119 protein-coding genes, 1 other RNA gene, 3 pseudogenes and 1 other annotated feature (1 of these 124 running past the window's edge) are annotated in these 115,343 nt (G+C 30.7%); of the genes and pseudogenes, 27 read left to right on the top strand and 96 right to left on the bottom strand.

What is annotated here, in order from left to right:
• Positions 1-39 carry the end of a GntR family transcriptional regulator gene (locus tag ACJDU8_RS09930; RefSeq protein ID WP_406792000.1) on the top strand. It extends 297 nt beyond the left edge of the window, so the window shows 39 of its 336 coding nt (coding positions 298-336); the start codon falls outside the window, past its left edge; the stop codon is at positions 37-39.
• A pseudogene (locus tag ACJDU8_RS09925) lies at positions 32-187 on the top strand (ATP-binding cassette domain-containing protein); the annotation flags it as partial. The gene ACJDU8_RS09930 and the pseudogene ACJDU8_RS09925, both read left to right, overlap by 8 nt.
• Positions 188-316: 129 nt before the next feature.
• Here ACJDU8_RS09925 and ACJDU8_RS09920 read toward each other — a convergent pair.
• The 6 genes from ACJDU8_RS09920 to ACJDU8_RS09895 all read right to left on the bottom strand — a co-directional run bounded on the left by ACJDU8_RS09920 (position 317) and on the right by ACJDU8_RS09895 (position 4,480).
• The gene (locus ACJDU8_RS09920) at positions 317-967 is read right to left on the bottom strand and encodes a hypothetical protein (RefSeq protein ID WP_406791996.1); all 651 of its coding nucleotides are present in this window, start codon (positions 965-967) and stop codon (positions 317-319) included.
• 109 nt (positions 968-1,076) lie between these two features.
• Entirely contained in the window at positions 1,077-1,445 is a 369-nt protein-coding gene (locus ACJDU8_RS09915) for a hypothetical protein (RefSeq protein ID WP_406791995.1), read from the bottom strand.
• Positions 1,446-1,587: 142 nt separating this feature from the next.
• Positions 1,588-1,740 carry a CPBP family glutamic-type intramembrane protease gene (locus tag ACJDU8_RS09910; RefSeq protein ID WP_406791994.1) on the bottom strand — a complete coding sequence of 51 codons (153 nt, stop codon included), beginning with the start codon at positions 1,738-1,740 and terminating at the stop codon, positions 1,588-1,590.
• 150 nt (positions 1,741-1,890) lie between these two features.
• A complete protein-coding gene (locus ACJDU8_RS09905) occupies positions 1,891-2,793 on the bottom strand; it encodes a M28 family peptidase (protein ID WP_406791993.1) in 903 nt (300 codons plus the stop codon).
• A 152-nt stretch (positions 2,794-2,945) separates the two neighbouring features.
• Entirely contained in the window at positions 2,946-3,338 is a 393-nt protein-coding gene (locus ACJDU8_RS09900; protein WP_406791992.1) for a tautomerase family protein, read from the bottom strand.
• Between the two features lie 353 nt (positions 3,339-3,691).
• On the bottom strand, positions 3,692-4,480 hold the full coding sequence (locus ACJDU8_RS09895) for an amidohydrolase family protein (protein WP_406791991.1): 789 nt from the start codon (positions 4,478-4,480) through the stop codon (positions 3,692-3,694).
• A 119-nt stretch (positions 4,481-4,599) separates the two neighbouring features.
• Between ACJDU8_RS09895 and ACJDU8_RS09890 the strand changes: the two genes are divergently transcribed.
• The 3 genes from ACJDU8_RS09890 (at position 4,600) to ACJDU8_RS09880 (ending at position 7,416) form a co-directional block, all read left to right on the top strand.
• Positions 4,600-4,926: a winged helix-turn-helix transcriptional regulator gene (locus tag ACJDU8_RS09890; RefSeq protein WP_406791990.1), complete on the top strand. Its 327-nt coding sequence runs from the start codon at positions 4,600-4,602 to the stop codon at positions 4,924-4,926.
• Between the two features lie 349 nt (positions 4,927-5,275).
• Complete coding sequence (locus tag ACJDU8_RS09885; protein WP_406791989.1) at positions 5,276-6,721, top strand: FAD-dependent oxidoreductase; 1,446 nt, start codon at positions 5,276-5,278, stop codon at positions 6,719-6,721.
• A 251-nt stretch (positions 6,722-6,972) separates the two neighbouring features.
• On the top strand, positions 6,973-7,416 hold the full coding sequence (locus ACJDU8_RS09880) for a GNAT family N-acetyltransferase (RefSeq protein WP_406791988.1): 444 nt from the start codon (positions 6,973-6,975) through the stop codon (positions 7,414-7,416).
• Between the two features lie 40 nt (positions 7,417-7,456).
• Here ACJDU8_RS09880 and ACJDU8_RS09875 read toward each other — a convergent pair whose 3' ends face one another.
• The 5 genes from ACJDU8_RS09875 to ACJDU8_RS09855 form a co-directional block, all read right to left on the bottom strand.
• Positions 7,457-8,065, bottom strand: a complete 609-nt coding sequence (locus tag ACJDU8_RS09875) for a dienelactone hydrolase family protein (RefSeq protein ID WP_406791987.1) — start codon at positions 8,063-8,065, stop codon at positions 7,457-7,459.
• Positions 8,066-8,202: 137 nt separating this feature from the next.
• Positions 8,203-8,709, bottom strand: a complete 507-nt coding sequence (locus tag ACJDU8_RS09870; protein ID WP_406791986.1) for a GNAT family N-acetyltransferase — start codon at positions 8,707-8,709, stop codon at positions 8,203-8,205.
• A gap of 11 nt (positions 8,710-8,720) precedes the next feature.
• Positions 8,721-9,170 carry a MarR family winged helix-turn-helix transcriptional regulator gene (locus tag ACJDU8_RS09865; protein WP_406791985.1) on the bottom strand — a complete coding sequence of 150 codons (450 nt, stop codon included), beginning with the start codon at positions 9,168-9,170 and terminating at the stop codon, positions 8,721-8,723.
• A gap of 377 nt (positions 9,171-9,547) precedes the next feature.
• Complete coding sequence (locus tag ACJDU8_RS09860; protein WP_406791984.1) at positions 9,548-9,805, bottom strand: hypothetical protein; 258 nt, start codon at positions 9,803-9,805, stop codon at positions 9,548-9,550.
• A gap of 858 nt (positions 9,806-10,663) precedes the next feature.
• Entirely contained in the window at positions 10,664-11,428 is a 765-nt protein-coding gene (locus ACJDU8_RS09855) for an SDR family NAD(P)-dependent oxidoreductase (protein ID WP_406791983.1), read from the bottom strand.
• Between the two features lie 116 nt (positions 11,429-11,544).
• Between ACJDU8_RS09855 and ACJDU8_RS09850 the strand changes: the two genes are divergently transcribed.
• From ACJDU8_RS09850 to ACJDU8_RS09820, 7 genes are all read left to right on the top strand, one after another.
• Positions 11,545-11,943, top strand: a complete 399-nt coding sequence (locus ACJDU8_RS09850; RefSeq protein ID WP_406791982.1) for a MerR family transcriptional regulator — start codon at positions 11,545-11,547, stop codon at positions 11,941-11,943.
• A gap of 177 nt (positions 11,944-12,120) precedes the next feature.
• The gene (locus tag ACJDU8_RS09845) at positions 12,121-12,675 is read left to right on the top strand and encodes an RNA polymerase sigma factor (protein ID WP_406791981.1); all 555 of its coding nucleotides are present in this window, start codon (positions 12,121-12,123) and stop codon (positions 12,673-12,675) included.
• Between the two features lie 2 nt (positions 12,676-12,677).
• Positions 12,678-12,830 (top strand): hypothetical protein, encoded by a 153-nt coding sequence (locus tag ACJDU8_RS09840; protein WP_406791980.1) that lies wholly within the window; start codon positions 12,678-12,680, stop codon positions 12,828-12,830.
• A 110-nt stretch (positions 12,831-12,940) separates the two neighbouring features.
• The gene (locus ACJDU8_RS09835; RefSeq protein ID WP_406791979.1) at positions 12,941-13,285 is read left to right on the top strand and encodes a DUF4367 domain-containing protein; all 345 of its coding nucleotides are present in this window, start codon (positions 12,941-12,943) and stop codon (positions 13,283-13,285) included.
• Positions 13,286-13,359: 74 nt separating this feature from the next.
• A complete protein-coding gene (locus ACJDU8_RS09830) occupies positions 13,360-13,566 on the top strand; it encodes a matrixin family metalloprotease (RefSeq protein ID WP_406791978.1) in 207 nt (68 codons plus the stop codon).
• A gap of 96 nt (positions 13,567-13,662) precedes the next feature.
• A complete protein-coding gene (locus ACJDU8_RS09825) occupies positions 13,663-14,259 on the top strand; it encodes a hypothetical protein (RefSeq protein WP_406791977.1) in 597 nt (198 codons plus the stop codon).
• Positions 14,260-14,310: 51 nt separating this feature from the next.
• Positions 14,311-14,598, top strand: coding sequence for a hypothetical protein (locus ACJDU8_RS09820; RefSeq protein WP_406791976.1), 288 nt, complete (start codon positions 14,311-14,313; stop codon positions 14,596-14,598).
• Positions 14,599-14,977: 379 nt separating this feature from the next.
• On the opposite strand, the pseudogene ACJDU8_RS25980 reads toward ACJDU8_RS09820, so the two are convergent.
• Positions 14,978-16,156 (bottom strand): annotated as a pseudogene (locus ACJDU8_RS25980) (transposase); the annotation flags it as partial.
• A 207-nt stretch (positions 16,157-16,363) separates the two neighbouring features.
• On the opposite strand from ACJDU8_RS25980, the gene ACJDU8_RS09805 reads away from it, so the two are divergent.
• The gene (locus ACJDU8_RS09805) at positions 16,364-17,233 is read left to right on the top strand and encodes a hypothetical protein (protein WP_406791973.1); all 870 of its coding nucleotides are present in this window, start codon (positions 16,364-16,366) and stop codon (positions 17,231-17,233) included.
• Positions 17,234-17,441: 208 nt separating this feature from the next.
• On the opposite strand, the gene ACJDU8_RS09800 is transcribed toward ACJDU8_RS09805, so the two are convergent.
• Complete coding sequence (locus tag ACJDU8_RS09800; RefSeq protein WP_406791972.1) at positions 17,442-18,182, bottom strand: DNA/RNA nuclease SfsA; 741 nt, start codon at positions 18,180-18,182, stop codon at positions 17,442-17,444.
• A gap of 25 nt (positions 18,183-18,207) precedes the next feature.
• Positions 18,208-18,855 carry an oxygen-binding di-iron domain-containing protein gene (locus ACJDU8_RS09795; RefSeq protein ID WP_406791971.1) on the bottom strand — a complete coding sequence of 216 codons (648 nt, stop codon included), beginning with the start codon at positions 18,853-18,855 and terminating at the stop codon, positions 18,208-18,210.
• A gap of 105 nt (positions 18,856-18,960) precedes the next feature.
• Here ACJDU8_RS09795 and ACJDU8_RS09790 point away from each other — a divergent pair, with 105 nt between their 5' ends.
• Together ACJDU8_RS09790 and ACJDU8_RS09785 are read left to right on the top strand one after the other, a co-directional pair.
• The gene (locus ACJDU8_RS09790) at positions 18,961-19,902 is read left to right on the top strand and encodes a helix-turn-helix transcriptional regulator (protein ID WP_406791970.1); all 942 of its coding nucleotides are present in this window, start codon (positions 18,961-18,963) and stop codon (positions 19,900-19,902) included.
• A 260-nt stretch (positions 19,903-20,162) separates the two neighbouring features.
• Complete coding sequence (locus ACJDU8_RS09785) at positions 20,163-20,807, top strand: flavodoxin family protein (RefSeq protein WP_406791969.1); 645 nt, start codon at positions 20,163-20,165, stop codon at positions 20,805-20,807.
• Positions 20,808-21,448: 641 nt separating this feature from the next.
• Here the strand turns inward: ACJDU8_RS09785 and ACJDU8_RS09780 are convergent.
• The 4 genes from ACJDU8_RS09780 to ACJDU8_RS09765 form a co-directional block, all read right to left on the bottom strand.
• Positions 21,449-22,261 carry an alpha/beta fold hydrolase gene (locus ACJDU8_RS09780; RefSeq protein WP_406791968.1) on the bottom strand — a complete coding sequence of 271 codons (813 nt, stop codon included), beginning with the start codon at positions 22,259-22,261 and terminating at the stop codon, positions 21,449-21,451.
• 294 nt (positions 22,262-22,555) lie between these two features.
• A complete protein-coding gene (locus tag ACJDU8_RS09775; protein ID WP_406791967.1) occupies positions 22,556-24,103 on the bottom strand; it encodes a tetratricopeptide repeat protein in 1,548 nt (515 codons plus the stop codon).
• A 179-nt stretch (positions 24,104-24,282) separates the two neighbouring features.
• The gene (locus tag ACJDU8_RS09770; protein WP_406791966.1) at positions 24,283-24,927 is read right to left on the bottom strand and encodes an MBL fold metallo-hydrolase; all 645 of its coding nucleotides are present in this window, start codon (positions 24,925-24,927) and stop codon (positions 24,283-24,285) included.
• A gap of 208 nt (positions 24,928-25,135) precedes the next feature.
• Positions 25,136-26,326 carry a multidrug efflux MFS transporter gene (locus ACJDU8_RS09765; protein WP_406791965.1) on the bottom strand — a complete coding sequence of 397 codons (1,191 nt, stop codon included), beginning with the start codon at positions 26,324-26,326 and terminating at the stop codon, positions 25,136-25,138.
• A gap of 178 nt (positions 26,327-26,504) precedes the next feature.
• Here ACJDU8_RS09765 and ACJDU8_RS09760 point away from each other — a divergent pair, with 178 nt between their 5' ends.
• The gene (locus ACJDU8_RS09760) at positions 26,505-27,065 is read left to right on the top strand and encodes a TetR/AcrR family transcriptional regulator (RefSeq protein ID WP_406791964.1); all 561 of its coding nucleotides are present in this window, start codon (positions 26,505-26,507) and stop codon (positions 27,063-27,065) included.
• Positions 27,066-27,174: 109 nt separating this feature from the next.
• Here ACJDU8_RS09760 and ACJDU8_RS09755 read toward each other — a convergent pair whose 3' ends face one another.
• Together ACJDU8_RS09755 and ACJDU8_RS09750 are read right to left on the bottom strand one after the other, a co-directional pair.
• Positions 27,175-27,645 (bottom strand): hypothetical protein, encoded by a 471-nt coding sequence (locus ACJDU8_RS09755; RefSeq protein WP_406791963.1) that lies wholly within the window; start codon positions 27,643-27,645, stop codon positions 27,175-27,177.
• 337 nt (positions 27,646-27,982) lie between these two features.
• Positions 27,983-28,597, bottom strand: coding sequence for a methyltransferase family protein (locus ACJDU8_RS09750; protein ID WP_406791962.1), 615 nt, complete (start codon positions 28,595-28,597; stop codon positions 27,983-27,985).
• Positions 28,598-28,790: 193 nt separating this feature from the next.
• Here ACJDU8_RS09750 and ACJDU8_RS09745 point away from each other — a divergent pair, with 193 nt between their 5' ends.
• From ACJDU8_RS09745 to ACJDU8_RS09720, 6 genes are all read left to right on the top strand, one after another.
• The gene (locus ACJDU8_RS09745; RefSeq protein ID WP_406791961.1) at positions 28,791-28,973 is read left to right on the top strand and encodes a hypothetical protein; all 183 of its coding nucleotides are present in this window, start codon (positions 28,791-28,793) and stop codon (positions 28,971-28,973) included.
• Between the two features lie 14 nt (positions 28,974-28,987).
• Positions 28,988-29,641, top strand: a complete 654-nt coding sequence (locus tag ACJDU8_RS09740; RefSeq protein WP_406791960.1) for an HlyD family secretion protein — start codon at positions 28,988-28,990, stop codon at positions 29,639-29,641.
• Positions 29,642-29,650: 9 nt separating this feature from the next.
• Positions 29,651-31,201, top strand: coding sequence for a DHA2 family efflux MFS transporter permease subunit (locus ACJDU8_RS09735; protein WP_406791959.1), 1,551 nt, complete (start codon positions 29,651-29,653; stop codon positions 31,199-31,201).
• 260 nt (positions 31,202-31,461) lie between these two features.
• Entirely contained in the window at positions 31,462-31,629 is a 168-nt protein-coding gene (locus tag ACJDU8_RS09730; protein WP_406791958.1) for a hypothetical protein, read from the top strand.
• Positions 31,630-31,735: 106 nt separating this feature from the next.
• Positions 31,736-32,410: a response regulator transcription factor gene (locus ACJDU8_RS09725; RefSeq protein ID WP_406791957.1), complete on the top strand. Its 675-nt coding sequence runs from the start codon at positions 31,736-31,738 to the stop codon at positions 32,408-32,410.
• Positions 32,407-33,480: a sensor histidine kinase gene (locus ACJDU8_RS09720; protein WP_406791956.1), complete on the top strand. Its 1,074-nt coding sequence runs from the start codon at positions 32,407-32,409 to the stop codon at positions 33,478-33,480. The genes ACJDU8_RS09725 and ACJDU8_RS09720 overlap by 4 nt, the downstream gene beginning before the upstream one ends.
• Before the next feature lie 105 nt (positions 33,481-33,585).
• Here the strand turns inward: ACJDU8_RS09720 and rnpB are convergent.
• The 8 genes from rnpB to ACJDU8_RS09680 form a co-directional block, all read right to left on the bottom strand.
• Positions 33,586-33,948, bottom strand: an RNA gene (rnpB, locus tag ACJDU8_RS09715) — RNase P RNA component class A.
• Between the two features lie 72 nt (positions 33,949-34,020).
• The gene (locus ACJDU8_RS09710; protein ID WP_406791955.1) at positions 34,021-34,740 is read right to left on the bottom strand and encodes a zinc ribbon domain-containing protein; all 720 of its coding nucleotides are present in this window, start codon (positions 34,738-34,740) and stop codon (positions 34,021-34,023) included.
• Between the two features lie 87 nt (positions 34,741-34,827).
• Positions 34,828-35,643, bottom strand: coding sequence for a Nif3-like dinuclear metal center hexameric protein (locus ACJDU8_RS09705; protein WP_406791954.1), 816 nt, complete (start codon positions 35,641-35,643; stop codon positions 34,828-34,830).
• On the bottom strand, positions 35,634-36,323 hold the full coding sequence (locus ACJDU8_RS09700; RefSeq protein ID WP_406791953.1) for a tRNA (adenine(22)-N(1))-methyltransferase: 690 nt from the start codon (positions 36,321-36,323) through the stop codon (positions 35,634-35,636). Before ACJDU8_RS09700 ends, ACJDU8_RS09705 begins: the two co-directional genes overlap by 10 nt.
• A gap of 54 nt (positions 36,324-36,377) precedes the next feature.
• Positions 36,378-37,265, bottom strand: a complete 888-nt coding sequence (locus tag ACJDU8_RS09695) for a PH domain-containing protein (protein WP_406791952.1) — start codon at positions 37,263-37,265, stop codon at positions 36,378-36,380.
• Positions 37,266-37,360: 95 nt separating this feature from the next.
• On the bottom strand, positions 37,361-38,446 hold the full coding sequence (gene rpoD / locus ACJDU8_RS09690) for an RNA polymerase sigma factor RpoD (RefSeq protein WP_406791951.1): 1,086 nt from the start codon (positions 38,444-38,446) through the stop codon (positions 37,361-37,363).
• A complete protein-coding gene (dnaG, locus tag ACJDU8_RS09685) occupies positions 38,446-40,218 on the bottom strand; it encodes a DNA primase (protein WP_406791950.1) in 1,773 nt (590 codons plus the stop codon). The genes rpoD and dnaG overlap by 1 nt, the downstream gene beginning before the upstream one ends.
• A 269-nt stretch (positions 40,219-40,487) precedes the next feature.
• Positions 40,488-41,513: a deoxyguanosinetriphosphate triphosphohydrolase gene (locus ACJDU8_RS09680; RefSeq protein WP_406791949.1), complete on the bottom strand. Its 1,026-nt coding sequence runs from the start codon at positions 41,511-41,513 to the stop codon at positions 40,488-40,490.
• A gap of 124 nt (positions 41,514-41,637) precedes the next feature.
• Here ACJDU8_RS09680 and ACJDU8_RS09675 point away from each other — a divergent pair, with 124 nt between their 5' ends.
• Positions 41,638-42,675 carry a CotS family spore coat protein gene (locus ACJDU8_RS09675; protein ID WP_406791948.1) on the top strand — a complete coding sequence of 346 codons (1,038 nt, stop codon included), beginning with the start codon at positions 41,638-41,640 and terminating at the stop codon, positions 42,673-42,675.
• A gap of 81 nt (positions 42,676-42,756) precedes the next feature.
• Here ACJDU8_RS09675 and bioA read toward each other — a convergent pair whose 3' ends face one another.
• The 29 genes and pseudogenes from bioA to gpr form a co-directional block, all read right to left on the bottom strand.
• The gene (bioA, locus tag ACJDU8_RS09670; protein WP_406791947.1) at positions 42,757-44,112 is read right to left on the bottom strand and encodes an adenosylmethionine--8-amino-7-oxononanoate transaminase; all 1,356 of its coding nucleotides are present in this window, start codon (positions 44,110-44,112) and stop codon (positions 42,757-42,759) included.
• Between the two features lie 19 nt (positions 44,113-44,131).
• The gene (gene bioD, locus ACJDU8_RS09665; protein ID WP_406791946.1) at positions 44,132-44,857 is read right to left on the bottom strand and encodes a dethiobiotin synthase; all 726 of its coding nucleotides are present in this window, start codon (positions 44,855-44,857) and stop codon (positions 44,132-44,134) included.
• Positions 44,858-44,990: 133 nt separating this feature from the next.
• Positions 44,991-45,551, bottom strand: a complete 561-nt coding sequence (locus tag ACJDU8_RS09660; RefSeq protein ID WP_406791945.1) for a biotin transporter BioY — start codon at positions 45,549-45,551, stop codon at positions 44,991-44,993.
• Between the two features lie 305 nt (positions 45,552-45,856).
• Positions 45,857-48,487, bottom strand: coding sequence for a pyruvate, phosphate dikinase (gene ppdK / locus ACJDU8_RS09655; RefSeq protein ID WP_406791944.1), 2,631 nt, complete (start codon positions 48,485-48,487; stop codon positions 45,857-45,859).
• Between the two features lie 80 nt (positions 48,488-48,567).
• Complete coding sequence (gene ccpN / locus ACJDU8_RS09650) at positions 48,568-49,212, bottom strand: transcriptional regulator CcpN (protein ID WP_406791943.1); 645 nt, start codon at positions 49,210-49,212, stop codon at positions 48,568-48,570.
• Positions 49,213-49,445: 233 nt separating this feature from the next.
• The gene (locus tag ACJDU8_RS09645) at positions 49,446-50,048 is read right to left on the bottom strand and encodes a DUF4342 domain-containing protein (protein ID WP_406791942.1); all 603 of its coding nucleotides are present in this window, start codon (positions 50,046-50,048) and stop codon (positions 49,446-49,448) included.
• A 16-nt stretch (positions 50,049-50,064) separates the two neighbouring features.
• Positions 50,065-50,838, bottom strand: coding sequence for a DNA repair protein RecO (recO, locus tag ACJDU8_RS09640; RefSeq protein WP_406791941.1), 774 nt, complete (start codon positions 50,836-50,838; stop codon positions 50,065-50,067).
• Between the two features lie 50 nt (positions 50,839-50,888).
• Positions 50,889-51,770, bottom strand: coding sequence for a GTPase Era (gene era, locus ACJDU8_RS09635; RefSeq protein WP_406791940.1), 882 nt, complete (start codon positions 51,768-51,770; stop codon positions 50,889-50,891).
• Positions 51,763-52,179, bottom strand: coding sequence for a cytidine deaminase (locus ACJDU8_RS09630; protein ID WP_406791939.1), 417 nt, complete (start codon positions 52,177-52,179; stop codon positions 51,763-51,765). Before ACJDU8_RS09630 ends, era begins: the two co-directional genes overlap by 8 nt.
• Before the next feature lie 28 nt (positions 52,180-52,207).
• Positions 52,208-52,906, bottom strand: coding sequence for a diacylglycerol kinase (locus tag ACJDU8_RS09625; RefSeq protein ID WP_406791938.1), 699 nt, complete (start codon positions 52,904-52,906; stop codon positions 52,208-52,210).
• 51 nt (positions 52,907-52,957) lie between these two features.
• Complete coding sequence (ybeY, locus tag ACJDU8_RS09620; protein ID WP_406791937.1) at positions 52,958-53,452, bottom strand: rRNA maturation RNase YbeY; 495 nt, start codon at positions 53,450-53,452, stop codon at positions 52,958-52,960.
• Positions 53,449-55,575, bottom strand: coding sequence for an HD family phosphohydrolase (locus tag ACJDU8_RS09615; protein WP_406791936.1), 2,127 nt, complete (start codon positions 55,573-55,575; stop codon positions 53,449-53,451). Before ACJDU8_RS09615 ends, ybeY begins: the two co-directional genes overlap by 4 nt.
• Before the next feature lie 20 nt (positions 55,576-55,595).
• Positions 55,596-56,783, bottom strand: coding sequence for a sporulation protein YqfD (gene yqfD / locus ACJDU8_RS09610; RefSeq protein WP_406791935.1), 1,188 nt, complete (start codon positions 56,781-56,783; stop codon positions 55,596-55,598).
• Positions 56,770-57,051: a sporulation protein YqfC gene (yqfC, locus tag ACJDU8_RS09605; protein ID WP_406791934.1), complete on the bottom strand. Its 282-nt coding sequence runs from the start codon at positions 57,049-57,051 to the stop codon at positions 56,770-56,772. Before yqfC ends, yqfD begins: the two co-directional genes overlap by 14 nt.
• Before the next feature lie 280 nt (positions 57,052-57,331).
• The gene (locus ACJDU8_RS09600) at positions 57,332-57,676 is read right to left on the bottom strand and encodes a GatB/YqeY domain-containing protein (RefSeq protein WP_406791933.1); all 345 of its coding nucleotides are present in this window, start codon (positions 57,674-57,676) and stop codon (positions 57,332-57,334) included.
• Between the two features lie 28 nt (positions 57,677-57,704).
• Entirely contained in the window at positions 57,705-57,881 is a 177-nt protein-coding gene (rpsU, locus tag ACJDU8_RS09595) for a 30S ribosomal protein S21 (protein WP_007061146.1), read from the bottom strand.
• 169 nt (positions 57,882-58,050) lie between these two features.
• Positions 58,051-58,395 carry a histidine triad nucleotide-binding protein gene (locus tag ACJDU8_RS09590; RefSeq protein WP_406791932.1) on the bottom strand — a complete coding sequence of 115 codons (345 nt, stop codon included), beginning with the start codon at positions 58,393-58,395 and terminating at the stop codon, positions 58,051-58,053.
• A gap of 55 nt (positions 58,396-58,450) precedes the next feature.
• On the bottom strand, positions 58,451-59,797 hold the full coding sequence (gene mtaB, locus ACJDU8_RS09585) for a tRNA (N(6)-L-threonylcarbamoyladenosine(37)-C(2))-methylthiotransferase MtaB (protein ID WP_406791999.1): 1,347 nt from the start codon (positions 59,795-59,797) through the stop codon (positions 58,451-58,453).
• Between the two features lie 45 nt (positions 59,798-59,842).
• On the bottom strand, positions 59,843-60,598 hold the full coding sequence (locus ACJDU8_RS09580) for an RsmE family RNA methyltransferase (RefSeq protein ID WP_406791931.1): 756 nt from the start codon (positions 60,596-60,598) through the stop codon (positions 59,843-59,845).
• Between the two features lie 44 nt (positions 60,599-60,642).
• Positions 60,643-61,581, bottom strand: coding sequence for a 50S ribosomal protein L11 methyltransferase (prmA, locus tag ACJDU8_RS09575; RefSeq protein WP_406791930.1), 939 nt, complete (start codon positions 61,579-61,581; stop codon positions 60,643-60,645).
• A gap of 295 nt (positions 61,582-61,876) precedes the next feature.
• Positions 61,877-63,013, bottom strand: coding sequence for a molecular chaperone DnaJ (gene dnaJ, locus ACJDU8_RS09570; protein WP_406791929.1), 1,137 nt, complete (start codon positions 63,011-63,013; stop codon positions 61,877-61,879).
• 162 nt (positions 63,014-63,175) lie between these two features.
• Positions 63,176-65,020: a molecular chaperone DnaK gene (gene dnaK, locus ACJDU8_RS09565; RefSeq protein WP_406791928.1), complete on the bottom strand. Its 1,845-nt coding sequence runs from the start codon at positions 65,018-65,020 to the stop codon at positions 63,176-63,178.
• Positions 65,021-65,106: 86 nt separating this feature from the next.
• Positions 65,107-65,760, bottom strand: coding sequence for a nucleotide exchange factor GrpE (gene grpE, locus ACJDU8_RS09560; protein ID WP_406791998.1), 654 nt, complete (start codon positions 65,758-65,760; stop codon positions 65,107-65,109).
• A 123-nt stretch (positions 65,761-65,883) separates the two neighbouring features.
• Positions 65,884-66,924 (bottom strand): heat-inducible transcriptional repressor HrcA, encoded by a 1,041-nt coding sequence (gene hrcA, locus ACJDU8_RS09555; protein ID WP_406791927.1) that lies wholly within the window; start codon positions 66,922-66,924, stop codon positions 65,884-65,886.
• Positions 66,925-67,114: 190 nt separating this feature from the next.
• The gene (hemW, locus tag ACJDU8_RS09550) at positions 67,115-68,266 is read right to left on the bottom strand and encodes a radical SAM family heme chaperone HemW (RefSeq protein WP_406791926.1); all 1,152 of its coding nucleotides are present in this window, start codon (positions 68,264-68,266) and stop codon (positions 67,115-67,117) included.
• A gap of 86 nt (positions 68,267-68,352) precedes the next feature.
• A pseudogene (lepA, locus tag ACJDU8_RS09545) lies at positions 68,353-70,160 on the bottom strand (translation elongation factor 4).
• A gap of 79 nt (positions 70,161-70,239) precedes the next feature.
• Entirely contained in the window at positions 70,240-70,563 is a 324-nt protein-coding gene (locus ACJDU8_RS09540; RefSeq protein ID WP_406791925.1) for a hypothetical protein, read from the bottom strand.
• 150 nt (positions 70,564-70,713) lie between these two features.
• A complete protein-coding gene (locus tag ACJDU8_RS09535) occupies positions 70,714-71,784 on the bottom strand; it encodes a stage II sporulation protein P (RefSeq protein WP_406791924.1) in 1,071 nt (356 codons plus the stop codon).
• Between the two features lie 102 nt (positions 71,785-71,886).
• Positions 71,887-72,861 carry a GPR endopeptidase gene (gpr, locus tag ACJDU8_RS09530; RefSeq protein ID WP_406791923.1) on the bottom strand — a complete coding sequence of 325 codons (975 nt, stop codon included), beginning with the start codon at positions 72,859-72,861 and terminating at the stop codon, positions 71,887-71,889.
• A 235-nt stretch (positions 72,862-73,096) separates the two neighbouring features.
• Here gpr and rpsT point away from each other — a divergent pair, with 235 nt between their 5' ends.
• Complete coding sequence (gene rpsT, locus ACJDU8_RS09525; RefSeq protein WP_406791922.1) at positions 73,097-73,363, top strand: 30S ribosomal protein S20; 267 nt, start codon at positions 73,097-73,099, stop codon at positions 73,361-73,363.
• 29 nt (positions 73,364-73,392) lie between these two features.
• On the opposite strand, the gene holA is transcribed toward rpsT, so the two are convergent.
• The 7 genes from holA to ACJDU8_RS09490 all read right to left on the bottom strand — a co-directional run bounded on the left by holA (position 73,393) and on the right by ACJDU8_RS09490 (position 81,832).
• Positions 73,393-74,427 (bottom strand): DNA polymerase III subunit delta, encoded by a 1,035-nt coding sequence (gene holA / locus ACJDU8_RS09520; protein WP_406791921.1) that lies wholly within the window; start codon positions 74,425-74,427, stop codon positions 73,393-73,395.
• Positions 74,428-74,480: 53 nt separating this feature from the next.
• Positions 74,481-76,268 carry a ComEC/Rec2 family competence protein gene (locus ACJDU8_RS09515; RefSeq protein ID WP_406791920.1) on the bottom strand — a complete coding sequence of 596 codons (1,788 nt, stop codon included), beginning with the start codon at positions 76,266-76,268 and terminating at the stop codon, positions 74,481-74,483.
• Positions 76,269-76,356: 88 nt separating this feature from the next.
• Positions 76,357-78,945 (bottom strand): P-type ATPase actuator domain-containing protein, encoded by a 2,589-nt coding sequence (locus ACJDU8_RS09510; protein ID WP_406791919.1) that lies wholly within the window; start codon positions 78,943-78,945, stop codon positions 76,357-76,359.
• Between the two features lie 158 nt (positions 78,946-79,103).
• Complete coding sequence (locus tag ACJDU8_RS09505) at positions 79,104-80,141, bottom strand: ATP-binding SpoIIE family protein phosphatase (protein WP_406791918.1); 1,038 nt, start codon at positions 80,139-80,141, stop codon at positions 79,104-79,106.
• Between the two features lie 19 nt (positions 80,142-80,160).
• Positions 80,161-80,556, bottom strand: a complete 396-nt coding sequence (locus ACJDU8_RS09500; RefSeq protein WP_406791917.1) for an anti-sigma regulatory factor — start codon at positions 80,554-80,556, stop codon at positions 80,161-80,163.
• A complete protein-coding gene (locus ACJDU8_RS09495; protein ID WP_406791916.1) occupies positions 80,519-80,962 on the bottom strand; it encodes an STAS domain-containing protein in 444 nt (147 codons plus the stop codon). The genes ACJDU8_RS09500 and ACJDU8_RS09495 overlap by 38 nt, the downstream gene beginning before the upstream one ends.
• A gap of 12 nt (positions 80,963-80,974) precedes the next feature.
• Positions 80,975-81,832: an STAS domain-containing protein gene (locus ACJDU8_RS09490; protein ID WP_406791915.1), complete on the bottom strand. Its 858-nt coding sequence runs from the start codon at positions 81,830-81,832 to the stop codon at positions 80,975-80,977.
• A gap of 492 nt (positions 81,833-82,324) precedes the next feature.
• Between ACJDU8_RS09490 and ACJDU8_RS09485 the strand changes: the two genes are divergently transcribed.
• A complete protein-coding gene (locus ACJDU8_RS09485; RefSeq protein WP_406791914.1) occupies positions 82,325-83,674 on the top strand; it encodes an ATP-binding protein in 1,350 nt (449 codons plus the stop codon).
• Between the two features lie 54 nt (positions 83,675-83,728).
• Positions 83,729-84,949 (top strand): hybrid sensor histidine kinase/response regulator, encoded by a 1,221-nt coding sequence (locus tag ACJDU8_RS09480; protein WP_406791913.1) that lies wholly within the window; start codon positions 83,729-83,731, stop codon positions 84,947-84,949.
• Between the two features lie 45 nt (positions 84,950-84,994).
• On the opposite strand, the gene ACJDU8_RS09475 is transcribed toward ACJDU8_RS09480, so the two are convergent.
• The 3 genes from ACJDU8_RS09475 to ACJDU8_RS09465 are packed head-to-tail and all read right to left on the bottom strand — an operon-like array spanning position 84,995 to position 87,802.
• A complete protein-coding gene (locus ACJDU8_RS09475; RefSeq protein ID WP_406791912.1) occupies positions 84,995-85,906 on the bottom strand; it encodes an AEC family transporter in 912 nt (303 codons plus the stop codon).
• 36 nt (positions 85,907-85,942) lie between these two features.
• Entirely contained in the window at positions 85,943-87,133 is a 1,191-nt protein-coding gene (locus tag ACJDU8_RS09470; RefSeq protein ID WP_406791911.1) for a pyridoxal phosphate-dependent aminotransferase, read from the bottom strand.
• Between the two features lie 54 nt (positions 87,134-87,187).
• Positions 87,188-87,802, bottom strand: a complete 615-nt coding sequence (locus ACJDU8_RS09465; RefSeq protein WP_406791910.1) for a helix-hairpin-helix domain-containing protein — start codon at positions 87,800-87,802, stop codon at positions 87,188-87,190.
• A gap of 368 nt (positions 87,803-88,170) precedes the next feature.
• On the opposite strand from ACJDU8_RS09465, the gene ACJDU8_RS09460 reads away from it, so the two are divergent.
• Complete coding sequence (locus ACJDU8_RS09460; protein ID WP_406791909.1) at positions 88,171-89,397, top strand: serine hydrolase; 1,227 nt, start codon at positions 88,171-88,173, stop codon at positions 89,395-89,397.
• Between the two features lie 51 nt (positions 89,398-89,448).
• Here the strand turns inward: ACJDU8_RS09460 and ACJDU8_RS09455 are convergent, their stop codons facing one another.
• The 29 genes from ACJDU8_RS09455 to ACJDU8_RS09315 all read right to left on the bottom strand — a co-directional run bounded on the left by ACJDU8_RS09455 (position 89,449) and on the right by ACJDU8_RS09315 (position 114,970).
• Positions 89,449-90,348 carry an RluA family pseudouridine synthase gene (locus tag ACJDU8_RS09455; protein WP_406791908.1) on the bottom strand — a complete coding sequence of 300 codons (900 nt, stop codon included), beginning with the start codon at positions 90,346-90,348 and terminating at the stop codon, positions 89,449-89,451.
• A gap of 142 nt (positions 90,349-90,490) precedes the next feature.
• Positions 90,491-90,871 (bottom strand): RidA family protein, encoded by a 381-nt coding sequence (locus tag ACJDU8_RS09450; protein ID WP_406791907.1) that lies wholly within the window; start codon positions 90,869-90,871, stop codon positions 90,491-90,493.
• Positions 90,872-90,949: 78 nt separating this feature from the next.
• Positions 90,950-91,519: a bis(5'-nucleosyl)-tetraphosphatase (symmetrical) YqeK gene (gene yqeK / locus ACJDU8_RS09445; RefSeq protein WP_406791906.1), complete on the bottom strand. Its 570-nt coding sequence runs from the start codon at positions 91,517-91,519 to the stop codon at positions 90,950-90,952.
• A gap of 34 nt (positions 91,520-91,553) precedes the next feature.
• Positions 91,554-92,165, bottom strand: coding sequence for a nicotinate-nucleotide adenylyltransferase (gene nadD / locus ACJDU8_RS09440; protein WP_406791905.1), 612 nt, complete (start codon positions 92,163-92,165; stop codon positions 91,554-91,556).
• A gap of 14 nt (positions 92,166-92,179) precedes the next feature.
• Positions 92,180-93,454 (bottom strand): GTPase ObgE, encoded by a 1,275-nt coding sequence (gene obgE / locus ACJDU8_RS09435; protein ID WP_406791904.1) that lies wholly within the window; start codon positions 93,452-93,454, stop codon positions 92,180-92,182.
• 77 nt (positions 93,455-93,531) lie between these two features.
• Positions 93,532-93,834, bottom strand: coding sequence for a 50S ribosomal protein L27 (gene rpmA, locus ACJDU8_RS09430; RefSeq protein WP_406791903.1), 303 nt, complete (start codon positions 93,832-93,834; stop codon positions 93,532-93,534).
• 3 nt (positions 93,835-93,837) lie between these two features.
• A complete protein-coding gene (locus ACJDU8_RS09425) occupies positions 93,838-94,164 on the bottom strand; it encodes a ribosomal-processing cysteine protease Prp (protein WP_406791902.1) in 327 nt (108 codons plus the stop codon).
• 2 nt (positions 94,165-94,166) lie between these two features.
• Positions 94,167-94,478 carry a 50S ribosomal protein L21 gene (gene rplU, locus ACJDU8_RS09420; RefSeq protein ID WP_406791901.1) on the bottom strand — a complete coding sequence of 104 codons (312 nt, stop codon included), beginning with the start codon at positions 94,476-94,478 and terminating at the stop codon, positions 94,167-94,169.
• Between the two features lie 130 nt (positions 94,479-94,608).
• Complete coding sequence (locus tag ACJDU8_RS09415; RefSeq protein ID WP_406791900.1) at positions 94,609-96,045, bottom strand: ribonuclease E/G; 1,437 nt, start codon at positions 96,043-96,045, stop codon at positions 94,609-94,611.
• A gap of 45 nt (positions 96,046-96,090) precedes the next feature.
• A complete protein-coding gene (locus ACJDU8_RS09410) occupies positions 96,091-96,804 on the bottom strand; it encodes a TIGR03936 family radical SAM-associated protein (protein WP_406791899.1) in 714 nt (237 codons plus the stop codon).
• Complete coding sequence (locus ACJDU8_RS09405) at positions 96,773-98,626, bottom strand: TIGR03960 family B12-binding radical SAM protein (RefSeq protein ID WP_406791898.1); 1,854 nt, start codon at positions 98,624-98,626, stop codon at positions 96,773-96,775. The genes ACJDU8_RS09410 and ACJDU8_RS09405 overlap by 32 nt, the downstream gene beginning before the upstream one ends.
• 294 nt (positions 98,627-98,920) lie before the next feature.
• Complete coding sequence (locus ACJDU8_RS09400) at positions 98,921-99,772, bottom strand: M50 family metallopeptidase (RefSeq protein WP_406791897.1); 852 nt, start codon at positions 99,770-99,772, stop codon at positions 98,921-98,923.
• A gap of 18 nt (positions 99,773-99,790) precedes the next feature.
• Complete coding sequence (locus tag ACJDU8_RS09395) at positions 99,791-100,162, bottom strand: endopeptidase (RefSeq protein WP_406791896.1); 372 nt, start codon at positions 100,160-100,162, stop codon at positions 99,791-99,793.
• Positions 100,163-100,372: 210 nt separating this feature from the next.
• The gene (gene rodA, locus ACJDU8_RS09390; RefSeq protein WP_406791895.1) at positions 100,373-101,497 is read right to left on the bottom strand and encodes a rod shape-determining protein RodA; all 1,125 of its coding nucleotides are present in this window, start codon (positions 101,495-101,497) and stop codon (positions 100,373-100,375) included.
• A gap of 70 nt (positions 101,498-101,567) precedes the next feature.
• Entirely contained in the window at positions 101,568-101,834 is a 267-nt protein-coding gene (gene minE / locus ACJDU8_RS09385; protein WP_406791894.1) for a cell division topological specificity factor MinE, read from the bottom strand.
• Between the two features lie 13 nt (positions 101,835-101,847).
• The gene (gene minD, locus ACJDU8_RS09380; RefSeq protein WP_406791893.1) at positions 101,848-102,645 is read right to left on the bottom strand and encodes a septum site-determining protein MinD; all 798 of its coding nucleotides are present in this window, start codon (positions 102,643-102,645) and stop codon (positions 101,848-101,850) included.
• Between the two features lie 14 nt (positions 102,646-102,659).
• The gene (minC, locus tag ACJDU8_RS09375) at positions 102,660-103,292 is read right to left on the bottom strand and encodes a septum site-determining protein MinC (protein WP_406791892.1); all 633 of its coding nucleotides are present in this window, start codon (positions 103,290-103,292) and stop codon (positions 102,660-102,662) included.
• Positions 103,293-103,528: 236 nt separating this feature from the next.
• Positions 103,529-106,213 (bottom strand): penicillin-binding transpeptidase domain-containing protein, encoded by a 2,685-nt coding sequence (locus tag ACJDU8_RS09370; protein ID WP_406791891.1) that lies wholly within the window; start codon positions 106,211-106,213, stop codon positions 103,529-103,531.
• A gap of 38 nt (positions 106,214-106,251) precedes the next feature.
• The gene (gene mreD, locus ACJDU8_RS09365) at positions 106,252-106,743 is read right to left on the bottom strand and encodes a rod shape-determining protein MreD (RefSeq protein WP_406791890.1); all 492 of its coding nucleotides are present in this window, start codon (positions 106,741-106,743) and stop codon (positions 106,252-106,254) included.
• Between the two features lie 11 nt (positions 106,744-106,754).
• Entirely contained in the window at positions 106,755-107,615 is an 861-nt protein-coding gene (mreC, locus tag ACJDU8_RS09360; RefSeq protein WP_406791889.1) for a rod shape-determining protein MreC, read from the bottom strand.
• A 16-nt stretch (positions 107,616-107,631) separates the two neighbouring features.
• On the bottom strand, positions 107,632-108,642 hold the full coding sequence (locus ACJDU8_RS09355; RefSeq protein ID WP_406791888.1) for a rod shape-determining protein: 1,011 nt from the start codon (positions 108,640-108,642) through the stop codon (positions 107,632-107,634).
• Positions 108,643-108,662: 20 nt separating this feature from the next.
• Positions 108,663-109,349 carry a RadC family protein gene (gene radC, locus ACJDU8_RS09350; RefSeq protein ID WP_406791887.1) on the bottom strand — a complete coding sequence of 229 codons (687 nt, stop codon included), beginning with the start codon at positions 109,347-109,349 and terminating at the stop codon, positions 108,663-108,665.
• Positions 109,350-109,363: 14 nt separating this feature from the next.
• Positions 109,364-109,942 (bottom strand): Maf-like protein, encoded by a 579-nt coding sequence (locus tag ACJDU8_RS09345; protein ID WP_406791886.1) that lies wholly within the window; start codon positions 109,940-109,942, stop codon positions 109,364-109,366.
• Positions 109,943-109,953: 11 nt separating this feature from the next.
• Complete coding sequence (locus tag ACJDU8_RS09340) at positions 109,954-110,214, bottom strand: DUF4321 domain-containing protein (RefSeq protein ID WP_406791885.1); 261 nt, start codon at positions 110,212-110,214, stop codon at positions 109,954-109,956.
• 179 nt (positions 110,215-110,393) lie between these two features.
• Positions 110,394-111,086 (bottom strand): hypothetical protein, encoded by a 693-nt coding sequence (locus ACJDU8_RS09335; protein ID WP_406791884.1) that lies wholly within the window; start codon positions 111,084-111,086, stop codon positions 110,394-110,396.
• Positions 111,087-111,151: 65 nt separating this feature from the next.
• Positions 111,152-111,658, bottom strand: coding sequence for a GNAT family N-acetyltransferase (locus tag ACJDU8_RS09330; protein ID WP_406791883.1), 507 nt, complete (start codon positions 111,656-111,658; stop codon positions 111,152-111,154).
• 157 nt (positions 111,659-111,815) lie between these two features.
• Complete coding sequence (gene thrB / locus ACJDU8_RS09325) at positions 111,816-112,721, bottom strand: homoserine kinase (RefSeq protein ID WP_406791882.1); 906 nt, start codon at positions 112,719-112,721, stop codon at positions 111,816-111,818.
• A gap of 145 nt (positions 112,722-112,866) precedes the next feature.
• Positions 112,867-114,108, bottom strand: coding sequence for a homoserine dehydrogenase (locus ACJDU8_RS09320; protein ID WP_406791881.1), 1,242 nt, complete (start codon positions 114,106-114,108; stop codon positions 112,867-112,869).
• A 63-nt stretch (positions 114,109-114,171) separates the two neighbouring features.
• Positions 114,172-114,450, bottom strand: a binding site (T-box leader).
• Between the two features lie 82 nt (positions 114,451-114,532).
• The gene (locus tag ACJDU8_RS09315; RefSeq protein WP_406791880.1) at positions 114,533-114,970 is read right to left on the bottom strand and encodes an ACT domain-containing protein; all 438 of its coding nucleotides are present in this window, start codon (positions 114,968-114,970) and stop codon (positions 114,533-114,535) included.
• Positions 114,971-115,343: the final 373 nt, after the last annotated feature.

Raw genomic sequence — 115,343 nt, 5'->3', positions numbered from 1 at the left:
ATACTTAAATCTATGTTGGAGGGAAATCCATATGAATAATGCTATTGAAATACAAAAGCTTTGTAAGAGCTATAAAGATTTTTCATTGAATAATATCCCTTTTACTTTGCCGATAGGATATATCATGGGATTTGTCGGTCAGAACGGTGCTGGTAAGACCACCACGATCCGGTTGATCCTTAAAATGTATATGTACGTTAAGGTATTGATACTACTACATTTTAGGTTTTACCTTGCACTCGATGACATGGATGCAGGACTAGGCATATTTAATCTGTATTACTGATTTTTTCGTTAAACGTACAAATAATCTAATTTAAAATAACTTATTACATAAAAAAAATACAAATGTCAATACTGCTGGACCTGATGTAGCTGGAAATCCTTTAAACCACTTTTTTCTATGAATTAACATTATTAAAATACAGTTAAACAGACATCCCATAATTAGAAAAATATCGTATCTAAATGTCAATTTTGAGCTTAGCTTATGTACAAAACTTATTAGTAGTGAATAAAAGCAGATATCCCCTACACCAATTAAAGGAATAAGATGATCTTTTTTTTTCTTAACATAAATAACTAATTTAGGTGCCAATGAAAAGTTTTTAAGAATTCTTGCATTTGTGCTGTTTTCTCCTACTTTTGTTTTTGTAAAACTCAACATATCTGCAAGTGGCACAGCTATAAGCACTCCTAAAAAAATATCAGAATCCATTAAGTTACCAATAGTTATCCCTAAGACAACTCCAATTATAAAAACAACTCTGCTCATTACAAGTAACTTCTGTCTATCAAAGTAAGATCTTAAATATGCCAACATAAAAATCAGACTAATACCTGAACACACAATCAGTACAATTTTATTGTATGCAAAAAATAATATAACATTTGATATTATTATTGTAATTATTGTTACAAAAAGTAAATGAAAATATATATCTATCTTTATTTTTTGAAATGCCATATTCATACTATCCCCTTTTCGTATTTTAAATATTCACAACAAATTACTATTGTTTGGATATCTTGAATTTATGATAGATAAATCCAATAAAAATAATGTTAACTAGCTTTTAAATTATCTCATCATCTTTATGCATTCTTAAAGCATTCGTCATCATTTTCATAATTTCAGGCATAGTATTTTCTGCTTCAAGCTCTCGATCTACACCATAAACATATCTAGGAAAGTTTAAGGATTCTTGTATTGACCAAATATCATCATGTTTTTCAGTAGGTAAAATTTTAACTGGATTACCAATAGTTATCCATCCGATAGGAACAAATCCATTCTCTGGAAGAATAGTTTTTATATGAACAACTCCATTTATTCTAACTTCTGAACCTTTGCATAGCTTTGCTCCATGGAATATAGAAGCTCCTGTAGCAATAAAAGCACTGGTATCAATAATAGGGCACCTCCCTAAATGATTTATTAACATAATCCCACCACCCATATTTTTTATATATTTCATAAATCGCATTGTTCCATATGTTAATTCGCAGTTTCTTACTATTCCGAATTAACTTCGATTATGAATTATATTCCTTATTTATAATTACCTTCCAAAAGTATTCATAAAACTATGTACTAATTACATAAATAATAAATTCATTTTTATAGTAATGTTTAAATTCATTCCACACATATCCTCTAAAAATTAACTCTTCAAATATAGGTGTTGCTATAGTTGATAATATAAGTGAAATAATAACATTAAGATGAAAGCTCCCCATTAAAATAGATTTATATTCCGTTTTTTACAGATTAATAAAATAAAAACTATGAATAATAATATTTCTAATAAAGTTATTAAATCACTATTAAAACCACTTTCCCTAACAAATTTACAAATCTATTTCGCTATTTATATCATATGTAAACTTCTAATTAGCTAACGAACCTATAATAATATCCGCAACTAATTTAAGTTTTGATTCATCTATAGTTGAAATTACATCTTGTGGGCCGTTTATTTTTAACTTTTTATCATAAACTTGTCCTATACATAATGCTGGAGTTCCCACCTCATCAAACGCAGTATAATCACTAAATTCTCTAATTGATTTTTTCAAATTCATATCTTTTGGGATATTTTTCAATAACATAGTAGCAGAATTTTTCTTGCCGCTCATAGTAAATATACATGGTTTACTACCATCTTTTTGTGCTATTGAGTCAATGTTTATAACTGCCTTTATATTTTTTTTATCATTAGAAGATAAATTTTTTATATAATATCTAGAACCTAAGAAACCTATTTCTTCTCCTCCAAAAAAAATAAATCTCAGTTCATAATCACTTGATACATTTCTTAACAATCTAGATGTTTCTATAACTACCGAAACTCCGGAAGCATTGTCATTTGCTCCAACAGAATTTTCCTCACAATCGTAATGTGCACAAATGATTATTATGGCTTTATTATAATTTGATTTACTTTTTTTAACTGCTATTAAATTCTGACTGCTATTAAACTTTACTTTACCACTTTCTGAGTAATCAGAGGGTATAGGAAATGTTTGTAACTGCGGTTTATATCCATATGATTCAAGTTTATTTTTTATGTATTCACAAGCTTTTTTTTCACTGTTTGAACCAACCTGTCTACTAGTCATAGCTAATGTTTTAATAGTATTCATCATTAACTCTTTATTTGATTCTTTTATTACATTATTAGACATTGTTGATTGTTTTTCATTACCATGAAATGGATTATTACAACCTGAAAAAGAACAACAGCTTATTAATAGAAATATCAATATTAAAATTATATATTTTCTTTTCATCACTTGCTCCTCATAATTAATTTATATTTTATAGTTAAGAAAGGTTCATTCAATAGGTTGAACATTCCACAAAACCGTCTTGTAATCCTATTCCACTGCTATATCCATTTATTCTATCAATCATTAGGTGAAAGTCATAGGAAAGTTGTCATTTAGACTTCTATTTTAAATCCCAAGTTAACTTCATTTGCTGGTTTTCCACCTCTAACTCCCCAATTTTCCAAAGGTGGTTCGTTAATAACTATTACTATATCCTCGCCATCTATACCAGGATCCATTTTTAAGTTATTTACAATTTCTCTATATAACTTTCGTTTTGCTTCAACGCTTCTACCTTTAAATGCAGTTATTTCAATAAGTGTACATTGTTCCGTTTTTGTCGGTGTTACTTCAAAATTTTCTCTATCTAGCTCATATAGTCTCTGCATTCTATCATCGTCAGGAATTTTGAATGCTTGCACTAATGCTGAATGTACTCCATTCAGTATTGCTTTTTTATACTCAGCAGTTTTTCCTTTAAATATTTCAATTTTAACTAATGGCATAAGAATAACCTCCTAAATAATTTTATAAATACCCAAACACCATAGAAATTGGGTATATTTCTCTATATTTTTTGATTTACTGTAATTCCGCATACATCAGCACCCGGTGAGTGAGCCTGCTTTTTAATAGAATGACTGTCTATAATTCCCTACCCCTAAAATTCATTTATACTATAGTTAATAGCAGTTTACCATAAAAGGAATATATTGATAATATCATTATTTTAATTAATTCAATCGACTTTTACGATTTGATGTGATTTATTGGAGCAGTTAAAACATAGCTGGATAACTTATATAGAAATATTTTGTTATCATTGATTATTACAAAGTTCATGTTACCATATAAAATCTTAAAGCTTTAATAATTTTGCTATATTATCACCTAAAACAGCATTGGCAATATATGATTCATTACATACTTTTTTAATAGCTTCCTTTGATAACTCTAAATCCCCATAGGGCATATCTACACCAAAAATACATTTCAGTGGAACCTCATTTATAGCTATCTTCAAAACAAGTATGGAAAAATAAGCAGACGTATCAAGATATAAATTTGGTATCTCTTTTGCAAGCTCTATGGCCATCAACCAGTTACTTCCTCCCATATGTCCCAATATAACAGGAATATGTGGAAATGCTTTACTCAATTTGCTAATTTCCTTGATATCTTGTAAAATCAAAGGATTAAATGTGTGTATCCAAATTGGCAATTTACCAAATATCATAGAAGCCTGAAAAATGACAGTTAATATTTTTATTTGTCCACTTGGAAGTGTAAACTCACCCAGACCAACATATTTATTTTTTACTATATTCTCTTCAATATATAAGTTCGTGTCATTTTGATTCAATCCAACAGGTACAGTGCCAAATCCTACATATCTGGATGGATATTTATGGATTACCTTTTTAAGCTCATCCATGGACTTAACTTTTGCATCTAATAAGGAATTTCTTTTGCCAGATACAATATCATTTAAAGTTTTCATCTCATTTTTTAAACCTTCTAAGTTATCTGCTTTTTCCGGATGTACTGTTGTTGCAAATAGGATTGTTTTATCAACACCTGCTTTATCCATTGTTTCAATATGTTGTTCAACTGGTAAAACAACATGAGAATGCCCATCAATAATCATATATATCATCTCTCCTTATTTTTAATTTAAGTTTCAACTAATTTTTATTATAAATTAGTTGAAAAAAAATGATAGTATGCACTTTTTTGTTATATACTATCATAAAGGAGAGTGAAAATATGTCCCAAAAACTTTGTTATATCAATAGTAAAGAACCATTTGAATACACTTTATCAGTTATAAGTGGAAAATGGAAATTAAAAATAATTTATCTACTTGCTTGTATGGGTACGGTGAGATATGGAGTTTTAAAAAAGAATATTAATGGTATTACTCATAAGATGTTAAGTTCACAATTAAAAGAGTTAGAAAATAAAAATATTATATTACGAAAGGAGTATGCCCAAATTCCTCCAAAAGTAGAATATTCCCTCACTCAAAATGGACAAAGTCTCATGCCGATTGTTAAGTATATGTGTGATTGGGGCAAGAACAACAAGGTTTGAGATATAATGATTTATAACTGCCACATATAAAAGTAAATAAGCATTGTTTTTTTGACATAGTTCATACCATTCTTTTGTAAAATAATTCATTATAAGAATAAGATTACCTTAAATAAAGCAAGCTATCAAAAACTTAAAGTGTTAGGGGGTGTAATTATGATTAATAACTCTACATAGAAACAGCAAGCTGAGCAACAGCTTCAAGTAGCAAATCATCAGATTAATCTTTGTCAGCAGAAAATCCGACAGCATAAAGACTGTCCGGAAAAGCAGCTATTCTTACAGATTCTATAATAAAAATCTGTGTATATTACAAAAAAAATGGAATACTAAGCATGAGGTGATTTACATGGAAAGTGTATGGAATTCTGAGGTTAATTTTAGAAAAAGAGAAACCTTAAATAAAAATATAGAATGTGATATTGTCATAATAGGGGCTGGGATGGCTGGACTTCTAACAGCATATATACTTAATAAGAGTGGAAGAGAAGTTGTCGTTATTGATGCAAAAAGCATCGCAGGTGGAGTTACGAAAAATACAACTGCGAAGATAACATGTCAACATGACCTAATTTATAATAACTTAATAAAGGAATTTGGTGAAGAGGGAGCAAGGCAATATGCTAAGGCTAATGGACTTGCAATACAAAAATATAAGCAAATAATTGATGAAGAAAATATTGATTGTAATTTTGAATACAAGGATTCATATGTGTATTCTTTAGATAATACTCAAAGTCTTGAAGATGAATATAATGCAGCTAAGAAGTTAAGAATCGATGCGGAATTAGTCGATGAGTTAAACCTTCCTTTTAAGATTAAAAAAGCGTTGAAATTTAAGAATCAAGCACAGTTTAATCCTCTTGAATTTTTAAGACCAATTTCAGAAAAACTCACTATTTATGAAAATACAACAGCACTTGATATTACTGAAGAAAACTCTGTAGTTACAAAGGATGGAATAAAAATTAAAGCAAATAAAATAGTAGTAGCAACTCATTATCCATTTTTAAACACTCCAGGCTATTATTTTATGAAAATGCACCAGGAAAGATCTTATGTTATAGCTTTAGAAAATGCACAAGATGTAAATGGAATGTATATAGGCATTGATAAAACCGCATATTCATTTAGAAATTACAAAAATTTGTTATTGTTTGGAGGTATAACTCAAAGAACCGGTGAAAATGAGGAAGGTGGAGCTTATGATAAGTTAAGAAAAGCAGCCAAAGAATTTTATCCAAATTCCATAGAAAAATATCATTGGTCAGCACAAGATTGTATGACCTTAGATAATATACCTTACATAGGGCATTATTCATCAAAAACCCCTAATATCTACGTTGAAACGGGATTTAAAAAATGGGGGATGACGAGTTCAATGGCATCTGCAATGATAATAAGTGATATGATTCTTGAAAATGAAAATGACTTTTCGGAAATATTTTCACCTAGAAGATTTGATGCATCGTCATCTATGGAAAATGCTGCTAATGATCTTATAATAACAGCAAAGAACTTTATTGCACAAAGAATAGATATTCCTAATAAAAATTTAGAAAATATTCAAAAAGGCCATGGAGGGGTTGTAGAATACAAAGATCAAAAGGTTGGAGTTTATAAAGATAACGATGAAAATGTATTTACAGTATCAACCAAATGTGCTCATCTAGGGTGTGAACTCCACTGGAATGCTGATGAATTAACTTGGGATTGTCCTTGTCATGGTTCACGATATGATTATAAGGGAAATTGGATACAAAGCCCTACAAATAAGTCTCTTGATGAAATATAAGTTTATGAATAAATGATAAATTATTATGCTATAAAAATTTATCATTACTGAATAAAGATATCTTAAAACAAATTGGATTTGGGGTAAGGTACGGTAGGTTCACCTACCGTGCCTTCACTAGTGAAAATGAACATATTCTGTTTTAAAATATAACATATATACAATTGTGATAGAATGATTAATAAGCAAAGTAAAAATATTTATGTAATAATATAAATATTTGTCATATATGGTTAAAAGGAGATAGAACATTGAATTGGGAATTAAAAAAATTTGAAGAATTAAAGGTTGAAGAAATATATAAGATTTTAGAAATAAGAAATGAAGTATTCATTGTAGAACAACAGTGTGCTTACCAAGATTGTGACGGTAAAGATGAAAACTCATACCATTTATATCTTCAAGAAAAGGGAAAAATTATTGCATACTTAAGAATCCTAGAAAAAGGAGTTTCCTATGATGAAATATCTATTGGACGGGTGTTAGTACATAAAAATTATCGTGGTAAAGGTATAGCAAGAAAAATGATGTTAAAGGCAATCAAGTTTACAAAACTAAATTTAAATGAAAAAGAAATTAAGATCCAAGCACAATCATATTTGGTCAACTTTTATAGAAGTCTTCATTTTAAGGAGACTTCGAATGAGTATTTAGAAGATGACATTCCACATATAGATATGTTATATAAAAAATAAAATGTTATAAGAAAATGTGTCATCATAATATCTTTTTTATTCAATATTGATTATTTTCTTTTAAAAAATCATTTACTAATTTTTCTGCTTCTCGATATGACTTATCGCAGTAGTTTGGGGAAAATGGGTCACTAAACCCATGAACGCCACTTAACATATAAGCATTTACATTTGCCTTTTTCTTAAGAGTACATAGTAAGCTATTCACTCTAAATGACTCTTCTTTATGGGCAAATATTAACAATGTTTTGCACTTAGGAATAATGTATAAATAATCTCTTATTCGTGAACCATAATACCCAATTACACCATCACATCTAATCTCCATATCACTACATAACCATGCGATTGTTGCCCCTATGCTGTATCCTAGTATAAATATATGTTTATATTTATAGTTTAACTGTGATATAAGATTCTTAACTTGTTGAGATGCCAAACTAAAACCCACATTCTTCATGAAATATTTATAAGCATCTTCTTCATAATGATAATCAAAAGATTTACTTAAATTCAGTAAGTCAGGACAAATAATATCAAACCCAGCCTGATTATAGTATTCACAGACCTGTTTTATATGTTGGTTAATACCATATATTTCATGTAAAACTACTATTATAGAATCAGAATTGTTTGAAAGAGTTATCATAAAATCCTCCCTAAACTAAGCCTTTGTACATATTTAAATTCTCATTGTTTATTAGACCATTCACTTTGAAAGCATTCCGCCCTACCTAGAATTTATTATACAAAAAATTACGATTATTCAATATATAACAGATAAATCTACTTTTCTTTATTCAATATTTTTTCATAGCAATAAAATGACTTTTCCTTTTCTAAGAAGCTCATTTCTCCAACAAATTCATAACCACATTTTTTGAACAGTGCATTCATTTTCTTATTTATTGAATAGGTATCTGTTTTTAAATATCCTATATTATTCTCTAAAGCTAATTTATCTGCAAATTTCATTAATTTAGTACCAATTCCACTTCTTCTATAGATGGAATTAACCGCCATTCTATGAACAACTATACAATGTTTGCTCAATGACCAGTTTAATCCATTATACTCAACTGGTTCTACTTTATTAATGCATATGAAACCAGCCAACTTTCTTTCTTGCTCTACCACAAATAAGTCACCTCTTTGGATATCATTCATAAAATCCTTCTCCTGTGGATAATTTTCATCCCATTGAGTATTGTTATAGGTTGCCATTTCCACGATAGTTTGCTTTATTATCTCCATAATATCTCTTAAATCTTCCATAACTGCTTTTCTTACCATAATAGTCACCTCTAGAAACTTTTTATTTCTTTCCAATCATTTTCAATATTCTTTCTCATTTTCTTAACCAATTTACTGACTAATTCCTTTTCCTCCACGCTGAAACTATTAAAACAAACCTCGATATTTTTATTTTCTTCTTCAATAATAAATGTATATATCTTCAATGCTTTTTCCCTGGGATAAAGTCTCCACATTCTTTTATCAATATCATCTCTTTTTTTATATATATATCCTGCTTCAATAAGTTTTTGTATAGCCTTTGTGGTTGTGGTCTTGTCAACTTTTAAAAGGTTCGATAAATCAATTTGGTTAATTCCTTGATTTTCACATATTCTTGTTAAAAATGTAAACTGACCTTTTTGCAGATTTAACTCTTTAAATTTAAGGTCACTTATAGAATGAATACAGCGTGATAGAGTTCCTATTTCCCTTAATACATCGCTATCTAGAGCTTTCATTAATCCCTACCTCCTATAAGTATAGTTGAACTTTCAACTATATTATATTTATAATAGCATATATTAGTTGAAAATTCAACCTATATATGCTGTATCTTTCGCTAGAGATAAATAACCTATTATCTTCTCTTCAAACGTTTAATAACATTTATCCTTTGAGTTCATTCACAATTATTATTTATTCTGTCTAATGTAATATCAGTCACAATCCTCTTTACATTTAACTACCCTATTTAAAATCAACATATTTTATATATCATTCAAGATTTCCTTTTGCCCTAAAAATGTCTGTTCAGCGTATTGTGTTAAGCCTTTACCATAAAATTTTACACTTGTGATGTAAGTTAAGAACATTGTAAATTAAGCTTTTATCTATATTACTTTTCTTCGTCATTTGGTAACTTTCCTGCTATTATTTTGATCTCCATAGAAGACAGTTTATTCCTTAAAAAAATAAGAATGTATAAATGAAACAAAATAATAACACTTGAAATTATAATACTTATGACTCCAACAGTTTTAGCAAATAGACATAACATATATATTCCAAAAACCATGAGAAATAAACTTCCAATTATTCTCCTTATACTTTGTTCTTTAGTAGGTATGATCTTATATTTATATCTACTGAACACTTTGCTCACTCCATTCTTTAAATCATAATCAAGATAATTAATAGTAAAATTTCTACTATCTCATTCATTTCATGAACATAGAATCGACTTAAAATTTTATTTACTTTCATTATCAACAATCCTAAATATATTTTTCAATATACATTTCCTACAATAATTTACATTTCCATAATATATACTAGATTAATACTTCTTCAGAAAAACAAATAAATCCTGCCTAAAATGAGGCAAATTAATAATTGGGGGATAATGCATAAATTTTTGTAGATCAATCTAAGTATTATCCCCTTTTCAAACATTCAGTAATATTATTAAATGTTCTCTCATTCCTTGAGCTAATCTATGATAATTATCTATTCTTTTTAGAGTCATAGCAACTACCACCTCTTTATCTTAAATTAGAATAAATGTTACAATTGAGTATAGCTAAAATCACCTTTATAAATAACATAAAACTCACATTATTATCAAACATTATGCACATAATTGTTAGTTATAATGTAATAAACCATCCAAAATAATTTTTTTGCACAAGAAGTCCCATTATCTATTATTGTTTTATTGTAGCAATCCAATGAAGCAATAATAGTGGGGTATATGGATTAAAGGTATATGAAGATGTATCTGGCAGTTGTCACGCTGATTCGTTAGGTGGATTTTATGCTTATTATAAATATGAAAATGGTGTGATGAAACTTATAGATATAGATTTTAATAGTCCCTACCCTATAACATTTCCTCTAGTAATATTAGAATTATAAAATATTACTAGAGGAAATGGCTGTAGAACTTATACAATGATAAGTTCTACAGCCATTTTAGTAAAAAAGATTGATTCCTATAATAAGCACTTGCTAATTACAATAACATACCTCCAGAAGCTTCAATTCTTTCTCCAGTAATCCACCCCATTTCATCGTTACAAAGAGAAGCAACAACACCTCCAATATCATCTGGCTGCCCGATTCTGCCAAGCGCCATTTGTGTGCCGATCTTCTCTTTAATTCCTGGGGCTGCATCTAAAGTACCATGATGGAACTCTGTATCAATAATTCCAGGCGCTACCATATTAACACGGATTCCCCTTGTGCCAAGTTCTTTTGCCATATATCTTGTCATAACTTCAACTGCCCCTTTCATTGACGCATAGGCACTCCATCCTGGTGTTGTAAAACGTGCCAGGCCAGAAGAAAAATTAATAATTCTACCGTTATCGGCAAGGTATGATAGCAGATTTTGAGTTAAAAAGTATACGCCTTTAAAGTGTACATTCATCATGCTGTCAAACTGCTCTTCTGTGGTTTTACCAAACTTAGAGTTATAGGCAAATCCCGCATTGTTAATCAAAAAATCAAAGGAATCTCTATTACACTTTTCCTTCAATATCTCCGACAATTGGGAGACAAATGTTTTGTGAGATGACACGTCTCCCACATCAATTCTTAAGGCAAAGGCCTTACCACCATTGTCTTCAATTTCATTAACCACTGCATCAGCCTTGTCCTTTTGGCTATTGTATGTGATGATTACATCAATTCCCTTTCGTGATAATGCCAACGCAGAGCTTTTTCCAATTCCCCGGCTACCACCTGTTATTAGTGCTATCTTAACATTTTTATTCATAATGAATCCTCCTATTTCATGCTTGAAAATTATTGTCTTGTGACCTATACTTAGGTTATCACTTAGACTTATATCTAAGTCAATGTACTTTTAACAAAATTTTAAGGAGATTTTCAATGTATACAATAAATGAAGTAGCAAAAATCTGTGTTCTTTCCCCATATACCATCCGTTTTTACGATAAAGAAGGACTTCTGCCTTTTATATCCCGTGGTAAAAGTGGACATAGGGAGTTTTCCGAAACGGATCTTGATTTTGTAAAACTGATTTGCTGTTTGAAAAACACGGGGATGCAAATCAAAAAGATTAAACAATATATAGACCTATGTATGCAAGGACCTGAAACAGTGGTTTTGCGAAAAGAAATAATGCGAAATCATCGTAAGGATATTTTAAAGCAAATAGATGAATTAAAGAAGAATCTCAATATAGTAGACTTGAAAATCGCATTTTACAACACTGATGAGGGTTCTCGTTCCTTTATTTCAAAGAGGAATGAAAAAACAGAAAAATAGGTTATTTTTGTAAGAATTATACCAACAACATTATAGGCTACTCTAACGTTGTTGGTATAATAACTATAATCCAATTTTCTATAGTTAAATTTAAATTTTATTCTGCATACTGTATCAAATGTTGTTTTAATAAAGTAAGAGATTAATAATGTTGCCAAAATTTTAAGGGGGTATATTATGCTGATTTCCTATTTATCCATGTTAGATACATATGAAAACAAATCAAAATTTGAATTGATATATAAGAAATACAATAAATTAATGTTTTATATTGCAAATGGTATTCTAAAAAATATACTTTGGGCTGAAGATGCTGTACATGATTCGTTTGTCAAAATCATAGAAAATTTAGATAAAATACAGGATGTAGATTGTTACAGAACAAGAAGCTGGATTGTTATTATTGTTAGGAATCAGTCTATTAATCTATACAATCATCGTAAAAAAAGATGGTATATTCCTCTTGAGAAAGTAGAGTATATGATTTATGAAGATTTTGAAGATGTACTTTTAGAATATAAAGATAATACCAATTTAGAACAATTAGGTGGCTTAGGCAAGGCTATTATGAAATTACCGATAATATACAGAGACATAGTTACTTTAAAATTTATACATGAATTAACTAATAAAGAAATAGCAACTTTGTTGAATATTAATGAAGCTACGGTACGCAAACGTATAGAACGTGCAAAACAAAGAATTCAAGTTTCTTTAGAGAAGGAAAAATAAAAATGTCCTATAGTTTTGATGATGAACAACTAAAAGAATCTCTATGGAAAGCTGAAAAATATTATTTAAATTCGCTTCCAAACAATGAAGATATATGTCACCAATTTTCCCCAAATTTTGAAAAGAGAATGAGAAAGCTTATAGAAAGCTCATAAGACAAAGTAAAAATAAATCAACCACTGTAAAATACTGATTCCGTAAACAGGTAACAATTCTTATAGCGACTATTATTCTACTGTTTGCCACTTCAATAAGTGATTCTGCCATGCATGAAACGGTTTTTGAATTCATATCCAACATATATGAGAAATACACGAAAATTTTCTTCGATAGTTCTAATGCAAGCCTAAATGATGAATTTACAGCCTTTAAGCCTGCTTATATTCCAAATGATTTTACAATTAGTACAGAAGATTTGGACGGCAGTGTCTATTTGGAATATTTAAGCGGTAGTGATTTTGTCATATACCAACAACAAAAATTGGATAAAGTTGCATTGCATATTAATACAGAGGGAATAAAAGTTAAAGAAACATTGTTGAATGGATATCCAGCAAAATATTTTTCTAATCAAGGAATACAAAACTTAATCTGGTATGATAACTCTTAAGCACTGCTTGGAACACAACTGATGTGACATTTTCAAATAACGCTTCTTTCGATATATACGCTTCAGAAGTTACAATGCCTAGTGTATCTTGGGACGGACTAATATCAGCTACTGCATCAGGAGGTTACTATACTTCCGTGATAATATCACTTAATATGTCAGCCACAAATACATGGAACAGCGATGGTGCATTGAAGTCCGTGGCTGTTCATGAATTTGGACATGGTCTGGGACTTAATGAAAACGGTACTACAAAAACAATCATGAATGCTTATACGTAGGGAACAAATAGTAGGTATGGTGGCTACCAATTAACTACACCACAGACCGATGATAAAAATGGAGCAAATTATCTTTATTAAGGAGGTAAAATTATTATGAAAATTTCAAAACGTATTTTTGTTGCCTCTGTATCCGCGTTGCTGCTGGTTGTTGTTTTTGCTAGCGGCTATATGTTACAGAATAATAACAAAAAACAAGTTGAATATCTGAATGCAAGTTGGATTTACAACTATCGCGACATTGAAGAAATCTCTCAGGCAAGTGATGCAATTGCATTGGTTAAAGTAGATGGGGTCTCAGACACATATACTGAACAAAATATACTTTTATCTGAATTTGCCGTTGAAGTAATAACTCCTGTATACAATACTAATGCGAATGAGACTTTTACTATTGTAATGACAGGGGGAGAAACAGACGAAAAAATTGTTGAAATTTCCGATGACCCTTTGCTCCAAGCTGGCGATGAAATTCTAATCTTCTGCAAAAAGAACAATGATGGAACTTATAGAATTTTAAGCGGCCCGCAGGGAAGACTAGTATATTCTAATGGAAAATTGAATTCTTTAAATTCAAAAAGTTTAGATACATCAAGAGCTGCTAAAGTAAATACCGATTCAAACATTATGGTTACAAATGCAGATGCTGAAGAAATGATTAGCCAAATTAAAGAATATGTTGGTAATCAGTAACTGACGAAAGGCTGGTTGCATAACGACTAGCCTTATTATAAGGAGGTTTTTATGCTAAAAAAAGTAATAGCTTCTGCTGTATTTGCGATTTTTATGATCATTTCAAGTGTTTTTATGTCAGTATGTGCATTTGCATCTGAAAGCACAATGAATTTCAATGAAATACCCATTATCTCTCCTCTATACTATAATATAAATAGTACAAGCAGTACATTGGATATTTCTGGAGGAACGTCCACAATTAAAGGTAGTGTTCAGAAAACACTATTAGGTAAAACTATTCATCTCACTCTCACATGCACTCTACAAAAAAATCAAATGGTTTATGGTCAAGTGTAAAAAGCTGGTCAAAATCTTCTTCAGCTTCTCCATCTGCTTATATATCGGAGGAATACACAGTTTCAAATGGAGAATATAGAGTTAAGGCTGATTACTCTGTAAGTGGCGAAAATAACACTGAATCAGGTACTGTATATAGTAAAACTGTAACCTATTAATAGATTATAGTTTTATATTGTAACATATGTTAAGGGTGCTTATAGCTCCTAAAAAAGGGGCTGTCGCAAAACTACTTTAAAGTAGTCAGCGATGCCACTTTTTAGCATTAAAATAAAAAATGATCCGAGAAGGGATATTTTTTTACATCTCCCTTTCTCGGATTATTTTTTTGGACGAACTTAATAAAGCTTCCCTTATTTTATAAATTTTTTCTTAGAATTTAGGCAGGCTTGATTTTATGAAGATGCATTCTACATCTTTCATTTTGTATTTTTGAGTGTAACTTATTTATGTTATATGCAAAACAAAGCAGTATAAATTCAGTTTTTACACTGCTTTTGCCACATGTTAAAAATCGATTAAATTGATAGTCATTTTTGAGAACACCAAAAGCACCCTCAACTTGTATTGAGCGATTAACTCTTAATAGAATTCCTTTGGAAGAAGTTATGTTTTCAAGGGATATTTGGCGTTTTTCAACAAAGGTTTTGGATACTTGCATCCTTCGATTTCCTGCAGCTTTAGTGCATTTGGGCTTAAATTTACATGAACTGCAATCATCACACTCACATATAGTTATTTCTGATTTATATCCAGTTGCTGATGTTCTATGCGTTATACCAACAGGTAGTAAGTGTTTCCCATTGTGGCAGATATACTCATCTTTTTCTTCATCATAGGTCATATTCTCCCGTTTGCTTATGTTGTTCTTAAAGCTTTTCTTCTTCCACTTCTCATATGTCTGAGGCTTTATGTAGTAATTCTCAGTATTCTTTTCTAAATACAAATAATTCTCTTCGCTCTCATATCCAGAATCTGCAATTACATTTTGATAAGTCGCTCCAAGATTTGATTGTAGATTCTTAAGAAAAGGAATCAATGTGGTAGTATCACTCCTGTCTTGGAACACTCCAACTCCTGTGACATACTCGCTTTCAACGCCAATCTCAACATTGTATCCTGGTTTCAGTTGTGAGTTTCACATATGGTCATTTTTCATATGCATGAAAGTTGCATCAGGATCTGTCTTAGAATAACTATTTCTTCCATCAAACAGTTGATTATGAGTATTATATTTTTCTTGACGCTCATAGTAATCTTCAAGTTCTTCCTTGAGCTTTTGGAGCTTTGTCTTTCGCTTTCCAATACCACGGACAAACTCCATCTTATCCTGCTGACGCTTTTCCTCAAGATAATTCAATACCTTTTCTATGTCATCCAGCAGCGTTTCTTTTGTAAGTGCGAAGTTAGTTATATACTCAGGATTGATTGTTTTAATACATTTGAGTATTTTTACAAACATTTTTGTTTCATTTTTGTTGACGGATTTCTTCCAAACAAATGTATATCTATTAGCATTAGCTTCAATTTTTGTCCCATCTACGAAAAGATTTTCATAATATCTATCTTGCTTATCGGTACTAGTATTGCGGTATTTAATTGTAACAAGGAAGATAGACAGCTTTGGTTGCCTTTTTTACATTGTATTACAACATTTACTATAAAGAATACCAATGACATTACTATTATTCTTCAAATTTACACCTACTATAGATGAATTCAATATACTATTATTGTTAACTATTAATGTGGAAGTGTATAAACTTTGATAAATTCAAATAACAATGATTATTATATATTTAAACGTAATGAAAAGTATTTTAGACCTTCAAAATTACCATCACTAAATATTAGAAACTTTGACTATGATTTTTTTGATAAATATTATAATCAGATAGATTTACCAGCTTACCTATTCTCTTCTCCCAGGCATACTATTATAAATTATTTTAGTATATTAAAAGAAGCTTCTAATATGTCAAAAGGTGGATGTGGAACCATTGGAAATGCTTTAGCCCCTTATCCAATTTCATACAACTTTTTCACATCAGAATACCAGGCAAATGTATCTTTCACTAACTACATGAAATTATTTAAAAACACTGGTCATATTAGTTTGATAAAACTTAATAATTTAACTAATAAAAATACCTTACCTGAAAGATATAAATATTTTTTTGAAATTGAAGTAATAGAACCTTCTGTAAATGGAAATACAAGTTTTGCATATTATTATGGATTTATATATTTAAAAAATGAAAATGGGAAATACAAAATTTCTAATATAGACTTGCGAGGACAAGATTTTCTATGTGCTGCCTATCACGGCTGGGCACACAATGCTGAATTATATGTAGATACTACTTATGGAGGTTGGTGCAATCTTATCAAAAAAAGACATCCAACAGAACGAATCGGTTATGTTAAAAATATTTATGTGACAAGTACTGATGGACATGAGTACAAATTTAAATTTTTTCAGCTTACCAATGGCACTGACATAGAAGTTGGTCAATTTATCAAAGAGAATAATAAATGGAAGGCCATAAAAATAGACGTAACTAAATGTATAAGAAGATGTAGATATGCTTATTTCAGATCACCTGGTATGCCTTATTTAAAGTATCCATTTTGAAAATAACAGCATTAAAGCATACCATATATCTTTTTACAGAAATTTTTTAAAGGAAATAATAAACCACATAAGATTATCTTTGGTTTATTTTCATGTTCAAAAATAATAATTAATTAGTTTTGCATAAATTCGGGATAATACATAAATTCGTATAATCCAACCTATGTATTATCCTCAACTTGATTTCGTTTAATTATTACCATTTATTTTAAACTTCTCTCTTAAAATATCGTACTAATCCAACACCTTCTGGCTGGATTTCAAAATTAGCCTGCCACATCTCAACGCCTAATGCAATACTTTTATCTACTGCTGCTCTTACTTCTTCAAAGTTAGTACTTTTTTCAATTATCTCAAAACCAGGATTATCATAGATAAAGCATGTTAAAAGGATAGCCCTTTGGTGGCTTTGAAGACTCTTTCCCAATTCTGTTATGTGTTTTACAAATCTATCAGTGGAACTAAATGGAGTGACTTTTTTTGTTTTTATATAATCTGGATACTCAACCTGCAAATGCTGAAGAGGAGTCTTCACCTCAAGGTAGGTGTTTCCCACAAGAAAATCAAGTTTAGATACACCAAGAAATTGCTCTCTAAAAACCTCATTTTCTGATCCAACCATATCTTTAAAGCCTCCATTTACTAGATAATGTTCCACATAACGATTAGCTGCATTTTGATTAATACCAATCCATGACTTATTAGAGTCCTCTGGACGATTCAGGGACACTGCCTCAACTGTATACGGAGTTTTCCGTTTAAAATCACTGCTTTTTGAAAGTAAACATGGCAGGCCACTTACATCTAGATTACCTATTCTCCCTGTTGTTGGACAATGGCAATTATTAATTTCGCCATTAATCTCACAAATCATAATAAACTGACCTTTTCTTTTTATAATTACACCTTCCGGAAGAAATTCATTAAACTTAAAATCATATTCTTTCATAACATGCCCTTTTCATCTTCCTATATTAAAATTCTTTATTACAGTTTACACAAAATCCATGTCCTACAGCTATAAAATTAGGCTCTATTTCTAGTAAACTGTTTTTTAATGCTGCTAACTGATTTTCATTTGGAATTCGTTCAATATTTATTGCTCCTACTTCTTCTTTCCAACCACTATCAATTGTTTGACCAACAGCATCACCAAATCTCAGCATTAGATCACTACTTAAAAATATTTTTCTAGTTTCTTCATAAAAAACAAGACCATTTTGAAGATGTACCTCTGATGGATAATCAATAAATCTAAATGAAAAACCATTACCAATTAATGACTCTCCTTGTTTTTTAGCTTGAACTGTTCCTGTATAGCTAAATCCTGCTAATTCCCGAGCACTAAGCTCAGAACATACTGTAATTACATTTGGGTATTCCTTTAGAAACACTGGTAATCCACCACATTCATCAGATTCTATATGTGAGAAAAGAATATATTTTATCTCTTTTCCATTTAATAACTTCTTAATTTGGGGCAATATTTGTTTTGCCTGCTGTACAGTACCAGTAGATACTAGTACTGGTTCCTCCGATAAAAGTAAATATTGGTGAAGTGTAAAATGCATAGGTGGAATATGCATGGAAAATTGATATAAATCCTTGCTTATTTCTATCATTTTTATGTTCTCCTTTCTTTTTCAAATTTATTATATCCCACTAATCTTGACATCATTATGTCATGATTATATCATTAAGTAAAATAAATTTGGTGGTGAATAATTTTGAAGATAGATAGATTAGTATCAATTATCATGATATTACTTCAACGAAAAAAAATCAGTGCACCTGAACTAGCAAAAATGTTTGAAGTAAATCTTAGAACAATTTATAGAGATATAGACACAATAAATCAAGCTGGTATTCCCATAATTACTTATCGTGGTGCAAATGGTGGCATTGGTATAATGGAAGAATATAAAATAGAGAAAAAGCTTTTTACTCTTTCAGACATCACTGAGTTATTAATTGGTCTTAAAAGTATTTATTCAACTATGTCTAATCAAGAACTTCTTAACACTATGGCAAAACTTAAGGGATTAGTTCCTAAAGATGAACTTCAACAAGTTGAGAAAAAAACAAATCGAATTAAAATTGATCATACACCTTGGTTTTGCAATAAAAGAATACAGTTAAACCTAAAAAAAATCAAAACTGCCATCAATGAAAACAGCCCTATTTCTTTTAAATACTTTGATCGCCTAGGACAAAAGAGTGAAAGAAAAATAGAACCTTATAGGTTGGTATTAAAAAATTCAAGTTGGTATATACAAGGCTACTGTACCTTGAGAGAAGATGTTAGAATCTTTGAAGTTTCTAACATGTCTTCACTTGAAGTTCTTGAAGAAACCTTTATTCCCAGAGAGTTTGATTATGATTCACAAGACATTTATTTTAAAACTTATAGAAAAACTATTACTCTGAAACTGCTTATTCATGAATCACTTTTAGATATTATGATTGAATTCTGTGGTAAAGATAATATTACGCTTTATAAAGATAATAAATACATAGCTTATTTTCCTTTTGTTGAAGACGATTATTTTTATAATATGATTCTCCGCTTTGGTGATAAATGTGAATGCTTAGAACCTGATTATGTTAGGGTTGAGATTATAAAAAGAATAGAAAAACTATTGAGTATATACAAAAAAACACCTAAATAAAATCCCATTCATATGCTTATCAGGTGTTCCTATGTCAGGTATTTTTATATACTTTATAAATGTAATATTGTATAATTTAATTGTAAGAGGTGAAATAAGGGGCCGATGTATCGGGGATGCCATAAACATAGCGTATCCATTCTTCTCTCTCTCGATTGAAAGATGCCGAGGGTATTTTGTCATGTATGGGGCGAGTGTGTAAATTTAAGATTGGCTGACAAATTATTTTCAACTAAATGATAGAAAGAAGAGGATAATCTATGAAACTCATAGCTGTGTGTGGTAGTGCAAAAAAACAGGGCAATACCTCAAAAATGTTACACCAAGTCATTGAAGGAGCAAAATCAGTGGGTGCTGAAACCGAATTTATAAATCTCTTTGATTTAAACTACAAGGACTGTATCGGTTGTTATTCTTGTAAATTGAAAAATAGTAAATTTTATGCACATTGTGTGGTAGATGATGAGCTTAAACCTTTACTGGGACGTATTGAGGAGTCAGATGTTATTGTGCTTGGTTCCCCTATTTATTATGGAAATTTATCAGGGCAAATGCGTTCATTTACAGACAGATTGCTTTTTCAATACCTTGATTATGGTGGTACATCTACAGGCCCTAAACCAAAAAACTTTAAAACGGCTTTAATTGCAACAATGAATGTCAGTGATAAAATTTATGTTGAAAGAGGATTTAAGGATACTTTAACTAGTTTTGCGGAAATTATGGGCCACACATTGGGTAGTTGTGAACTACTGACTTTGACAAATACCGTCCTATTTGACGATTATTCAAAGTACGTTTATCCGATGCCGGATAAAGAAGAAAAATCTAATCGTGTGGAAAAAATATCGACTGAGGATTTACAAAGAGCATTTGATTTAGGAGTCAGACTTATTAAATCGTAATTAATTTACATTTGAAAGAGGATTGCGGCTTAGCAGTCCTTTTTCTAGATTGGTCCTGTAAGTAATTCTCATGCATTTATTATTGTCCCAGCCATACCTTAACTTTAAAATTTTCCTTTCATTCAACATATAACTTATTATTTTATGCTCTATTTTTATAAATTATCAACAGCTTATCCACATTATCCACAATATTCCATTTAGTCAGTATTTCCAAAATAAAAATAAGTACCCTAGATGACAGGCACTTATTTTTTCTCTAAGTATTAATGGCTTAGGACACTTTTATTGTACATGCTGATTATTACCACAATATGTCTTAAATGCTAAATAACAATTAGATCTAAAATATATGTAAAAAAAATAAGTACCACTTTATCATTTTAGGTACTTATTTTTCCAATTGTATATCGTAAAAAATTTAGGATTGGAAGTTATAAGCAAATTATATTATGAGGATAATAACATATATTTATGTAATCGTACCCATTCCAAAAAACTTTACCAATATAAAATAACTTTTCTGATTTTTTTCGACAAAAATAGCACCTGAATTTAATCAAGTGCCCTGCATTGAAATAGTACGGTACTTAATTATTGAGATCTACTAATCACAACATTCCTCATGTAAACTTTAAGCTCTATTCTTCAATAAACTTCATTAATTCTTCATTAAATTTGTTCTTTTGATCATAAAACGCCCCATGTCCACTATATTCCAATGGTATAAGCCTTGAATCCCTAATACTTTTATTTTGTACCTCTCCCAATTGAAATGGAACAACTTTATCATGAATCCCATGAAGAATTAACGTTGGAACAGTTATTGATGACAAGTCACGAAATAATACTTCCTGTATCCATGTATTTGCCACTGCAATAGTTGCCCAGCTCGCTGCCTTTAATCCTAGACTTAAAAACCACTCAGCAAATGATTTAGTTATATACTGAAAGAAGAATATATCACCAAAATCGCTTAACATTTTAGGCCTATCATCATATGTTTGATTAATAATATTAGTTACAGTTTTCTCATCAAGTCCATATGGAAAATTGGGACGTTTAATAAGACTTGGAGCTGCTGCTGCAAAAAGAGCTAGTTTTGATACACCATATTCTTTATACCTTGACATGTATCTAACAGCAATGGCCCCTCCTGTAGAATGACCTGCCAATGTAAAATCTTTTAATTGCAGTGTTCCAACCACATGTCTAACATCATCTGCTAATCTATTGTAATCATATCCTGTAAATGGCTTATCAGATTTGCCGAATCCTCTTTGATCTATCCCAATACACCTATACCCATTCTTAGGAAGTATATTAAACTGATATTCAAACAAATTATGATCTCCCGGCCAGCCATGCAAAAATACTATAGTTTTATTTCCATTAGGATTTACATCTTCCACATAAACCTTCACACCAGGTTCCACCGCAACATAATAACCCACCAAAATTCCTCCGATATTTAATATTTAACCCTATATATTATTCCAGCAAATATAATCTTGTGAAAGATATAAATTTTAAGACAAATACCATAACAATAGAAAATAATCTAACTTACACTAATGGTATTCCCATGTGAATAAAAAAATGAAAAAAAAGCAACTGATAGCATTTCAAAATTAATTCAAAGCTCATATCTTATGGTATTCCATTTAATGTCATGGCGGCCACAGCCTCTTTTTATACCCAACTAAAGTTATGTATAATAAAGCTGTAAACATCTATCTAGCCCCTTACTAAGGTATTACTGTTAAAATAAAATCATACTCATATATCTTATCTTCATTTTCAGGCATTATAAATATATAAGATTTAATTTTATTATTTTTTGTTTTAAAATTTGCAATTTTTATTTCATCACTTTGAATGACATAGGCACCAACTAAATTATTGTCATAACTTTCAACCGTCAATACTTTTACACTATTCATTTTGGCCGTCTGAACAATTCCAGTAGCACTAAATTTAATCTTTTCACCGATTTTAACATTGGTCTTATTCCAAGACACCTTAAATTTGGGACTATTGACTATTACCTTACTATTATCTATGTTATATTGTTCATATATCTTATGGATGGAAGATGTTCTTTTTACCGTACTTGTTCTTGCAGGTGTCCTAGTAAGTATTTTAGCAGGTTGCTTATTTATCATAAGCAGATTAATTATTTCTATAATTAATAAAAAAATACCGATGATTATTATCTTTTTATTTTTACTATTTCGTTTCGTATTTAAGTCATAAGAAAGTATTTCATCATCATTTATAGCAGTGTTAAAATCATTATATTTGTTCTCACTACCTCTATTTTGGATTAGCAATTGAAACTTTTCTTCATTCTTCACTTTTTTATAAACTTCATCTTCAATGTCTTCATCATCAATATTGAGTACTTTTTTCTCTAAAAAAATCTCAAAATTTTTATAAAAACCATCATAATTATCTTGAATAAGATTAACTTCTGCTAAGATTTTATATGAGAAAAATTCATATGGATCTATCTCAATGGCTTTTAAAGCATACTTCCTTGACAATTGAATATTTCCCATTATTTTTTGTAAGTGAGCATAACTTTTATAGATATTAGCCTTTACAACCGCAGATGCTTTGATATTTATCTTAATTGCTTTAGCTAGAAATTCGTCAGCTTTATCATATTCCTTTAATTTAGTATACATAATACCTAAATTGCTGTATGCAGTGGAGAGATTTCTCGACTTACCTAGAAATTCTCCATTTGCAAGTTCAACTGCCCTGTTTAAATCCTCTATTGCTCTTTCATATTCATTAGTATGTAAATAAAACCGTCCCAGATGTATATATGCAATGCTGGATTTAGGTTTTAGATCTACTGCCTTCAAAAAGTACTTAAGTGCTTTGTCATATTGTTTAAGCTCAGTATACACAACACCAACATTTACAATATTGATTAAAGGAAGCTTTGCAATTTTGCATGATTCCAGTAAATCCCGTAAAGCTAAATCAAATCTTCTTATTCTTAAATAAACCATTCCTCTATAAGCTAATGGCAAAGCCTTTGTGGTTTTGGTTGAACCCTCTAGAGCTCTTGAAAAAAAATCTATTGCTTCTTCAGCGTTTCCTTTATTTGTAAGGCCAATACCCTTATTTACAACTTTTAAAGTCCTAACAACCGTGTAAACTGTTATTGCTAATGAAATTAAAAATGCAGTTAAAAATGCCCAAAACACAAATTCACTTTTTCTATATGATATTATAATAATTACAAGCAGTAGCACATAAAGTGTAAGAAATGCTCCTCTCATTTCGATTGCCTCCTTATATTGAAAAACTTGTGTATGCTCAAATGCACTTAATTTTTCAATAAAAAATCATCATAATTTACAACTTTGACTCAATTAAGAATAATTATAACACGTTTTGCACACTTCCTTGCCATTGTGATAAAATCAAATTCTAAAGAAATATAAGTTTTTATTTCATCTTAATCATATTTAAGTACAACAATCCCTGAATAATTTTTAATATTCTCTTTGTTTAATTCCAATTCACCACACTCTTTTACCTTAAGCCCTGAAACAGAGATAAACTTTTCAACTTTACTAAACATGCATCCAAGTAAGCCTAACGCCTTTGTCCTATAGTGCATAGGTATAACAACTGTTGGGTTTAACTGTTTCATTACTTCATTAGCATCTAATGCATTAATTGTGACTAATCCACCAACAGGAAGAAGTAGAATATCTACATTACCTATTTCTTCTATCTGGTTGGAACTTAGAATATGCCCAAGATCACCACAATGACAAACATCTATTCCATCAATTCTAAAGTTATATATTGTGTTATTCCCTCTCTTAGATCCTGAGACTTTATCATGGAATGTTTCCACACCCTTTATCTCTATTCCATCCTTTAAGAATCTGCCCGGTCCGTTTATATGAACAAAACTTCCCTTCACTGCGTTTATGTTGCTATGATCACTGTGATTATGACTTATAGATACTATATTAGCCTGGATTTCAGGTAATTTATAACCTAGCATTTTATTAAATGGATCTATTAATACTTTACTTCCATTTTCAGAAGTTATCATGAAACATGCTTGACCAAACCATTTAATTTTCATTTTATCACCCCAATATTTTTTTAATATCTGCTTTTTTATTGTAAATGTAACTTATAGTGAGTAAGTGAAAGCTCCCTATTCACAATTCCATTTTGTAGGTCTATGACTACCAGTGCTGTTCTTCCTGCTTCAATAAATTGATTTTCATTAAGCTTCGAATTTTCTATTTTATGTCTCCTTTCCATTCATTTTATATATATAATAATTATTAATTTAAACTAAGTTTTTTATAGACTTTAGAATAAACCCATGCCGCATTTATAAACAACAATGCACTTGTAATAAAAAATACACATCTCATTCCAAAATATCCTGCCACCTGTCCACCTAAAACTGCACCTCCAAATACTCCCAAATATGCTGCTGTCATGCCAAAACCAAATACTCTACCTGTAAGAGAAGATGGTGTAATTTTTTTTAATATAATGTTGACGGATGGATTAAGTCCGCCCAATGTTAATCCTAATAAAAAACGAAGGCCCATCAACTGCCAAGTACTTTGGACAAAAGCTTGTGGTATGAAAATAATTCCTGCACCTATAAGACATACCAATATGACTTTATGTGCACCTATCTTATCTGAAAGTTTTCCAAGTCTTGGGGCCGCAATTATATTTGCCAAGCCTGAAGCTGAAAATGTCAGTCCGGCCAGGAGTGCAACATGACTGCTGTTATTAGATAACTGCTTAACATATACTGTTACGATTGGTTCAACCGAATATAATGCAACAGCTAATATAAAAAAGGTTACAAACATTATAATAGTCAAGCTTTTTTCTGGAACAGAATTCCATACTTCCTTTATACTAAGGGTTTTTTTATCTTCACCAGTGAAAGATTCCTCTACAAATAAAGCAGTTATAATAAATGAAATCAAAAGTAATGTTCCTGTTATAAAAAATACACTTTGTAAACCAAGTATTTCATCTATAAAACCACCAATCGTTGGTCCAAGTAGTGAGCCTGAAATACTGGCGGTTGAAAGTGTGCCTAAAGCATATCCTGCATTTTCCTTATCCGTTTGTGTTGCAATCAATGCAGTGCAAGCTGTACTATAACCTGTAATGGCACCTTGAAGCAACCTTAATCCTATAAGTACATATACATTTGGTGCAAACCCCATGCAGCCTATAGTTATAGCCATGCCAAGACTTGCTCTAAGTATCATTGGTTTTCTCCCATATTTGTCAGCAGCACTACCCCAAATTGGTGAAAAAATAGCTGAAAGCACAAAGGTAATGCCGAAAGCAATTCCTGAAATTTTTGTAATCGAAGCTGCATCATGAACTCCAAGATGTTGTATATAAAGAGGTAATACTGGAGCAATTTGACTCATTCCTATACTAGCCACAAATATTCCAAACCAACAAACCACTAAATTTCTCTTCCACATTTCCATAAACATACTCCTCTAATTGGTATCAGTCACAATATTGGTTATCTTAATTTAATTGTAAACTATAATTTATAGTTTGTAAATTATTATTGTAATAAAAAATTATATTTGTAGTTTGATAAATATAATTTATAGTGTTAAACTACTTTTATAGAGTTGGATTACAAGGAGTGATAAGCAAATGCTGAAACGAAATTTAACCAAAGAAAAAATTATTCAAGTTGCTTTTTCTTTAGCTGATGAAATTGGTCTTAACCAAGTTACTTTTCAAAAAATTGCTGAAAAATTAGGTATAAAATATCCATCTTTATATAATCATTTTACTAATATGGATAACCTTAAAGTAGAAATGACAGTGTATCTTTTAAATGAATTGAATTTAAAATTAATAAAAAGTTTAATCGGTAAGAGTGGTGATGATGCTATAAAAGAATTTGCTTATGTTTATAGAGATTTTGCTTTTGAAAGTAAGACTGCATACGGACTTTTCATGAGTATTCCAAGTACGGAAGATTCTGAATTATTTCGTTTAGCAAGAGAAACTACCCATATTATTCATCAGCTTTTAAAATTTTATATCAAGGATGAAACCTTTTTGGTCCATAAGAGTCGAATCTTAAGAAGTCTTTTACATGGTTTTGTTTCCTTACATTCTTTTGGATATTTCCATGGTAAAGTAAATTTAGAAGAAAGCTTTCAATCTATAATCGACGATTTTATTTTATCACTTTCAAAAAAGTAGACTCCTTTTCTCTACCTGGTCCCTAATTTCAAGAGTTTCCTTTATATTTGAAATCTTTGCAATCTGCCTATTCGTTTTGTTTTAAAAATGAAAAATTTTTTTAAACTAATCAATATATTTCATAGATTTTATTAAGATATAGATGGTAAATATATACTGACTTACTTCCTTCATTATGCCTAATATAAATTTCTGTATCCGCATTAGAATTACCTAATTGATGAAATCCTGTATCTGCCTTTATCTTTACTAATTTATCCTTTATAAGCTCTTCCATTGCTTGTTTTATTATCAAGCTTTTTTTAACTTCATCAGCTACATTCTGAAATTCTCTTTCTTTCATTCTATATAAATTTCTAACTGTGATAGAATACCTTCTTTTTGCTACTGTGGATATATTCATGGGACTGTTTTCTTTAACATTCAATAATATTTCCGTTTTTTTATCCATTATATCTTGTGCTATATTCCCAATACAGTTATACATTATTTCTTCTACAGCCTTACTTAAATCTGTCTCTTGATATTTTTCGAACATTTCTCCCTCAATAAAAAGATATACATTTTCCTTAAATCTCATATTGTTTCTCCCTCTTATACCTAAAACTTTTACAAGCTAACTATATCAAGTGATTCTTAGGTTCAGGTGGAGTTTGCTATAGAGAAATACTTATCTACATCTGAACCTTATTAACAGTATTCTTAGTGTCTTTAGCACTTAGAATACGTTATCCTTTAGGGGAAGAACTTATCCAGGTGCGTAGCAGTGCTTAGCTCCCACTTTGAAGAAGATGGGAGTATTAGCAATGGTAGCGTTCGGATAAAAAGCACCTAACGATATTCAAAACATTTACTCATTTTTGATGTTAATCATGAAATAAGAAGAATGCCCCTTAATATAAAATTCTTCTTCTACTTTAAAAGTATCTACGAACCTTTTTACAGTATTCCAAGTATTCTTTGCCATAAATCTTTTTCAAAGAATCTTCCTCACGAAGAACTTGGCGATTTAAAAGCCAGAAACCTGCAATTAAGTACAACAACAATATCCAGTTCGAGAAGACCAAAAATATTCCAAGCAGTATAGACCCAAAAGCAACGTAAATAGGATTGCGACTAATTGCAAAAATACCTGTTGTTATTAGAGTGCCTGGTTTTTCTTCATCTATCCCAACTCTGAAGCTTTTCCCAAAGGAAATTAAGCTCAATAGGAATAATAAGAGTCCAATTATACATAGCACTACACCAATCCAACTAACAATCTCATTGCTAAATAATTTGCTTCCTATTTTCGGTAAATTTAGAACACTTGAAAACACTAAATAAAAGAACACTAAAACAAATGGGATAATAATAAAATCTTTTTTGTCTATCTCACCAAATTTTACAGCTTTGATACCCATTTTATGTAATAGAAAAACACGAAATAAAATCATTATCACAAGTAAAACTATAGTTATGATAACAACATATCCTTGCATAATTACCGCTCCTTTTTGTTCACTATAATTTACTTTTTCGTTAATTAACATTAATTACATAATACACCATATTGTTCGATTTTCAAAGAGCAATTTATCTTAATCAGTTCATAGTTTTTTCATTTTATAGATGGGAGTTCTAAGTAGTTTAAATTCAGTTTAAAAAACTATTGTATGATTATAAATGATAAAAGTTAGATTTACTAACTAAGTAGATTTAGATTCAAAAGTAAGTGAAGGAGATGTGATTATTAAATTAGACACAACAGACTTACAAGGTCAGGTTGACCAGGGCGAAGCTGCTATTATTACTGCACCTATTTCAGGAATAGTAAATGCAAGAAATGTAATTGTTAAAGTAATTTTAATAGATAAAGCTCCAAATTTAAGACCTGGAATGTTTGCCGAAATAGGCATAACAAATTAAGGAGGGATGGAGAAATGGATAGAAAGCGTAAACTCATCATTTTAGCTATTTTCAGTGCCATGATAATAACGCTGGGCATAGTAGGGTATCACTATTGGTATAATACTACATATTATGTTTCTACTGAAGATGCACAGGTAGCCGGTGATCTAATTCAGGTTACTCCCAAAATATCAGGGAATTTGCTTGAGTTTAATGTACAGGAAGGAAGCAGCGTAGAAAAAAATGAGATTATGGGACGGGTTGATCCAACTGGAATAGACGATTCCAAAATAGACACATCTCTCATAAGGGCTCCTATTAGTGGATTAATTGTGAGAAAACAAGCAGCTGTTGGAGAATTTTATGACGCAGGAACTGAGCTTGCAGTGATGATTGATCCCAGCCAGATTTACATCAATGCTAATATTGAAGAAACTAAAATTCAAAAGATACAAATTGGACAGATAGTAGATATAAGTATAGATCAATTTAGTAGAAAAAAGTTTGAGGGTACAGTGGAATTTGTTGGTAAGGCTTCTAATTCTGCATTCTCTCTCCTTCCATCTTCATCCGATGGAAGCTTTACAAAAGTGGTCCAAAAAGTACCAGTAAAAATTAAGTTTAAAAAGATAGATGTAAATCTATTGCCTGGAACAAATGCTACTGTAGCAATCCATATAAAGTAGGTGGTATTTATGGAGAAGAAACAGGAATCATCCGGCAAATGGATGATTTTACTTGTAATTATACTGGGAACTTTTATGGAAACTTTAGATTCGAGTATTGCAAACCTTGCCATTTCAAAAATGATGCACAACTTTAACACAACCCTTGACAAAATTCAATGGGTCATAAGTGCCTATGTTCTATCAGTAGGAATCGTTACTCCAGCTACTAGATTTCTAGGTGATCGATTTGGTATAAAAAAAGTTTATACCATTTCTATGGCAATGTTTACGTTAGGTTCTTTTCTTTGTGGAATATCATGGAATACCGCATCAGCAGTTGCCTTTAGAATTATTCAAGGTATTGGTGGAGCTGTTATGTTGACAATAGGTACCACTTTATTAATGGCAACATTTGATAAGAAGGAAAGAGGAATGGCTATTGGCTTAATGGGTATGGCTGTGATGGCAGCACCAGCTCTTGGACCGACAGTAGGAGGGTACATTATTGAAAAATTTGATTGGAGGCTTATTTTCTTTATTAATATTCCAATAGGAATTATAAGCTTGATATTGGCATTAATAGTTCTTGAAGAGTCTGAGTCTAGGACGGAACATAAATTTGATTTTATTGGGTTTTTAACATCAAGTATTGGCCTGGCTTCCATACTTTATGTACTTGGAAAAGATAATATAGATTGGAGTGACATAAACAACATTGTGCTAATGGTTATTGGATGTTACAGTATACTAATGTTTATCGTCAATGAACTGATGATTTCAGAGCCAATGCTTGATTTGAGGGTTTTTAAAAATTATACATTTTGTTTGAGTACGATTATCTTGAATATTGCAATGCTTTCTCTGTACGGAGGTATATTTCTTATGCCAGTATTTCTCCAACAGATAAAGGGACTTACTTCCTTTCAAACAGGACTAGTGCTCTTTCCTGAAGCTATTTCAATTGCTATTTCGGTAGTAATTGCAGGAATATTAAGTGATAAACCGGGACTGTTAATAAAGAAGGGAATGCTTATTTTGGCATTAATTTTCCTTGCAATTAATGGATACAGTATGTCTAAAATAACTTTGGATACCTCAAGCAATGTGATTATGTTGTTACTAATGATTAGGGGGCTTGGCATTGGATTTTTAATGGCACCAATTGAAGTGGTTGCACTCAATGCAATTCCGAAGGAAATGAATTCAACAGCTTCTGCCTTATTTAATACAATCCAACAAATTAGTTCTGCGGTTGGAATTACTATAGTAACTAGCCTCATGCAGCACAGAAGTGCTGAAAATTTTGCCATATTATCAGGACACGTAAATTTCTTTAATTTAGGAAGTATGAAGCTTTTTAATATTTTGGAAGGAATGCTTATAAAAAGCGGACTGCAAAGAACTGCTGCTTCAGGAGAAGCATTGAATTGGATTTTTGGAATTGTAGTAAAGCAAGCACAGATGAGGGCTGTAAAGGATACTATGTTGATTATTTCTATTATAACGATTTTGGTTATTGTTCCTACACTTCTGCTGAAAGGAAAGGACAGTTTAGAAAATGAAGAAAATTTAGACTAATCTTTTGAGAAATACTTTAAATATACTTTTTATCTAACATATAGGTTATTGAATAACTAAGCTTAAAAACATAAAAAGTGACTAAGCATCAACAATTTACAAATAGTTCAGATTGTATTAAAATACTTTCTTGCCTATAATTAGTATTTATAAGTTTAGCAAAAATAGTTATTCAACAAACTAAACGTAGTTTAGCCTAGGTTTAAAAATCTAGCTTAATATAGGCATACTAGCAATAAAACATTTGAGGAGGAAGGTAAATGAATAACAGAATAAACTTAAATTGTAAATGTCCAAATACAAAATGTGAAATGCACGGCAAATGTAAAGAGTGTAGAGAAAGACATGGTAATAAATCTGTCTATTGTCAATTAAGTGATTTTAGAAAAAAAGTTAATAATTTTCTTTGTAAGATTGTAGCAAGATAAGCCAATTGATATTTATCCACTTTTCATGATTCCAAATTTAGTTATTGAATATCTTACATAAGTCTTATACTATGGATATGAATGAAGAAAGGAATGAGTATATGTCATGAATAAAATACTAATTGTGGATGATGATAAACACATCAGAGAATTGGTTAAAATATTTCTAAGTGAAGAGGGCTTTGATGTGTGTGAAGCCTCAGATGGAGCTGAATCTCTAACAAAACTTGAAGAAGAAAGAATGGATATGGTTATTCTAGATATAATGATGCCTAATATGGATGGATGGCAACTATGTAAACAACTTCGAGAACATTATAACTTTCCTTTGCTCATGCTCACAGCCAAAGGGGAAACTAATGAAAAAATCAAGGGATTTCAGCTAGGGGCAGATGATTATCTAGTTAAACCCTTTGAACCTATGGAGCTAGTAATGAGAGTAAAAGCTCTATTAAAACGATATAAAATCATTATATCTCAGACATTAGAAATAAAAGAACTATTTATGAACAGTAAAACCTATGAGATAACTGTACAGGGTAAGAATCTAACCTTACCATTGAAGGAATTTGAGCTTCTTTTTAAACTAGCTAGTCATGCTGGAGAAACTCTTTCTCGGGATCAATTAATCGAAGATATATGGGGATATGATTTTGAAGGAAATGAGAGAACTCTTGATGTTCATGTTAATAGACTCCGTGGAAGATTTCCAGAAGACAAGTATTCCTTTAAAATAAAAACAATTAGAGGATTAGGCTATCGTTTGGAGGTGAATTGTTGAGAATAAAAAAAATACTTGTAAGTACAATTAAATTAGCTGTAGCAATATTTCTAGCTGTAAGTTATTTGGGTTTGGCCTTCTTTATTACACAATATATATATAATACTATAGGAAAACATCCATCAGAAATTTTTCAACAGATTCTTACTTCTATGGTTGGGTTGCTTTTAATGATTCTTACCTCTTTTATCATTAATTATTTTGGAAGTATTTCAGATAGATATATGAGCGAAATTTTTCAGGTTATAAAAAAAATTTCAACAGGAGATTTCAAAGCTAAAATAACTAACAAGTATGGAGATAATAAATCTCTTAATGAGTTAGTAGAAAATATTAATAACATGACTTCAAATCTGGATAACGTGGAAAAAATGAGGCAGCAGTTTATTTCAAATGTATCTCATGAAATACAGTCTCCACTTACTTCTATAAGAGGGTTTGCCCAAGTTTTAAGAAGTGATAAATTGAACCATGAAGATAGGTTACACTATTTAAGTATTATTGAAAGTGAAAGCATCCGTTTGTCAAAATTAAGTGACAATCTACTTAAGCTTACATCTTTAGAATCAGAAAATGTTAATATAAATTGTAAATTCTACAGACTTGATAAACAATTAAAAAACCTTATACTATCCTGTGAACCACAATGGTCAAAAAAGGATATAGACATAGAAGTGTGTACAGAGGAAGCAACTATTAAGGCTGATGAAGACCTCTTAAGTGAAGTATGGATAAATTTGATTAACAACAGTATTAAATTCACACCAGAAGGAGGAAGTATAAAAATTCAGCTATGTAATTTGCAACATAGTATAGAATTTAGTTTATCCGATACGGGAATCGGAATATCAAAAGAGGATATAATTCATGTTTTTGAGCGTTTTTATAAGGCCGATAAATCCAGAAATAGAACTAAAGAAGGTAGTGGATTAGGTCTTTCTATAGTAAAGAAAATAATTGATATGCATAAAGGAACAATAGAGGTTAGCAGCAAATTAGGAAAGGGTACTACGTTTATGGTATCTTTGCCAAGAGAAGTAATTATGGAGAACCCAACTACCATCAGCTAAAAGCAGGTGATAAGTGTATTATTCATAGAAAAATTTAATCTCATTTACACTAATGGTATTCCCATGTAAATAAAAAGCACTAAGCTACAAGCCTAGTGTTTTCAGTGGGTAAGTAAGTCTATAAGCCGAGTTCTGTATTAGACAATCATCTATCTAGGCCCATTGTTACCAATAGGCTCAAGCGATACTACCCGAAAGCAAAGCGGGCCACTTTTTATTACATGCTTTCCTATTCGATCTTGCTTCAGGTGGGGTTTACATAGCCGCAAAGTCACCAATGCGCTGGTGAGCTCTTACCTCGCCTTTCCATCCTTACTGAAGCAGGAGTTACCTCCCTATTACCTCAGCGGTATATTTCTGTTGCACTTTCCTTCAGGTCACCCTGACTGGGTATTACCCAGCACCCTGCCCTATGAAGCTCGGACTTTCCTCTCCTGTTTTCACAGCAGCGATTGTCTGGCTTACTTACGACTTACATAATATCATAATTAATAATGTATTACAATAGTAAAAAGTGCTAAATATCTAAATCACTGATAATTATTTGTTTAAAGAGGCCTTATTATAGCATATTATCCTTCCACAGTTATCACAATAAACCATACCCTTATTATTTCTCACATTATCCAGGGTAATAGCAGATACCTTCACTTTACAGCCTAAGCAGACACCATCTGATAATTGGGCGGCTCCTGTCCCTTTAATAGAAGATAATTCATTAAACTTACTTAACAACTCTGAAGGAATACATTTCTCACAATTTAAAATATCCTGTTCTGCCTTTTTTATATCTTCTTTAACATTAATAACTTTTTCATTACTATTTTTTTTATAATCATAAAAGTCATCTCTAAGCTCAATAAGTCTTTTCCTGCTGCACTCTCTTTGCTCTAATAATTCTTCTTCTTCATATAATAGCCCTAGACTTTTCTCCTCTAATTCTTTTATTTTATTTTGTTTTAATTCAATACTCTTTTCTAATGAATTAATTAATTTCAGATCATATTTTAAATTTCTATACAGTTTATCCTCTTCCAATTTCATTTCTTCTTTAATGCAACCTAACTTTTGTTCAATATCTTTTATATTACTTTGAATTTTTTGAAGACTGTTATCTATAGATTTATATTTTACTTTTTCATTCTCAAATTCCCCTTTTATTTTTCTCATGGAATGAATAATTGAATTGTTCTTCAGTTCCTTCTTAGCTTTTTTTATTCTCTCTCTATTGTCTTGAATTTGAATAAGTAAATTCAGCATATACTCCCTCCTTCATTAAATTAAACTTTCATTACTAGAAAAATAAACCAAAAGTAAAAAAAGCAGAAATGACTTCAATCTTCATTTCTACTTATATTTATACGGACTTCTATTTACTTTTGATAAAATTACAGTATTATCAAATTTATTGGTTCTTATTTCACGCACTAAAAGATCTGCTACTTTTTTCATAGCAGGCCATTCCGTTTCAAAGTGACCGGCATCAATTATAGCTATTCCTTCTTCTTCAAAATCACTCATATTGTGATAAGTGGTATCTCCTGTAATTATACAATCTGCACCCAGTAATTTTGCAGAATTAAAATAACTCTCCCCGCTTCCATTTACAACTGCTATTTTCTTTATAATTTTGGATTCGTTTCCTGCATACCTTAACATAGGAATATTCAAATTACTCTTTACTTTACTGCAGAGTTCTTCAAGGGTGACAGGAACTTTAAGTCCACTAATCCTTCCTATACCACAATTATTTTCTCCATAATTTTTAACCTTTGAAGGATCGATAATCTCATCACAAGTTAAATCAAGCAAAGCCATAATGATATCATTTATTCCACCCTTCACAGAGTCAAGGTTAGTATGAGAAGAATATAGATTTATATCATTTTTTATTAATTGTATTATCTTCTTGCCAATTAAAGTACTTGTAGTTATGCTGTCTGGCTTTTTAAACAATAAAGGGTGGTGAGTAAGTATAAAATTACATCCATTTTGTTTTGCCTCTTCTATTACTTCCAATGTACAATCCAAAGCTATTAATATAGAAGTAACCTCACTCTTCATATCCCCAACCATAAGGCCCACATTGTCATAGCTTTCTTTAAGTATAGAAGGTGCATGATTTTCCATTATATTGTGTATATCTTTTACCCTCAAATACATTGTATCAACTCCCGCAATTTTTTTATTTTAACATTTAAACTTACCCTTCTTTTATTAGCCAGTTCTGTATCTTTATTTATATTTAAAATTATGTTATTATAACTGTGAATTTTATTTTCCAAAAATTTCAAAAGGAGACTGTGTTTCTTTTTTATTAATACTTCTCCAACCTCATAGAATATACTATCTACAGGTCTAATCTCTGTATCGTATTTTATTTTTATTATCTCATAAAATTTGTTTTCGTCAATACATAATTCTTCATCCAATATTTTGAATCCACTCATATATATATATTCTCTCAGTACCTGTGAATTTTGCATAGGTTGAAGTATTAAAGATTTGGATCTTCTAAACACTTCCATATCCTCATTTATTATATCTTTTATAAGATTTCCACCCATACCCGCAATTACTATTTCATCTGCTTCTCCAGGTGTTATGGTGGAAAGTCCCTTCCCTAATCTGCAGTCTATTTTATCTTCTAACCTATGAAGCTTTACATTAAATTTGGCTTTTTCTATAGGTCCTTTATTTATGTCAGAAGCTATAGCTCTTCTACAAATTTTATTTTTCACTAGACAAATAGGCACATAACCATGATCTGTACCTATATCTGCTGCACACTCACAATTATCTATCATATTTAATAAAGTTTTAAGTCTTAAACTGATTTCCATGTAATTCTCCATTCTAAGATGCATTGTTAAAAGCTAGCACATCGAAGCTAATTTTTATCTAAATGTATAAAGTATCTTTATTTGCATAGCCAAAAAAAACACAGATACTACTAATGCTATATATAAGAATTTATAGGAAGTTTTTTCATCATATTTAGAATAAATATATCCTGCATAATACATACAAAATAGCACACCCATATTTAAAAGTCCATAGGTCATTTGTTTAAATGCGAATTGTCTACCTGTCCCAAATTTCACAGCTGAAAAGTCAGGCTGAAAACTAAGTGGCATTTTATCCGGCAAGCTTCCACAAAGATACAACATTATTGGATTAAAAGTAAGTATAATTATAATTATAGCAGTAATTATAATTGGTATAAAGAATTTTTGTCTTTTATTTAAATTAGAAACTTTATTTAATTTATTTTCCCATTCTGAATAAACTATATTTCTTTTGTTCAATTCTATTTCAAATTCATGAAAATTTTCTGGAGATAAGGCATAACTTACTGTACCTGTTTTTAAATATATAACATTTTGAGTTGACGTAATAAACATATGTGTAATTCCTATTTTATGAATAAATGACCTGCCTATGGCGAATTTATTTTTACCATATCCCGATACCTTAACACCTTTAATATGGCCTGTTGATTTCTGATACATTTCAATATCAGCAAATGGAATTTTTCCGTTTTTAAATTTTAGCATACTAATTATATATAAATTGTCCTCATCCACTGAGTATTTTAATGTGGCACAAATTATAATATAGTAAAATTGATATACATTAATGGCTATCAAAGTGACGTTTAAAAGAATAAACAACTCATATGAGTCTACATAATATATTAAGAACATTAACAGAATATTATATATAATAGCTATACTTAATATAAGATATACTCCTATCCCTTTTACAGATTTATAAGTTTTCATACTGTCACCACCTTCTTTAGTATCCATTATAACACAAATTACAATTTCCATTAAAATATTGCTAATATATATAAAAGCACCCTGGAAGTGGTGCTTTAATCTAGATAATCTTTCAATTTTTTACTTCTGCTTGGATGCCTTAACTTTCTGAGAGCCTTTGCTTCTATTTGTCTTATTCTTTCTCTTGTTACATTAAATTCCTTCCCCACCTCTTCTAGGGTTCTAGCTCTTCCGTCATCTAATCCAAATCTTAATCTTAAAACTTTTTCTTCTCTTGGAGTTAAAGTATCAAGTACATTTATAAGTTGTTCCTTAAGCATAGTAAAAGCTGCTGCTTCTGCTGGGGCAGGCGCCTCATCATCTGGTATAAAATCTCCAAGATGACTGTCTTCTTCTTCTCCAATTGGAGTTTCTAAAGATACTGGCTCTTGTGCTATTTTCATAATTTCTCTAACTTTATCTACAGGCATCTCCATTATTTTAGCTACCTCTTCTGCATGAGGTTCTCTTCCAAGCTCTTGAAGTAACTGCCTTGAAACCCTTATAAGTTTATTTATAGTCTCTACCATATGAACTGGTATTCTTATGGTTCTTGCCTGATCTGCTATTGCCCTTGTAATTGCTTGCCTTATCCACCAAGTGGCATAAGTACTAAATTTATATCCTTTTCTATAATCAAATTTTTCTACTGCCTTTATAAGTCCTAGATTTCCTTCCTGAATTAAATCTAAAAAAAGCATTCCTCTTCCTACATATCGTTTTGCTATGCTTACTACTAACCTTAAATTAGCTTCTGCCAATTTCTTTTTAGCAACTTGATCTCCTTGTTCTATTCTCTGTGCAAGGGACACCTCTTCTTCTGGTAAAAGTAGGGGTACTTTACCTATCTCCTTTAAATACATTCTTACAGGATCATCTATAGCAATGCCTTCAGGAACTGATAAATCTAAAGTTTTTTCATTCAATTCCATTTCATGCATATCACCGTTTACTTCTATTCCCATAGATTCAAGCACTTCATAGATCTTTTCTATTTGCTGTGGGCTTAAATCTACTTCTTCCAATTCATCCATTATTTCTTTATAAGTTAAAGTGCCGTTTTTTTTACCCTTTTCTATAAGCTTTTTAACTAATTTTACTTTTGCACTTTTATCCTTCATTTTCTTGCCTCCTTTAACCATTACTGTATTCCACTAATCTTTTTTTGTATTTCAATTAACTGTTGTGCAAACTCCAGAGATTCCTTCAACATTCCTTCAGATTCGCATTCTTTTATCTTTCTAATAATATTCTTTTTATATTCTTCCAATTTATACTTTTTTATTCTATTTATAAAATTATGTAACATATCTGCCCAGTTTTCACTATTATATTGAACTTCTGTTTCCATAATATTTATCCATTCTTTAGATGTATCTACATCTATACACTTTGATTCTATGTACTTTTTTCTTTCTTCTAGATCTTCATAATTCATACTTTCAGCTATATATTTATATATTACTTTGTGACTTTCTAATATAAATTCAATATCTCTAATTTTATCCAAGCTATATTCAAAAGCTTTATTATTTTCTGATATAATCTTCAAAAAAGCTCTCTCTGCCTTCAAATATGCGGGTTCTAAATATAATTTTTGTCCAAAACCTATATCTATATTCACATTTACATTTTTTTTTACACTTTTTTGTATATTGGCATTTAACATATCATAAAGTGTTTGTTCCTTTATACCTGTTTCCTCCCATAATTTTTTTATATATATTTCTGTTTCTATTGGATCTAATTCAGCCAATATCTTTAGTACATTTTCTGTATACTTCACAACATCTTGAGAATTATTAAAATCTACATTTTTCTTTATATTTTTAATTCTATAGTCTATGAGATCATCAGCATCCTGTATAAGCTTCAAAAAAGCCTCCTTGCCATTACTTCTAATAAATTCATCCGGATCTTTTCCCCAGGGTATAGATAAAACCCTTACCTCTAATCCTACACTTTTAAGTATATTCATACTTCTTAGAGTAGCCATTTCACCTGCCGTATCTGCATCATAGGATACTATCACCTTATCTGCATATCTTGTCATAAGCTTTGCCTGATTTACAGTAAGAGCTGTTCCCAAAGAAGCTACAGCATTTGTTATACCATATTGGTGAAGAGCTATGCAATCCATATATCCCTCTACCATTATAAAAGTTCTAGATGTATTATTTTTTATAGCAAAATTCAGTCCGTAGAGATTTACGCCTTTTTTAAACAAAGAAGTTTCTGGTGAATTTAAGTATTTAGGCTTTGACTGGTCTAATACCCTGCCTCCAAATCCTATTACTTTTCCCCTGTAATCAAATACGGGAAACATTATTCTATTTCTAAATCTATCATAATAATTTCCTTTTTCACTCTTAATTATGAGTCCATTTGAAATCATATCTAATTCCGTAAATCCTTTATTCTTTAGAAATTTCAGCACATGATTCCAACTATTCATGGAGTATCCAAGGCCAAACCTTGTTATTGTATGCTCTGTTATTCCTCGGTTTAATAAATATGATTTAGCTCTTCTATCTTTATTTAAACAATTAAAAAAATACCTAGCTGCCTCTACATTTAGCTTATATAGATTTTCAAATGTATTTTTTCTATTACTTTCATTTGCATTTAAATCTATATCTATATTTACTCTATCTGCTAATAATTTTATGGCTTCTAGAAAATTCAAATTTTGTGACTTCATTATAAAAGTTACTACATTACCTGCCTCACCACAGCCAAAACATTTATATATTTGTTTATCTCTAGATACACTAAAAGAGGGAGTTTTTTCATGATGAAAAGGACACAGTCCTAAATAGTTTTTACCTGACCTTTTTAATTTGACACTTTCAGATATTACATCTATTATGTCATTTTCCTCTTTTATCCTTTGAATGACATCTTCCGATATCACTAAATAACCCCCTATCTTAAATTATTACACTCAAGAATAACTATATTCGACATAAATTACTATATTCCTTCTTTAAAAATAAATATTTTTCTTTTTTTATAAAGAATATATTATATATAATATATTCTTTATAAAAATTAAATATCCTTCCATAAAATAAATAATTTAATATTAAATTATTTATTTATATAATATACATGAACCAATATAAAAGTAACTTTATTATACCTATATTTGTATTTTACCCATATAATAGGAAAAATTATTCTTCAATATATAACAAATTTAGGCATATATATATTATTAAACTGCATAATGCAATAATCATCACTCATGCCGGCTATATAGTCTGACACCCCTCTGTAAAGGCCTTCATTTTCAACAATACTTAAATAAAATTCAGGCATTTTATCTGGATTTTTTAGAAAATAATTAAATACCTGTTCTAGGACAAATTTAGCTTTATCCCTCTCATTCTTAAGTATTTTGCCTTTATAAATCTTTTTAAACATAAATTCTCTTAGTATACATAATGCCTTAAATACTTCCTCACTTAAAGCCACTTCATTTATTCCTTTTTCAATATTTTTTATAGTGGTATAAATACAATCTTTTACTAAAGTATCTATTCTATCACTATTAGTATTTCCCAATATTTTTACTGAATATGGGGGCAGCTCCTCACTTTTTAATAATCCTGACCTTATTGAATCATCTATATCATGATTTATATAGGCTATTTTGTCACTGTACCTAACTACCTGACCTTCTAACGTAGAAGCTTTTGACTTACTTAAAAATCCACTGTGATTTAGTATTCCATCCAAAACTTCTTTAGTTAAATTTAATCCTGAACCTAATTTTTCTATTCTAGTAAGTACCCTTACACTATTTTCATTGTGCTTAAATCCTTTGGGTAAAAGTCCATTTAATACTTCTTCGCCACTATGGGCGAAAGCTACATGTCCTATATCATGTCCCATTGCTATAGCTTCTATTAAATCTTCATTCAATCCTATTCCCTTACCTATACTTTTGCTTATTTGATTTACTTCTAATGTATGAGTAAGTCTGGTTCTATAGTGATCTCCTGGAATCCTTATATATACTTGAGTTTTATGCTTAAGCCGCCTAAAAGACTTGCTGTGTATTATTCTATCTCTATCTATCATATAATCAGTTCTAATATCATCCTTTTGTTCACTCACATTTCTTCCCTTTGTTTCAACAGAAAAAGAAGCTTCATCTATCAGCATCAATTTTTCTTTACTTTCTATTTTTTGTCTTATACTCATATAAATCATCTCCTAAGATTTGCTTAAAGATATTATTAAAAACTCCTTTTTTTAATGATGGATGTATATTGTAAAAACCTTTCTAATATTATTATAAAGAAAGAACTTTTTAAGGAGTTTTTATATGGATTTATTGTCTGAGGAAAATGTAAAAAAACATGTACTTCCTCAATACCATATGGGAAATGCAAACATAACTAGAATTAAATTTAAAGATACAAATAAACAAAGAGCCGTATATAAAATATCACATTTAAATAAAAATTATTGCTTAAAAAAAGTATATTTTGATGAAGAAAATTTACTCTTTGTATACTCTGCAATAGAATGGTTATTTAGAAATAATATAAATGTTCCTAGAATATTACCTACAATTCACAACGGACGATTTGTAAAATACAATAATATGCTTTTTATATTAACTCCCTGGATAAACGGAGTAAAATGTAATTATGATGACAATTCCCATTTATCTAATGCTACTTTAAATTTAGCTAAAATGCATAGTGCAACTAAAACTTTTATTCCTATAGAAAAAAGCCATAAAAGAGTAAATTTCCAAAATATATATATATCCTTTGAAAAACATTTTAAGCAACTTTTAAATTGTTCAAATTTATCTTTTAGACATCAAGATAAATTCTCCAAACTATTTTTAAAACATTTTGAAATTAATTCTGCTTTGGCACAAATATCACTTAAAATATCTTCTACTATAAACTATAATAATTTAAGTACTTCCCTATGTCATTTAGATTACGTAAATAAAAATATAATATTCGATAATGATAATAAAATTTGGGTAATAGATTTTGACAAATGCAGTATAGATTATTGCTCTCACGATTTATCTTATTTTTTAAGACGATTTCTAAAAAGGAGTAATATTAATTGGAATTTTAATACAGCTATAGAATGTTTATCACTATACGAAAAAGAGTTCAACTTAACTTTAGATGATTATAAGTATATCATTTCCTATCTATCTTTTCCTCAAAAATTTTGGAAAATATCTAGAGATTATTATAATAATATATCAAAATGCAATATGAGTTCTTTTTTTTATTTGTTAAGAAAAGCTTCCAATAACAATATTGAACAACTAGAATTTGTAGTAGGGCTTGGAAAATATGCAGAAAAAAAATTCAATACTATTTTTTAGTTTTAACAATTACTTAAATCAAAATAATAAAACCGACCTCTTCACAAACATAAAGAGGCCGGTCACCTTAACTTCTACAACTTATAACTTATTCTCTATAAAATACTCTTCTATACTCTGAAAGCATGTATTTACCATAAATTTTATTTCCTCTTCATTAATAATGTATGGAGGAATAAAATAAAGAACATTTCCAATAGGTCTTAATAATAACCCCTTACTAAGAGCAATCTTATAAATCTCATACCCTACTCGCATTTGACAAGAATAGTCTTTTTTAGTCAACTTATCTTTTACTATTTCAATAGCCGTTACCATACCTATGTTTCTAACTTCGCCTACATGTTTCGATGCTTTTGCCTTTTCCAATGTAAGTCTTTTTATTAGTTTACCTTTTTTTCGATTGTTCTCAATAATATTATCCTCTTCGAATATTTTTAAATTTTCTAAGGCAATGGCACAACTCATAGCATTACCTGCATAGGTGTGGCTGTGAAGAAATGCTTTTTGTTCATTATAATCATCATAGAAGCAATCATATATTTCATCCGTTGTCATAACTACGGACATAGGCATATATCCGGCAGAAATTCCTTTTGAAAGGCACATAAAGTCTGGGCTTATTGAGGCATGATTACATGCAAACATCTCTCCAGTTCTACCAAAGCCAACTGCAATCTCATCTGCAATAAGATGTACATCATATTTATCACAAATTTTACGCAACTTCTCTAGATAGTTAGGTGAATATATCTTCATACCTGCAGCTCCTTGAAGCATTGGTTCAACTATTACAGCACTTATTTCATCATGCTTTTCTTCCATACATTTTTCCATATTTATAAAGCACTCTGCATTACAATTATCTCTAGTGCAACCATACTTACATCTATAACAATCTGGCCCCTCTACTCTTATAGTATCTAAAAGAAGGGGGTTATATATCTTATTGTACTCATCAATATCACAAACAGACAAAGCACCTAAAGTTTCTCCATGGTATGCATCGCTCAAAGCTGAGAACCTTTTCTTTTTAGTGTTTCCCTTCTGCATATGATAATGGAAACTCATTTTTAAAGCTATTTCTACCGCTGAAGAGCCATTATCAGAAAAAAATACTTTTGTTAACCTATCTGGCGTTATGTTTACCAGCTTTTCTGATAGATCTATTGCAGGCTTGTTAGAAAAATTTGCGAATATAACATGTTCAATATTATCTATTTGTTTCTTTATAGTCTCGTTAATTCTTTTATTGCTGTGGCCTAAGGTGTTTGTCCACCAAGACGATATACAGTCTAAATATTTATTTTCCTCAATATCATAAAGCCAAACCCCTTCTCCCTTTTCTATAACTATTGGGTTAAACTCCTCATAATCCTTCATTTGTCCACAAGGGTGCCATATGTATTTTAAATCTCTTTTTACATAATCATTCATAGCCACACCTCAATTTTTATTATAATTGTTCCATATGCTCTATTATATTCTGAGCACTAAAAGCTTTTTCAGAATTTGTTCTTATAGTTTCTACCTCATTATCATTCATGTTCTCTATGTTTTCAAGCTTTCCGATAACAGGTAGTTTAGTGATTTTTTCTATCATTTTAATATTATCATCATAAAATAAACCTTCTTCATATTTGTTTATTATAATGCCTTTGATTTTAATCCCTAAGTTTTGTATATATTTTGCTGTAAGCACCGCATGATTTATTGTTCCGAGCCCAGCACTTGCAACAATAATAACGCTCATATTTAAATCCTTAATAAGATTTCCAATAGTATATACTCCTCTTTCATCATCTATCAATGGACATACTATTCCACCACTGCCCTCAGCAATTATAAAATCATACTTTTCCTTTAAATAAGCATATCTTTCTCTTACTACACCTAAATCTATAGGATTATTTTCCAACTTGGATGCAAGGTGAGGAGATACTCCAGTCCTATAAACATAAGGTGTGATGTTTTCATAGGGTTCTTCTAACTTACTCACATCACTTACAAGCTTAGTGTCACCAGGAATAAGCTCATTGCCTATTTCTAAAGCACCACTCAAAGCTGCTTTAAAGTAAGCAGCATCATATCCGTTGCTCCTCAAAACATGCATAAGTCCAGCAGTTACAACAGTTTTACCAATATCAGTATCTGTTCCAACTATAAATACACCCTTAGCCATTTTTTCTAACCTCCAACTCTAATTCACCTACCATTTTTTATCATCATATATTTTATTTCCTGATGTTATTAAGTAGTTTCCTGTAATTATTTCCTCCTAATTTAGGCTTTCTGTATTTTCCAAAGGTGTTCCCTCAACTAGCCTCAATATATCCACTTTTTCTTAATGCAGGTAATATCTTTGTTGAAATATAGGCTGTAAATATTGTTAGTACCAAATCTCCAGCTATACAAACTACAAAGCCATAAAAAAATGCAAAATAAAAGGAAATATTTTTCCCTAGGTATAAATTATAACTAATATATAAATATATCACTCCAAATAAGTATATAAAGAACAGACCTGAAAGCAGCATAAATATTGCCTTAATAAAAGTTAGTTCCTTAATATTTTCTCTTATTTTACCTATGACATAAGCCGCTATAATAAAACCTATAAGATACCCAAAAGTAGGTTTAAATATATAACTAAAACCACCCCCTTCAGTAAAGACAGGTACACCAGCAAGTCCAATAACAACATAAACTATTTGTGATAAAGCCCCTAATCTTGAACCTAAAATTACACCAGCTAAAGCACAAAATAGATATTGCAGAGTAAAAGGTACATATGGTATTGGTACCTTAATAAATGCTCCAATTGCTGTTAACGCTGCAAACATAGCTACCAAAATTAAATCTCTTGTACTTCTCATAAAGCATTCCCCTATTCCAATATTTGCTTGTACGTATCAATAATACTAAATAATTTTCATATTGTCAACCTTCATTTAATATATGGTTTACAATTTATTTTCAACCATATATTTTCATCCATTTCTCAATGCCAATCTTGCCCCTTTGATAATTAAAATTTAAGGCTCATATTAAAAATAGAGCATTGTACTTAAAAACCAATAAGGAAATTAAGTTACAATGCCCTATTTACAGTATAGATGGTATCAAACGCCCGTTGTATAAAACTTTTTGAGCTATTGATATAATAATTTACAATGTTATTTTATCTAGGACTTTTTATCTGAGCTTGTGCTGCTGCTAATCTTGCCACAGGAACTCTAAAAGGAGAACAGGATACATAATCAAGGCCTACATTGTGGAAAAATTCCACTGAAGAAGGATCTCCCCCATGTTCTCCACATATTCCAAGATGTATATCTGGTCTTGTTTTTTTACCTAGGTCTACAGACATTTTAACGAGTTTTCCTACTCCTACCTGATCTAACTTTTGGAATGGATCAAATTCATATACCTTCTTTTCATAATAATCATCTAAAAATTTACCTGCATCATCCCTTGAAAATCCAAAAGTCATTTGAGTTAAGTCATTAGTTCCAAAAGAGAAAAATTCCGCTTCTGTTGCTATCTCATCTGCTGTAATAGCAGCTCTTGGAATTTCTATCATAGTTCCAATTTTATACTTCAAATCTACTTTCTCTTTTTGTATTATTTCATCTGCTACTTTTACAACTACATCCTTTACATACTTTAACTCTTTTATTTCTCCTACAAGTGGTATCATTATCTCAGGTACTATGTCATAACCTTTTCTCTTCTTAACATCTATAGCAGCTTCAATGATAGCTCTGGTTTGCATTTCGGCTATTTCCGGATATGAAACAGTTAATCTACAGCCTCTATGACCCATCATAGGGTTAAATTCATGTAGGGATTCTATAGTATCCTTTAATTCCTCAAAATTTATTCCCATCTCTTCAGCTAAATTTTTTATATCCTCAGTTTCATTTGGTAAAAACTCATGTAATGGTGGATCTAAAAATCTAATGGTTACAGGTCTATCTTCCATAGCTTCATATATTCCAATGAAATCTCCTTTTTGTCTTGGAAGCAATTTATTTAATGCCTTTCTTCTTTGCTCTTCTGTTTTTGAAACTATCATTTCCCGTACTTCTGATATCCTATCTTCCTCGAAGAACATATGCTCCGTCCTGCAAAGCCCTATTCCTTCTGCTCCAAATTCAATTGCCTGCTTAGCATCCTTTGGCGTATCTGCATTTGTTCTAACCTTTAAATGTCTTATATTATCAGCCCACTTCATAAAAATTTCAAAATACCCGGATATCTCAGGTGATACTGTTTTTATAGATTCTCCATACACATTACCGGTACTTCCGTCTAGTGATATGTAATCTCCCTCTTTATAAGTTTTATCTGAGCTGCGAAGAATTTTGGTATTTTCATTTATGATTAAACCACCGCATCCGGCTACACAACAAGTTCCCATACCTCTAGCCACAACAGCTGCATGAGATGTCATTCCTCCTCTGACAGTAAGTATTCCCTGGGAAGCTACCATTCCTTCAATATCTTCTGGAGATGTTTCCAATCTCACAAGTATCACTTTCTCACCCTCATCATGATGTTTCTTAGCATCATCTGCAGTGAAATATATTTTACCACAAGCAGCTCCTGGAGACGCAGGAAGTCCCTTTGCTATCACAGTGGCCTTTTTTAATTCATTACTGTCAAAATTTGGATGAAGCAGTGTATCTAATTGCTTAGGTTCAACTTTAAGTATGGCTTCTTCCTTAGTAATAAGACCTTCTTCCACCATATCCACTGCTATCTTAAGTGCGGATTGAGCTGTTCTCTTTCCATTCCTAGTCTGTAGGAAATATAACTTACCCTGTTCTATAGTAAATTCCATATCCTGCATATCTTTATAATGATTCTCCAATCTTTCAGCTATGTTTATAAACTGAGAATAACATTCTGGAAGATCTTCTTTTAACTTGGTTATAGGCTGGGGTGTTCTTATACCTGCAACTACATCCTCTCCTTGCGCATTTATAAGATATTCACCAAATATGGCCTTCTCTCCTGTAGCTGGATTTCTTGTAAATGCAACTCCTGTACCTGAAGTTTCTCCCATATTGCCAAATACCATGGATTGAACATTTACTGCTGTTCCCCATTTTCCTGAAATATCGTTTAATCTTCTGTATACTATAGCTCTTGGATTTTCCCAGGATCTAAATACTGCTGTAACCGATTGAATTAGTTGTTCTTCCGGTTCCTGTGGAAACTCTTTCCCTATTTCACTTTTATAAAGTTCCTTAAATTTCTTAATTATATTTATTAAATCAGATGCATCTAAATCTGTATCAACCTCAACTCCCTTAGCGCCTTTAACACTGTCTAGTATATCTTCAAATTTTCTCTTTTCAATATCCATAACTACATCAGAAAACATCTGTATAAATCTTCTATAAGAATCATAAGCAAATCTTTCATTACCAGTTAACCTAGCAAGACCTTTTACAGCATCATCATTTAAACCTAAATTTAATATGGTATCCATCATTCCTGGCATAGAAACCCTGGCTCCTGATCTTACTGAAACTAAAAGTGGATTTTCTATACTTCCAAATTTCTTACCTGTATTCTCTTCTACACCTTTCAATGCAGTATAAATTTCCTGTATAATATCCTGTGATATTACTTTCCCATCTTCATAATATTTAATACACGCTTCTGTAGATATAGTAAAGCCAGCGGGAACAGGTATGCCTAAATTTGTCATTTCAGCCAAATTAGCTCCCTTGCCTCCTAACAAATTTTTCATACTGGCATTTCCTTCATTAAAGAGATACACATACTTCTTATTTTGCATAGAACACATCTCCTTTTTTTAAAAAATTTTACATATATTTTTATGCATACATGAGCAGATATTAACCTGCTCAATTATCTTTATTTATTTTCCCCTATTTTTACAAAAAGTCTTGTTATATTTGTTTTTGAAACTTTTCCTATAATTTTAAGAATCTCATTATTTAATTCATCGCAAGATTTTTCCACCACTGGAAGGCTATCTACTTCATGTTCCATTATTTTTTGAGCTGCTAAATATGCGGCATCCTCTTTCTCTACAAAAACTATGTTAGGCATCCTAGTCATTATTATTCCCACAGGTATTTTATGCATATCACTACTTCCAATAGCTATTTTCAAGAAATCCTTTCTTGAAACAGCTCCTGTAAGAATACCGTTATTTTCTATAAATAAAGTTCCCACGTCATTTAAAAACAAATATACTATGGCATCATACACTGTAGTATTTTCATCTAACATTACAGGTTTTGACATTATATCCTTCACTTTTATATTCATTATGTGGTCATATATTAAGCTGTATGAAGGTTTTTTAGAATATATATATCCCACTTTAGGCTTTGCCTCTAGTATACCTGTCATAGTAAGTATTGCTAAATCCGGTCTAAGTGCTGCTCTTGTAACATTTAATTTATTTGCCAGTTGTTCACTAGTTATAGGTGCATGATCTTTTACTAACTCTATTATTCTCTCTTGCCTTGATGATAGTTTGATAATGTCCACCCTCTTTCTCTATAGTAAATTAAATAATTGAACAAACATTTACTAAGAGGAATTTAGTATAAGTTCCCAAATTTATACTTCCTAAAAGTTATTATACCATATATATGTGGGTGAATAGTATATGATTTCATTCTTTACTGAAAATTGTCACTACAATTTAAATTATTACTATCCATATTTACACAACAATAGATTTTAATATAACTGTTTGCAATTATCATGTTACAAGTTTATTATCTATCTTTGTGTTCTTCATTATTCCCATCATATTCTTTTTCTTCCTCATCTATATCGTCGAATTTTACAGTATACTTATATGTGTTCTTATCCTGTCCTTCGTTTTTATTTGAGAATTTATCCTTAACTGAAGATGCCGCATCATATACCTTATCTTTCACGTCATTTACTGTATTTCTAACTCCATTTTTTATTATCTTATTTACTACTTCTACAGTTCCATCATCTCTAGTTATCTCTATAGTAACTTTAGTAATTACAGCTGTTAATATACCTATAGCTATTAGTGGCGGCCATATAAGGGCTGTTAATGTTGCTGCAATACCTGCATTTACAGGAATATCTACTACTACCCTATCCTCTTTCTTTATTTTTATCCTATTTATATTTCCTTTATTCACTAAATCCTTTAACCATTCTAAAAATTCATCTTTTGTGGTGTATAAATTATCTTTATAGGACTTTTTATTCTGTTCTATATATATAAGTGCGTCAATTACATTTGCATCGCAAAATTCCAGCGCTTCTTTTGCTTCAGAATAGCTTACTCCAGTTCTTTCTCTTATGATATCAATTTTTTCCAATGTTACTTCACTCATGTTCTTCTCTCCTTTTTTAGATTTTATTCTTTTCAAAATTTACAAGGTACCTTAAGATATCCAAGCTTTTAGGTTTTCTAAAGTAATTTTGAGAAATAATAAGTTCCAAAACTTTATATAATTCTTCTTTTACTTCTTTAGTTAGCACAACTCTGTACACATTTTCCATGGAAATATTAGATAAGTATTTTAGTGCACTACAGGCAGCATAGCTTATGTGCATGCTGTTTTTCTTCTCACATTCTTTACATACTCCTCCCAGATATTGAAGATGTATATATTCAAAAGATGTAATTTTTTTTCTGCATACGGAACAATATTCAAAATTCAGCCCGTATCCTGTAGCCTTTAGAATTTTCAATTCAAAAGTTCTCGCCAGTGTTTCAATATCCACTGCATGACTCCTTATAAGGTAAAAAGAAGTAGCCAAATACCTAAAAAGTTCTCTGCTACTTTCCCCATCATCCATTGCTATATCTGTAAGTTCACAAAAATAAGAAGCATAAGTTAAATCATTTAAATCATTTAATAAATCTTGAAATGAATCTATTAAACTGCTTTCATTTATTACATACATACTTTTTCCTTTGTAAACTACATAGTCTCCATAACAAAACTGAAGAGTAGTAGAAAACAGTGGACTTCTGCTCTTTTTAGAACCTTTAGCTATAGTAGATATTTTACCAAGTTTTTCAGTAAAAAGCCACACTAGCTTATCTGATTCTTTTATGTCCTGTGTTTTTATAGTTATAGCTCTAGTTTTAAATATGGTCAGAAAATCATCCCCCATTTTAATTATATTATATCCTTATTTAAAAATAACTTTCTATGTTTACCATACTATTTATATCCTAATTCCTTTAGCAATCTGTCACTATCTCTCCATTCTTTTTTTACTTTAACCCAGACTTCAAGATATACTTTTGAATCTAAGAATTTTTCAATATCTTCTCTGGCATAAGTGGAGATTTTTTTTAACATGGCTCCTTTTTTTCCTATTATTATTCCTTTATGAGATTCTTTTTCACAAAGTATAGTTGCTTCTATATTATACAAGCCTTTAGAATTTTGTTTCATAGAAAGTATCTCTACAGCTATGCCATGGGGTACTTCTTTTGAAAGAAGTCTAAGTGCTTTTTCTCTTATAATCTCACCTACTACAAATTTTTCCTGTTTGTCTGTAATCATATCATCTGGATAGTACTTAGGTCCTTCTGGCATATATTCTACCATAAGTCTTATAAGTTCTCCCACATTTCGCTGCTTTAGTGCAGATATTGGTATGATTTCAGCAAAATCAAAAATCTCTGAATAATTTTTTAAAGTCTCGGCTACTTTTTGCTGAGGATTTTCATCTATTTTATTTACTACTAAAAATACAGGTATGTTTTCTTTCTTAAGCTGCTCTAAAATATATCTATCTCCTTTTCCAACTTCCACGTCAGGGGTTATTAAAAAAAGTATTAAATCTACATCTTTAATAGAATTTTCCGCAACTTTCACCATATAATTTCCAAGTTTATGCTTGGGTTTATGTATACCTGGTGTATCCACAAAAATTAATTGAAAATCATCTTTAGTTAAAATAGTTTGTATGCTATTTCTAGTAGTTTGTGGCTTACAAGAGACAATAGATAATTTTTCTCCCATAATACTATTTAACAATGTAGACTTTCCTACGTTAGGTCTTCCTATTATTGTAACAAATCCTGACTTAATCATAACTTTTCTCCCTATTCTCTAAATGTTTTTTTGTAAATGCCTGTGGTAAAATTTCTTCCAGCTTTTTTATTATATAATGACTTTCACTTTTTGCTATGACAATTTCCATACCTTCTAATGCAAACTCTGCAATTACCTGTCTGCATATACCACAGGGATAAGTATACTCCTCATCCGCTCCAACTATTGCAATTGCCTTTAAATCTCTGTGTCCCTCAGAAACAGCCTTAAATATAGCCGTTCTTTCGGCACAATTAGTAGCACCATAAGAAGCATTTTCTATGTTGCAGCCTGTATATATATTTCCATCCCCTGTTAGTACAGCTGCACCAACCTTAAATTTAGAATAAGGAACATAAGCCGACCTTCTCGCAGTAATAGCTTTAGAAATTAATTTTGTATAATCCATATCATTCCCCCCAAAATAACTGACTTATCTATCCAAATATTCTAAAAAGTAAAGTCGTTACCAAGCTTCCAAATATTGCCCCATAAACAACCTCCATTACAGAATGGGCTCCTGAATCCACCCTACTCTGTGCTACAATAAAAGCTAGAAGGTAACTCAATGTAATTACTGCCAGCTGGCCTGTTATCAAAGCTATAGTAGTAGCTATGGAAAAAGCTATAGCACTGTGTCCGCTTGGCATACCCCCTTTAAGAGGAGTCCCTTCTCCAAAAATAGCTTTTACCACTATAGTGGTTATACACACAACTGTCAGTATTATAAATATAGTATAGGGACTTGTACTCCGAACCTTTTTCATAAGTATAAAATTTATATAATTTAGTTTATCCCAGAATATTATATAGCCTACAGCTATGGCATTTATAGCAGTAATCAGTACACCTCCTGCAGCCACATTTTTTGCAATTTTAGCTAGTGGGTGATAGTAGTTGGTAGTGGCATCTACTGCAAATTCTACAGCCGTATTAAAAAGTTCAGCTGTAATAACCATACTTATAGTTATTATTATAGCTAAAATCTCTGCCTTACTTAAATCATAAAAAAAGCATACGATCAATACTAAAAGGGCTGCTATCATGTGTATTCTCATATTTCTCTGAGTTCTAACAGAATATATTATGCCCTCAATAGCATAGTTAAAACTATCCAATAACTTTTTTACTTTCATGAATATTCTCCATTTTTTATAAAATTTAAATTACTTAGTATGCTATCTTACTTAAAACCTAAAATCCTGTAGAATTTCCTCTTCCCTTTTTCTCATAAGTTTTTTATCCTCATCCTTCATATGATCATATCCTAAAAGATGAAGAACTGAATGCACTATTAGATAACAGGTCTCTCTAAAAAATGAATGTCCAAATTCTTTGCTTTGTTCTTTGGCCTTTTCAAGAGAAATAACTATATCTCCTAATACTAAATTGCCATCATTCATGTCATATTCGTGAAATTTATGATTTAAGTAAATTTGTTTAAATACTTTACCTTCTGGATATTCTAACATGGGAAAAGACAACACATCAGTTATTTTATCCACATTTCTATTTTCTCTATTTATACTTTTTATATTCTCATTATCTATAAACACAACACTTATTTCACAGGGAAATTTTACTTTCTCTTCTTTTAAAGCGCATTCTATAACACTTTTAATAGTTTTTTCAAGTTCTTCTGTAACTTCTACTTTATCCTGTCTGTTATCTAAAAAAATCATTCTTTTTCCCCCTGATTTAATATATTGGATTTTTGTAATTGTCCCGTAGTTTTTTTAGAAAACTTATCTTCCGGGTATTCTATCCTATGGTGATATATGCCAACAAGTACTGTTAGAAATGCTTTCTTTATTTTATTTATATCTCTTAAGCTAAGATCACAGTTATCAAGCTGACCCTCATTTAATCTATCCTTAACTATATTATTTACCATCTCTGTGATTTTAGCCTCATCAGGTTCACTAATAGACCTTACTGCGGCCTCTACCCCGTCAGCTAACATTATTATACCTGATTCTTTAGTTCCAGGTATAGGTCCTGGATATTTAAAATCTTCTTCATTTATACTCTCAAGTTCTTCACTGGAATTTTTCATAATTAAATAAAAATATTTTACAAGAGAGGTACCATGATGTTCTTCTATAATATCCTTTATTATTTTAGGAAGCTTATATTCTTTGGCCATTTCGGAACCATCTTTCACATGGGACATTATTATTAAAGTACTTAGATTAGGTGTCAATTTATCATGGGGATTATCCTTACCTAATTGATTTTCCTTAAAAAAGTAAGGTCTTTTTATCTTACCTATATCATGATAATAAGCCGATACCCTAGCCAGAAGAGAATTCCCACCTACTTCTTCAGCAGCCACTTCCGCTAAATTTCCCACCATTATGCTGTGGTGGTAAGTTCCAGGTGCTTCCATCAGCAGCCTTTTCAAAAGTGGGGCATTAGGATTTGACAATTCCAAAAGCTTTATAGTAGTTACTATATCAAACACACTTTCAAATAAGGGTAAGAATCCTATAACTAAAATTCCAGATACTATACTTGCAATTCCAGTAAACATACTTTTTTGAGCTACATCTAATATATTATTACTAAGTAAAAATCCCATTGAAAAAGCAAGTGCAATATTTATAATTAATACATATAAAGAAGCAATCAATATATCATTTCTCTGCTGCATTTTCTTAAGTATTATGGAACCTACCACTATGTTTACAATAGCCAGTATAACTATATCTAGATTGAAACCTACTGCCACATTTATTAACACACAATTTAAAACATTTAAAGTTAAAGATAATCTATGGTTAACTAACAATGCCATTATCATAGGTATAAAGGTAAGAGGTATCAAAAATGGAGAAACCATACCTATAACTCTAGATAGTAATATAGCTAAACAGTTCAATATATTTATCATAATAATCATTTTTACATCTTCAAAAACTTTTTCATGATATTTATAAATATAGATCCACTGCAATAATAATACCAATGTCACCAATACCGCCAATGATAAATACACATGCCACTGAAAATATGGACTGTTATTTAAAAGACCTAAATCCTTTAATATTTCTATTTCATGTTCTGTTACAGGTTCCCCTTCCTTTACTATGGTTTGATCTTTCTTTATCATAACAGGAGAAACTTTTTTTTGAGCTTCTTTCCTGAATTCTTCAGTTTTCTCCTTATCATAAAAGAAATTAGGTGAAATCTGAGAATATCCTATGGTAGTAGCTAGATCTTTTAAATTTTTAGATAAATCAGAAGTGCTTACTTTTAACAATATGTTTTCCTGTGCTTTTTTAATATCATCCTGATTATCATTTTGTGTATTATCACTTATATTGTTATTGTCATATATATCTGATAGTGTTTTCTGCAGGAAATCTTGAAGCTTTTTCATATCATCTTTATTAAGTGCCAGTATAGCCATATAATCGTCATCTGCTAAATTCATATCATATTCACTTTTTAATTTTTGCAGTTTATCCTTGTCTTCTAATTGTGAATCTCTTAATTGAGCTACCTTAGAAAAAAAACCATTTAAATTGTTTAATATATTTGTTTTTACCTCAGGTTTTTTGTTATATTGAATGGGCACAGACTCAATAGCTTGCTGTAACTTAGCTTCTGTAGATACTTCATCCTTTACTTCCCTAGGAGCCTTTATATCAACCTTTGGAATATCACCTACTTTTAGATTATACCTTTTGGCTGTAAGTCCAGTTATAAGTAACAAATAAATAAACATAAAACTTACCATAAAAATAATTATTTCATTAATCTTTTTACTAAAAAAAAATCTTTTCAATGATAGTTTTTTCAATGAAAATCACCCTTTGTTTTCTATTTTATACTAATACTACTTTCATTTTTTTCTATATCTTGAACTGCATCCGGAACTGCTATATTTTCTTCTGCTATAACTTGAACTTTAACTTTACAGGATTGTCCTTGGTCATAAGTAACTATTTTGTCTAAAACATTTATAGACTTATCTAAATTAGAACATATATTCTTATATAATTTATCTCCAGTATCTTTTACTATTTTTTGCACATCACCTTTTACAGTAACTTCTTTAACTTCATAATAGGTTTCTTTTTTTAACATGAATTTACTTTCCTCTATTTTATCATAATTATTAAATTTGTTATCATTTTTTTTGAAATATAACTTTTTATTTCCTAAACTAATATAATAATTCTGTATTTTTTTACCTGTTCTTTCTCTTTTTATACTATCTATATTTACAGTTGCAGTATCTTCATATAAAGTTTTACATATCACATATCCTCCAGCAGGAACACTATAGGTGGAAGGTTCCTGTCCCTGTTCACCCTTTACAAGTATCTGCCCTTTTTTCACATCATCTCCTACTTTTACAACCGGAGTGCCAAGTGTAGTATATATTCTCTCTACCTTACCATCTTTTTTAGCCACCAAATTGCATGGAGTATCTTGTGTAATTATAGTTGGCGGAGATTTTCTTTCTACTGCTTTTACGCTTAATTTAGAACCTTCTATCCTTACCTTTACCCACATTATACTATCATTATTTCTTATAAGATTTTCTTCTATCTTATAGACATTTATTTTATTTTTACTAGTCCCCGGTTTTATCCCATAATTTTTAAGTTGCTGTCTTATTATATATGGCGGCAGACCTTTATCAGAAGTAATGTTTATACTCCATATAAACGTGGATAAATAATATATTATCCCTATAAATAAGATTACTCCCGTTACTAAAGTTATCTTCTTCCTAATCTTAATTATTAAAAATGTAATTCCCCTTCTTCTGACTATTTTTATCCTGGTGCCCGTTTTTCTGGCTATGTCTTCTATATTATAGTAATCTTTTAAATTTATTTCCATGGTCATAGTAGTAATATTTTTCTTCTTTATATTTTTTATATAAATATTATTCTTCCACATGAGATTAATAAACTTTTCAGGTATAAGCGATTGTATTTCAATTAAGACACTTCCCTTTCTATAGTGTCTCAAATTGAATTTATTAGTTTCCTTCATAAACTATAGAACTAAACCTCCCTCCTATGGTTATAGTACTTCCTCCCATAAAAAGTACCTCAAATCTACTTCCATATATGGATATTAAGCCTACACCTGAATTAATTTTTATCTGATTTTCATCAAACAATATAATACCTCTATGATTTTCTATTATTATTTCGTTATTTCCTGTAACCTTAATTTGAGGCATATTCAAAATTATATCTCTTGGCAAATCTAATTTATCTGCAATATTTTGTTTTGTATTGTACATTTTATCTCCCATAATATCACCTCTAAAAATTTATCTGTATTAAATTAAATACATAGCCTTTACTAATTTATGAAATATATATATAATAAATTCCTTAAAGGTTAAACTACATTCAGGTATCCAAAAATAAATAACAAATCAAAGATGCCTAAAACCAGAGAATAAAAAAAGCTGAGAAAACTCCCAGCTTTTTTATATTTATTTAAATATTTTTCACTATTTGACTCACAGACTATCATCCGCTATACCTTTAATCTTTAAGTACAACAACTATTATAATATTTTTTATCTCCTATGCTCTCTGTACCCACCCTGTCAACTGCTTTCCTAATAATTGGGAAAGTTTTTTCTTACTTAACTGCTGAGGAAGGTAATTCAACAAAATATCTATTTTAGATTTTGTCTTACAAACTAAATCCCATCTTTTGCTTTTTTTACATTCAAGTATAGATTCACGTATTTCCTTGACTTCTTTTAATAACATATCTATAATTTTTTCATCATCAAGTTTTTTTCCATCAGCTTTTTCCACTAGTAAAATACCAGATTCAGCCATACTTGTCATGTTTGATCTGAAATCATTCTTTAATTTCAAATCAAACTTCTGGTTTTGTTGCAATTTTTCTTTAAGAGACATATTGTTTAATACCCTCTTTCAAAAAATTCTATTTGAACTTTCTCTTTCTTGCAGCTTCTGATTTTTTCTTTCTTTTTACACTTGGTTTTTCATAATGCTCTCTTTTTCTAACTTCTGAAAGAACACCAGCTCTAGCACATTTTCTCTTAAATCTTCTCAATGCACTCTCTATAGTTTCATTTTCTCCAACTTTTATTTCTGACATATTATATCCCTCCCTCCGCTAGCTCAATTTAATTTTAAAAATTAAATACAGTTAACACGGGTCAAATAGCACATAGCCATTATACAATAAATCCTTGGATACTGTCAACAATTTCATGGTTGTTTATATCAAACATAATTGTACTTTTAAACCCTTTTTATAACAAATTTTAACCTGGAGGCCATTTTAAATTTCTGCCGCCTAACAGGTGAAAATGAACATGTGATACTGACTGTCCTGCTTCTCTTCCACAGTTAGTTACAATTCTGTATCCCGTATCTGCTATACCTAATTTATTTGCAATTTGCTTTGCAATTAAATATATATGGGCAATGATGGGAGAGTCCTCTTCAGTAATATCATTTATACTGTCTATATGCTTTTTAGGTATTATAAGTACATGTACCGGTGCACCTGGCTCTATATCTTTAAAACAGAACACTTTGTCATCCTCATATACTTTTTCAGATGGTATCTGACCCTGTATTATTTTGCAAAAAATACAATCTTCCATAGATTTCACCTCCTTTAGCAATATTCAATTATTACTAGCTAATATCCTTCTAAAATCACATAAAACTTTTAATTTCCCCCTGAATATATCCATTTTTTACATCTTCAAGTTCAGTATTTAAAATTCTACCTTCAAGATTTTCACCTTTTATAGAATCTGATATCACTTTTATGTAATTTGGCGTATAACCTTCATAACATATTTTTTCTCCGGAAACTTTTTGTTCATACAATACATCCATATTATTACCTAAAAATTTATTCATAAACTGTCTTTCCAGCTTTTCATTTAACTCTATAATCTTGTTACTTCTCTCATCTTTTACTTTACCATCTATCTGCAATTTCATATTTGCGGCTTTAGTGCCTTCTCTTCTGCTATATTTAAATACATGAATTTTTGAAAATGCTATTTTATTTAAAAATTCATAAGTTTTACAAAATTCTTCTTCTGTTTCTCCCGGAAACCCCACTATAATATCAGTAGTTATAGATACATTTTCAATCATATTCCTAAGTTGATACACTACTTTCTCATATTCCAAAGTGGTATAACTTCTGTTCATCCTTTCTAAAGTATTATCACATCCGCTCTGCAGTGAAAGGTGGAAATGAGGACATAATTTCTTTAAGCTTGCCATTCTCTTTATAACATCTTCTGTAAAAAACTTAGGATCTATAGATCCTATCCTGACTCTGTCAATACCTTCTATTTTATCTATTTCTTCTAGTACTCTAAGTAGGTTCCAATCTCCATTTATGTCCATTCCATAAGAAGCAATATGTATGCCTGAGAGTATTATTTCCTTAAAATTATTAATTTCAAGTTTTCTAACTTCTTCTATAATCTTATCAGGTGCCTTACTGCATACGGGTCCCCTGGCAAAAGGAATTAGACAATAAGAACAAAATCTGTTACACCCGTCTTGAATTTTCAAAAAAGCTCTTGTTCTGTTTTGGTATTCATTTATATTTAAATCTTCAAACACCTTATTTTGCAAGACATCACTAACTTCTACCATTTGCTTTCCATCTCTAGAGGCTTTATTTACCCAATATAATACGTCTCCTTTGTTCTTAGTCCCTAAAACCACATCTACTCCTTCTATTTTAGACACTTCATCTGGTGCTATCTGGGAATAGCATCCCACTACAGCAATTATGGCATTACAATTCTTTCTTCTGGCCCGATGTATCATCTGCCTGGATTTTTTATCTCCCATATTGGTTACTGTACAGGTATTTATTATATAAACATCCGCATATTGTTGAAAATTTACAAATTCATACCCTTCTGCAATAAATTTTTCAGCCATAGCTTCAGTTTCATATTGATTTACCCTGCATCCAAGGGTTGCCACAGCTGCTTTCTTCTTTCGTCCATAAAGATAAAAAAATTCCATGTCTGTAAGGGTTAAATCAACTTTCTTTTCATTAACCGGCTCCACTTAACAAAAACCTCCTAAATCTCCTAATTCATACATAAGAAGTGATACACAAACAAGTCCTGCAGTCTCAGTTCTAAATATTCTTGGACCAAGAGTTACTATATGGGAATTAATATCTTTAAGTGCTTCTATCTCCCCTTCTTCAAATCCTCCCTCTGGCCCAATTACAACAGCTATTTTTCTTATAGAATCTCTATCTTTTATAGAACTTATCATTTTTTTCATTCCAATACATTTTTCCATCTCATAGGGAACTACAATTAAGTCCATACTGCATAAATACTGTAAAAGCTCTTCAAAATGAATAGGAGTATTCACACAAGGTATTATACTTCTCTTACATTGTTTAGAAGATTCCCTTGCAATTTTATTCCATCTATCTACTTTTTTAAATTCTTTAAAATCACCTTTTACTATTACTCTGTTAGTAATAATAGGAGTTACTTCTAAAACTCCAAGTTCAGTAACCTTTTGCACAATTAAATCCATTTTGCTAGACTTAGGTAATCCTTGGAACAAATATACCTTAACACTACTTTCATTATATAATTCAAGTTCCTCTACAATATTTACTGTAACTTTTTCTTTGTCTATTTTTTCTATTATTGCCAAAAATTCTTTTCCGTTGCAGTTATTTATATTTACTTTATCCCCCACCTGTAATCTAAGTACTTTATGTATGTGCCTTACGTCATCACCTGTAATATAAGCTTTACGAAAGCTTATATCCTTTTCAGATACAAAAAATTTATTCATATTATATCACCCTTTTTATCCGCCTAAATAAGTTCTTCTAAGATTTACTTGATAGTTGACACTATACATACCCATTCCCCATCTTGGTTTATTTCCTTTATTTCAAATCCACTGTACTGCAATTTTTCAATTACATCTTCTTTTCTGTCTAGTATTATGCCCGAGGATATAAAAACTCCTCCTGAAACTAAAAAGTTTTTAACTTCTTCAGTTAAAGATATTATCACATCTGCAATTATATTTATAACTACAATATCCGCCTTTCCATGAACTCCCCCCATAAGATTTCCATGGGTTACTTTTATATTCTTTATATCATTATACCCTACATTTTTTAAAGCGGATTCTACGGCTACAGGATCTAAATCTACGGCACTTACCTGTTTTGCCCCAAGTTTTGCCGCAGTTATAGCAAGTATACCGGAACCTGTACCTATGTCAAATACATTTGATTCAATTTTAACATACTTTTCTAATGCCTTTATACACATTTTTGTAGTTTCATGAGTGCCGGTACCAAAGGCCATGCCTGGATCAATTTCCACCACTATATCCTCTTTTTTACTTTTGTATTCTTCCCATATAGGTTTTATTACTACTCTTTCTCCTACTCTATAAGGTTTATAGTATTTTTTCCAATTATTTTCCCAATCTTGTTCATTTACTTTGCCTACTACAATTAGCCCTTTGCCTTTGTTTATTCCGAAGTTTTCTAGTTCATTTATGCTGTCTTTTATATATCTTAGATAAGTATTAAGTCTTTCACTTTCCCTATAATATGCCCTAATTACCGCTCCATTTTTTATTTTTAGTAAACTTTCATCAAAATAATCCCAATCTCCTGGATGCTTTTTCTTAAATTCTATATCCTTAGTATCTTCTATGGATATGCCTTCAACTTCTGTATTGTATAATATTCCAGAAACCGCCTCTACAGCCTCACTGGTTGTGACAATAGATACTTCTATCCATTCCTTGCTCATAGATTTCCTCCTCTATAAAGTGATTCTTAGGTTCAGGTGGAGTTTGCTATAGAGAAATACTTATCTCCGTCTGAACCTTAGAAGAACTTATCCAGGCGCGTAGCAGTGCTTAACTCCCACTTTGATAGAAAAGCAAAGAACCAAAATTTTTAATTTTGTGTGAATCGCTTTCACAGAGTGCGATGGGAGTATTAGCTAATTGCCGCGTTCGGATAAAAATCAATATACTGACAGCCTTTGATTTTACAACTGTCAGTATATTGATAGACCTACTTAGTTATTATATTCAAAAATTTTATTTAAAACCATTTTTAAATTTATCTATAATTGACTTTTTTTCAGCATCTTTTGGATGAATTTCTCCACTAGCTTCCATAAACATCACAATGGCTTCTTTTTGCTTTTCATTTAAATTCTTAGGTACGTCTACAACTATATTTACATATTGGTCTCCTCTACCTCTTCCGTCAACTTTAGGAACACCTTTTCCTTTTAATCTAAATATAGTTCCTGGCTGGGTTCCTGGCGGAACTTCATACTTTACATCTCCATCTATAGATGGAACCTTCAAATTAGTTCCAAGTGCTGCTTTTCCGAAACTAATGTGAGCATCTAAGTAAATATCAAATCCCTTTCTTTTAAATTTATCATGGGGAGAAACCCGTAGATTTATATAAAGATCTCCAGGAGGTCCTCCGTGTTTACCATGTTCCCCTTGTCCTCTTATAGGTATTATATTACCAGTATCCACTCCTGCTGGAACTTTCACTTTTATTTTTCTATGCTTTCTTACTGTTCCTCTACCCTTACACTCCGGACATGGATTTTTTATTATGGTACCTTTGCCTCCGCATTTGTCACAGGTAGTCATGGTAACAAAACTTCCAAGTGGGGTACTTCTCTGCTGCCTAACCTGTCCTGTACCGCCGCACTTATCACAGGTATGAGCGTGACTTCCCCGTTTTGCACCTGTGCCACTGCAAGCTTCACAATTCTCATTTCTAGTTACAGGTATTTCTTTCTCTACACCAAAAACTGCTTCCTCAAAAGTCAAACTTAGAGTATATTCAAGATCTGAACCTCTTTCTGGTCCATTTCTCCTTTTCCCGGAAGAAAATCCTCCTCCAAAAAAAGAATCGAATATATCTCCAAACCCCCCCAAATCTGAAAAGTCAAATCCTCCAAAACCTCCCTGAAATCCTCCACCATTAAAATCAGTAGTACCAAACTGATCATATTGAGCCTTTTTCTGAGGATCTGTAAGTACTTGATAAGCTTCATTTATCTCTTTAAATTTCTCTTCTGCACTCTTGTCATTTGGATTCCTGTCCGGGTGGTATTTTAATGCTAATTTTCTGAAAGCCTTTTTTATATCCTGATCACTTGCCCCTTTTTCCAGTCCAAGTATTTCATAATAATCCTTTTTCGCCATTTTCGTATTTTTCACCACCTAAAATAAAAGTATTAATGCAAATTTCCAAGGCCTTTGATTATAAAATTACAATTTTCTACTTAAATTAAGGGAAGAGCTAGAAACTCATCCCTTAACTATTACTATTATACACATCTATTATATAATCGTGAAGAGAAAATATTATTTATCATCATCTACTTTATAATCCGCATCAACTACATTGTCATCTTTATTATCGTTACTTCCAGGTGCTCCTTGAGCACCTGCTCCTGCCTCCGGTCCGGCCTGAGCATTTTGACTGTATATCTTAGATGTAATTCCATAGAAAGTTTGAGTCAAATCTTCAGTAGACTTTTTAATTGTCTCTAAATCATCCCCATCCTTTACTTTTTTAACAGCTTCAACCTTTTCTTCTACAGCTTTTTTATCCTCAGCTGAGATTTTATCTCCTAAATCCTTTAAGGTCTTTTCTGTCTGATACACTATTTGATCTGCATTATTTTTTATTTCTATGGACTCTTTCCTCTTTTTATCTTGTTCCCCAAACTTTTCTGCCTCTTTTACAGCCTTATCTATTTCATCATTACTCAAGTTAGTAGATGCTGTAATAGTAATATTTGCCTCTTTTCCGGTTCCCTTATCTTTAGCTGATACATTTACTATACCATTTGCATCTATATCAAATGTAACTTCAATTTGTGGAATTCCTCTTGGCGCTGGAGCTATACCAGAAAGAGTAAATCTTCCAAGTGTCTTATCATCAGCAGCCATCTGTCTTTCACCTTGAACTACATGAATTTCAACGGAAGTCTGACCATCTGCTGCAGTTGAAAATACCTGGCTCTTCTTAGTTGGTATTGTAGTATTTCTTTCAATTAATGGAGTAGCAACTCCCCCTAAGGTTTCAATTCCAAGAGTAAGTGGAGTAACATCAAGAAGTAATATGTCTTTTACATCTCCTGTCAAAACTCCTGCCTGTATAGCTGCTCCCATTGCTACACATTCATCAGGATTAACTCCTTTGGATGGTTCTTTACCTGTAAAATTCTTAACTGCCTCCTGAACAGCTGGTATTCTCGTAGATCCGCCTACCAGTATAATCTTATTTATATCATTTATTGTAAGTCCTGCATCATCTAATGCTTTCTTCATAGGATCTATTGTCCTGTCAACCAAATCCTGTGTAAGTTCATTAAATTTAGCCCTTGTTAAATTCATATCTATATGTTTTGGTCCAGTAGCATCTGCTGTAATAAATGGCAAGTTTATATTGGTTTGAGTTGAAGATGATAACTCAATCTTAGCCTTTTCAGCGGCCTCTTTTAATCTTTGGAGTGCCATTTTGTCATTTTTCAAATCTATTCCATTGTCAGCTTTAAAAGTATCTGCTATATAATCTATTACTTTCTTATCGAAATCATCTCCACCTAAACGAGTATCTCCATTTGTAGCTTTAACTTCAAATACACCATCTCCAAGTTCTAGTATAGATACATCGAAAGTACCTCCCCCTAGGTCGTATACAAATATCTTCTGATTAGTATCCATTTTATCCATTCCATAGGCAAGAGAAGCTGCTGTTGGTTCATTTATTATTCTAAGCACTTCAAGACCTGCAATTTTTCCCGCATCTTTAGTAGCCTGTCTCTGACTATCATTAAAATATGCCGGTACAGTGATAACTGCCTGTGTAACAGTCTCTCCTAAATAAGCTTCCGCATCTGCTTTTATTTTTTGAAGTACCATTGCTGATATCTCTTGTGGTGTATATTGTTTTCCATCTATATCAACTTTATGATTTGTTCCCATTTCCCTCTTTATTGAAATTATTGTCTTATCAGGATTTGTTATTGACTGTCTTTTTGCAACCTGACCTACCAATCTATCTCCATTAGCCTGAAAAGACACTACAGAAGGAGTTGTCCTTGCACCTTCTGAATTTGCTATTACTACCGGGTCTCCACCTTCCATAACCGCAACACAAGAATTTGTTGTTCCTAAATCAATACCTATTACTTTTGACATGTTAACTTACCTCCTAAATTTAACTCAGTTGAGATTTATCTTGTATACATCTTGTTTACACAAATTTAACTTGATATGTTAAAAACTTAATTTGCTACTTTAACCATACTATACCTTATTATTTTATCTTCCCTTTTATATCCTTTTTGAAACACTTCTACTATAGAATTTTTATCGTATTTGTCATCTTCTACATGCATAACTGCATTGTGAATATTAGGATCAAATTGTCCTTCTGTTGAAATTTCCTCAACATTTAATTTCTCAAGTCCGGTATTAAACTGCCTAATTGTCATTTCTACACCTTTTTTCAAGTCTTCCATATCTCCTTCTACCTGCATTGCCCTCTCTAGATTATCTAGTACAGGCAACATTTCCTTTAATATATCTTTACAGACTTCAGAATAAATGGCTTCTTTTTCTTTAGCTGTTCTTTTTCTGAAATTATCATATTCAGCTGCTGTTCTTGAAAGTCGTTCCTGTAAAGTCTTAAATTCATTGTGTATTTTTTCATTTTCAGCCTTTAACTTAAGATTTTCACTTTTTAATTCTGCTTCTAAATCCAGTTCTACAATTTTACTTTCATCTATTTCTTCCCCATCTATTTTTTCTTCATCCACTACTTCTTCCTGCTGAATATTCTCATCATTATTTAAATTATCACTACCATCACAGCAGCCATTCTCTTCTCCCTGCCCTGCACCACCTTCAGGTTTTTCTTTAAAATTTACTGTATTCATATCCTCTTCCTTTAACATTTAGACATTTCCTCCAATCTAATATTTTATCACCACTTACACAAACTTATGTTAGGCAGTCTAAAACCATATTGGAAAACAAAAGCCCACTTACCTTTAATTTTTCTATTTTTCTTCTGAATAAGTATGACTTAATATATAATTCATTTCCCTCACTACATTTTCTAATATTGATATAACTTTTGAATAAGGTATTCTTGTAGGTCCTATTACACCAATTTCTCCTATAGGTCTTTTATTCAAACTATAAACTGCAGATACTACACTGCAATTCTCTGCACCCTCTATATAATTTTCTTCTCCTATTTTTACTGAAATACTTGACTCACTATTTAATAACCCACTTACCTTATCTTTGTTATCCAACATAGACAAAAATCCTCTTGCTTTTTCTATATCCTTGTATTCTGGATAGTTAAATATATTGGTAGCTCCCTGCATATATATTTGTGAATTGTCAACACTGTTTAGACTATCATATAAAGCAGAAATTATATGATTAAATATATCCTCATAGCCATTTAAATCTATTCTTAGTTCATTTATAACTTTTAGATTTATCTGCTCGGCACTTAGATTTTTTAATCTAGCATTTAATATATTGCTTAATTTAGCAAGCACCTCATCTGAAATAGCCTTACCTACCTTTATCAAATTGTTTTTTATAATTCCACTGTCTATTATAATTACTAACAATATACTTTTATTCGATTCAATATTTATTAGTTGTACATGTTTTATATACCCTTTTCTTATGGATGGTGCTTTTACTATGGAAGTAAGTCTTGTTAACTGGGATAAAAGATTAATAGCCTGCTTTATTATTTTGTCAACTTCAAACAATGCGGCATCTATTATCTGACTTTTTATTATATAAAGTTCTTCTGGACTTAAATTTGGTATTGGCATTAATTCATCCACATATAACCTATATCCTTTATTTGAAGGTATTCTCCCTGAAGAACTATGAAGTTGCTCTAAATATCCCATTTCTTCTAAATCTGACATTTCATTTCTTATAGTAGCTGAACTTACACCTAAATTGTACTTTTTAGCTATGGTTCTGGATCCCACAGGTTCTGCTGTATTTATATAATCATTTACTATTGCCTGAAGTATTCTTATTTTTCTCTCGTCTATTTCCATAATATCACCTCTTTATTAGCACTCGTTACTACTGAGTGCTAATTACCATGATTAAAAAATATCACTCATAATTTTTTTTGTCAACATCATATAAATTATATTATTTAAGCAAATAGTTGAGTTTACCAAGTTTAAAATTAATTTCATAATTGTTTCTCATGTTTTCTTAGAATATCTAACATAATTGGTATCATGTTAATATAAATTCACACATTACACTGTTAGATACCTCTATGCCTCTCTTATTTAAATATAGCCTACTATCCTCTAGTATTAGTATTTTGTTATGTACATACTTGTTTATCACATCTCCATATACAGAATAAATATTTCTATTAAATCTGTTATTGAAATCAATTATAGAAATTCCATTTGTCTTTCTAAGTCCCATAAACATAAACTCTTCCATATCATCACAAACAGAATTTTTATGTTTATCTAATTTTAAAACCTCTCCTTTAATACCTTCTTGGATATATTGTTCTATACTTTCTGTGTTTCTATACCTATATCCACATACATAGGAATGTGCTGCCGCACCACATCCTATATATTCATTTAAATTCCAGTATGCTAAATTATGTCTGCATCTCCTGTCCTTCTTGCAAAAGTTAGATATTTCATATTGTTCATATCCTTTTTCTGAAAGAAATTCTAATGTAAAATCATACATTTGTCTCTCTTCTTTTTCAGAAGGCAGATTTAATTTATTTTCTTTATATAGATTATAAAAAGGTGTACCTTTTTCTATACTAAGACTATAACAGGATATGTGTTCAGGTGAAATTTGAACTATATTTTTCAAACAATTTTTCCAATGTTCTAAAGTTTGTTCAGGAAGCCCAAACATAAGATCTATATTTATATTGGAAAATCCTAAATTTCTTGCCATTTCATATCCTTCTAAGAAATCATCTAAAGTATGAATTCTTCCTAAATTTTCAAGCATACTGTTTTGCCATGCCTGAAGACCTATACTTAATCTATTGACCCCCATGTTTTTGAAAAATCTAAGCTTTTCTTCTGTAAATGTACCTGGATTTCCTTCTACTGTAAATTCCAAATTCTCGGTTTTATTTAAATTTTCTATAGAATTATATATATTATACCATGCTTTCAACGATAAATAGGTGGGAGTTCCCCCACCTATAAATATGGTATTTACTTTCCTATTTCCTACAGCTTCTATGTCTTTAGCCAGTATTTCTGAATAATCAACCATAAGTTTTTCTTTTCCACTATAAGAAGGAAAGTCACAATAAAAACACTTTTTCTTACAAAATGGTATATGTATATACAAAGATAGAGGTTTGTTATTATTTACTTTTTTGTTACCATACATAAAATATCCTCCGGATTATGTATCATAAATCCATATAAATTACCTTTAAAAATATTATCTCCTTTATTTTTAAACAAATATATTAATCAATCTTCAGTTTTAAGTATAGCCATAAACGCCTCCTGTGGAATTTCCACTGATCCTACCTGTCTCATTCTCTTTTTTCCCTCTTTTTGTTTTTCAAGGAGTTTTTTCTTTCTTGTTATATCTCCTCCGTAACATTTTGCAAGGACATCCTTTCTCATGGCTTTAACTGTTTCTCTGGCTATAATTTTTCCCCCAACAGCAGCCTGTATAGGTATTTCAAAAAGCTGCCTTGGAATTATTCCTTTCAACTTTTCAGCTATACCTCTGCCTCTCTCATAAGCTCTTTCTTCTGGAACAATCATAGACAGTGCATCTACCATATCACCATTTAAAAGTATATCCAGCCTTACTAACTTAGCAGAGTTATATCCTTTTAGTTCATAATCCAATGATGCATATCCTCTAGTTTTAGACTTTAAAACATCAAAAAAATTATATATTATTTCATTTAGCGGGATTTCATAATTTAATGACACTCTGGTAGTTTCAATATACTGCATATCTTTAAAAATTCCCCTGCGGTTTTGGGCAAGTTCCATAACTGCTCCTACATATTCAGAAGGGGTTATTATAGATGCTTTTACTATAGGTTCCTCCATATATTTTATTTCTGAAACCGGAGGCATATTGGAGGATTTGTAAGTTCTATTACTGTGCCATCTGTTTTTTCTATTTTGTATATAACAGAAGGAGCTGTGGTTATTATATCTAAATTAAATTCCCTCTCCACTCTTTCTTGTATAACATCCATATGTAACAATCCTAAAAATCCACATCTGAATCCAAATCCTAATGCTACAGATGTTTCTGGCTCAAAATTTAAAGCTGCATCATTTACCTGCAGTTTTTCCAATGCCTCTTTTAATTCCCCATATTTGGCTCCATCAACAGGATATATACCACTGTATACCATAGAAATTACAGGCCTATATCCTTTTAAGGGCTCCTTGGCCTGATTTTTAGCTCCAGTTACAGTATCACCTACCCGGGCATCCCTTACATTTTTAATAGATGCAGTAAAATATCCTACATCACCTGCCCTTAATTCAGGTCTTGGCATAAAGTTTGGAACAAATATGCCCGTTTCTATAACCTCATATACTTTTCCAGTAGCCATAAGCTTTATTTGCTCTCCAGGTTTAATAATGCCTTCTTTCACTCTTATATGACAAACTACTCCTTTGTAACTATCATAATTTGAATCAAATATAAGTGCTTTTAAAGGGGCATTTTCATTTCCTTGGGGAGCGGGTATTTTATCTACTATTGCTTCTAAGACCTGTTCTATATTGAGGCCTGTCTTGGCAGAAACAAGGGGTGCCTCGGAGGCCTCTATACCTATAACATCTTCTATTTCTTCTTTTACTTCTTCCGGTCTTGCACTTGGCAAGTCTATCTTGTTTATCACCGGAAGAATTTCCAAATCATGATCCATTGCCAAATAGCAATTTGCTAAAGTCTGAGCCTGAATTCCCTGTGTAGCATCCACTACTAAGATTGCCCCTTCACAAGCTGCCAGACTTCTTGAAACCTCATAATTAAAATCCACATGTCCCGGTGTATCTATAAGATTTAGTACATATTCTTCTCCATTAGATCTTTTATATATAAGCCTTATAGCCTGAGATTTTATGGTTATACCTCTTTCTCTTTCCAACTCCATATTGTCCAGTACCTGAGAATCCATTTCCCTTTCAGTAAGAGTTCCTGTTTTTTCAATTAACCTATCTGCAAGGGTAGATTTACCATGATCTATGTGAGCCACTATGGAAAAATTTCTTATATGTTTTTGTCTTTCGGTCTGCATACTATTTTCCTCCAATATTACTAACTATATGGATAGCTACAGTAAATTATATCATAACGTATATACAGTGAAAAGCCTATTATTTAGTAAATTGTCCTTCTATATTTTTAAATATATCCCCAGTTTTATCCGTTACATCGCAAATTCCAGAGTAAACTTTTTCCCCTATTAAATTTGCAAGCTTTTTTGTGCCATTTTTAAAATTGTAACCTATTTTATTATTTATGCACACAGAATATTCTCCCATATCCACGCTAAAATCAAAAGGTGAAAGAGTACAACTTATTTTAAAACTTGAATCATTTTTTATAAATTCAGGTAATCTTGCAGTTACAATTGTAAAGCCTGAAAAAATTATTATACTACAAAATATTATTACAGCTATAAAACCTTTTTTATTCACAAAAATCACCCCTATAATAACATTGTCTACATTATAAGGATGATCTTTTTTATAGATTTTATACAAATTTTATTTAAATCCCCATGAAAAACCAATAGTCTTGTTCTACTTAATCCTGATGTTAACAAATGATAGAAATACTACGTCCTGTTACTTATTAAGTATTTCTGCTATTATCCTGGCTACATATTTACCTGTGGCCTTAGATTCATCGGATGTATTTATATCCGCTCCTACTTCCATAAGTATGGCATTATTGCTCTTATCCTGATTAAAATATCTTGTTCCATAATTATAATAACAAATTCCTTTTGCAAGTCCTGGGAACAATTTATCAGAAGTGTCTATTATTTCATTTGCCATAATCATATTTTTATCAAAGTGAGGATTTTTTCTGGCCATAACCAGCATAAATTTAGCTACATTTTCTCCATTCATTCTAGTAGTTACTGCTTTTTTATCTTCCACTGAATCTCTATGAAGATCTATTATAAGTTTAAAATCCCCATATTGTTTTAAGTACTTATCTAAAGTTACAGAAGATCTGGCATAGCTTTGAGTATAGGCCTCTGCATCATGAACCGTTTTATCATTTATTGCAGATATACCATAATTATTTTGAAGTTCATTTACTATTGCATCCCCTACAGCACATACATTTTGAGTATCATCAAAACTATTTGCCTCACCTGGTTTATAACTTTCCGTAGTATGGGTATGATATATAAGTACCTCTGGCTTGCTGGTATCTAAGGTTTTTTTCAGACTTGGATTATATACAGTTACAGTTTTATCCTGCAAATTCAAATCATTTTCAGTATTAGAATTAGACTTAGATACATCACTGCTTTTTTGGATTTCGTTGTCATCTAAATTGAATTGATTAAAACTTATATTTTCTGAATTGTTTAATTCTAAAAAAGCCACTTCTCTTCCCAAAAGAGACATAGGATTACCGGTATTTAACCCCACCGTCTTTAAAATTGTATTTCTTATAGAAAAACTATTTTCTGCCATATCATCTTCTGAAAAAGAAGTAGCCTTTACTGTAGATAGAGTATAATTTAAAATTTCAACATAAAACATGTTTCTTTTTTTATCATTGCTATACGAATTAGCCTTTACTATACAAGGTAAAATAATAACTAGTATTATAGTTGCCACTAAAATGCATATTTCCAACTTAAAATTATCTTTAAAATTAATTCTTCTGTAATTCAATAATTTTACTGCCCTAAATTCTTTAAAGCAGCTTTTTCCCCCCCTCCCGTAAACATATTACAGTTAATTTATATGAGAGGTATACTGAATTTATTACTAAAGCTAGTTTAAAAAAGTATTTATATCATCTAAATCTAACGCCGGCTGCAGTGCTATATTTATACCATTGGCAATAATTTTTGAAATTGAATCTACAACCAGATCTACATCCTTAGGGGTCACCATAATATTTTCTCCATAAGGTTCCAGTATTTCTTTTATCATTTTTTGCTTTTCATCTTTATCTACAGACTTCAGCACTTTGTAAAATTCTCCTCCTTGCTTGCTCTGATCTATCATTTCATCTAAAACCAAATCAATAGTATCGTTTGCCATAGTGGCCGCATCCACTACAGTAGGTGCTCCTATAGCTATTACCGGAACTCCCAAGGTTTTTTCACTTAATTCCATCCTTTTGTTTCCTATTCCAGAACCTGGAGATATTCCTGTATTTCCTATCTGTATTGTAGAATTTACTCTATCCATCTTTCTGGAAGCTAAAGCATCTACACATACTATAAGATTAGGTTTTACCCTATCTGCAACCCCTTTTATAATTTCACCGGTTTCAATACCTGTAATACCCAGCACACCTGGAGAAACAACACATACAGGTCTTATTCTTTCATCTATTTTATCTGGAACCAATTCTCTTAAATGCCTGGTTACCATTAGTTTTGAGGCTACTTTAGGGCCTAGAGCATCTGGAGTTATATTCCAGTTACCCAACCCTACAACCATTGCTGTCATACTACTTTCCATATTTAACATATCCGATAGTACCTTTCCCATTACCCTGCTTACTTTATCTCTCATTTCTGCATCATAATGAGTAAATTGAGGCATATCTACAGTTATATAAGATCCCTTGGGTTTTCCCATAATCTTTTCCCCAATGTCCTCCACTATTTTTACATAAGTCACTTTTATTGTATCTTCTATCTTCTCTTCTACTTCTACTCCGGGAACTTTACCGCCCATTTTTTTTTCACAAATTTCCTTAGCTTCTACTGCCAAGTCTGTTCTTACACTAAACACGTTATGTATCACTCCCCACTTATAGTTTAATACTAAGTATCTAACCATTATTATTCCTTATTTTTCTTTTCAATATACCTTTATATAAACTACTAATTTATAATTGAAGCTATTGAAAATTTCCCTTGAAGTGGTTAAAATTTAATGTTATAATAGCATTTGTTGAATATAGTGAACTCATTGGCGAATTTCCCCAAGGCTGTTGAGATCTAATAATTAATAAGGGGGTGAAAGCATGGCAAACATAAAGTCTGCAAAGAAAAGAATAAAAGTTATTAAGACTAAAACACTTAGAAATAAAATAATAAAATCTTCATTAAAAACTACTATAAAGAAATTTTTAGTTGCCGTTGAAAGTGGAAATGCAGAAGAGGCTAAAGTTATCTTTACTGCAACTGTAAAAGCTTTAGATATGGCTGCATCAAAAGGCATAATTCATAAAAATAAAGCATCTAGAAATAAGTCTAAGTTAGCTTTAAAATTAAATAAATTAACTGCATAATAAATAAACCGGTACTCGCCGGTTATTTATTATGCAGTTGTATTTATTATTAAAAGCTCCATTTCAACTTTTTCGTCTACAGATAGGCTCTTCAATTTCCTTTCCGTATTCAAACACAATTCTATGGACCTCTTAAGTTGATTTAAAGTAAATTTTTTACTCTGGCTTAACATAACACTATACCCATATTCCGATTTTATCTTTAATTTTTGCATAATTTCTGCTTTTGTATTTCCACATTTTAAACACAATTTTATCTTAAACAACAGGTTGAACTGCCTCCCTATCATTGATAAAATATAACTTACTTTAGCTCCGCTGTAAATGAGCTCATTTAACATGTAAAGTGCATCCTTTACCTTTTTATTAGATATGGCATTTACTAAATCAAATATATCCTCTTCATTACTTTTTAAAAATATCTTCTTAATATCTTCCTTTTCTATATCCCTACCATAGGTGTAGCAGCATAATTTTTCCACTTCATTTTCTATGGTATTTAAATTATTTTCATTCATAAGACTGCAAAATATTCTAAGATCTACTTTTTTTATATTTTTTCCTCTTTCATAAAAAAGCTCCTGAACCTTATTCTCCAGCTGATATCCTTTCATTTTATCAGTCTTTACTACACACATATATTTATCTAGACCATACACTTTTTTGCCTGGTTTATCTCTTTTACTCTTAAATATATAATATAATATTAAAACACAATGTTTAGGTACATTTTTTAAATAATTATGTATATTATCAAATTCTGAGGAAAGTTTACTTTTATAACTTTGTTCTTCCCCCATAAAGGAAGCCCTATATACAAGTACAACCTTTTTATCGCTCATAAAAGGCACTGTTTCACAAGCATTTATTACAGGTTCAAAACTTTCAAGGGAATTTCCGTCAAACCTTATATAATTAAACTCCACAAAATCAGATTTTATAATTTTGTTAACAAGTTTTTCTATATTCTCCTTTATAATAAATTCATCCACGCCGCAAAATAAATAACAATTTTCTATACGTCCTTCCTTTAAATTTTTGTCAAAGGTAAATATATCTATCAATTTTATTCACTTCCATTTTATTTGGGTATGTAAAATCAACTAACAATTAAATACTATTTAATCCTAAAGAGTCTATTCAATATTATAACATATTCAGCACTTTCCACATTGTCTTTTAAAAAACTTTTATACCCGTTAGAACTACACTTATATTGGGAATTTACTTTTGGTATATATATATATTGATTTTTATTAAAAACCGGCATATATTTTTTATCATACTTACTTAACAAAAAATTGAATTCTTCATTTCCACTATGAATTTTAACTTTCATAAAACTATCTAAATTTTCATCTACTTTCAAATATGTATGTTTACTTAAATCATAAACAAAACTTTTTTCAGGATTGGTTATGATTTTTTCCACCTGATCGGAGTCTTTTATGTCTGATATCCACTGAGTATTGATATAATCGTAATTACATATCATAACTTTATTTATACCTTTTTTTACAATGATACCCTGACCACTGCTATTATTTATAAAAACTATATCAGTAAAAATACTGCAGCTTTTCAGAAGAATTAAAACCATACAAATTGCAGGAATATACCTGGCCTTTTTATATCCATTCTTATACATTAAAAAACTCATATATGCTGCAACTATAGCTAATCCATCTATATATTTCAAATAAATTATATCAGGACATAACCTTAAAATAATTGAATTGAATCCTTCTTCTACAATAAAAACAAAATTAATGGCCCAGCAAATAAATTTAAATATAGGTTCTATAAAATATAAACATAATGCTGCATTTCCCAAAATCACTATAGCCGAAAATAAAGGAAGCAAAAATAAATTTCCCAGCATAAACCCGAAACTAAAGTTTTGAATTGTAAAAGCTATGTATGGCATGGAAAATATTTGAGAACTAAAACTTAAACTTATATTGCTGGCTATCTTTTCAGGAAGCTTAAATAACTTTATGTAAATTTTTTCATTATACAGTATTATTCCGAGAGTTGATAAAAAAGAAAGTCCAAACCCCAGATTCACTATGTAGTAAGGCTTAAAAACCATCAGAATAAGGGCTGCTAAACTTAAAGAAGATATGCTATCATATTCTTTTAAAAATACTTTAGACAATTTAAATATAAATATCATTATAAAAGACCTCATAGTAGCTGCCGCCATACCTGTAAAAAATACATACAAAACAGATATAATTACAGCTAGTTTAAGACCAAATATACATTCTAATGTCTTATATATTATAGCCATGTGAAAACCCGATACACTTATAGCATGAATTACCCCCAGTTTTTGAAATTCTTCCATTTGACTTTCACTCATATAGGAAGTTTCTCCATAACACAGTGCCATAACAACTGCTGCCCTGCTCTCTCCTATTAGTTTTTTAAACTTTTCATATATATTTTTCTTGAATTTATAAATATAATATATAAAATCACTTTTACCATTTTCATATTTTGTCAGGGTATAGTTTCCTATTATGCCTTGTTCTATATAAGGACTTCTTTTAAAATTTCCCTGTGCTTTTATTTTTTGTCCTTCCTTTAGACCATCTACTTTACCATTTAATATAAGCTTTCTTCCATTATAATCTCCTATATAATAGTAATTCTTTTTTTCCACTATTCTAACTTCAACAACATCTTTAATATCTATATAAAAATATATATTAAAAGCTAATATTCCAAAGATAAAAAAGAGAACACTTAATGCACAAAATTTAGTTTCTAAAGTTAAAATGAATATTATAAAAAAAGAAGCAGTTATTACTGCTGCTGCTAAAATGCTATCTAAAAATGCTATGGCTGACATACAGCCTACTGCCAGCGAGGTGGAATAAAATACCAGTGGTCTTTTCATACTATATATCCTCTACATTCCCTAAAATGATATACTTGCCGCACAAAAAAACCACCTCCTATTACTATTTTATCCAGAAAATAATAGATTAAACAAATTCTTCTCTTTGAAATTTATAAAACATACAAATAATAAGCCACAATAAAATGCATATAAGAAATATCTTTAAATAGGCGGTATTAAACAAAATTGTAAAATTACTTGTAAATAGTACTATAATGAATTGAATAAAAATATTTATACCTATAATCCAGTTAGATACCTTATTTACAAAAAACTTTTTGTTAGAAAAGCTATAAGAAAATATTGCTGCACAAGTATTTAGAACCCATACAGAAGTTAAAAAATCAAACTCACCTCTATATAAATTACATATATAAAAACACATACATGCCAGAGTTCCCATTAAAAACCCTGCAGATATAATAAAGGTTAGATTATCCATAATTATGCTTCTGTCAATAGAATAGTATATATAGTCTCCTCCTTCATCCTTATACTGACATATAAGAGCCAAAACCGATAAAAACATAAGTATACTATTAAACCAAAAGGATTCTATAATAATACTATTAACAATATGAAAATTAAACAAAAAGCTCCCCATTAGAAATGTCAAAAATCCTACACTGCAGCTTATAATATAAACAATAATTTTCTTAAATACTTTCATAATTTTTCTGGAATCTTCTATAGTATTTAAAAGACTCATGAAATCCATATTATCAGTAAATATATCACACAATCTTCTTACTATTTTACTTTTTGTATTTGTTATTCCTACATCAGCTATTTTAAGTGCAGGCAAATCAGTAAGTTTCCATCCTGTTATAGCAGATACGTAACCATAGCCCTTTAATGCCTTTACCATTTTCACCTTATGCTTAGAATTTATCCTGGAAAAAAGATTAACTTTTTCTCCAATACGTTCAAATTCACTATCTGTCATATTGTCCATTTCTACTCCAGATACTATCTGTTGAAGTCTTGATACAATTTTCAGCTTTTTTCCTATGGCCAAAGCTGTAAGTTTGTTATCTTCTGTAATTATTATAGGTCTAATGGAAAGGGCTAGAGCCTTTTTCACAGAGTCCACTGCATTTTCCTTTAACATATTATCAAAGCCTATTAAACCTACAAACACCAGATTACTTTCAATATTTTCTTTAATACTAGGTTCATAATTAAAATTTCTATAGGCAAAGCCTACTACATATAAACATTCGTTAGACATACTTATATTCCAATCTTTTATAATTTTTATGTCCTCATCCGTTATTTCAACTTCTAATCCATTTTTTAGTATATGAGTACATCTAAGTATAATAGAATCCGGGGCCCCTTTTACATTAGCTCTGTATTTTTTATTTACTTTATTTACAGTTGTCATTATACGTCTTTCACTATCAAATAAAATTTGAAGTATTCTATGATTTTTTTTATCCAGCTCCTTTTTATTAATACCATTTTGTTGCCCAAATCTCACTAAAGCTAATTCTACTAAATTTTCTTTTGAATTCTCCACAGTTCCTTTAATTGATTTAATATCATTACACAATATTCCTATATTAAGCATTTTATATAAGCTTTTACCCATACTATCTTTTAAAACTTCTTCATTTGCATCAATAAATCCATTACTGTCATAAGCCTTTACAATTTCCATTCTATTTTTAGCAAAAGCTCCTACTTTATCCGTACAAACAGCGGAAACCCTAGAGAGCTTTTCTAGGCTGGATAAATCTTTAAAAAAGATATGCTTCTTTGCCAGCTTTTTAAACAAAATAATACCTGAAAGCAAAATTATTATAATCATCACCTGAGGAAAAGAACTTAAAAATATAATCATCAATTCTTTTAAATTATTGTAAAAATTCTCATGAAACATAAAAGTTAATATTAGTTGAACAGCAGAAAGTAACCCTATAGAAATAAGTGTAAATATATTAAAAATTTTATGAAGCCTAAAACCAAAGGACTTTTTCTTCTTTCCCTCTTCAATTAGAAGCTTTACCATATTTGCTACTTCTGTATTCATTCCAACTGCCACAACTATTCCCGTACCATCTCCTGCAACTACTGAGGAAGATTTAAATAATATGTTTTTCATATCTGACAAAAGCAATTCTTTATCCTCTATTTTTGATTCATATTTTTCTGATATAAAACTCTCTCCTGTAACAGAACATTCATCAACTTTCAGCTCATTACTCTCTATAATTCTTATATCCGCCGGTATTCCTTCTCCCCGTCCTACAATAACTATATCTCCTACCACAACTTCCTCAGAAGGTATTTTCACAGTCCTCCCGTCTCTTATTACCCTGGCCCTGCCTAAATTTAATTTTTGTAATTCTTTAATATTTTTCTCTTCTTTATAACGCTCTAACGCCGCACATAAAATATTTAAAAATATAATAGCTGCAGAGGCAATTGCATATACAAACACTCCTAAATATATAAATATTGCTATGCTTAAAATCAAAAATACAATCCAAATTTCTTTAAATTGTACAAACATAAGATAAAATAGTCCTTTAGTAGAAGGCATAACAATTTTATTCTCCCCATGTTTTTCTCTGCAGAGTTCTATCTGATCTTCGTCCAGTCCGTAATAAATGTTACTGTTAAGTTCTCTTACTACCTCACTCCATGGATGTCCATACCAATTAACCATATACCAACACCTTCCCAATATAAACAAAGCATTATTTAAAAGTATAAATTTAACTCATTATACTTTACCTTCAAATAATATTTATTATCTTATATAATACTCGATTTACAGCATAACATACTTTAATACTAAGTTTTAATAACTTAGATATTCTCAAATTATTGAAGCACAGACACTAAAATCGTAGCATCATCAATATTTTTTCCAAAATCCTTTAGAATTAAGTTGCAAAGCAGTGCGGGATTATTAAGGTCTATATTTAAATAAGAGCTGTAATGCCATTTGTTACTAATGCCATCAGTACACATGGTTATAACAGAATTTTTTTCATAAATTTTTTTATGAACTTTTATATTACAATTAGGGTAACCCCCCAAAAATCCATTAGAAGATATAAACCTTTTCGTAGTTCCATTTAATATGTATCTGAATTCTATGTTCCCTACAGCTGCATATTCAAATTCCTTTTTAATGGTATGGACTACCACTACTCCAGCCACAACTCCTCTTGTATTTATCAATTCCTTATTTACAGCCATAAGTATGTGTTTAATAGATTTATGCGTATTATTATCAATAATTTTAGAGGCCAGTTTTGAAGCTGAACTGGCTTCTTCGCCATGTCCTATTCCATCTATAACAGCAAAAATACACTTATCCTTAAATTTTTTAATATAATAATAGTCTCCATTAGCTTTTACACCAGCGCAAGGCCTGCTCAGCAGGCTGACCTTTATATCATCAGTAGTATGTTTCAATTTATCACTAGCCCATTTTTTCAATATGATTAATGTACCCACATCTAATTTAGAATGAGTAAATTTTCCTGGAATATGATTAGAATATATTTCAAAAGAGTCCATAAGTCTTTTTAGTGCTCCAAAACCTCCACCCATAGTACCTCTTGAGGACACCCCATCTTGAATAACTTTATCCACATCTTCAATACCAGGTCCTTTATCCCTAGCTGTAATTTCTATTCCTACTATGCCCCCTTCATCTAGTATGTTAAAAATTAATGTACCCTCTACAGCATTATGCTTTATAAAATTTGTGCAAAGTTCATTTATAACTATAGAAATTTCACCAAGTTCAATACTGTTAAAGCCTAACTTTTTGCTTTCCTCAACTATGTATCTTCTGGTATGTCCAATATCCCAGTTATCATTAATTTTAAATATATCTATTGATACCACATCCTTATATAGTAAACATTCAGAGCCATTTCTTTATTATAACTTTTGTACCTCTGCCAACAATTGAAGATATATAGAACTCATCCATTAATTTTTGGCTACCAGGAAGCCCTAAACCCAAGCCATCAGATTTTGAGTAACCACTTTTCATGGCAAGTTCAATATTTTCTATACCCGGCCCTTCATCTTCAAAAGTAAGGCTTATACCTTGCCTGTCCTTACTGAAAATTTGCTCAATTATTACTTTTCCCTTAGAGGCATACTCAAATATGTTTCTTGACAGCTCACTGGCAGCAGTAATAATTCTTGTCTGATCTATAATCCCAAATTTAAGATTTTGGGCAGCCTCCCTACATTTTTGACGTACAATAATAATATCACTTTCCTCCTGAACATCCACCTGAAATAGAATCATTTTTTTCCTCTCCGGTCAATTGAACATAGTCAATTTCTTGAATTTCATTTAATTTTATTAAAGCGTTCAATTTTTCCATGCCTGTATCTAAATCTAAAGCTGTTGTAACCTTACTTATTGATAAACCCAGTTCTATAAGGGTAATTGCTACTGAAGGCTTCATTCCCACTAATATCAACTCTGCACCAAGAAGTTTAATCATACATGCTGTATCCGATATAGTTCTTCCAAGAAAAGAATCAACAATATCTAAAACTGATATATCTATTACAACGCCTTTTGCTTTTGTGGAATATATTTTTTCTAGCAAGTCATTTTGAAAACACACAGCAGATGTATCTGTAAGTTCACCCTGGAATGCCACTATAAGCGTATCTTTCAACCTCAATATAGGTACTTTATTCATATTAAGCCACCTTTAATTATGTATTTTAAATTTTTGTACTTTATAATTGCACATTTCAAGGGCAAGTCTAAACCCATCTTCCATTAAGCTCCGGGTAATCAGTCCTGATAGGTCTATACCTAAATGAACTATAATTTGGGCAATAGTCGGACTTATTCCTGTAATAATTATTTCTGTGCCCAGTAATTTAGCTGCTGCTGCTGTATTAATTAAATGATTTGCTACATAAGTATCTACTGTAGGTACTCCTGTTATATCTAAAATTGCCACTTTTGAAGATGTAGCTATTATTGCATCTAAAAGCTTTTCCATTACAATCTGAGTCCTTTTGCTATCTAGGGTACCAATGAGAGGTAAAGTTAATATTCCTTCCCAGATTTTTATAACAGGTGTGGATAACTCTAACATATCTTCCTTTTGAATTTGTATAATTTTCTCTCTCTCTTTTACAAAATATTCAAAAGTGTACAATCCCATTGTATCTACCATTTCATGAATCTTTATAATTTCCTCATTAAAATTTTCAGTACTAAAACTATAATTAGACTGTAAAAAACGTGATACTACAGACTTAAGTGAAAATATATACCTAGCTGTAGTAGTAGGAGACTGTCCTTTTAATGCCATAGTTTTTGAGAATAACTGAAACACAGCTTTAACATCTTCAAATTCTCTTGCTTCCATATTAATTGCGAGGCTGGATTGTAAAATTTTTATAAAGGCATTGAAAAGATTCCCTGTCAATTTTTTTGTTTCTTCAGGCGAATCATCCCCAATTGTTTTATTAGTATTTAATTCTTTTAACCACAGATCATATAATACATCCTTTTCCTTCACAAGTTCAAATTTAACATTAGTTTGATGATTCATTATAAAATCCTTTCTTTTAATGCAAATTTTTTTATAAATATACTAATATTATATTATATTTTTTCATCATTATCTAGGAATTGTTATATTTTATAAAATCAATTGGATATTTCAATAAAAATATGTTAATATATAACTGTCAGTTTGTAATAAATTATGAAATTACAATTTTTACCACAAATATAATGTATTCACCACTACATTATTACAAATTTTACATACACATTTAATTTATCACCAAGATAAATTGATATTTTATCCGAACGCTACCATTGCTAACACCCCCATCGCACTCTGTGAAAGCGATTCACACAAAATTAAAAATTTTGGTTCTCTGCTTTTCTATCAAAGTGGGGGATAAGAGGTGCTACGCGCCTGGATAAGTTCTTCTTAGATTCAGATGGAGAAGAGTATTCCTTATGAGCAAACTCCACCTGAATCTAAGAATCACTTGATAACTAATAAAAACTATTAGGAGGACAATTATTATAAATGCTAAAAATTTATTTAACCTCAGAATATGATTGGATTCTGGCACGGCAAAAAGCCCAGCAAATTGCCAAGCTTTTAGGTTACGATATTCATGATCAGGTACGTATTGCCACTGCAGTATCAGAGAGTATACGAATTTCTTTAAATCCCCTGGGAGAAGGAGAAATTATTTTTTTTTGGAATAATGTAAGCCATGATTCAATGTTTATGGTAGAGGTGAAAAGCTATAAAATAGTAAATTTAAATGAAAACAAAGATTTAATGGAAGACAAATATTATAAACGGAGTATAGAATCTTCAATAAATAGTGTTATATTGCTTATGGACAAGTTTTATATAAAAAACACAGCAGGAGAAGGTAAGATTATATTGCTTGGTAAACTTCTTCCTAAGTCATCACTTCCAATGACAGAAGAGAAATTTTACAATACTGTACAAAAAGTAAATGGCAATGAGCCACAAAATAATTTAGATTACATGCGCCAGCAGAATCAGGAAATCTTAAACACTCTGGTTGAACTTAAGAAAAAACAAGAAGAAGTAAATACACTAAATAAAGAACTTCAAGAAACTAATAAAGGAGTTATTGCTTTATTTAATGAATTAGAAGAAAAAGCTGAATTTTTAAAACAATCAAATGAAATAAAAAATACTGCCCTGCTTAATGTAAGTCATGAATTCAAGACTCCAATTCACGCTATTTTAGGAATGGTTGGACTGCTTTCAGGCAAAATTGACGGTGAGCTCTCTACAGAACAGGAAAAACAAGTATTGTTTATAAAAAATTCTGCAAATGAACTTTTAGATATGGTTAATAATATACTGGATATGTCTAAAATAGAAGCTGGTAAAATTAATGTTGAACCTGCTTACATTGAGTTAGAAGAAATTTTTTGTGCTTTGAAAGGTATGTTTAAACCTTTAAATATTAAGGACAATGTAAGTTTAGTTTTTGAACTGACTGAAAATATACCTACTCTCTATACAGATAATAGAAAACTTTCCCAAATTATAAGTAATTTTATTTCTAACGCATTAAAATTTACTCAAGAAGGAGAAATTAACGTATCTGCAAGACTTTCTGAAAACAAAGACAAAATAACAATTTTGGTCAGAGATACAGGTATCGGTATTTCTGAAGAAGAACAAAAATTTATTTTTGAAGAATTTACACAAATGGATAATTATATACAACGCAATGTTAAAGGTACTGGACTTGGACTTCCTCTTTCCATGAAATTGTCAAAAATGCTTAAAGGAAGTATTTCAATTCAAAGTAAGCCAGGCGTAGGTTCTATTTTTTCAGTTACAATTCCTATTATATATGACGAGATAGATAATAGCGATTAAATTATAACTCAAATAATTTTATAGTTTAAGTTAAGGGAGATGAAAAATACATCCATGGAAAATAACAAAAAAATTAGAATTCTCAATGTAGATGATAATGCTGCCAATCGCTACATTTTAACAAGAATTCTTAGTAAAGCTGGCTATGAAATAGAAGAAGCCTCTAGTGGAAAGGAAGCCCTGGAAGCAGCAAAAACCAAACAACCTAACTTAATTATACTTGATGTAAATCTTCCGGATATTACTGGTTATGAAGTATGCAAATCGCTTAAATCCAATCCGCTTACCAGCTTTATACAGATACTTAGCATTTCTTCACATTATACAAAAAATCAAGATTGGGTTTATGGATTGAAAAACGGAGCGGATAATTATCTCATAAAGCCTGTTGATCAGCATGTACTTCTTGCTATTGTGGAATCCATGCTTAGAGTTCAATCTACAGAAACAAAACTAAGAACTGCACTAAAAAAAGCTGAAGATGCTAACAATATAAAAAATCAATTTTTATCAAATGTTTCTCATGAATTAAGAACTCCTGTAAATGTAATTCTTTCAGCTCTGCAGATGAGTGATATCATTATAGATAACATGGAACTACTACCCATAAAGAAAAAATTATTTAAATACAATGGTATGATGAAGCAAAATAGCTATAGACTTGTAAGGCTTATAAATAACTTAATAGATATTACTAAAATAGATTCCGGATTTATGGATTTTCATCCATCAAATATAGACATTGTAAAAATCATTGAAGATATAATTTCATCCGCCACCAGCTTTACCCAGAGTAAACAAATCCAACTTGCATTTGACACAGATGTGAAAGAAAAAGTCATAGCTTGTGATTTAGACAAAATTGAAAGAACAATATTAAATCTTCTTTCAAATGCTATAAAGTTTACTGAATCAGGTGGAAAAATCACGGTGGATATATTTGATAAAGGAGAGAATATAATTATTTCTGTTAAGGATACAGGTATTGGTATATCAGAAAATAATCAAAAAAAGATTTTTGAAAAATTTCAGCAAATTGACACCTCTTTATCTAGAAATAATGAGGGAAGCGGCATAGGCTTATCCTTGTGTAAATCTTTTATTGAAATGCATGGAGGAGAAATTACTATTGAAAGTACCTACGGCAATGGAAGTACCTTTATTATTAAACTTCCAGTTATAATATTGAATGAAACTGAGCAAAAAGGGCATAAAGCCATATTCTTAAATAAGATAGACAAAATAACCATGGAATTCTCAGATATATATATATAATAAACTAGCATATTGACTAATTATTTTTTCAATATGCCTAGCTCTTTATAAACAAAATTTAATTATTAAAGGTATTGTAATTATGGAAAAGAGCGTAGATAAGGAAACTATGAATACAGAATATTCTTTTCCTTTATTAAAATTTTCTGCAAAAAGTGAGGTTATTGCACCTGCAGGCATAGCTTGCATTAATATAAAGGTCTTCATAACCATAGAATTTTCTCTTAAAAAAATTGAAACTATATACAAAACCACAGGTATAAACAAAAGCTTAATGAATACTCCATAATACATACTCACATCATTAAAAAGATCTTTAAAATTAGCTCTTGATAATAAGCTTCCTATCACCATCATGGATATAGGAGTAGTGAGTCCCCCTACCATTTTCATAGTATCCTGAAGTACTGGAGGTATCCTTATAGAAAATACCATGATAAAAATGCCAATTAACGCAGAAATTATCCCCGGGTTTTTTAAAATCCTGCCAATTTCTCTAATGCTTTTCACTTCACTAAATAACATTACTCCATATGTCCATACAAAAATATTGAAAATCATGTTAAATATAGATGCATATATTACCCCTTCATTTCCAAAGACACTTTGGGCCAATGGAAATCCCATAAATCCGCAATTTGAAAACACCATTGCAAATTGAAGAATATCTCTCTTTTCTTTTTTAATTCCCACAAGTAACGGTTTTACCATCACAGGGGTTACTGTAAATATAATAATTCCATAAATAAATGCTTTTACTATATTATTCACTATATCAGCTTTATAAGTAAAACTAAAAGAAGATATAATTAGCAGCGGAAGTGTTACCTTCAACAATAATTTGGATAATTGATTTGAAAAAGTTTCATCAATAATATTTTTCTTTCCACAATAAAACCCTATTACTGAAATTATAAATAATGATGCTATTTGTTTCATTACTGTATCTAATATCATACTATCCCCTTATACATATGCTCTCAAAAACACAAATTATTTTTTATAGTCCTGCGCTAATTTTTCAAATATGGGTAATGCATTTACAATCTGATCAGTTTCTACACAATAAGAAATCCTTACATGTCCAGGGCATCCAAAGTCATCTCCCGGTACCATTAACAAATCATATTTTTTAGCTTTTTCACAAAATAAATTTGCATCAGGTTCTAAGGACTGAGGAAATAAATAGAAAGCCCCCTGAGGTTCTACACAGGTATACCCCATTTTTATTAATCCTTCATATAATAACTTCTTATTTGTTTCATAAATTGAAATATCTGAAGTTTGTTCCACACATTTTGCTACAACTTTTTGAAATAAACTAGGTGCATTAACATAGCCAAGTATTCTCCCTGCACCACAAACTGCAGCATAAGCATCTTTAAAATTATCCATTTCACTAGGTACAACTATATATCCTATTCTTTCACCAGGTAAAGATAGGGATTTGCTATATGAGTAACAAACAAAAGTATTTTTGTAATACTTAGTAAGATAAGGAACTTTAACCCCTGTATACACAATTTCCCTATATGGCTCATCTGATATTAAATAAATTGCATGTCCGTATTCTTTAGACTTTGCATCCAAAACAGATACCAGCTTTAGTATAGTTTCTTCTGAATAGACAACTCCTGATGGATTATTAGGAGAATTAACAATAACAGCTTTTGTTCTATTATTAATTTTCTTTTTAAATTCTTCAAAATTAATCTGAAAATCTTCTATATTAGCTGGTATAACAACAAGCTTTGCACCTGCTCCTTCTTCCACAAAACACTTATATTCAGGGAAAAATGGTGCAAATGTAATGAATTCATCTCCAGGATTAGTTAAGGCTTTAAAACATATACTTATAGAGGCCGCAGCTCCCACAGTCATATATAAATTATCTTTTGTAAAATTTGTATCAAATCTTTTATTAATAGATTCAGCAATAACCTTTCTTACATTATCATCTCCCTGTGCACTTGTGTACCCATGAACCATAGTGGGTGTTTCATGCTCTAATATGTCTAAAATTGCATCTTTTACCGAATTGGGACATGGAACATTAGGATTCCCAAGACTAAAATCATATACATTCTCTTTTCCAACTACAGCAGCTCTTTTTCTCCCAAATTCAAATATTTCTCTAATAGTAGATTTTCTGCTTCCTAGTTGTACCATTTCTTTTGACAACATATTTTTCACCTCTTATATTAAACTGAATTTTAAAATTTTCACCTTTTATTATGTCTATCTCACATCTGCTTTATCTTTTATCTTTTCTAAAGTTTTATCTCCAATTCTATCTATTTGTTTTAGATCCTCCATAGACGAAAAATCTCCATTTTGTTCTCTATAGTCTATAATTTTTTGTGCAGTTACATCCCCTATTCCAGGTATGGTTTTAAGTTCTTCTTTAGTAGCACTGTTTATATTTATCTTACCCTCTACACCTATTCCATTTTGTTCCTGCGAATTTTCACTACCTTGGTCTTTATTTTCCAGCTTTTTATCTACATATATATAATCTTCATCTTTTAACTTTTTAGCCAAATTCAGTTTATAACTATTAGCTTCATTTGTAAAGCCCCCACATGCTTTTACCAAATCCTCTATCCTACTATCCTGTTTTAGTTTATATACTCCAGGATTTTTAACTTCTCCATTTATATAAACAGTTATATCCCCCAAAGCCCCTTCTGCAGTATTCTCAGCCTTTTCAATATTAGACTGTTCTTTAAATATATCTTCTTTATTACTGGATGTACTGCTTGCTGTCCTTGAATTAATATATCCTGCTATTAAAAATACACTAACTATTATTAAAATTACAGCAGAACCTATAATTTTCTTTTTGTTTTTCATATTACCTCTCTCCTTGTATAATTCCCTAAATTTTTTACATCAAGTGATTCTTAGGTTCAAGTGGAGTTTGCTCATGAGAAATGCTTTTCTCCACCTGAACCTTAGAAGAACTTATCCAGGCACGTAGCAGTGCTTATCTCCCCCACTTTGAAGAAGCTGGGGGTGTTAGCAATGGTAGCGTTCGGATAAAAATAAATAAATTTTACAGCAAATTTATGAAATTTATTATATTATGCATTGAAATGGCTATAATCTTAAAAGGTATATCTAAATTCTATAGTTAAATTATTGACAACTTTAAAAAAATTTGTCGCATATATATTATTTTTTTGATATAATATTTAGTGATTACCTTAAAGGAGGAAAAAATGAAAAAAATAGTTACACTTATGTTATTTTTTCTGATTATTTATCCTATTAGTTCCTATAACGTTTATGCCAGTGAGACACCTCCTTCTGTTTCAGCTGATAGTGCCGTATTGTTAGATGCCACAACCGGTGAAGTTCTATATTCTAAAAATCCAGACTCTGCCTACCCGCCAGCATCTACCACTAAAATAATGACTGCACTTTTAACCCTTGAAAATGCAAACTTAAATGACAAAGTAACAGTTGGTAAAAACCCTACACTTGTAGATGGAACTAGATTAGGCCTTTATGAAGGTGAAGAATTAACTGTAAAAGATTTGTTATATGGACTCTTGCTGGCTTCAGATAACGATTGCGCAGAAGCATTAGCCGAATATCTTGGAAATGGGTCTGTAGATAACTTTGTGGCTAAAATGAACAAAAGAGCCCGTGATTTAGGAGCAACTAATACAAACTTCGTAAATCCCAGTGGGTTGTTCAACGAAAAGCATAGAACTTCTGCAAAAGACTTGGCACTTATAATGAGAGAGTTATGTAAAAATCCTGAATACTCAAAAATTGCTACCACATTATATTATACCATTCCTCCTACCAATAAATCTCCTAAGGAGAGAGGGGTATGGAATGAAAATAAATTAATACAATCACAATCTACTTACTATTATAGTGGTTGTGAAGGTGGCAAAACAGGGTACACAACACAATCTCTCCATTCTTATGTATCTGCCGCTACAAGAAATGGACAGCGTCTTATTGTAGCCTTGGTCCACGATAAAAATAAAACTTTTTTCCCAGATGCTATATCTTTATTTAACTACGGATTTGATAATTTTACACTTGTAAAATTATACTCAAAAGGGGACTTAGTTACAACTTATAATAAGAACAATCTTTCTGTTCCACTAGCTGCAGCTTCTGATTTCTACTATGTGAAAAACAAGAAAGATACAAATGTTCCTAATTTCACCTTAAAAAATTCAAATTTATCAGTTAAACATTTTAGCACAGGAGATATAGTTGAAAAAGCCACTATATATTTTGATGGAAAGAATATAGGGAAATTAGACCTTTTAAGTAATTGCAGTCACAATGAGAAACAAGCAATAGCTTCCGGTTACATAGAAGACATTGTAAAGAATAGATACCTAATTTTTGTACCACTTATACTTATATTAACTTTACTACTTTCTATTACTATAAAAAAAATTATACTTTCTAATGAATAATATACCTTTGTTTCTATAAAATAAGGCATCTAAACATTATGCAAAGATGCCTTATTTTATTTCTTTTATTAAATTTAAAATATCCTGGGGAATATCAGTTTCTAATTGTAGTATCTTATTTCCTCTAGGATGGGGGAATTTGAGCTTATAAGCATGGAGTGCCTGTCTTTTTATATACTTACTGTCATCTTCTATTCCATAAAGGGAATCTCCATACAATGGATGGCCTAAATGACTCAAATGAACTCTGATTTGATGTGTCCTTCCCGTTTTTAATATAAGCTTTAGTAATTGACCATATTTGAAATCTTCCATAACTTCATAATGTGTAATGCTCCTTTGCCCCCTTTCATCTACAATTCTCCTTATGTCATCTCCTTCAGGCCTATATATAGGTAAATCTATAACTCCCTGACTTTCTTCTATTTTACCATGAATTACAGCAATATAGCTTTTTTCAAAATTGTCACTTTGCATATCTCTTGATAGGCTCATATGTGCAAATTGATTTTTTCCTACTATTATAAGCCCGGAAGTATCCATATCTAGCCTACTTACCAGTCTAACTATACAATTTTGTGAAGTTTTTTGAAAATAGTAAGTAAGACCATTAGCTAAAGTTCCTGTAGGATAACTCCTTGTGGGATGAACTACTATGCCTGGTTTTTTATTTACTACCAATATATCTTTATCCTCATATACCACTTCTATGTCCATTTCTTCTGCATCTATATTTTGAGATTCTTCCTTTACCAAATTGAAAGATATAATATCACCCAAATTCAATATATGATTCAATTTCACCCTTTTATTATTTATCTCTATTCTGCCACTTAAAGCTGCTCCTCTTATAAGTCTTCCCGAAAGTCTTTGAACTTTTCTCAGATAATCCCTTAATTTCAGGCCTTTTTCTTCTTCTGTTACTTCAAATATTATTTTATTTTCTTCCATGTTAAAGTTCATTCCTCCTCATCAATTACTTATATAAGTTATCAAGTGATTCTAAGGTTCAGGTGGAGTTTTCTCATGAGAAATGCTAGCGCTGGGATAAAAAGAGTGAACTATTTCAAAGTTCACTCCTTAAATACATTTGTTAATCCACTAAAGCTATTACCTCTATTTCCACCAGGGCATCTTTGGGAAGTTTCACCTCTACACAAGACCTTGCAGGCATATCTTTTTTAAAATATGCTGCATAAACTTCATTTACATCTGCAAAGTCTGACATATCTTTTACATAGACAGTTGTCTTAATAACTTTTTCAAAGCATGTTCCTGCTTCCTCGAGTAATGCTTTTATGTTTTCAAGTGATCTTTCCGCTGCCTTTTTAATATCATCTGAAATCAATTCTCCAGTTTCTGGAACTAGAGGAATTTGTCCTGATGTAAATAAAAGATTCCCCACTTTCACAGCTTGCGAATAAGGTCCTACAGCCCCAGGTGCTTTTTTTGTATCTATTATTTCCTTTTTCATTATAAAAACCTCCTAAACCTAATTTCTACTGAAGCGCTGCCTTTTATATGATTTAAATTACCAGTAGATAATATATCTTTACATTTTTTTAAATATGAGGTAATTTCTGCCCTCTATAGTATTTAAATGTAAAAGCTGCTCTCTACTTATAACAACCTTTATAGTATTATTAAATGCATCCAGCACCGCATCATCTAAATCTATAAATGATTTGTTCCTAAGCTCTTCCACCCCGGGAAAATTTCTTGAAGGTTCTATATAATCTGCAATATATATTATTTTTTCTAAAAGATTCATATTCTTTTTCCCAGTAGTATGAAAAGATACGGCATTTAATATATCCTCATCACAAATACCCATTATGTTTTTTGCCACTACAACACCTACACTGCCATGGAGAAGCTTAGGATTTAATCTACTAACTTCATCTATAAAGATTCCATTTTTCTGTGCCAAATTTAACATTTCATCATCTGACATATATTTTGCACAATCATGAACAAGGCCTGCCATACCTGCTTTTTTAACATCTTCATGATAAATTTCCGCTAATCTTATAGCCGTATTTTTTACATTTAAGCTGTGCTCATATCTATTCTTCGATAATCTTTCCTTTAAATACTCTTTTATTTGTTCTTCACTCCACATCCTCTATCACTCCAAAATAAAAAATTGTTAAATCTTATTTATAAAGATTTAGCTGATTTATAATATTACAAACACTTTCAGGTAAAAAGTAATTTACATTTTTTCCTTCTCTTACACTATTTCTTATAACTGTAGAAGAAATATCAAATAACGGAGCATCTAAATATATTATATTAGTGGAATACTTATCTTCTATTTTTTTCTTCTGTGCTTCTATATTTTCTGAAGTAAATGTTGGAAATCCTGGTCTATTAAATACTATAAACTTACATAATTTAAATATACTATCTACCTTATTCCACTTTTCGATATCCATCAAACAATCTGCTCCTGTAAGAAAATACCATTCGGTTTTTACTTCCAGCTTATTAAAATGTTCTAAGGTACTATAGGTGTAACTTAAAGTAGGTTTATTAACTTCATAATTACTAACTGTAAATTTGCTTTCCGTTCTTATAGCCACTTTTACCATTTCATATCTTAAAAAAGCATCTGTTATATTCTTTTTCAATTTATGCGGTGGATTGCCCGTTGGCATAAATACAATTTTATCTAATCCCAATCTATATATTGCCTCATAAGCTATATGTATATGTCCGTTATGTATGGGATCAAATGTTCCACCAAAAATAGCCTTTTTAATCATCTATTTTCTCTCCATTATAATACATAATCAAATTCAAAATCATTAAGTCTAACTACATCTCCGTCTTTAATTCCCATATTTATTAATTCTTCCATGACGCCTTTGTTCTCAAGTACTTTGTGAAAATATCTCAATTCATTCGCATCGTTTACATTAATACTTGCCAGAAGCCTATCAACAAAACTCCCTTTAACTATATATACATTTCCATCTTTCTCTATATCATAAGTAAATCTCTTTTCCTCAGGTACAAACTTATCTTCTTCCCTTATATACATGTCTGTTATAGGTATATTGCTGAGCGCTCTTGCCGCTTCTTTCATAAGTTCCTCTACGCCCTGTCTAGTGGCTGCAGATATTTTAAAAATTTTGTTGTATCCTAACTTTTCTACCTTTTTCTTAAAATTCTCAAATATCTCATCATCATATAATACATCTGCCTTATTTGCAGCGATTATCTGAGGTTTATCCCATAACTTTACATCATATTTCTTTAACTCTTCATTTATTTTAATAAAATCTTCATAAGGGTCTCTTCCTTCTAATCCAGATATATCTACTACATGTATTAAAAGTCTTGTCCTTTCGATATGTCTTAAAAAATCTATTCCAAGCCCTACCCCTTCTGAGGCACCTTCAATTATACCTGGTATATCCGCTATTACAAAACCCTGTACTCCAGGAATATTCACTACTCCTAGATTAGGGGATAATGTTGTAAAGTGATAGTTTGCAATTTTAGGTGCTGCTTTAGTAACTACAGACAAAAGAGTTGATTTACCTACATTAGGAAATCCCAAAAGTCCTACATCCGCTAAAATTTTAAGTTCCAATAATATATATCTTTCCTCACCAGGCATTCCTGGTTCAGCAAAATCCGGTGCCTGCCTTACAGCAGTAGTAAACCTCACATTTCCCCTGCCGCCTTTTCCTCCTTTTACCACCACATATCTATCTCCAACATGGGAAAGATCCGTCATTATTTTATTAGTACTTACATCTCTTATAACCGTTCCCAAAGGTACCTTTATATATAAATCCTCTCCATTTTTTCCAAAACATTTAGAACCTGAACCATTTTCACCTTTCTCTGCACTATATTTTCTCTTATATGCAAAATCCAGCAAAGTTGTAATATCTGGATCCACTGTCAATATAACATCTCCGCCTTTTCCTCCATCCCCTCCGTCAGGACCACCACGGGGTACATATTTTTCTCGTCTAAAGGAAATAGCCCCATTACCCCCATTACCTGACTTTACAAATATTTCAGCCCTATCTACAAACATATGAATCACTTCCTTATGAAAAGTTATAAATCACGTTTTCAAAAAAGCACCCTTTTCTCAGGGTGCCTTAATAACAACTATTCAGCTACTAATTCTTCTACCTCTAAAGGATATACGCTGGCTTTCTTTTTTGTCTTTCCCATTCTTTCATATCTAACTACACCATCTATTTTAGCAAATAACGTATCGTCAGACCCTCTTCCTACATTGTTTCCTGGGTGAATCTTGGTTCCCCTCTGTCTAACTAATATATTTCCAGCTAAAACAAATTGTCCGTCAGCAGATTTAGTTCCAAGTCTCTTGGATTCACTATCTCTACCATTCCTTGAACTACCCACCCCTTTTTTATGGGCAAATAGCTGAAGATCCATAATGAGCATAACTTACACCTCCATCTCTTTTACACTTATATATTCACCAAAACTAACTTCAATACTCTTTAAACCAAGTAACATAGTTTTCATAAGTACCTGACACTTTAATATGTCATCCTCAGCCATATCTTTTAATGAAAAACTTAAAAAGCCATTTTTCAAGGAATAATTCAGATTCAATTTTAATACCTCTGTTATTCCAATTACAATACTCTGGGATATGGCGGAAGCAGCACTGCACACCAAATCATATCCCTGTTCTACTGACTCTGCATGGCCTTTAAGTTCAACTGAAATCAAATTACAAGATTTTTTTTCAAACAATGCTTCAATCATAATTATGCATCAATTTTTTCAATCTGTAATTTAGTATATGGCTGTCTATGTCCTTGTTTTTTCCTGTAATCCTTTTTAGCCTTATATTTAAATACTATAACTTTCCTAGCTTTTCCTTGACTTAGCACCTTAGCCTTTACTTTAGCTCCTTCAACTACAGGTTTTCCAACAACTAATCCTTCATCCTTATTCACTATAAGTACTTTATCAAGTTCAACTGTAGAATCAACTTCAGCCTCTAATTTTTCAACATATATTATGTCTCCTTCTGAAACTTTATATTGCTTTCCACCAGTTGCTACAACTGCATACATAAAAACACCTCCTCACTCCAGTCTCGCCTAAAAGGTATATTGGAAGAAATTCCCCAACAATTTACATAACCTTTCTTGAGCGGCCTACAGCTGTCATTTTAACATATATAATCCCCTTTGTAAAGTTCTTTCAATTTACTCTAAAATTTTTAAATTGTTCTGTATCACTTATAAATAAAAGCGGTTCTATCTTATAAGATATTTTCTTTCCATAAGTAATATATACCCTTTTATCTTCAGCTCCTATATTTTTTATAAATTCTTTCATATTTTTTTCTATATCATTTTCATAGGAAATATCCATTTCAATATGGATATCCTTTACATCATTTTCACAACATATATTTAAAATCTCATTTTTTATAAGTAAAATCATATAAGATAACTTTATTTTTTTACCTGTTCCACTGCAGCACCTACACTCTTCTTCTATATAATCATTTATGGACTTTCCAACTCTTTTTCTTGCTATCTGTACCAGATTTAACTCTGTAAAAGGATATATTACAGTTTTATTCTTATCATTTAAAAATCCATTTTTTAATTTATCCATAACTTTTTTCTTATTTTTATTATTATCCATATCTATAAAATCTATAAGTATTATGCCATTTAAATTTCTAAGTATTATTTGTCTTGCAATTTCTTCCGCTGCCTGCAGGTTAGTAATGAGAACAGTCTTGTCCATAGTGTTGTTTTTAACATTTTTGCCTGAGTTAACATCTATTACGAACATAGCTTCTGTTCTATTTATAACTATATATCCACCGCATTTTAATTCTACTTTATTATTTCTCAAATTTAATATTTTATTTTCTAGCTCATAAAAGGCAAATAAATTTTTGTTCCCTGTATACAATTGTAAATCTACACTTATATTATATATTCCCTTCAAAAAATCTTCTATGTACTTATAATCTTCTTTGTTGTTTACATATATTACAAAATCATCACCAATAACTTTATCTCTGAGTACTTCTCCAAGTATTCCGGCATTATCAAATAATAATCTAGGCTTTTGTGAGTATTCAGCTGATTTGATTACCTGATTATACAATTTATATAATCTTTCTATTTCATTATTTATTACCTGCAGAGGAACACCTTCACCTTCAGTTCTTATCATTAATCCAGTTTCTATAGGTAACTTTAATTTCTCTGATATATTTTTTTTGAAAGATTCGTTATGTATCTTTTTAGAAAATCGTATGCCCTTATCAAAATCACTTAAGACACAATATTTGCCAGGAACGCTTATATTTTTCAGGACTTTAGCTCCTTTCTTTCCTTGGTCTTCTTTTAGAACTTCTATTAAAATATTGTCTCCTTTTTTCAAATCAAGATTTTTAAATTTACTATCCATATACATATAAGCATTTCTTTTACATCCTATATCTATAAATGCACACTTTATAGCCGGCACTATGTTTTTAACTACTCCCATGTATATTTCCCCTGGATAGGCGTTTCCGTCATGCTCTTGTATAAAACACTCCTTAATTATTCCTTCCTGCCTTATAAGTATTCTTAAAACCTTTGTTCCCCTCTCAACAAATATTTCCCTCAAAATATACTTCACCTCTTCTTGAAACTAACTAAAAAATAAATTTTATTATATTTTACTTACATACTCATATAAAGGGAGTAATTTATTTTTTATTTCCCCATACATTTCTCTTCTCATTATATTAATAAAAGAATTCTTATCAGTACCTCTAATGTTACTTTGTATAAAATCTGACAAAAGTTCTGGTGATAGATTGTCGAGACTTCCACAAAAAAGCATAGTGTCTAAAACCAGCCTATTATCGCAAATATTATAATATATACTTTTTACTAGCTTTTTTATATCTACTTCCTTTTCACCTTTCTTGGTTTTTTTCAAAGTATTCCAAGCTGACATATTCATCAGATTTGTCATATCTTCTCCTACTTCACTAATATCACTGCACATTATACTTATATTATAGGCAGCTGCCCTAATTGCTGCCATAGATTTAAATATTTTTTTATTTTCTACATTTGAAACTCTATCTGCTCTCAGTATTTCTATACCTTGGGGAGCACTATTATTTAACTGTTCCACAATTTCCTGTTCTGAAATCTTCTTTTCAAAATATAAATCCATATACTCCCCACAAGAATATATTCCCACTGCCAGAGGTTGTGCTATAGACATATTTATATGAGGATTAAAACCTTTAGAATATTCTACAGAAAGTCCTGATCTCTTTATCATTCTTTGTATAGTTCTCATCAAATCTAAATGCCCTATAAATTTTATGCTGTCCCTTTTACTGAATTTTATTAAATACTGCTCCCTCAAAGCATTTACCTCCTAAATTAACATTCACTCCGCAATTCTTGCATCCCAATCTACAATCAGGAGTTACTACAGCCTTTTTAGCCTTTTCATTCTCTTCTATTAAAAACTCCTTACGCACTCCTACATCAATAAAATCCCATGGAAGTACTTCATCATAGTTTCTATCTCTGTAAACATAAAAATCTCCATCTATTCCACATTCTTTGAAGGCTTCCATCCACAAATCAAAATCAAAATATTCTGACCATCCATCAAATTTAGCCCCCATTTCATAAGCTTTAACTAATACATCACACATTTTCCTATCTCCTCTTGCAAATGCAGCTTCTAAATAGCTTACTGGTGTTTCATGCCAATTATATACTATATTTCTGCTGTTTATAGAGGATCTTAATACTTTAATTTTTTCTTTGATTTGTTCCATCTTCGTCTGGGCTGACCACTGAAAAGGTGTAAAAGGTTTAGGTACAAATATAGATGTACTAACTGTTACTTTCAATCCCTTTTTTCTTATGTTTTTAGGAACACTAAAATATTCATCCACCACTTTTTGAGATAAATCTGCTATACCTTTTACATCATCACTATTTTCATAAGGAAGCCCTATCATGAAATATAATTTTATAGTAGACCACCCTGATAAAAATGCACTTTTTACAGAATTTATCAAATCCTCTTCCGTAACACCTTTGTTTATAACATCCCTCATTCTCTGGCTGCCCGCTTCTGGTGCAAAAGTAAGTCCTGTTTTTCTAACTTTCTGAATTTCATTTATAAGCTCTACAGAAAAGGAATCTATTCTAAGGGAAGGAAGAGACACCCCTACTTTATCTTTCTCATACTTTTTAATAAAGTTATAAATTAAATTTTTTAAATCAGAGTAATCACATATACTCAATGAAGTTAAAGATACTTCCGAATAACCTGTATTTTTTATTAGTTCATCTACTTGATTTAATAACTTTAATGTACTTTTTTCTCTTACAGGTCTGTATATTATACCTGCCTGACAAAATCTACATCCTCTTGTACATCCCCTAAAAGTTTCAAGAATTATTCTATCATGTACTATATCTGTATATGGTACTATAAGCTTATCAGGATAAATTACACTATCAAAGTCTTTAATTATCCTCTTGGTAATTTTATCAGGTACGTCTTCATAAAGTGGTTTGAATTGTTTTATGGTACCATCTTCATTATAATCCACATTATAAAGTGATGGTACATACACTCCTTCTATGTGGCATACATTTCTTAAGAACTCTTCCTTTCTGCCCTTATACATCTTATACAAATCCATAATCTCATTTATTTGTTCTTCTCCTTCCCCTATAGCAAATAAATCAGCTATATCCCATAGAGGTTCAGGATTGTAGGCACAGGGTCCCCCGCACATAACTATTGGCATATCTCTATTTCTCTCAGAAGCTCTAAAAGGTAGTCCCGCTAAATTTAACATATTCAAAATATTAGTATAACTCATTTCATACTGCAGAGTAAAACCTATAAAATCAAATTGCACTATAGATTCTTTGCTCTCAAGTCCATATAGTAATATATGATTTTTTCTCATAAGCTCTTCCATATCTGGCCACGGTGCAAACACTCTTTCACAATAAGTATCTTTTCGTTCATTTAATATGTAATACAATATTTTCATTCCCAGATGGGACATTCCTACTTCATACACATCCGGAAAACAAAATGCATAACGAATGTCTATTTTTTCTTCATTCTTTATACAAGAATTCATCTCCCCTCCAATATATCGGGCAGGTTTTTCTACTTTAAATAATATATCATCAGAAATTCTATTCATTAAAATCCTCCTCTTAGGTATCATCACTATATTTTAGCATAACCTCAGACAAATGTGTAATTAAGAGTTAAAAGTTAAGAATTAAAAGTTAAGAATTAAGGAAATTTTTTCTCCACTTTGTTACGAAAAACCTTAAATTTAACCTAAATTCCATAACGAAAGAAAATCATCCATAACTATTAATTCTTCACTCTTAACTTTTCACTAAAAAAAGTACAGCTGCACCTTATGTGTACTGTACTTATCTATTTACCTTAGTATCTTGAAATAAACAGATGTTATCATGGTATTCTGTCATTTATTTTCAGATAGCTTCATGAACTCTTCTACAGTTATATTTCCGTATAATTTTAAGGCTTCAATTATTTCTTCCTCATACATTAAATCTATTACATTCATGTCATCATCTAAAACCGTAAATATATTATATTTGCCTTTATCAAATAAACTCATAGCTGTAAGAAGATTTTGTTTGTAATATATAGATAAATTTCTATTCTCAATATAACCCCTTTTTGTAAACTTATACTTTTTCTTAATAATATCTCCCATAATTATATAAGATATCCTTTCATTTTCTCTTAAAGATGTGGTCATTATAAATATTGCTATTATTCCAATACTGAAATTATTATGTCCATTTAAAAATAAAAATACATAAACTAACATAAGTATTACTCCAACAGCTATACTGGCTATCACAGTAATTTTATTTGCTTTTTTATATGATATTCTAAAATTTAAAATACTTCTTAGTATCCTACCTCCATCCAAGGGAAAAGCTGGTATCAAATTGAATAGTCCTATAGCTAAGTTTATAGAAAAAAGTACATAACAAAAATCTACATAGTAAATTTTATACATAAGGTAAAAAAATCCACTAAAAATCAAATTCCCTGCGGGACCAGAAATTGAAATTATTAAATCTTCTCTAGGAAATGCTTCATCCAAATCTTTAAGTTTTATAACAGCGCCCACTGCTATAAATTCTATGTCGAATCCTGAAAACTTGTAATGCCTAGCAAATAAATAATGAATAATTTCATGAAAAAAAACTACTATAGATGTATAGATGAGCTGCCCTCTATAGCCTATGACAACCAAAAGTATTATATAGGGAATAAAATATTTATTTATTTTAATCACAAAAATACCTCTTGAAATTTAATTTTCCCCATTAACCCTAAGTTGCTTAACTGTATTTTTCATCCTATCTTCAATATACTTTATATTTATACTTTTCAATCGAGTCTTTAAGTTACTATAATTATAGTTTTGATCTATTACCTCCTTAGAATAATTATATACACTCTTGGTTTGAGGATTTGAAGTCACCTTACATGCTATAATAAATATAAATAAAATCAAAACTCCTATTAAATCTCTTATAATTCTTCTGACCAAATAATTTCCCTTTTTATTAGTAAAAGAACCTCCTCTATTAGAAATTTTTCCGTAATAAGGGTAAGGTGAAGAATTAATTCCTCTTTTTAATGAACCATAATATTTCTCATATTCCAAATCATAACGTCCCACAGAATCCTCCTTTTTAAATATCATGCTATTTAATATATATTTAGAATTCCATATATTTATGACTAGTACCCTAATTATCTAACAAGCAAACATCAGCCCATTACAAAAAAGGAACTTTATAAAATTTCACAAAAAAATAGTTAACCAGCCAAACTTATACTATAGTCACCATGCTAGTCCATTTTTTACTTGTCATTATTTTCATATACCCTAAAAATTAATTTTCTTTCTTCTCATACCTATATTCAGAATCAAAGATATACTTATAAAAGCTGAAAGAATAGAACTCCCCCCATAACTCATAAAAGGCAGTGTAATACCTGTTATAGGTAATAACCCTATTGTCATACCTATATTTTGAAAAATAGAAAATAACATAGAAGATACTATGCCTACACACACCACAGACCCAAATATATCTTTAGATTCCTTAGCTATATTTATAGAACGATATATTACAATTCCATAAAATAATATTAAGGAAATTGCCCCTATAAGTCCCCATTCCTCTCCAACTACAGAAAAAATAAAATCTGTATGAGACTCCGGAACATAACCTCCTGATATTTGAGTTCCTTTTAAGAATCCTTTTCCCAGTATTCCACCTGAACCAATTCCTATTTTGGATTGTGTAAGTTGTAGTGCAAAACTCAATTGATATTTATCAGCATTGAATAGGGATATAATTCTCATCTTTTGATAGTACGGCATAATTGGAGAATTCCAGGCTATAGCTATTACTAATGTCAATCCTAATATTCCTCCAAGTATTACTTTTAAATCTAATCCTGCTACAAAGCATATTCCAAGAACAGTAAAAAAACAAACCATGGTCATTCCCATATCAGGCTGAATTATAATTAAAAGCATTGGAATGGCAGCATAAAGTGTAAGCTTTAAAAAATTTTTCAAATTATTAATATTTCCTTCCATATCATCTAACTGTTTTGCAAGCATCAGTATAATTCCTACCTTGGCAAACTCAGAAGGCTGCATGGTAAATCTTCCAATTTTAATCCATGATGAAGCTCCATTTACTGTATATTGAAACATAGGTATACAGTTTATAATAAGTAAAAATACACCAAACCAATATACTATACTAGCATAACTTTTTATTAAAGCATAATCTACCAAAAGTATAAAATAAATTAATATAAACCCTAAGGCTACCCAAACAAGTTGAGACTTTAAATACTGATTCCCATAACTTAAATGAGAAGCACTGTATATGTTTAAACTTCCAAATGCACATATAACTAATATTGTAATAAGTATAGGAAAGTCAAATTCTCTTAAGAATCTTTTACTGATGGTAAATTTTTCAAGAAACATTCACATCCCTCCAATATAACTATAATGATTATACCACAGAAAAATAAAAAAGCTATGTATAATACACAGCCTATTTATTATACTTAACTTTTTTTACAGGTATACTGGCAACAAGTGCTACTGGATCTGCATCAAGTTCCTCGGTAATTGTCATTTTCACATCTATTTCAGAATAGTTTATTTCCATATACTTAGAAAGCACTTCAAGTATATCTTCTTTTATGTCTTCTAATACTTCCTGTGACATGCTACACCTGTCATGTATTAATATTAATTTCAATCTCTCTCTAGCTATATCTTTGGAAGATGGCTTGGAAAATACCCTAAACAAATCCATTGCCCTACCCCCTTTATTTAATACCAAATATTTTTTTTATGGATGAAAACAATCCTTCTTGCCCGGAACTTAAATCTATAAGAGGTACTTCTTCACCTGTTATTCTCCTGGATATATTTCTAAAGGCCTGACCTGAAACAGCGCTTTTATCTAATACTATTGGCTCTCCCCTATTAGTTGAAACAGTTATACTTCTATCATCTGGCACTACTCCTATGAGTTCTATAGCTAAACTATCTAATATATCATTTACATCTAACATCTGTCCATTCTTGGTCATTTTATAATTTAGCCTATTTATTATAAGCTGGTGATTTTCAAGTCCTTTAGCATCAAGTTTGCCAATAACCCTGTCTGAATCTCTAACCGAAGTAACTTCAGGATTTACTACTATCAATGCTCTGTCTGCCCCTGCCACAGCATTTTCAAAACCTTGTTCAATTCCTGCTGGACAATCTATTATTACATAATCATGTTCCATTTTTAATTCATGTATTAAATTCATCATTTGCTGTGAACTTATGTCTTCCTTATCTCTAGTTTGCGCTGTAGGTAAAAGATATAGGTTTGATAATCTTTTATCCTTTATAAGTGCCTGTTTAAGTCTGCATTTATTTTCTAGCACATCTAACAAGGTAAACACAATTCTATTTTCAAGTCCCATAAGAATATCTAGATTTCTAAGTCCGGTATCCCCATCTACTAATACTACACTTTTGTTTAAAGCAGCTAATCCCGTCCCTATATTAGCTGTAGTAGTAGTTTTTCCGACCCCTCCCTTGCCTGATGTTACTACAATTGCTTCTCCCATTTACACTACCTCCCTTAAATAAACTTATTAGGCAAATATGGTTCTACTATTATTATGTTTCCTCTGATCCTAGCTACTTCTGGATATTGAGGCTTAATGCTGTCTTCTGGTGACCTGGTTACTAAGTTAGCGATTTGAAGCATTTCTGGCTGTAAACAAATGGAAGCAACTATTGCTTTAGAATTCCCTCCAAATCCTGCATGGGCATATCCTCTCAGTGTTCCAAAAACTATTATGTTGCCTCCTGCATATATCTCTGAACCAGCATTTACGTCTCCTATTATAACTATATTTCCTAGATAATCTATGACTTGTCCACTTCTTATGGTCCTTCTTAAAAATTTAGTTCTACCTTCATAAATGCCAGAAAATATCTTACTAGGCTTTTCATTACTATCTTCAAATATACATTCTTTTATTAAAAATTTTTCAAACAATATGTCTTTTAATTTAATAAATTGCTTTTGATTTATGTATTTTAAGTCTGTAATTATCTTTAAAGTGCACCCTTTATAAAACATTTTGCCCACCGAAAGTCTATTAATCAAAGCTTCGAGCATTTCCTCAAAATCTTTAAACTTATTTATATTTACAACTACATTTATACCATCTCTATTACCTTTAACTAATATATTATTATCTATCATAAATTAGCCTCCATAAGTTACCTCATAAATAATATTTCAACATTATTCATATAAATCCTCCTTATATTTTAACTTTGCTTATCAAAAATTCTTATATTTTTTTAATTTATAGTATTTTTGAGAATATCTTATCTAAGCTAAACCTTTTCTTAAGCATATAATATCATATTTTAACTATTATATATAGATTATATGTAAATTTGCGAATAGGATATATCCTATTCGCAAATTATGACTTAATTACTGTTTTGGCTAGCATTTGATCCATTCTGCTGAGTATTACCATCATTTATATGAAAGTACGCAGAATAAATATCTCTAGCTATATTGGCAGAACCTGCTCCCATACCTCCGTCAAACACAACAACACACACAGCTATTTCAGGATTATCCATAGGTGCATATCCCACATATTCCGCATAGTCTGTTCTTCCAATTTGAGACTGCTGTTCCTGGCTTCCTATAGTTGCAGTACCTGTTTTTCCTGCAGTCTTTATAGGGAAATCTGCAAAAGCCTGGGCTGCAGTACCTTTTTCATTAACGGCCTCCATTCCAGCTTTAACTGCCTCTATATTTTCAGCCTTAACCCCTGTATTCTCAAGAACCTCTGGTTTGACCTGTTCAATAACATTTCCGTCAGAATCCAAAAACTTGTCTACCAGATGAAGCTTATATCTGGTTCCACCATTTGCAAGCGTTGCAATATAATCTGCCATTTGAAGTGGAGTAAACTGATTTAATCCCTGTCCTATAGCAGCATTTTCTATATTTGCAGGTACATCTAATTGAGCATTGGCATCTGAAACAGTTATATAATATATAGCATCAATTAAATTATCCATTTCTTTATCATTAATATCTTTTTTATTGTTTGAATCTTCTTTAGTAAGTTCTAAAAACAGTTGTTTATATTTTTCCTTGTTAAAAGCCTTACTTCCACCTTTTATGGAATTTTGTATTAAAGTTTTTATTTCCTTTTTCAATGACTTAACTCCACTAGAATCACTGTCATTATCGTATAAATCCATTTTAACTATACTGTTGCCCTTGTCATCTATTCCACTTTTAAGTACTGACATGGTCTTCCAAAGATACGTGTTGGCAAAACTATTTTCATTAGATACAGTATTATATACCTGACCAAACTTCTCGGGAATTTCTATACCTGTAGCCGGTTTTACATCACTGTTTGATGGTACTCCTAAGCCAAACTTCCATGCATATTTAGCCAGGGTATCATCTCCAAAAGCTTCTCTAATCCTTCTTGCCACTTCCATAAAGTAAGGATTACTTGATTTTTGTATGGCACTTGTAAGATTTACAAGTCCATTAGCTCCATCTAATTCAAATTTTACCAGCCTTCCTCCCTGATTAAAGGTACCATTGTCGTAAAAACTAAAACCTAGAGGTATTGCCCCACTTTCTAGCCCTGCAATAGCAGTCATAGGCTTAAAAGTGGACCCTGGTGGTATTAGAGACTGGGTTGCATAATTATAAAATGGTTTTGGATATATATCATAAAGGTCCTGTCTTATGGTAGTATTATTTTTTATACTTTTATCAATAGGAAAAAGTGTGTTTAATACGTCATCTTCGCTCTCTCCTGGAAAATTCCCAGTAATGTTTCTATTTCTAATATAGTCTCTTCCAAATTGCTCTAAATCAGGATTAAAATATTTGTTGTATTGCTCCGTAGAAAGTTTACCCGGTTGTGCAAATAAATTAGGATCATATCCAGGTCTGCTGGCTAAAGCTATTATACCTCCTGTATGTATGTTAATTACCACTGCCGCCCCTCTAGTTGCATTTGTGGTATCAGCTCTTTCTTGGCCATAAGGATTTTGCCTCAATTCCGCCATTCTCTCATCCAGTGATTTTTCTGCTGCTGCCTGAACATCTTTATCTATTGTAAGCTGAACAGTTTGTCCTGGATATGAATCTCTGTTCCCTAATTCTTCAAGTATCCTGCCATCTTTATTAAGTTTTACTATTTTTCCCCCTTTTGTTCCTTTTAACCTGTCTTCAAAGGCAGCTTCAATTCCAGCCTGGCCTGCATAGTCACTGCTTATATCATACCCTTTATCTTTATATTTTTCATAGTTAGAAGCTATTTTTGATATATAACCTAGAAAAGCAGATCCTAACTCCCCATTAGGATAAGACCTTATAGGCTGGGTATTTACATCTATTCCTGGAAGTTCATTTAACATTTGTAAAAACTTAAAGGCAGTATCCTTTGTTATATTGCTTGCCACTATTACCGGCTTATAACCTGAAAAACTCTGCATCTTTAAAGTATCTTTAACAATCATAAATCTTCTCTGCTCCTCCAGTGAATATCCACTAGGAATTTTATATTGCTTTAAAAGTGCCTTGAAGGTATCTTCTGCAGATATTTTTAAAAGTTCTTTGTTAACCTGACTGTCCAGATCATCTTGTGAAATATTCTTATTTTTGCTCTTGATTTTTTTCTCTATGGTATCATTTAATCCCCTATCTCTTTTAAACCTAATTTCAAGGTTTTTCCTAGTGTTTTCATCATCACTTCTAAATTGGAATTCAAAAGGATTTATCTTAAGTTCAAAGTCATCTTGCTGGCTTTCCCCGCTTTGGTCCAGTACTTTAAATACCTCATCCATAGTAGAAAAAAATGTTTTGTCACTTTCATCTGTCTGATTATATACCAGCATATAACCTAGCGTACTTGTAGCCAATTTATTTCCCTTACTGTCTAAAATATCTCCTCTAGGGGCTACGTCGGGAATTTCTCTTATAGACCTATTGTTTGACTGTTCTTTATATTCTTTACCCTGTACTACCTGGAGAAAAAAAAGTCTCATAGCCATAGTTACAAAAAGAATTAGCATAATTATTATAATGGTAGTATACCTTGTAATATTAGGGTGCTTCTTCTTTTTCACAAAATATCATCTCCAATTATAAATTATCTCATTTGTTTTCAAAATTTCCATTTAACTTGCATATATTCTTTATTACAAAGGTTGTATACAGGTTTATATATAAAAATGCATAATATCATATCATAAATACTTCCCAAAAGTACATTTATTATATTTACATATACACCATGTAAATATAATATACCAAACACTAAAGTACCTTTAAGCAAAACTAGTAAAAAGCAGGAAATAACAGGAATAAGTCTCTTTTCCTTAAATATACTATCTCCTATAGCTCCTGCAATTACACATATTATCATATTGGTAAATCCATTTATTCCGAAACCTCTAGAAAAATATACGTCCTGTAGTAGTCCTACAAATACTCCAAGCCATAATCCTTCCCATCTTCCATTTACAATAGAGTAGCAAATTATAAAGATTAAGAGGAGACTTGGGTAAAAAGTTCTTATAGCAAAAAAAGGCATTAATATGTTGTCTAATATAAACAACAATATAGACAAAAGACCCAGTACTAATATTTTTTTCATTTTACATCACCCTAATATTTTATATCTATTTTATTTTTAGGGACCACTATAAGCAGTTCTTCAATTTTGTCAAAGTTTACATAAGGTTTTATTGTGGCATTTTTCATTACCTTTCCCTTATCAGTTTCTACATCTATTACTGTTCCAATTCTAATTCCAGCAGGATAAGAATTATCGATTCCTGACGTTAAAATTGTATCTCCTTTTTTTACGGTAGATTCCTGAGGAAGATAATACAGTTTGGCTAAAAACTCACTTTCATCGCTTTTATATCCTTTTACAATGCCGCTATTTACTACTCCACTTTCGTCTCCTGTTTTCTCAATAGTTCCTCCTACTGCCATATTCTCATTAGTCAAACATTGAACTATAGACCAATTTTTTTCTACATGTATAACTTGACCTACTAAACCTTCTGCAGTAACAGCTACCATTTGTTTTCCTACTCCATCTTCAGTTCCCCTGTTTATTGCAAACTCATCTAAAACCCCGTTGCTGCTTTTTCCTATTATATCACACCCTATGTAATTATATTCCGTCCTTTGCTGTTTAAAGTTTAGTTCTTTTCTTAACTGAGAATTTTCGTTTTTTAAAGAATTATATTCTACAAGTTTGTTTTCTAGCAAACTATTTTTTTTCTTCAACTCTTCATTGTCCTTTTTTACATTAGAAAAATTTAATATAAAACTTATAGAATCTTTTATTTTACTGTTAAGCTTATATAATCCTCCCTGTAAGGAATTAAAAGTAATACCTACACCATTTCTTATAACTGAATTACCATCACTCTTAATGCTAAAAGAAATTAATATTAAGAAAATAATTGAGAGCATTATTATAGTTATTACAAGTTTATTTTTTAAAAATCTCATAATATATCACTCATAACTATTTTCTACTAGCTACTATTTTATCAATAGTATCTAATGCTTTTCCTGCACCCAGTGCAACACAATCAAGAGGTGCTTCTGCTATGTGAACAGGCATATGTGTCTCTATATTTATTAACTGATCTAATCCTTTGAGCATTGCTCCTCCACCTGCCAGCATGATTCCTTTATCCATTAAGTCTGATGCAAGCTCTGGCGGTGTTTTTTCAAGAGTTGTCTTTATGGCATCAGTTATGGACAGTATAGGTTCCTTTAAAGCATCCCTAACTTCACTTTCAGTTATATTTATAACTTTAGGTAATCCTGATATTAAATCCCTTCCTCTTATTTCCATGGAGTTTTCTTCTCCTGTATCATATGCTGAACCTAATTCAATTTTCACATTTTCTGCTGTTCTCTCACCTATCATTAAATTGTATTCTTTCTTTATGTAATTTATTATAGCTTGATCCAATTCATCACCAGCAATTCTAAGTGATTTACTTGTAACAATTCCTCCAAGTGATACTACCGCAACTTCTGTAGTACCCCCACCTATATCTACAATCATACTTCCTGTAGGTTCATTTACCGGAAGTCCAGCTCCAATTGCAGCTGCCATAGGTTCTTCCATAAGAAGCACATCCCTAGCTCCCGCATGTTTTGTTGCTTCTTCTATTGCTCTTTTTTCTACTTCAGTAACTCCAGAGGGAAAGCAAACAAATATCCTAGGACTTGTAAATGCTGATTTAGGACTTACTTTCTCTATAAATTTTCTAAGCATAGTATGAGTCACATCAAAATCAGCAATAACTCCATCCTTTAGAGGCCTTATAGCTACTATATTACCTGGAGTTCTGCCTATCATATCTTTTGCATCATTGCCTATTGCCATTACTTTCTTAACATCATTGTTTATAGCCACCACAGAAGGTTCTCTAAGCACTATTCCTTTTCCTTTAACATATATTAATGTATTAGCTGTTCCTAGATCAATTCCCATATCTCTCGATATTCCAAAAAAACCCATTTATATTTCTCCTTTCAATCTCATAAAATTCCTTTTTCTCTTAAACTAATAAATATCCCACCGCCTATTATTATATGATCTACTAATTGTATACCTAATATCTCACCACACTTTTTTAATCTAAAAGTTACGTTTACATCTTCATCACTAGGAGACGGATCTCCAGAAGGATGATTATGACACACAATTATGGAGGCACTGTTCTTTTTTATAGCATAATAAAATATTTCTCTTGGGTGTATTATAGATGAATTCAGACTGCCCATAAATACATTTTTAATTTCTATAACCACATTTTTTGTATTTAACATGACGACCTTAAGATATTCTTGTTTCAACCCCCGCATTTCTTCCATAACAAGCATTGCTGCATCCTTTGGATTACGGATCTTATAATTATCGCCATCTCTGTAGGATTTAAATCTCTTTGACATTTCCACTACAGCTAATATTTTAGCAGCTTTGGCCTTTCCAACACCTGAAACACTTGTAAAATCTTCTAAATTAGAATTAAAAACACCATTTAATCCTCCATTATTCTTTATTATTCTATTACTTAAAGATACTATGTTCTCACCTTTAGTGCCTGTGCCAAGTATTACCGCTAAAAGTTCTGAATTGGATAAGGCTTCCGGACCATATCTAAATAATCTCTCTCTGGGCCTTTCATTTACTGGTAAATCCATAATTTTTAAGGTATCTTTCATTTTAAAACTCCCTACTATAAATTTACCCCAATCCCACTTAACATATTATACAACTTATTTAAAGGTAATCCTACTACATTATAATAACATCCGTGAATTTCTTTTACGAAAACTCCCCCGTAGCCTTGAATACCATAGGCTCCTGCTTTGTCCTTGTATTCTTCCGTTTTTAAATAATCTTCTATACATGTATCATCTATTTCAGAAAATTTTACAGTAGTACAAACAAAATCTTTAACTATTTTACCTGAAAACTTATCTATAACTGCTATACCTGAGTATACCTGATGTTCATTTCCACTTAGTTCTTTTAACATGTAAAATGCTTCCTCTTTATCAGCTGGTTTTCCAAGTACTTTTCCTTTTAAAAACACTGTGGTATCACACCCTATTATTATTAAGTTTTCATCTTTTAATTTACTGCATACATTTTTTGCTTTGCCTTCAGCCAGTTCCATAACATAAGGCCCACATTTTCCTTGAAATAACACAGAATCTTCGTCAAAATCACTTGTTACTACCTTGAAACCTTCTACTAATCTATTTAAAAGTTCCCTTCTTCTACTGGATGCTGAAGCCAATACAATTTTCATGTTATCACTTCCTAATATTTTCTATATAATATTATAGCCATAATTATACCAATTATAGTCATAATATTTATGCTAAAATTTATACCTAGAGTTAGAACCATAACTTTAAAATTCAATACAACTGGTTCAGACATTCCTATTGAATAAAAATTTTTAAAAAAACTTAAAAAGTTAAAACTATTTCCAACAGCATCTCCTATAAGACTACCACATATGGCTCCTAAAAATATAAAAAGCCATATAAAACCTCCGCTTTTTCCGGCTCCCTTCACATGAAATCCCCTACCTTAACAATATATCTTATATAGTTTATCATTTAATAAAACCATAAACAAGTATATATATTATTGTTCAAAAAAATTTTTAAATTACATATAAAAATGGCAAGTACTGGTGTAAATACCCCTATACCGGCCATATCTCCTTGAAATTATTTCTAATTAATATTCAGTTAACTAGAAGCTACTTTTTTTAATACATTAAATATGTAGATATAATTCTGCTCACCATTTGATTTTTCAATTTCCTGTGGAAGCTTATTTATATATTCCTTCAATTCTTTTAAAATCAGTTTCCCGTTGTTATCATTACTCTCCACATCTTTTAAAGAAGAACACCATTTTTTCAAGTCTTCTGTTTTTATAGATTTTACATCACTTTCCGAAAGTTTATTCAATATCTTAAGATTTGCATTTATTATTTGTGTTATTTCTACATTACATGAACTATTTTGATTTACTGTGAATATCATATGAGTATTGTCTATTTTTTGTGATGTAAGAGATTCCATAATTTGTTTTCCATTTTCCTCTGGATAAATACCTAGAAAAACTCTTGTCTTATCCGAATCAGTTATACAAAAGGCCAGTCCATACTTGGCTAATAAATTTTTTTCTGCATTTGCATTATTGTTATCTCTATAAACTCCACCTTGAACAGCTATAAATTTTACATATTTACTATTAGAATTAGCCCTCTCTACCTGACTTTCGGATATATTCTCACCAAAATTACCTGTGTTCTTTATTATTACCTTAAATACAAAAGTTCCAATTACAAAAGCCATAAAAAATAATGTTAATATTGAAATTATAAATATTTTAGTGTCTTTATCTTTTTTTAAATCATATCGTGTGTATCTCATTTTTTCACCCCTATTTTATAGTATCCCTATATATTATTATTACAGGTAGAAAAAAAATATTACTGTCAGACACCAATCTTCTTCATAATTATCATATCCATATATTTCCCATTAATATTATAAAAGTTTTTTACCATTCTACTAAAATTAAATCCTAAGTTTCTCCAAAGGCTTATGCTGCCTATTTTGTCTTTAATTATTCTACTAAAAAAAATATTTACCCCATATTTTTTATTAAAGTATTTCATCATATGCTTTATTATAATACTATGCAAATCAACATTATCACACACATCATCTAAATAAAAAAACCATATCCAAAGTTCACTTTCCTTTTTAAATTCAAGTCTCCCCTTTAACATACCTAGCAATTTTCCTCTTTTTTCTATTTTGAGAAAGAACTCACATTGACTTACATAACTTTCTAAAAATCTATCTTTCAATTCTTCCAGACTGGTTTCTTCTTTGAGAAAAGCATTATTGGTTTCCATCCATCTTTGTACTTCAATCAAATCCTTCTCTTCAATGCTTGAAATTTCGATGTCGTTAAGCTTTATCTCAACATCTAACATAGGCTCACCTCTTTACATTTATTTACTAACTTTAGAATTCTACACAAACAATCAGATTCCTCTATTTTAGATATCTGAAAACAAACAACAATTAAAAAATACCTTATGAACTCATTACTATAAAAAGCAATATATAAAGAGGTGTGTATCACATTATCTATATTAAACTCACAATTTTAGCTCCTTCTAAATCTGGTTCAAGTAAAATTACATTCCAATTATCTTCAAGTCCACTTAAATATTTTTTCATAGACATCATAAATTCATCTTCATTTTTATCTAATACCGCCATAAGAGTGGAGCCAGAGCCACTTATAAATTCTCCTACAGCTCCGAATTCCATTGCTTTTTGAAAAACATCATCAGAATTTTTTATTAAATTTCTTCTATAGGGCTGATGAACTTTATCATCAAAACATGTTCTAAGCTTATCAAATTCTCTATTATAAAGAGCACTTATGAGCATGGCAGACCTTGATATATTAAATATACAGTCTTCTCTTAAATATGACTTAGGTAAAACTTTTCTAGAAAGAGCGGTATTCACCTGGAAGGATGGTATCATAGCAACAAATTTTAGCTGGCCAGGTAAATCTACCTTAGAATATTTTATATCTTCTCCCACTTTTAAAGATATTGCCATACCTCCCACTATTGTCGGTACTACATTGTCTGGATGTCCCTCCATTTTAGTAGCTAAATCAATTATATCTTCTAAATTCATTTTATCTTTCATAATTGCGTTTGCTATTTTTATACCGCCAACTATACAAGCCGAGCTACTCCCAAGTCCCCTTGAAATAGGTATATCACATTTAACTACATCTATTCTAAATCCTTTATAAGGATATTTTTGTTTATCCATAGTCTCTGTTATACTCTTATATATAAGATTATTTTTAAAATCTTCTTTAGATTTTAACCCGTTATTATATATCTTTGTCTCTTCATTTATTTCTTCTACTTCAATTTCATTGTATAATTTTAAAGCCATACCTAAAGTATCAAATCCCGGTCCCATATTTGCAGTAGTAGCCGGTATTCTAACTTTTATTTTAGCCATATAAACTCCTCCTAGCTTCATAAAAAATATCTTTTATTTTTAAAGATATCAAGTGGAAACAAATTCCGGTAATAATTATCATATCAACGGGCACTAGGGCACTATGTAAAATGGACTAGTATAATAACCACTATTTAAATATATATTAGTGCAAAATTAATAATTTTTTAACATCACAGGCTTCTCCTTTTACCTTTACTTTTTCAATGTAGTCATCCACTGAAATTTCATTGTCTGCATTAACAAAAGCTACTACTTCTTCTTCATTTCCTGAGAAAGTACTAGATAAAATGTAACAACTTTTAAAGCTTGAAGATATACCCTGTATAACTTTTACTCTATCTTGTGTTTTCACTCTCAGAAACCATTTTCCCTTTAACTCCCATGCTTTATTTATACTGGCCTTTTCACTACTAAAAGTGATAAACTTCTCTTTCTTTTGCTCAATTATATCTGCTATATCTGCAAATACTGCACTGGCAGTAGGAAACATCCCTGCACCTTTTCCTGAAAACATTACATCTCCTACAGCATCTCCTTCTACTAAAATAGCATTATACTCGTCCTCAATTTTTCCAAGAACAGAATCTTCTTTTACCATAACCGGCATAACAGCTGCATATATATCTTCGTTGTCAATTTTACTAATTCCCATCAACTTTATACTGCATTTTTCCATTTTAGCATATTTAAAGTCATATTCATCAATTTGTGTAATACCTTCTATATTTATATCCTTCCAATCTACCCTCCTGTTATACGCAATTGTAGATAAAATAGAAAGCTTTCTAGCTGCATCATATCCTTTAACATCGGATTCTGGATTAGCCTCTGCGAAACCTAATTTTTGGGCAAGTTTTAAGGCTTCTTCATAACTCATACCACTATGATTCATTTTAGATAATATAAAATTCGTAGTACCATTTAATATAGATTTTATACTTTTTATTTCATTTCCTACAAGACACTCATTTATTGACTTGAGTATAGGTATTCCTCCCCCTACACTTGCTTCAAAATGAATAGTAACTCCATTTTTCTTTGCTAATTGTAAAAGCTCATATCCGTATTCTGCAATTAAATCTTTATTAGCTGTAACTACGTGTTTTTTCATGTTTAAGGCTCTTTTTACGTATTCATAAGACGGATCAAGACCTCCCATAGCTTCCACTATAATGTCCACCTTTTCTTTAAAAATATCATCTATATTTTCTGTTAAAATCCCCTCATTTTTACTATTTATGTGTTTTTTAATACTTCTAACTAAAATTTTTGATAATACTAGTTCTTCATTCAGTTCATTTTTAAATTTATATTTATTTCTAAATATAAGTTCAGCCACACCACTACCTACTACACCATATCCAAGCATCGCTATATTTGCCATTTTATTGCCCCCTTTTATTTAGTATCTTTAATTTACTTAATGTGAAAATAAAAAACCCTTCCCCTATGGGACGAGTTTTATCGCGTTTCCACCCAAATTAACAATAATATTTAATAACGTTTAATTAAAATTAAACTCTCCACCTTTATAAACCTTAAACTAAACATTACTGTTATCTCTATATCCATAACGCAGATCTGCGGAAGTACCTACTAAACATGAATTTCAGTACTCAACTCAAAGGTGGTTTTCAATAATTCTTTCTTAGGGAATATTTCAGCCTATGGATTCCCCTCTCTATAAAGCAGTTTATTATTTACTCTTCCTTTTCATGGTTTTCTTTATATAAAAACCTAAAGTAACTATCTTCTAAAACTGTTCAAAATAAATGCATGTACAACAAATTGTCGAAAAAGCACGTTAATTATTCTACTGCTACCAAATCTACCTTTATTACACTTTTTAACGCCCTTATATCTTCCATCAATTCGTCAACTTCCACTTCTAATTCAGAAGCGTCAAAAGTTATAGATACATTAGCAGCATTATTAATAGGTATATCTTGATTTATAGTAAGGACGTTTCCTTTTTTTTGAGCTATACTATCAAGTATTCTTGACAATGTACCTGCTTTGTGTGCTAATGTCAACCCCATAGTTATTTTATGTCCTGCTACACCTTCAGACAAAGTAAAAACTGAATCCCTATATTTATAATAGGTACTTCTGCTTATACCTACCTGTTTTACACCTTCTGATATATCTTTTACATCTCCAGTTCTAAGAAGTTCCTTTACCTTTACTACTTTGACAAATATATCTGGAAGTATGCTGGTATCAATTATAAGAAATTTATTGTTCATAAAATCACACCTTGTCCGTAATTGAAAGACATGTGTATTTCAATTAAATATATGAATTATGATATCACATGTAAAATAAATATTCAATAACTTTATAAAAAAAAGTCTACTCTTTTCATTAAAAATATACATATTTTTTACTATCGGATAAAACTGCAAAATTAAATTCCAGTAAAATAAATGTATTATTCTACTGGAATTTAGTTTAAAATATTTTCATTTTTAATTTTTGCGGTTATTAAAATTCACCTTACAAATTATTATATTATAATAAATGTGGTAGTAAATCTTTGTTTGGACCGGATACAACTTCACTGTTAACTAACATTCCAGTTTCAAGTGAAACGTTAACTCCAGCTTCTACTGCATTCTT

The organism is Candidatus Clostridium eludens (genome assembly GCF_045310515.1).
In the GTDB taxonomy this organism is placed as follows: Bacteria; Bacillota; Clostridia; order Clostridiales; family Clostridiaceae; genus Clostridium_B; species Clostridium_B eludens.
This window is presented reverse-complemented; position numbering and strand designations above follow the sequence as displayed.

Bases quoted from the DNA above. Each gene is read 5' to 3' on its own strand.
- ACJDU8_RS09330 (WP_406791883.1), bottom strand. From the start codon at position 111,658: ATGTTAGATGTTGAGATAAAGCTTAACGACATCGAAATTTCAAGCATT.
- ACJDU8_RS09765 (WP_406791965.1), bottom strand. From the start codon at position 26,326: ATGGAAATGTGGAAGAGAAATTTAGTGGTTTGTTGGTTTGGAATATTT.
- minC (WP_406791892.1), bottom strand. From the start codon at position 103,292: ATGATAGATAATAATATATTAGTTAAAGGTAATAGAGATGGTATAAAT.
- mreD (WP_406791890.1), bottom strand. From the start codon at position 106,743: ATGAAAAAAATATTAGTACTGGGTCTTTTGTCTATATTGTTGTTTATA.
- ACJDU8_RS09725 (WP_406791957.1), top strand. From the start codon at position 31,736: ATGAATAAAATACTAATTGTGGATGATGATAAACACATCAGAGAATTG.
- ACJDU8_RS09315 (WP_406791880.1), bottom strand. From the start codon at position 114,970: ATGAACAATAAATTTCTTATAATTGATACCAGCATACTTCCAGATATA.
- bioD (WP_406791946.1), bottom strand. From the start codon at position 44,857: ATGGCTAAGGGTGTATTTATAGTTGGAACAGATACTGATATTGGTAAA.
- ybeY (WP_406791937.1), bottom strand. From the start codon at position 53,452: ATGATTTTTTTAGATAACAGACAGGATAAAGTAGAAGTTACAGAAGAA.
- thrB (WP_406791882.1), bottom strand. From the start codon at position 112,721: ATGGCTAAAATAAAAGTTAGAATACCGGCTACTACTGCAAATATGGGA.
- minD (WP_406791893.1), bottom strand. From the start codon at position 102,645: ATGGGAGAAGCAATTGTAGTAACATCAGGCAAGGGAGGGGTCGGAAAA.
- ACJDU8_RS09735 (WP_406791959.1), top strand. From the start codon at position 29,651: ATGGAGAAGAAACAGGAATCATCCGGCAAATGGATGATTTTACTTGTA.
- ACJDU8_RS09710 (WP_406791955.1), bottom strand. From the start codon at position 34,740: ATGCTGAATTTACTTATTCAAATTCAAGACAATAGAGAGAGAATAAAA.
- ACJDU8_RS09850 (WP_406791982.1), top strand. From the start codon at position 11,545: ATGTATACAATAAATGAAGTAGCAAAAATCTGTGTTCTTTCCCCATAT.
- yqeK (WP_406791906.1), bottom strand. From the start codon at position 91,519: ATGTGGAGTGAAGAACAAATAAAAGAGTATTTAAAGGAAAGATTATCG.
- ACJDU8_RS09450 (WP_406791907.1), bottom strand. From the start codon at position 90,871: ATGAAAAAGGAAATAATAGATACAAAAAAAGCACCTGGGGCTGTAGGA.
- ACJDU8_RS09660 (WP_406791945.1), bottom strand. From the start codon at position 45,551: ATGAGAAGTACAAGAGATTTAATTTTGGTAGCTATGTTTGCAGCGTTA.
- prmA (WP_406791930.1), bottom strand. From the start codon at position 61,581: ATGAGCAAGGAATGGATAGAAGTATCTATTGTCACAACCAGTGAGGCT.
- ACJDU8_RS09875 (WP_406791987.1), bottom strand. From the start codon at position 8,065: ATGATAACTCTTTCAAACAATTCTGATTCTATAATAGTAGTTTTACAT.
- hrcA (WP_406791927.1), bottom strand. From the start codon at position 66,924: ATGGAAATAGACGAGAGAAAAATAAGAATACTTCAGGCAATAGTAAAT.
- ACJDU8_RS09695 (WP_406791952.1), bottom strand. From the start codon at position 37,265: ATGAAAACTTATAAATCTGTAAAAGGGATAGGAGTATATCTTATATTA.
- ACJDU8_RS09680 (WP_406791949.1), bottom strand. From the start codon at position 41,513: ATGAGTATAAGACAAAAAATAGAAAGTAAAGAAAAATTGATGCTGATA.
- ACJDU8_RS09675 (WP_406791948.1), top strand. From the start codon at position 41,638: ATGGATTTATTGTCTGAGGAAAATGTAAAAAAACATGTACTTCCTCAA.
- ACJDU8_RS09840 (WP_406791980.1), top strand. From the start codon at position 12,678: ATGTCCTATAGTTTTGATGATGAACAACTAAAAGAATCTCTATGGAAA.
- ACJDU8_RS09835 (WP_406791979.1), top strand. From the start codon at position 12,941: ATGCATGAAACGGTTTTTGAATTCATATCCAACATATATGAGAAATAC.
- minE (WP_406791894.1), bottom strand. From the start codon at position 101,834: ATGGATTTGTTTAGGGTATTTTCCAAGCCATCTTCCAAAGATATAGCT.
- hemW (WP_406791926.1), bottom strand. From the start codon at position 68,266: ATGTATGGTAACAAAAAAGTAAATAATAACAAACCTCTATCTTTGTAT.
- rpoD (WP_406791951.1), bottom strand. From the start codon at position 38,446: ATGGTTAAAGGAGGCAAGAAAATGAAGGATAAAAGTGCAAAAGTAAAA.
- ACJDU8_RS09345 (WP_406791886.1), bottom strand. From the start codon at position 109,942: ATGAAAATTGTATTGGCTTCAGCATCCAGTAGAAGAAGGGAACTTTTA.
- ACJDU8_RS09900 (WP_406791992.1), bottom strand. From the start codon at position 3,338: ATGCCATTAGTTAAAATTGAAATATTTAAAGGAAAAACTGCTGAGTAT.
- ACJDU8_RS09480 (WP_406791913.1), top strand. From the start codon at position 83,729: ATGGAAAATAACAAAAAAATTAGAATTCTCAATGTAGATGATAATGCT.
- ACJDU8_RS09750 (WP_406791962.1), bottom strand. From the start codon at position 28,597: ATGTTAATTAACGAAAAAGTAAATTATAGTGAACAAAAAGGAGCGGTA.
- ACJDU8_RS09895 (WP_406791991.1), bottom strand. From the start codon at position 4,480: ATGATTATTGATGGGCATTCTCATGTTGTTTTACCAGTTGAACAACAT.
- ACJDU8_RS09590 (WP_406791932.1), bottom strand. From the start codon at position 58,395: ATGGAAGATTGTATTTTTTGCAAAATAATACAGGGTCAGATACCATCT.
- ACJDU8_RS09580 (WP_406791931.1), bottom strand. From the start codon at position 60,598: ATGAATAAATTTTTTGTATCTGAAAAGGATATAAGCTTTCGTAAAGCT.
- bioA (WP_406791947.1), bottom strand. From the start codon at position 44,112: ATGAATGATTATGTAAAAAGAGATTTAAAATACATATGGCACCCTTGT.
- ACJDU8_RS09600 (WP_406791933.1), bottom strand. From the start codon at position 57,676: ATGTCTCTTAAAGAAAAATTGCAACAAAACCAGAAGTTTGATTTGAAA.
- ACJDU8_RS09425 (WP_406791902.1), bottom strand. From the start codon at position 94,164: ATGATTGAAGCATTGTTTGAAAAAAAATCTTGTAATTTGATTTCAGTT.
- ACJDU8_RS09755 (WP_406791963.1), bottom strand. From the start codon at position 27,645: ATGAGATTTAAGGAAAATGTATATCTTTTTATTGAGGGAGAAATGTTC.
- mtaB (WP_406791999.1), bottom strand. From the start codon at position 59,797: ATGGAATTTTTTTATCTTTATGGACGAAAGAAGAAAGCAGCTGTGGCA.
- rpsT (WP_406791922.1), top strand. From the start codon at position 73,097: ATGGCAAACATAAAGTCTGCAAAGAAAAGAATAAAAGTTATTAAGACT.
- ACJDU8_RS09870 (WP_406791986.1), bottom strand. From the start codon at position 8,709: ATGGTAAGAAAAGCAGTTATGGAAGATTTAAGAGATATTATGGAGATA.
- ACJDU8_RS09760 (WP_406791964.1), top strand. From the start codon at position 26,505: ATGCTGAAACGAAATTTAACCAAAGAAAAAATTATTCAAGTTGCTTTT.
- ACJDU8_RS09905 (WP_406791993.1), bottom strand. From the start codon at position 2,793: ATGAAAAGAAAATATATAATTTTAATATTGATATTTCTATTAATAAGC.
- ACJDU8_RS09855 (WP_406791983.1), bottom strand. From the start codon at position 11,428: ATGAATAAAAATGTTAAGATAGCACTAATAACAGGTGGTAGCCGGGGA.
- ACJDU8_RS09320 (WP_406791881.1), bottom strand. From the start codon at position 114,108: ATGGCAAATATAGCGATGCTTGGATATGGTGTAGTAGGTAGTGGTGTG.
- ACJDU8_RS09465 (WP_406791910.1), bottom strand. From the start codon at position 87,802: ATGAAAAACAAAAAGAAAATTATAGGTTCTGCTGTAATTTTAATAATA.
- recO (WP_406791941.1), bottom strand. From the start codon at position 50,838: ATGGGGGATGATTTTCTGACCATATTTAAAACTAGAGCTATAACTATA.
- ACJDU8_RS09705 (WP_406791954.1), bottom strand. From the start codon at position 35,643: ATGTATTTGAGGGTAAAAGATATACACAATATAATGGAAAATCATGCA.
- obgE (WP_406791904.1), bottom strand. From the start codon at position 93,454: ATGTTTGTAGATAGGGCTGAAATATTTGTAAAGTCAGGTAATGGGGGT.
- ACJDU8_RS09795 (WP_406791971.1), bottom strand. From the start codon at position 18,855: ATGATAGAAATAAGCAAGGATTTATATCAATTTTCCATGCATATTCCA.
- yqfC (WP_406791934.1), bottom strand. From the start codon at position 57,051: ATGGGAGATAAAATGTACAATACAAAACAAAATATTGCAGATAAATTA.
- rpmA (WP_406791903.1), bottom strand. From the start codon at position 93,834: ATGCTCATTATGGATCTTCAGCTATTTGCCCATAAAAAAGGGGTGGGT.
- ACJDU8_RS09890 (WP_406791990.1), top strand. From the start codon at position 4,600: ATGTCCCAAAAACTTTGTTATATCAATAGTAAAGAACCATTTGAATAC.
- ACJDU8_RS09475 (WP_406791912.1), bottom strand. From the start codon at position 85,906: ATGATATTAGATACAGTAATGAAACAAATAGCATCATTATTTATAATT.
- ACJDU8_RS09335 (WP_406791884.1), bottom strand. From the start codon at position 111,086: ATGAGATACACACGATATGATTTAAAAAAAGATAAAGACACTAAAATA.
- ACJDU8_RS09770 (WP_406791966.1), bottom strand. From the start codon at position 24,927: ATGAAAATTAAATGGTTTGGTCAAGCATGTTTCATGATAACTTCTGAA.
- ACJDU8_RS09700 (WP_406791953.1), bottom strand. From the start codon at position 36,323: ATGGAAATCAGTTTAAGACTTAAAACTTTATTAAATATGATAGATAAT.
- ACJDU8_RS09915 (WP_406791995.1), bottom strand. From the start codon at position 1,445: ATGTTAATAAATCATTTAGGGAGGTGCCCTATTATTGATACCAGTGCT.
- rpsU (WP_007061146.1), bottom strand. From the start codon at position 57,881: ATGTCAGAAATAAAAGTTGGAGAAAATGAAACTATAGAGAGTGCATTG.
- ACJDU8_RS09830 (WP_406791978.1), top strand. From the start codon at position 13,360: ATGCCTAGTGTATCTTGGGACGGACTAATATCAGCTACTGCATCAGGA.
- ACJDU8_RS09740 (WP_406791960.1), top strand. From the start codon at position 28,988: ATGGATAGAAAGCGTAAACTCATCATTTTAGCTATTTTCAGTGCCATG.
- ACJDU8_RS09920 (WP_406791996.1), bottom strand. From the start codon at position 967: ATGGCATTTCAAAAAATAAAGATAGATATATATTTTCATTTACTTTTT.
- mreC (WP_406791889.1), bottom strand. From the start codon at position 107,615: ATGAGATTTTTAAAAAATAAACTTGTAATAACTATAATAATGCTCTCA.
- dnaJ (WP_406791929.1), bottom strand. From the start codon at position 63,013: ATGGCGAAAAAGGATTATTATGAAATACTTGGACTGGAAAAAGGGGCA.
- ACJDU8_RS09730 (WP_406791958.1), top strand. From the start codon at position 31,462: ATGAATAACAGAATAAACTTAAATTGTAAATGTCCAAATACAAAATGT.
- ACJDU8_RS09355 (WP_406791888.1), bottom strand. From the start codon at position 108,642: ATGGGTTTTTTTGGAATATCGAGAGATATGGGAATTGATCTAGGAACA.
- ACJDU8_RS09485 (WP_406791914.1), top strand. From the start codon at position 82,325: ATGCTAAAAATTTATTTAACCTCAGAATATGATTGGATTCTGGCACGG.
- ACJDU8_RS09865 (WP_406791985.1), bottom strand. From the start codon at position 9,170: ATGAAAGCTCTAGATAGCGATGTATTAAGGGAAATAGGAACTCTATCA.
- rodA (WP_406791895.1), bottom strand. From the start codon at position 101,497: ATGTTTCTTGAAAAATTTACCATCAGTAAAAGATTCTTAAGAGAATTT.
- rplU (WP_406791901.1), bottom strand. From the start codon at position 94,478: ATGTATGCAGTTGTAGCAACTGGTGGAAAGCAATATAAAGTTTCAGAA.
- ppdK (WP_406791944.1), bottom strand. From the start codon at position 48,487: ATGCAAAATAAGAAGTATGTGTATCTCTTTAATGAAGGAAATGCCAGT.
- nadD (WP_406791905.1), bottom strand. From the start codon at position 92,165: ATGATTAAAAAGGCTATTTTTGGTGGAACATTTGATCCCATACATAAC.
- ACJDU8_RS09910 (WP_406791994.1), bottom strand. From the start codon at position 1,740: ATGGGGAGCTTTCATCTTAATGTTATTATTTCACTTATATTATCAACT.
- ACJDU8_RS09775 (WP_406791967.1), bottom strand. From the start codon at position 24,103: ATGAGAGGAGCATTTCTTACACTTTATGTGCTACTGCTTGTAATTATT.
- grpE (WP_406791998.1), bottom strand. From the start codon at position 65,760: ATGAATACAGTAAATTTTAAAGAAAAACCTGAAGGTGGTGCAGGGCAG.
- ACJDU8_RS09510 (WP_406791919.1), bottom strand. From the start codon at position 78,945: ATGGTTAATTGGTATGGACATCCATGGAGTGAGGTAGTAAGAGAACTT.
- ACJDU8_RS09515 (WP_406791920.1), bottom strand. From the start codon at position 76,268: ATGAAAAGACCACTGGTATTTTATTCCACCTCGCTGGCAGTAGGCTGT.
- era (WP_406791940.1), bottom strand. From the start codon at position 51,770: ATGATTAAGTCAGGATTTGTTACAATAATAGGAAGACCTAACGTAGGA.
- dnaK (WP_406791928.1), bottom strand. From the start codon at position 65,020: ATGTCAAAAGTAATAGGTATTGATTTAGGAACAACAAATTCTTGTGTT.
- ACJDU8_RS09845 (WP_406791981.1), top strand. From the start codon at position 12,121: ATGCTGATTTCCTATTTATCCATGTTAGATACATATGAAAACAAATCA.
- ACJDU8_RS09785 (WP_406791969.1), top strand. From the start codon at position 20,163: ATGAAACTCATAGCTGTGTGTGGTAGTGCAAAAAAACAGGGCAATACC.
- ACJDU8_RS09825 (WP_406791977.1), top strand. From the start codon at position 13,663: ATGAAAATTTCAAAACGTATTTTTGTTGCCTCTGTATCCGCGTTGCTG.
- ACJDU8_RS09625 (WP_406791938.1), bottom strand. From the start codon at position 52,906: ATGAAAGTAAAAAAGTTATTGGATAGTTTTAACTATGCTATTGAGGGC.
- yqfD (WP_406791935.1), bottom strand. From the start codon at position 56,783: ATGAAGGAAACTAATAAATTCAATTTGAGACACTATAGAAAGGGAAGT.
- ACJDU8_RS09800 (WP_406791972.1), bottom strand. From the start codon at position 18,182: ATGAAAGAATATGATTTTAAGTTTAATGAATTTCTTCCGGAAGGTGTA.
- ACJDU8_RS09495 (WP_406791916.1), bottom strand. From the start codon at position 80,962: ATGAATAAAGTACCTATATTGAGGTTGAAAGATACGCTTATAGTGGCA.
- ACJDU8_RS09645 (WP_406791942.1), bottom strand. From the start codon at position 50,048: ATGAGTGAAGTAACATTGGAAAAAATTGATATCATAAGAGAAAGAACT.
- ACJDU8_RS09500 (WP_406791917.1), bottom strand. From the start codon at position 80,556: ATGATTCTATTTCAGGTGGATGTTCAGGAGGAAAGTGATATTATTATT.
- ACJDU8_RS09885 (WP_406791989.1), top strand. From the start codon at position 5,276: ATGGAAAGTGTATGGAATTCTGAGGTTAATTTTAGAAAAAGAGAAACC.
- ACJDU8_RS09490 (WP_406791915.1), bottom strand. From the start codon at position 81,832: ATGAATCATCAAACTAATGTTAAATTTGAACTTGTGAAGGAAAAGGAT.
- radC (WP_406791887.1), bottom strand. From the start codon at position 109,349: ATGAAAGATACCTTAAAAATTATGGATTTACCAGTAAATGAAAGGCCC.
- ACJDU8_RS09630 (WP_406791939.1), bottom strand. From the start codon at position 52,179: ATGGATTATACAAAATTAATTTCTAAAGCTATTACTGCGAGAAGGTCG.
- ACJDU8_RS09405 (WP_406791898.1), bottom strand. From the start codon at position 98,626: ATGAATAGAATTTCTGATGATATATTATTTAAAGTAGAAAAACCTGCC.
- ACJDU8_RS09455 (WP_406791908.1), bottom strand. From the start codon at position 90,348: ATGGAAGAAAATAAAATAATATTTGAAGTAACAGAAGAAGAAAAAGGC.
- ACJDU8_RS09460 (WP_406791909.1), top strand. From the start codon at position 88,171: ATGAAAAAAATAGTTACACTTATGTTATTTTTTCTGATTATTTATCCT.
- ACJDU8_RS09820 (WP_406791976.1), top strand. From the start codon at position 14,311: ATGCTAAAAAAAGTAATAGCTTCTGCTGTATTTGCGATTTTTATGATC.
- ACJDU8_RS09470 (WP_406791911.1), bottom strand. From the start codon at position 87,133: ATGTTGTCAAAAGAAATGGTACAACTAGGAAGCAGAAAATCTACTATT.